The 84,534-nt window shown below is 63.5% G+C and carries 67 protein-coding genes, 1 tRNA gene and 1 riboswitch (1 of these 69 cut by a window edge); of the genes, 30 read left to right on the forward strand and 38 right to left on the reverse strand.

Features of this window, described 5'->3' with window-relative positions:
* From sov to LJ737_RS22115, 9 genes are all read right to left on the reverse strand, one after another.
* Positions 1 to 525, reverse strand: partial view of a T9SS outer membrane translocon Sov/SprA gene (gene sov / locus LJ737_RS22070; protein ID WP_227768928.1) — the start only. Its footprint begins 6,993 nt before the window's first position; the window shows 525 of its 7,518 coding nt (coding positions 1–525); its start codon is at positions 523 to 525; the stop codon falls past the left edge of the window.
* Positions 526 to 564: 39 nt separating this feature from the next.
* Complete coding sequence (gene ruvA, locus LJ737_RS22075) at positions 565 to 1,170, reverse strand: Holliday junction branch migration protein RuvA (protein ID WP_227768929.1); 606 nt, start codon at positions 1,168 to 1,170, stop codon at positions 565 to 567.
* A gap of 180 nt (positions 1,171 to 1,350) precedes the next feature.
* On the reverse strand, positions 1,351 to 3,624 hold the full coding sequence (locus tag LJ737_RS22080; RefSeq protein ID WP_227768930.1) for an NADP-dependent malic enzyme: 2,274 nt from the start codon (positions 3,622 to 3,624) through the stop codon (positions 1,351 to 1,353).
* A gap of 143 nt (positions 3,625 to 3,767) precedes the next feature.
* The gene (locus LJ737_RS22085) at positions 3,768 to 4,382 is read right to left on the reverse strand and encodes a hypothetical protein (protein WP_227768931.1); all 615 of its coding nucleotides are present in this window, start codon (positions 4,380 to 4,382) and stop codon (positions 3,768 to 3,770) included.
* A gap of 298 nt (positions 4,383 to 4,680) precedes the next feature.
* Positions 4,681 to 7,860 carry a rhamnogalacturonan lyase family protein gene (locus LJ737_RS27190; protein ID WP_317206667.1) on the reverse strand — a complete coding sequence of 1,060 codons (3,180 nt, stop codon included), beginning with the start codon at positions 7,858 to 7,860 and terminating at the stop codon, positions 4,681 to 4,683.
* A gap of 300 nt (positions 7,861 to 8,160) precedes the next feature.
* The gene (locus LJ737_RS22100; RefSeq protein WP_227768932.1) at positions 8,161 to 10,260 is read right to left on the reverse strand and encodes a lytic transglycosylase domain-containing protein; all 2,100 of its coding nucleotides are present in this window, start codon (positions 10,258 to 10,260) and stop codon (positions 8,161 to 8,163) included.
* Positions 10,261 to 10,275: 15 nt separating this feature from the next.
* Positions 10,276 to 11,721 (reverse strand): Asp-tRNA(Asn)/Glu-tRNA(Gln) amidotransferase subunit GatA, encoded by a 1,446-nt coding sequence (gene gatA / locus LJ737_RS22105; RefSeq protein WP_227768933.1) that lies wholly within the window; start codon positions 11,719 to 11,721, stop codon positions 10,276 to 10,278.
* A 106-nt stretch (positions 11,722 to 11,827) separates the two neighbouring features.
* Positions 11,828 to 12,226 carry a Sec-independent protein translocase subunit TatA/TatB gene (locus tag LJ737_RS27195; protein ID WP_317206668.1) on the reverse strand — a complete coding sequence of 133 codons (399 nt, stop codon included), beginning with the start codon at positions 12,224 to 12,226 and terminating at the stop codon, positions 11,828 to 11,830.
* A gap of 19 nt (positions 12,227 to 12,245) precedes the next feature.
* On the reverse strand, positions 12,246 to 12,464 hold the full coding sequence (locus tag LJ737_RS22115; protein WP_227768934.1) for a Sec-independent protein translocase subunit TatA/TatB: 219 nt from the start codon (positions 12,462 to 12,464) through the stop codon (positions 12,246 to 12,248).
* Positions 12,465 to 12,802: 338 nt separating this feature from the next.
* Here LJ737_RS22115 and LJ737_RS22120 point away from each other — a divergent pair, with 338 nt between their 5' ends.
* Positions 12,803 to 13,732 carry a GAF domain-containing DNA-binding protein gene (locus LJ737_RS22120; RefSeq protein ID WP_227768935.1) on the forward strand — a complete coding sequence of 310 codons (930 nt, stop codon included), beginning with the start codon at positions 12,803 to 12,805 and terminating at the stop codon, positions 13,730 to 13,732.
* 276 nt (positions 13,733 to 14,008) lie between these two features.
* Here LJ737_RS22120 and LJ737_RS22125 read toward each other — a convergent pair whose 3' ends face one another.
* From LJ737_RS22125 to LJ737_RS22155, 7 genes are all read right to left on the reverse strand, one after another.
* Positions 14,009 to 15,466, reverse strand: a complete 1,458-nt coding sequence (locus LJ737_RS22125; protein ID WP_227768936.1) for a murein hydrolase activator EnvC family protein — start codon at positions 15,464 to 15,466, stop codon at positions 14,009 to 14,011.
* Positions 15,444 to 16,220, reverse strand: coding sequence for a lipoprotein insertase outer membrane protein LolB1 (gene lolB1 / locus LJ737_RS22130; protein ID WP_227768937.1), 777 nt, complete (start codon positions 16,218 to 16,220; stop codon positions 15,444 to 15,446). Before lolB1 ends, LJ737_RS22125 begins: the two co-directional genes overlap by 23 nt.
* Positions 16,213 to 18,030 carry a tetratricopeptide repeat protein gene (locus LJ737_RS22135; protein WP_227768938.1) on the reverse strand — a complete coding sequence of 606 codons (1,818 nt, stop codon included), beginning with the start codon at positions 18,028 to 18,030 and terminating at the stop codon, positions 16,213 to 16,215. Before LJ737_RS22135 ends, lolB1 begins: the two co-directional genes overlap by 8 nt.
* 96 nt (positions 18,031 to 18,126) lie before the next feature.
* Positions 18,127 to 19,137, reverse strand: coding sequence for a sugar nucleotidyltransferase (locus LJ737_RS22140; RefSeq protein ID WP_227768939.1), 1,011 nt, complete (start codon positions 19,135 to 19,137; stop codon positions 18,127 to 18,129).
* A gap of 234 nt (positions 19,138 to 19,371) precedes the next feature.
* Positions 19,372 to 19,806, reverse strand: a complete 435-nt coding sequence (gene dut, locus LJ737_RS22145; protein WP_227768940.1) for a dUTP diphosphatase — start codon at positions 19,804 to 19,806, stop codon at positions 19,372 to 19,374.
* Positions 19,807 to 19,828: 22 nt separating this feature from the next.
* Positions 19,829 to 21,346 carry a lipopolysaccharide biosynthesis protein gene (locus LJ737_RS22150; protein ID WP_227768941.1) on the reverse strand — a complete coding sequence of 506 codons (1,518 nt, stop codon included), beginning with the start codon at positions 21,344 to 21,346 and terminating at the stop codon, positions 19,829 to 19,831.
* A 193-nt stretch (positions 21,347 to 21,539) separates the two neighbouring features.
* Positions 21,540 to 22,328 carry an enoyl-CoA hydratase/isomerase family protein gene (locus LJ737_RS22155; protein ID WP_227768942.1) on the reverse strand — a complete coding sequence of 263 codons (789 nt, stop codon included), beginning with the start codon at positions 22,326 to 22,328 and terminating at the stop codon, positions 21,540 to 21,542.
* A gap of 270 nt (positions 22,329 to 22,598) precedes the next feature.
* On the opposite strand from LJ737_RS22155, the gene mscL reads away from it, so the two are divergent.
* The gene (gene mscL / locus LJ737_RS22160) at positions 22,599 to 23,021 is read left to right on the forward strand and encodes a large conductance mechanosensitive channel protein MscL (RefSeq protein WP_227768943.1); all 423 of its coding nucleotides are present in this window, start codon (positions 22,599 to 22,601) and stop codon (positions 23,019 to 23,021) included.
* A 307-nt stretch (positions 23,022 to 23,328) separates the two neighbouring features.
* Positions 23,329 to 23,784, forward strand: a complete 456-nt coding sequence (locus LJ737_RS22165; protein ID WP_227768944.1) for a hypothetical protein — start codon at positions 23,329 to 23,331, stop codon at positions 23,782 to 23,784.
* Between the two features lie 247 nt (positions 23,785 to 24,031).
* Here the strand turns inward: LJ737_RS22165 and LJ737_RS22170 are convergent, their stop codons facing one another.
* From LJ737_RS22170 to LJ737_RS22215, 10 genes are all read right to left on the reverse strand, one after another.
* Positions 24,032 to 24,559, reverse strand: a complete 528-nt coding sequence (locus LJ737_RS22170; RefSeq protein WP_227768945.1) for an OmpA family protein — start codon at positions 24,557 to 24,559, stop codon at positions 24,032 to 24,034.
* Between the two features lie 31 nt (positions 24,560 to 24,590).
* On the reverse strand, positions 24,591 to 25,208 hold the full coding sequence (locus LJ737_RS22175) for a hypothetical protein (RefSeq protein WP_227768946.1): 618 nt from the start codon (positions 25,206 to 25,208) through the stop codon (positions 24,591 to 24,593).
* Positions 25,209 to 25,253: 45 nt separating this feature from the next.
* On the reverse strand, positions 25,254 to 26,045 hold the full coding sequence (locus tag LJ737_RS22180) for a hypothetical protein (protein ID WP_227768947.1): 792 nt from the start codon (positions 26,043 to 26,045) through the stop codon (positions 25,254 to 25,256).
* A 262-nt stretch (positions 26,046 to 26,307) separates the two neighbouring features.
* Complete coding sequence (locus LJ737_RS22185) at positions 26,308 to 26,763, reverse strand: hypothetical protein (RefSeq protein WP_227768948.1); 456 nt, start codon at positions 26,761 to 26,763, stop codon at positions 26,308 to 26,310.
* Positions 26,764 to 27,057: 294 nt separating this feature from the next.
* Positions 27,058 to 30,078 (reverse strand): 7TM diverse intracellular signaling domain-containing protein, encoded by a 3,021-nt coding sequence (locus tag LJ737_RS22190; RefSeq protein WP_227768949.1) that lies wholly within the window; start codon positions 30,076 to 30,078, stop codon positions 27,058 to 27,060.
* 148 nt (positions 30,079 to 30,226) lie between these two features.
* Positions 30,227 to 33,391 carry a translation initiation factor IF-2 gene (gene infB / locus LJ737_RS22195; protein ID WP_227768950.1) on the reverse strand — a complete coding sequence of 1,055 codons (3,165 nt, stop codon included), beginning with the start codon at positions 33,389 to 33,391 and terminating at the stop codon, positions 30,227 to 30,229.
* Positions 33,392 to 33,538: 147 nt separating this feature from the next.
* Positions 33,539 to 34,843 carry a transcription termination factor NusA gene (gene nusA, locus LJ737_RS22200; protein ID WP_227768951.1) on the reverse strand — a complete coding sequence of 435 codons (1,305 nt, stop codon included), beginning with the start codon at positions 34,841 to 34,843 and terminating at the stop codon, positions 33,539 to 33,541.
* A gap of 101 nt (positions 34,844 to 34,944) precedes the next feature.
* Positions 34,945 to 35,418: a ribosome maturation factor RimP gene (gene rimP / locus LJ737_RS22205; protein ID WP_227768952.1), complete on the reverse strand. Its 474-nt coding sequence runs from the start codon at positions 35,416 to 35,418 to the stop codon at positions 34,945 to 34,947.
* 112 nt (positions 35,419 to 35,530) lie between these two features.
* Positions 35,531 to 39,019: a DUF7948 domain-containing protein gene (locus LJ737_RS22210; RefSeq protein ID WP_227768953.1), complete on the reverse strand. Its 3,489-nt coding sequence runs from the start codon at positions 39,017 to 39,019 to the stop codon at positions 35,531 to 35,533.
* 74 nt (positions 39,020 to 39,093) lie between these two features.
* Positions 39,094 to 42,612 (reverse strand): DUF7948 domain-containing protein, encoded by a 3,519-nt coding sequence (locus LJ737_RS22215; protein WP_227768954.1) that lies wholly within the window; start codon positions 42,610 to 42,612, stop codon positions 39,094 to 39,096.
* 128 nt (positions 42,613 to 42,740) lie between these two features.
* On the opposite strand from LJ737_RS22215, the gene LJ737_RS22220 reads away from it, so the two are divergent.
* The 4 genes from LJ737_RS22220 to LJ737_RS22235 all read left to right on the forward strand — a co-directional run bounded on the left by LJ737_RS22220 (position 42,741) and on the right by LJ737_RS22235 (position 48,678).
* Entirely contained in the window at positions 42,741 to 43,838 is a 1,098-nt protein-coding gene (locus LJ737_RS22220) for an endonuclease/exonuclease/phosphatase family protein (protein WP_227768955.1), read from the forward strand.
* A 116-nt stretch (positions 43,839 to 43,954) separates the two neighbouring features.
* Positions 43,955 to 45,457, forward strand: coding sequence for a cysteine--tRNA ligase (gene cysS / locus LJ737_RS22225; RefSeq protein WP_227768956.1), 1,503 nt, complete (start codon positions 43,955 to 43,957; stop codon positions 45,455 to 45,457).
* A gap of 140 nt (positions 45,458 to 45,597) precedes the next feature.
* The gene (locus LJ737_RS22230; protein ID WP_227768957.1) at positions 45,598 to 46,641 is read left to right on the forward strand and encodes a M28 family peptidase; all 1,044 of its coding nucleotides are present in this window, start codon (positions 45,598 to 45,600) and stop codon (positions 46,639 to 46,641) included.
* A gap of 543 nt (positions 46,642 to 47,184) precedes the next feature.
* Complete coding sequence (locus tag LJ737_RS22235; RefSeq protein ID WP_227768958.1) at positions 47,185 to 48,678, forward strand: carboxylesterase family protein; 1,494 nt, start codon at positions 47,185 to 47,187, stop codon at positions 48,676 to 48,678.
* Between the two features lie 78 nt (positions 48,679 to 48,756).
* Here the strand turns inward: LJ737_RS22235 and LJ737_RS22240 are convergent, their stop codons facing one another.
* Positions 48,757 to 49,659 (reverse strand): S66 peptidase family protein, encoded by a 903-nt coding sequence (locus LJ737_RS22240; protein WP_227768959.1) that lies wholly within the window; start codon positions 49,657 to 49,659, stop codon positions 48,757 to 48,759.
* A 210-nt stretch (positions 49,660 to 49,869) separates the two neighbouring features.
* On the opposite strand from LJ737_RS22240, the gene LJ737_RS22245 reads away from it, so the two are divergent.
* Positions 49,870 to 50,442, forward strand: coding sequence for a hypothetical protein (locus LJ737_RS22245; RefSeq protein WP_227768960.1), 573 nt, complete (start codon positions 49,870 to 49,872; stop codon positions 50,440 to 50,442).
* A 221-nt stretch (positions 50,443 to 50,663) separates the two neighbouring features.
* On the forward strand, positions 50,664 to 51,884 hold the full coding sequence (locus tag LJ737_RS22250; RefSeq protein ID WP_227768961.1) for an alpha/beta hydrolase: 1,221 nt from the start codon (positions 50,664 to 50,666) through the stop codon (positions 51,882 to 51,884).
* Between the two features lie 105 nt (positions 51,885 to 51,989).
* Here LJ737_RS22250 and LJ737_RS22255 read toward each other — a convergent pair whose 3' ends face one another.
* The 4 genes from LJ737_RS22255 to LJ737_RS22270 form a co-directional block, all read right to left on the reverse strand.
* Positions 51,990 to 53,261 carry a homoserine dehydrogenase gene (locus LJ737_RS22255; RefSeq protein WP_227768962.1) on the reverse strand — a complete coding sequence of 424 codons (1,272 nt, stop codon included), beginning with the start codon at positions 53,259 to 53,261 and terminating at the stop codon, positions 51,990 to 51,992.
* The gene (locus LJ737_RS22260) at positions 53,239 to 54,270 is read right to left on the reverse strand and encodes a homoserine O-acetyltransferase family protein (RefSeq protein ID WP_227768963.1); all 1,032 of its coding nucleotides are present in this window, start codon (positions 54,268 to 54,270) and stop codon (positions 53,239 to 53,241) included. The genes LJ737_RS22255 and LJ737_RS22260 overlap by 23 nt, the downstream gene beginning before the upstream one ends.
* Before the next feature lie 353 nt (positions 54,271 to 54,623).
* A complete protein-coding gene (locus LJ737_RS22265; RefSeq protein ID WP_227768964.1) occupies positions 54,624 to 56,012 on the reverse strand; it encodes an O-acetylhomoserine aminocarboxypropyltransferase/cysteine synthase family protein in 1,389 nt (462 codons plus the stop codon).
* Positions 56,013 to 56,385: 373 nt separating this feature from the next.
* A riboswitch (SAM riboswitch) is annotated at positions 56,386 to 56,507 on the reverse strand.
* Between the two features lie 250 nt (positions 56,508 to 56,757).
* Positions 56,758 to 57,072 carry a LysM peptidoglycan-binding domain-containing protein gene (locus LJ737_RS22270; protein ID WP_227768965.1) on the reverse strand — a complete coding sequence of 105 codons (315 nt, stop codon included), beginning with the start codon at positions 57,070 to 57,072 and terminating at the stop codon, positions 56,758 to 56,760.
* Between the two features lie 204 nt (positions 57,073 to 57,276).
* Here LJ737_RS22270 and LJ737_RS22275 point away from each other — a divergent pair, with 204 nt between their 5' ends.
* Entirely contained in the window at positions 57,277 to 57,696 is a 420-nt protein-coding gene (locus LJ737_RS22275; RefSeq protein ID WP_227768966.1) for a lipocalin family protein, read from the forward strand.
* A 295-nt stretch (positions 57,697 to 57,991) separates the two neighbouring features.
* Here LJ737_RS22275 and LJ737_RS22280 read toward each other — a convergent pair whose 3' ends face one another.
* Positions 57,992 to 59,068 carry a lysylphosphatidylglycerol synthase transmembrane domain-containing protein gene (locus LJ737_RS22280; protein ID WP_227768967.1) on the reverse strand — a complete coding sequence of 359 codons (1,077 nt, stop codon included), beginning with the start codon at positions 59,066 to 59,068 and terminating at the stop codon, positions 57,992 to 57,994.
* Positions 59,069 to 59,375: 307 nt separating this feature from the next.
* Here LJ737_RS22280 and dxs point away from each other — a divergent pair, with 307 nt between their 5' ends.
* From dxs to LJ737_RS22300, 4 genes are all read left to right on the forward strand, one after another.
* A complete protein-coding gene (dxs, locus tag LJ737_RS22285) occupies positions 59,376 to 61,319 on the forward strand; it encodes a 1-deoxy-D-xylulose-5-phosphate synthase (protein ID WP_227768968.1) in 1,944 nt (647 codons plus the stop codon).
* 341 nt (positions 61,320 to 61,660) lie between these two features.
* On the forward strand, positions 61,661 to 62,365 hold the full coding sequence (locus LJ737_RS22290; protein WP_227768969.1) for an SGNH/GDSL hydrolase family protein: 705 nt from the start codon (positions 61,661 to 61,663) through the stop codon (positions 62,363 to 62,365).
* A 344-nt stretch (positions 62,366 to 62,709) separates the two neighbouring features.
* Entirely contained in the window at positions 62,710 to 63,309 is a 600-nt protein-coding gene (locus tag LJ737_RS22295) for an Ig-like domain-containing protein (RefSeq protein ID WP_227768970.1), read from the forward strand.
* Entirely contained in the window at positions 63,306 to 64,895 is a 1,590-nt protein-coding gene (locus LJ737_RS22300; RefSeq protein ID WP_227768971.1) for an Ig-like domain-containing protein, read from the forward strand. The genes LJ737_RS22295 and LJ737_RS22300 overlap by 4 nt, the downstream gene beginning before the upstream one ends.
* Before the next feature lie 78 nt (positions 64,896 to 64,973).
* On the opposite strand, the gene LJ737_RS22305 is transcribed toward LJ737_RS22300, so the two are convergent.
* Entirely contained in the window at positions 64,974 to 65,315 is a 342-nt protein-coding gene (locus LJ737_RS22305) for a winged helix-turn-helix transcriptional regulator (RefSeq protein ID WP_227768972.1), read from the reverse strand.
* 177 nt (positions 65,316 to 65,492) lie between these two features.
* Here LJ737_RS22305 and LJ737_RS22310 point away from each other — a divergent pair, with 177 nt between their 5' ends.
* From LJ737_RS22310 to LJ737_RS22325, 4 genes are all read left to right on the forward strand, one after another.
* Positions 65,493 to 66,041: a YceI family protein gene (locus tag LJ737_RS22310; RefSeq protein WP_227768973.1), complete on the forward strand. Its 549-nt coding sequence runs from the start codon at positions 65,493 to 65,495 to the stop codon at positions 66,039 to 66,041.
* A 200-nt stretch (positions 66,042 to 66,241) separates the two neighbouring features.
* Positions 66,242 to 67,192, forward strand: a complete 951-nt coding sequence (locus tag LJ737_RS27200) for a GNAT family N-acetyltransferase (protein ID WP_227768974.1) — start codon at positions 66,242 to 66,244, stop codon at positions 67,190 to 67,192.
* A complete protein-coding gene (gene upp, locus LJ737_RS22320; protein ID WP_227768975.1) occupies positions 67,168 to 67,845 on the forward strand; it encodes a uracil phosphoribosyltransferase in 678 nt (225 codons plus the stop codon). The genes LJ737_RS27200 and upp overlap by 25 nt, the downstream gene beginning before the upstream one ends.
* 81 nt (positions 67,846 to 67,926) lie before the next feature.
* Positions 67,927 to 68,403 (forward strand): hypothetical protein, encoded by a 477-nt coding sequence (locus LJ737_RS22325; RefSeq protein ID WP_227768976.1) that lies wholly within the window; start codon positions 67,927 to 67,929, stop codon positions 68,401 to 68,403.
* Positions 68,404 to 68,639: 236 nt separating this feature from the next.
* On the opposite strand, the gene LJ737_RS22330 is transcribed toward LJ737_RS22325, so the two are convergent.
* Positions 68,640 to 70,085 (reverse strand): DEAD/DEAH box helicase, encoded by a 1,446-nt coding sequence (locus LJ737_RS22330; RefSeq protein WP_227768977.1) that lies wholly within the window; start codon positions 70,083 to 70,085, stop codon positions 68,640 to 68,642.
* Positions 70,086 to 70,238: 153 nt separating this feature from the next.
* Here LJ737_RS22330 and LJ737_RS22335 point away from each other — a divergent pair.
* From LJ737_RS22335 to LJ737_RS22345, 3 genes are all read left to right on the forward strand, one after another.
* Positions 70,239 to 70,312, forward strand: a tRNA-His gene (locus LJ737_RS22335).
* Positions 70,313 to 70,413: 101 nt separating this feature from the next.
* A complete protein-coding gene (locus LJ737_RS22340) occupies positions 70,414 to 71,337 on the forward strand; it encodes a PfkB family carbohydrate kinase (RefSeq protein ID WP_227768978.1) in 924 nt (307 codons plus the stop codon).
* Between the two features lie 62 nt (positions 71,338 to 71,399).
* Positions 71,400 to 71,687, forward strand: a complete 288-nt coding sequence (locus LJ737_RS22345; RefSeq protein WP_227768979.1) for a hypothetical protein — start codon at positions 71,400 to 71,402, stop codon at positions 71,685 to 71,687.
* A gap of 136 nt (positions 71,688 to 71,823) precedes the next feature.
* Here the strand turns inward: LJ737_RS22345 and LJ737_RS22350 are convergent, their stop codons facing one another.
* Both LJ737_RS22350 and LJ737_RS22355 read right to left on the reverse strand, forming a co-directional pair.
* A complete protein-coding gene (locus tag LJ737_RS22350; RefSeq protein WP_227768980.1) occupies positions 71,824 to 72,669 on the reverse strand; it encodes a hypothetical protein in 846 nt (281 codons plus the stop codon).
* A gap of 29 nt (positions 72,670 to 72,698) precedes the next feature.
* On the reverse strand, positions 72,699 to 74,435 hold the full coding sequence (locus LJ737_RS22355) for a M61 family metallopeptidase (protein ID WP_227768981.1): 1,737 nt from the start codon (positions 74,433 to 74,435) through the stop codon (positions 72,699 to 72,701).
* 166 nt (positions 74,436 to 74,601) lie between these two features.
* On the opposite strand from LJ737_RS22355, the gene rpmH reads away from it, so the two are divergent.
* From rpmH to LJ737_RS22385, 6 genes are all read left to right on the forward strand, one after another.
* On the forward strand, positions 74,602 to 74,760 hold the full coding sequence (gene rpmH, locus LJ737_RS22360; protein WP_078014902.1) for a 50S ribosomal protein L34: 159 nt from the start codon (positions 74,602 to 74,604) through the stop codon (positions 74,758 to 74,760).
* Positions 74,761 to 74,825: 65 nt separating this feature from the next.
* On the forward strand, positions 74,826 to 75,269 hold the full coding sequence (rnpA, locus tag LJ737_RS22365; protein WP_227768982.1) for a ribonuclease P protein component: 444 nt from the start codon (positions 74,826 to 74,828) through the stop codon (positions 75,267 to 75,269).
* Between the two features lie 29 nt (positions 75,270 to 75,298).
* Positions 75,299 to 76,999 (forward strand): S41 family peptidase, encoded by a 1,701-nt coding sequence (locus tag LJ737_RS22370; RefSeq protein ID WP_227768983.1) that lies wholly within the window; start codon positions 75,299 to 75,301, stop codon positions 76,997 to 76,999.
* 69 nt (positions 77,000 to 77,068) lie between these two features.
* Positions 77,069 to 77,605: a hypothetical protein gene (locus LJ737_RS22375; RefSeq protein WP_227768984.1), complete on the forward strand. Its 537-nt coding sequence runs from the start codon at positions 77,069 to 77,071 to the stop codon at positions 77,603 to 77,605.
* 115 nt (positions 77,606 to 77,720) lie between these two features.
* Complete coding sequence (gene tsaB / locus LJ737_RS22380) at positions 77,721 to 78,416, forward strand: tRNA (adenosine(37)-N6)-threonylcarbamoyltransferase complex dimerization subunit type 1 TsaB (protein WP_227768985.1); 696 nt, start codon at positions 77,721 to 77,723, stop codon at positions 78,414 to 78,416.
* Positions 78,417 to 78,515: 99 nt separating this feature from the next.
* Positions 78,516 to 79,025, forward strand: coding sequence for a DUF2480 family protein (locus LJ737_RS22385; protein WP_227768986.1), 510 nt, complete (start codon positions 78,516 to 78,518; stop codon positions 79,023 to 79,025).
* 36 nt (positions 79,026 to 79,061) lie between these two features.
* Here LJ737_RS22385 and LJ737_RS22390 read toward each other — a convergent pair whose 3' ends face one another.
* Positions 79,062 to 79,823, reverse strand: coding sequence for a hypothetical protein (locus tag LJ737_RS22390; protein WP_227768987.1), 762 nt, complete (start codon positions 79,821 to 79,823; stop codon positions 79,062 to 79,064).
* 273 nt (positions 79,824 to 80,096) lie between these two features.
* On the opposite strand from LJ737_RS22390, the gene LJ737_RS22395 reads away from it, so the two are divergent.
* The 3 genes from LJ737_RS22395 to LJ737_RS22405 all read left to right on the forward strand — a co-directional run bounded on the left by LJ737_RS22395 (position 80,097) and on the right by LJ737_RS22405 (position 84,111).
* Complete coding sequence (locus LJ737_RS22395; RefSeq protein ID WP_227768988.1) at positions 80,097 to 81,440, forward strand: APC family permease; 1,344 nt, start codon at positions 80,097 to 80,099, stop codon at positions 81,438 to 81,440.
* Positions 81,441 to 81,549: 109 nt separating this feature from the next.
* Positions 81,550 to 82,764, forward strand: a complete 1,215-nt coding sequence (locus tag LJ737_RS22400) for a hypothetical protein (RefSeq protein ID WP_227768989.1) — start codon at positions 81,550 to 81,552, stop codon at positions 82,762 to 82,764.
* A gap of 51 nt (positions 82,765 to 82,815) precedes the next feature.
* On the forward strand, positions 82,816 to 84,111 hold the full coding sequence (locus tag LJ737_RS22405; RefSeq protein WP_227768990.1) for a serine hydrolase: 1,296 nt from the start codon (positions 82,816 to 82,818) through the stop codon (positions 84,109 to 84,111).
* A 173-nt stretch (positions 84,112 to 84,284) separates the two neighbouring features.
* Here the strand turns inward: LJ737_RS22405 and LJ737_RS22410 are convergent.
* On the reverse strand, positions 84,285 to 84,534 hold a 250-nt coding region (locus tag LJ737_RS22410), incomplete at its 5' end, for a hypothetical protein (RefSeq protein ID WP_227768991.1).

The raw sequence follows: 84,534 nt of genomic DNA on the forward strand, positions 1-84,534 counted from the left end.
CAGGCGCTTGGCCGCGGTTTCGTTGCCGGGGCCACCGGCCACGCCGCCCTCCGCCTTGTTGCGGAAATAATTGCGGATGGCCTGCTGCTCCTGCAGCTTCTGAAACTCGCTGTAGCTGAGGCGGGCCGGGTCGCGGTAGTCGATGTCTTGGCCAACATTTTCCTCCACGTCCACGTAATCCAAGGAGTCGCCCAGCGTTACCTGCGGCTTCACGTTGGCGGGCAGGGGCAGAATCAGCGGGGAGCGGCGCTGCCGTTCCGTGAGGAAGTTGCCCGAGCGGTCCGCGGGCGCCACGCGCGGGCGCCGGCTGGTGCGGTAGCGCACAGTGTCGCCGGGCACCGGCCGGGTAGTATCCGGCGGGGCTACGAGCAGGGGCGCGTGCAGACGGGACGCCTGCATCCAGCTCCAGAGCTGGGAAAACGCGAACGAACGGCCACCCGTCGGCTCGGCCTGTGACCACCAGGTCAGCAGCGACGCAGCAACGACGGAAGAGAGGGTGGTGAGAGACTTAGTACGCGTGGTCAAGCAAGGGCGAAACAAAAGGGCCCGAGGGCCCGCGAAAACCTAATTCGACTTAAGAGCAAATTTAATTAATTCCTCCACGCTCAGGTCGTTGCCGTGCTTCTGCTGAATACCATCCAACGTCTTCTCGGCCGCGGCCCGCGCGAAGCCCAGCGTCACTAGGGCGGCTAACGCTTCCGCTCGGTTTGTATTGTGCTGGCGGGCCAGCGGCACGGTCTCCACGCCCGCCTTGGCCAGCAGCTCGTCCTTGCGCAGCTTGTCGCGCAAATCCAGCACGATGCGCTGGGCGGTTTTTGGACCCACGCCCTTGATGGCCTGAATCGAGCGCACGTCTTCCTGCACGATGGCCTGGCGGATTTCGCCCACCGACATCGACGACACGATAACGATGCCCGTGCCCGGTCCGATGCCCGACACCGAAATCAGGTGCATGAACAGCGCCTTCTCGTTCGGGTCCAGAAAGCCGTAGAGGGCATTGGCGTCCTCCTTGATGTGCTGGTAGGTGTAGAGCTTGGCCTTTTCGCCCTCGGCGGGCAGCTTGGAATAGGTGGCCAAGGAAATCTTCACTTCGTAGCCCACGCCCTGCACATCAATGATGGCCAGCGTGGGGTCTTTGTAGGCAAGTTTACCGTCGAGGTATGCAATCATAGCAGGAACTTAAAAACTCCGAAAAGGGCCGGAATACGGCTGGCTAGCGGCAATATCGGTAAGAAGCGTAAGGATGAAGCCGGGTAGTTTGTTCCAAGAGTATTAGATTTATTTGCTAATAATATTAGTATATAGAAAGATTGACGGCGCCGGGAAGGCGCCGTCAATCTTTCGGGGGCATTACAGCGGTTGGTTATATGTCTGCGCGTCCGACACGGCAATGGCCGTGATGTTGACGATGTCGCGCACGGAGGCGCCGAGCTGCAGAATATGCACCGGCTTGCGCATGCCCATCAGCACCGGCCCGATGACCTCGGCCCCGCCGATTTCCTGCAGCACCTTGTAGGCGATGTTGCCGGAGGTCAGGCCCGGGAAAATCAGGGTGTTGGCGCCTTTTTCGGCCAGCTCCGAGAAGGGGTAGTGCTCCTGCAGCAGGTTGCGGTTGAGGGCCGTGTTGGCCTGCATCTCGCCGTCGAGGATCAGGTCGGGGAAGCGGCGCTTGGCCAGTTCCGTGGCCCGGCGCATCTTGTCGGGCAGCGGGCCAGTGTTCGAGCCGAAGTTGGAGTAGCTCAGCACCGCAATGCGCGGCTCGGTGTCGAAAAAGCGCACGGCGCGGGCCGTCAGGCCGATAATGTCCACCAACTGCTCGGCCGTGGGCTCAATGTTCACCGTCGTGTCGGAGAAGAAGAACGGGCCTTTGCGGTGCAGCACGATGTACATGCCGGCCGCGCGCTGCACGCCGTCTTCCACGCCGATGATCTGGAAGGCGGGCAGAATGCTCTTGCCGTAGTCCTTGGTCAGGCCGGTGATGTAGGCGTCGGCCTCACCGGTTTCCAGCATCATGGCGCCGAAGTAGTTCCGCTCGCGCATCAGGCGGCGGGCTTCGTAGAGCGTCATGCCCTTGCGCTGGCGCTTGCGGAAGAGCAGGTCGGCGTACTCGTCGCGCTTGGCTTCCTCGTCGGCCAGAATGTCGATGATCTGGCAGCCTTCCAGGTCGAGGTTGTTTTCGCGGGCAATCTTGGCAATGCGCTCCTTGCGGCCCAGCAGAATGGGCAAGGCAATGCCCTCGTCGTGGGCAATCTGGGCGGCTTTGAGGATTTTGTAGTTGTCGGCCTCGGGGTACACCACGCGCTTGGGGGCCGAGCGGGCCCGCGAGGTGATGCGGTTCATCAGCTTCTGGTTGACGCCGAGGCGGGCGCGCAGCTCGTCCTCGTAGGCTTGCCAGTCGGTGATGTCGCGGCGGGCCACGCCGCTTTCCATGGCCGCTTTGGCCACGGCCGGCGAGAGCGTGGTGATGAGGCGCGGATCGAGCGGCTTGGGAATCAGGTAGGTGCGGCCGAAGGTGAGCGTGTTGTCGCCGTACGCCTTGTTCACCATGTCGGGCACGGGCTCCTTGGCTAGTTCCGTGAGGGCGTGCACGGCGGCCAGCTTCATCTGCTCGTTAATCTCCGTGGCGCGCACGTCGAGGGCCCCGCGGAAGATGTAGGGGAAGCCCAGCACGTTGTTGACCTGGTTCGGGTGGTCCGAGCGGCCGGTGGCCATGATGATGTCCTCGCGGGTGCTCAGGGCCAGCTCGTAGGCAATTTCCGGGTCGGGGTTGGCCAGGGCGAAGACGATGGGGTCTTTGGCCATCTTCAGCAGCAGCTCGGGCGCCAGCACGTTGGCGGCCGAAAGGCCCAGGAAGAAGTCGGCGCCCTCCATGGCTTCGGCCAGCGTGGTCACGGCGCGGTCGGTGGCAAATTGCATCTGCAGCGGCGCCAGGTTGGTACGCTGGTGGTTGATGATGCCGTCCTTGTCGAACACCACCATGTTTTCGCGCTTCATCCCCAGCTCCAGGTACAGGCGCATACAGCTCACGGCGGCCGCGCCGGCGCCGCTGACCACCACCTGGATTTCGTCGATTTTCTTGCCGACAACTTCCAGCGCGCTCAGCAGGGCCGCCGACGAAATGATGGCCGTGCCGTGCTGGTCGTCGTGCATCAGCGGAATGTTCATCTGCTCGCGCAGGGCCGTTTCGATGGCGAAGCACTCCGGCGCCTTGATGTCCTCCAGGTTGATGCCGCCGAAGGTGGGCTCCAGGGCCTTCACCACGCGGATAAACTCGTCGGGGTCGGTGGCGTCGATTTCGATGTCGAAGCAGTCGATGCCGGCGAACTTCTTGAACAATACACCCTTGCCCTCCATCACCGGCTTCGAGGCGGCCGGACCGATGTTGCCCAGGCCCAGCACGGCGGTGCCGTTGCTGATAACGGCCACGAGGTTGCCCTTGGCGGTGTACTTGTAGACGTCGTCGGGGTTGGCGGCAATTTCCTTGCAGGGCTCGGCCACGCCCGGCGAGTAGGCCAGGGCCAGGTCGAGCTGGGTGCTGACGGGCTTGGTGGGCACCACCTCAATCTTCCCGGCGGGGGTTTGCTGGTGGTAGTTAAGCGCGTCTTCCTTGTTTATTTTCAGCATAGGGGGGAATTCAGATGCAAAACGGCGCCGCCCGCTGAAGGCAGCGCCGTTGGGCAAGTTCGGGCGAAATTAAGCGGAATCAAAACCCCCGGCCGCATTGCGCGGCGAGCCGCCCCCCGGCAACCGCCTGGGCCCGAAGCGGCTTAGTCGTCCTGACCGACGCGCATGTTTTCGAAGCTACCGCTCACCGTGACGCGGCACCGGGCCTTGCCCGCGTCGGTGAGGGCCGGGTTGTCCGGGTCGGCCACGTCGGGCAGGCGCACTTCGTAGCGGCCGCTGAGTAGGTGGCGGCGGGCGTCGTAGGCGGTAATGACGAGCTGGCCCTGGAAGTCGGTGTTGGCGCTGGTGTAAGTGTTGCCCCAACGCGTCGTGCCGGTATGCTGGTTGTGGTAGTAGCTGACTTCGGCGTCGTTGCCCGGGGCCGTGGTCGATTGCAGCGTGTAGGTGCCCACTATGCCGGGCTTCACGCGGGCGGGCAGCAGCGTGAGGCGCAGCCCGTCCAGGTCGTCATCATCGGCGAAGGAGAGAAAGAACGAGCCGTGGCCGCTGGTCCAGGATACCAGCGCGGCAATGCGGCTCGGGGCGTAGCTCACACCGGAGCCAACAGAGGAAACCGGGTAGTAGAAGGTGCGGTTGAAGGTGTACGAAGCCGCCGGCGCAGCCTCCTCGATGGGGTGCGGATCGGTTTCGGGGTGGGAACGGCAGGCCCCGACGGAAAACAACAAGGCAGCACTGAGGAGAAGGGAAATGTGTTTCATAGCTCGGAAAGGGTAGCTGGTTGACGGCGGAGTTGCCAATCAGCGTGCCAATTGACGGCGTAATACCCCAATAAAATGCATGCAATCAGGTAAGGTGCTGACAATCAAAGACGCCAAAAGATGTGATTGACTCAACGGCCCCGAATTGCTTATGGAAGGCTTTCAGGACTGGTTTTGGGCCATGCTGCCTGATGGTTGTTGGCCACATCTGCCTTAAAAAAGAACGGCGGCCACCCGCTTGGGTAGCCGCCGTTCGGGGAGCTTGGGCAAGGCCGAAGCTTGTGCTGTCAGAGCCTAGTTAGTCTACGACCACCAGGCGTTGGGTCTGCGTCTGCCCGTTTTGGCGCAGGCGGCAGGTATAGAGCCCGGCGGGCAGCTGGCGGCCGTCCAGCGGCAGCGTGTATTGCCGGCCGGCTTCGGCGGGAGCGTCGTAGAGCGTGGCCACTAGCTGGCCTAAGGAGTTATACACGGCCACGTGCGCTGCCCCCGACTCCGCCGAACGGAAGCGGATGGTGGCCGGGCCGGCCACTGGGTTGGGCGTCGCCGTCAGCTCCAATTGCTCGACGGCCGTGGCTGGGCTGCCTTGCGTACCGCGGGCGGCCGTGGCGCAGCCAGCCAGTTGGTCGCCGTGCTGGGCGAGGTGCGCGGCAACGGCGCTAGGCGCAATGCAGAGCAAGTTGCCGTTGTGGCACACCAGCACCTTGTCGTTCTTCGTGCCGCACCGCGCGTCGACAACCGTCAGCGTGACGCTGGCCGTGGCCGGGCAGCCGCTGGCGCTGGTGGCCGTGACGGTATAGGTATACGTGCCGGGGGCGGTGGCCGCGAAGGTCGGGTTGGCTGTAGCGGCGTTGCTCAGGCCCGCGGCGGGGTTCCACTGGTAGCTAACCCCGTCAGTGGCCGTCAGCGTGGCGCTTTGCGGACCGTAGCCGAGGTAGAGCGTCGTAGCTACCCCGCCGGTGTAGGTGCCGCTGGCCGGCATCACACTGATTTGCGGGGCCGGCACGCTGCCCAGCACCGTCACCGTGGCCGGGGCGCTGGCCGAGTTGCCGTTGACGTCGGTGGCCGTCAGCGTTACCACGTTCGGCCCGATGGCGGCGCAGTCGAAGGTGCTGCGGTCCAGGGTGAGCGAAGCCAGGCCGTAGGCGTCGGCGCTGCCGTTGTCTACGTCGGCGGGCGTAATGGTGGCCGTGCCGCCGCTCAGCGTGACGCTAATGTTCTTGGTCAGTACCGTCGGCGCTACCAAGTCCTTGGCCTCGAACGACCAGACTGCACCAGTGGCTACCTCGCCGTCGTGGGTGGCGTCGCCGTCGCGCAGGGCGTCCACGCGCCAGTAGTAGGTGCCGAGGGCCGTAGTACCCGCCAGCGTGTATTCGGGTTGGGTCAGGCCTTCGGCCACCAGCACCAGGTTGCCCGGGTCGGGGCCCACCAGCACGTTGTAGCGGTCCGCCGCGCCGGTCCAGCTCAGGCGGATGTCATCGGCGTTGACGGCGGCGCCGTTGCCGGGCGTCAGGTAAGCCACCGGATTCACCCAGGCCGGCCCGGCGGCTTGCACCAAGCTGATGTTATAGGTCGGGGCGGCCATGTTTTCGCCCAGAAAGAAGCTGGGGTTGGGCGGTTGGTTGTAGGCCGAGTTTTCCAGCGCCACCTGCGTCCGGTACTGCGCGTCGTGCATGAGCGTGGGCAGGCGGTGGGTGGTCGGCGCGGTGGTCGTGTAAACCAGCAGGCTGGTGTTGTCGGCCGAGCGCAGCACGATTTCCTCGCGCCAGTCACCCAGAATGTCGGCCGTGATGCAGGCGTTGGCCTTGGTGGTGTTGTTGGTTTGGCCGTTGCCAAATTCCGGCGTGCTCGGCGTCATGATGCGGTCGGCGCGGTTGGCGGCGTAGTTCCACTTGTCGAGGCGCACGGTGGCGAAGTCGGTGGTGGCGTTGTACGACGACTCCAGCAACTCACGCTGCAGGTCACCGTCCCACCACACGCCGAAGTTGATGCTGGGCCGGGTCGTACCGATCTGAACGCCCTTGTTGGTATACAATCCGCCCGTCGAGCCCCAGACCTCGTAGCCGGGGTAGCGCGGGTCGATGTCGGCGGCCATGGCCCGGCCGATGTCGCCGGTGGCGGGCACGCCCCAGAGCGTTTGGCCGGTGCGGGCGTCGCGGAATTGCAAGCCGCCTTTGGTGCCGTATTTGGCGGGTTCCTCCTGGCACTGCCACACTTCCTGGCCAGGGCGCGAGGGGTCCATATCGGTCATGTGCAAGGCGTCGCCGTGGCCCGAGCCGTTCACGTACAGCCCGCGGCCGTCGTCGTCGATGGTGCTGGCCCCGTTGCAGACCTCGTCCCGGCCGTCGCCGTCCACGTCGCCTACGGTGAGCTGGTGGTTGCCCTGTCCGGCGTAAGCGCCGTTGCCGGGGTCATTCGAGTCGAACACCCAGCGGTTGGTGAGCTGCCCGCCGCGCCAATCCCAGGCCACGCGCACCAAGCGGGTGTAGTAGCCGCGCCCCATCACCAGGCTGGGCCGCTGCCCGTCGAGGTAGGCAATGGCCGAAACGAAGCGGTCGACGCGGTTGCCGTACGAATCCCCCCAGCTCGATACGGAGCCGCGGGCCGGCAGGAAATTGGTGGTGGCCATGGCGGCCCCGGTCTGCCCGTTGAAAATGGTCAGAAACTCCGGGCCCGCCAGTGGGTAGCCTTCCACGTTGCGGTAGTCCGCGTTCGGGTCGCCGATGACGGTGCCCTGCCCGTCGACGGTGCCGTCGGCGGTTTTTACGGCCACTTCGGCCTTGCCGTCACTGTCCAGGTCGTACACCATCAGCTGGGTGTAGTGCGCCCCGGCGCGGATGTTGCGGCCTAGGTCGATGCGCCAGAGCCGGGTGCCGTCGAGCTTGTAGGCGTCGATGTACACGTTGCCGGTGAAGCCGCGCAGGGAGTTGTCGCGCGAGTTCGACGGGTCCCACTTCAGCACGATTTCGTACTGCCCGTCGCCGTCGAGGTCGGCCACCGAGGCGTCGTTGGGCGAGTAGGTGTAGGCTTGGCCGCTGGGGTAGCTTTCCACCACGCGGTTGTTGCTCACGGTGTAGGGCGGCGTCACGCCCGGCGCGGGCACCTGCAGCGGAATGGTCTTGAACGGCTGGGCCCAGGTGCTGGCCGAAGCCGAGCCGGCCTGCTCCACCCCGCCGACCACCGGCCGCACGGTGTAGGTGCCGTCGGTGCCGGCTTGGTCGACGAAGTTGGTGGCTCCGGTCAGCGGTGCGGGCGTGACCTTCACCCCGTCGCGGTACACGTTGAAGGCCACGCCGGCTGGGTCAGTGCCAAATAAGCGCCAGCCGACGTAGACGGTGCCGGGACCGGTGCGCACGGCTACCACGCCGCGGTTGAGCTTTTCCAGGTACTTCTGCTGGGCCCGGGCCGGCGCGGCCAGCAGCACGGCGGCCGAGGCAACGCCCAAAAGGAGAGGACGGATACGCGGTACGTGTTCGAACATAAGTTGGTGTTGGGAAGTGGAATGCAGGCGGAGCCGCGGCGCAGTGGCGGCTCCTGCTCGGAGGTTCCGAACGCCTGAAAAGTCCCACATCAACCGCACGTCGGTGTCCTGTACCGTCATGTATTATTTCGGGAAAGTGCGTACTCACTTGCCGAGGGGGCCTGGGCGGCCCTGGCGAGGTGAATTGCCCGCAGTGTTGAAGCATTTCGGCCGATTACGCCGATGCAGCTCAGGCAAACAAAAAGGCCCCGCTCGTAGGAGCGGGACCTTTATAGGACCAAGCCGTCAAGCGCAGTGGACTTAGCTGGCCACGATGAGCTTTTGGCCCGGTTTCACCTCGTCGGACTTCAGGTGGTTGAGCTTGCGCAACTGCTCCACTGTCAGGCCCTGGTAGCGGCGCGAAATGTTGTAGAGCGTGTCGCCGGGCTGAACCACGTGCACGCGCTGCAGCTGCAAAGCCGGCGCCTTGGCGGCGCGGGCCGCTTGCTTGGGGGCCGCCGTTGCCACGGCCGCCGGCTTCTCGGCTTCCTCGCTGCCGGCCGTTTCATCCGCCGCCGGCGCGGCCAGGCGCAGCTTCTGCCCCGGCGTCACCACCTGCGACTTCAGATTATTCCAAGCCATGAGCTGCTCCACCGACAGCCCCCGCTCGCGGGCCAGCTTGGTCAGGTAGTCCCCCTTGCGAATCACGTACTCGGTAGCCGCTTCCTGTTGCGCGGCTGCCGTAACCGCCGCAGTCGACTCGGGCGCAGCGGCCGTTTCAGCGTCATTATCAGCCGGAGTTTCTTTTGCCGGCGCAGCTGCCGGACGCGCAGCCCGAACGGGCTTGCGGACTTCGGCGGCAACTGGGCGCTCAGCCGGCGCGGCCGCGGGGGCCGCAGCCACCGCCGTTTCTTCCGCTTCCAACGTTTCGGGCTTGCTGATCGGCTTGATGGGCTGCTTGCTCACCTTCACGCCCATTTCCGCGGGCGTCCGTGGGGCGGCAGCTACGGCCGGCGCGGCGGTGGGCCGCACGGCTACGTTCTGCGCCTGCACCGACGTGCCGCCTTTGGCCGGCAAGAACACCACGATTTGCTGCTTGGGCTTCAGCGCCCGACCCTTGGCCAGGTTGTTCCAGCGCCGCAGCTGCGTCTGCGACACGCCGTACCATTCCGCCAGCTCCGCCAGGGTCTGCCCGCGCTTCACCGTATGCACCTTGCGCTGGGTACGCGGGGCTTCGTCTGTTGCCGCCGCGGCCGTTTCCGTAGCGGGCTTGCGGCGGCTACCCGCAGCTAGCTGCTGCGCCGATGGAAAAGGCTCTACGCCTTGCAAACGCGGCGGCAAGGCCTCCATCGGCGTCGGTAGTGCGGCCTGCGGACGGCAGTAGCCAAAGAGCACCGAGCGGTCTACTTCCAGCAGCAAGGCGCGGCGGTCAGCCGGAAACTGCACGGTGTAGGGGCGGTAGCCGTCGGGCAGGTAGGGGCGGCGCAACTCGGGGTTGAAGCGCAGAATGGCCGTCGAGTCCAGGCCCACGGCTTGGCTCAAACGCATCATGTCAAATGCCTGCCCGTTGAGCTTCAGCGTGTCCATGGGCTGGGCGTACTGGTATTTCAGCTCGGCCGAGTGCAAATTGTGCTGCTCGGCGTACTTCATGGCGTACATGATGGCCGTGAAGGAGGGCACGTAGTTGCGCGTTTCCTTGGGCATGTAGGGGTACATATCCCAGAAGTTGCGCTTGCCCGACTTGCGCATCACCCGCTGAATGTTGCCCGCACCCCAGTTGTAGGCGGCTAGCACCAATTCCCAGTCGTGAAACACGCCGTAGAGGTAGCGCAGGTGCTTGCAGGCGGCTTCGGTGGCCTTTTCCGGGTCCATCCGCTCGTCCACCCACTCGTCGCGGCGCAGCCGCAAATCACCCGCGGTAGGGCCCATAAACTGCCACAGGCCGGTGGCGCCTACCCGCGACTTGGCCGTCGGAATCAGCGCCGACTCCACCACGGCCAAATACTTCAGGTCGGGCGGTAGGTTGTACTTGGTCAGGTACTTCTCAAACAGCGGGAAGTACAGGTTTTCGCGCTCCAGCACCCGCTGCATGTAGTTGCGGTTGCGCAGCGTGAAGTAGTTGATGTGCGCCAGCACCGTCGAGTTGAAGGCGTGCGGCACGTCGGTATCGAAGCAAGCCACCCGGTCGCAGATCAGGTCGCGCACCTCGGGCGGGGCCTGCAGCCACGCCAGCTTCACCGAGTCGATCTGCACCGGCTCGGCCACCAGCGAGTCGGGCTGCAGCTCCAGCCGCACCCGCGTGGTGTCGTCCGCGCCGGCCGCCGGCATTGTCACGGGTGGGAACTGCGTTTGGGCCGCCGCGGGGCGGGCAAAGGCGGCAGCCAACAGAAACAAAGCGGAGGCGCGGAGCGACTTTTTCATGCGTTCAACTTCACGTTACGGGGCTACTACGGACGCGCCCACGGTTTCGGTCAGGTGCTTGGCAAAGGCCAGCATGTCGGCTTCGCGGAAGGCACCGCTGAGCACCTGCAAGCCGATGGGCAGCCCTTCGCCGTCATTCCCCACGGGCACCGAAATAGCCGGTACGCCCGCCAACGAGGCCTGAACGGTAAAGATATCAGCAAGATACATAGCCAGCGGATCTTTCATGTTTTCGCCGATGCGGAACGCCGTGGTCGGCGCTGTGGGCAGAATCAGGAAGTCGTACTGGCGCAGCAGCTCGTCGGTTTGCTCCTTGATGAGGCGCCGCACGCGCTGGGCCTTGGTGTAGTAGGCGTCGTAGTAATCGGCCGACAACACGAAGGTGCCCAGCAGAATACGGCGCTGTACCTCCTGCCCGAAGCCCTGGCTGCGCGACTTTTTGTAGAGCGACTCCAGGTCGGTAGCGTCCGGGGCGCGGTAGCCGTACTTCACCCCATCGTAGCGGCCCAGGTTGGAGGAGGCCTCCGCCGTGGTCAGAATGTAGTACGTCGGCACCATGTAGTCGAGGTAGGGGAAGTCCACCGCGTCCACTACGTGGCCTTGCCCGCGCAGCAGCTCGATGGTCGATTCCATGGCCTGCTTGATGTCCGGCGCGAGGCCCGGGCGCTCCATCGTGTCGCGGATGTAGCCCACGCGGTAGTGCGCCTTAGGTTCCAGCAGCTCCGAGTAGGCGGGCACCGACTCCTGGCTCACCGTCGAGTCAAACTCGTCGGGGCCGGCCATTACTTCCAGCAGCAGCGCGGCGTCGTCCACCGAGCGGGTAATCGGCCCGATCTGGTCGAACGACGAGGCGTAGGCAATCAGCCCGTAGCGCGACACCCGCGAGTAGGTCGGCTTCAGGCCCACCACGCCGCAGAAGGCCGCCGGCTGGCGCACCGAGCCGCCGGTATCGGAGCCGATGGAGGCCAAGCACAGATCAGCCTGCACCGCCACGGCCGAGCCGCCCGAGGAGCCGCCGGGCACGCGGTTCGGGTCGATTTCGTTGCGGGCCGGGCCGAAGTAAGACGTCTCGTTGGAGGCGCCCATGGCAAACTCGTCGCAGTTCTGGCGGCCGATCAGGATAGCGTCCTCGTCGAGCAGGCGTTGCACGGCCGTACCTGTAAACAAGGACTTGAACCCGTCGAGAATGTGCGAGCTGGACTGCAGCGCGTGGTCCTTGTAGGCCAGCACGTCCTTCAGGCCGATGACCATGCCAGCCAGCTTACCGGCCGTGCCCGCGGCCATTTTCGCGTCGACGGCCTCGGCCTGCTGCCGGGCTTCGTCGGCCCACACTTCGAGGAAGGCGTTGAGGTGCTGCTTTTTCTCGATGTTGTCGAGGTAATACTCAACGAGCTGACGGCAGGTAAGAGTACCGGCGGTCAGCTCGTGGCGAACTTCCGTGAGGGAGTTGAAGCGTTTCATGCGTAGGGGCCAAACGGTCCGCGGCGGGCGGCAGGATTGGGGTGAAAAGGCTAGGCCGCCGCGGGGTGCGCGGCGGCCGTCAAAAGCAGGATGCGAAAGTTCGAAATTAAATCGACTTCGCCGAAGAATTCGATTCGTGGGGCAGGCCGGCGGGCGTTACCGTGGGCTGTTCCGGGGCCGCCACCGGCGCCTGCGACTCGGGCAGGGGCTGATCGAGGCCGGTGGGCTGGTAGGCTACTGGCTGCACGGGCTGGGGCTGCTGGTAACCGTTGGTAGCGGGTTGTTGGTAGCCGTTGTTGTTGGGCTGAAAGCCCGGCTGCCCGGCGTTTTCAATCTCGCTGCGAATCTCGCGCGAGGCGTCCTTAAACTCGCGGATGCCCTTACCGAGGCCACGAGCCAGCTCCGGAATCTTGTTGGCGCCGAAGAACACCAGGATGAAAAGCACGATAACGGCCAATTCGCCGCCACCAATACCTTCCAGGAAAAGCAGAAAAGGCGTGTGCATGACTAACAGAGCTTAGCGGTTAGCGGCTCGGCTGTTGCGGGTCGCGGTAGTTGGGGTTTTGGTCGCGGTACTCGGGCTTATCGTCTTTCGACGCGTCCTTGAACTCGCGCATGCCCTGGCCCAGGCCCCGGAACAGCTCCGGAATGCGCTTGGCGCCGAACAGCAAGATGACGATAAAGACGATCAGCAAAATCTCGGTCGTGCCAAAATTGCCGATCAGGAAAAGCGAGTTGAGCATGGGAGTCCGCGGTGGGTGTGTAAGCTACAGCAGGAGATACGGGCCCGCCCGCCGTAGGGATGGTAAAGGTACCCGATAATTTTCAAAACGAGCCCGGCGGGTACACCCGGGCAGCCAGAGCACCGGCAAATGTTTGGGCCGATACTTAGGAACCACGTAACCCCTGCCAGAAGTTCAGCAAGGAGAAATCCTGATTCGGCGGGCAAGAAATAATGTTCATCGTGAAGAACCGGTTAGCGGACAATTCACGTAGGTACCTTTGGCCGTTGTTTTCTCGCTTTTTTGTGCCGGTGCCCTACTCGGCAGGCAACTTCTGCTGCGCTAACGCATCTTTGATTATGAACGTGCGTGCCCTCTACCCCTCCGATACCCCCGGTCTCACGGCTCACGACCGGGAGGAGCAGCGCCTGGAAGCCCTGCAAGCTTACCAAGTGCTGGACACTTCGCCCGAGGCGGATTTCGATGCCCTGACCCGGCTGGCCGCCTACATCTGCGGCACGCCCATATCGTTGATTTCGCTGGTGGATGCCCACCGGCAGTGGTTTAAGGCCAATTACGGCCTGGCGGGCATCGATGAGACGCCGCGGGAGTATTCCTTTTGCCAACACGCCATGGTTGGTACGGGCATCTACGAAGTTGAAGACGCCACCACGAACCCGCTGTTCAGCACCAACCCGCTGGTCACCAGCGACCCAAATATCCGCTTCTACGCCGGCGCCCCACTCGTCACCTCCGACGGGCAGCCGCTGGGCGCGCTCTGCACCATCGACACCCGTCCCCGCCACCTCACCGCCGAGCAGCGCGACGCCCTGCAGATTCTGGCCCGCGAGGTGGTGTCGCACCTTGAGCTGCGCCGGGCCCGGTTGCAGCTGGAGCAGGAAAAAGCCAAGCTGGAAGGGTTGCTGCGCATGGCCAACAACGCGGCCGATTCGCTGTACTCCGTAGGGCGGAGCGAAATCTTCGTCAAGCAAGACCACAAGCTGATCCGGCTCAACACCGATAATATTTCCTACCTCGAAGCCCTTGGCGACTACGTCAACATCCACGCGGGCGGTGAGCGGTACACGGTGTACACCACCATGAAGGACATGCTCACCCGCCTGCCAGTGCGCGACTTTGTGCGTGTGCACCGCAAGTACATCGTGCGCATCAGCAGCATCGTGGCCATCGACGGCGACTCGCTGGTGGTGGACGGCGGCCGGGCCTCGTCGGTGCCCATCGGCAATTCCTACAAGGCCGATCTGATGAGCCGGCTGAACTTGGTGTAGTTCGCCCACCGCTGGGCTATGCTCGGATAGCAAATGGCGGCTTTGGTCGACAAATTCTCGGATTTGGACGAAAACCGCATGATCAAAAACCGATAGACCTCGTATCTTTCGGTTGTTATCGGGGGATTAATCCGTTGGCGCCCGGGCTTAGGCCCTGCCAAGGAGGGATTAACTGATAGCTAAGTTTGTTTTCATAGCTCAGAAAGGCACCGTACGCTGTACGGTGTTTTTTTATTTCTGGCCACTTCAAAATTGGCAGTTCCCGTGTAGCAACAGCTATTTACGGCCCAACCACTGCTCGGGGTTGAGGTTGGTGCTGTTGCGCCAAACCTGAAACTGCAGCTCCGTAGTGCCCTCCGAATTGGTGTACACTGTACCAATGGGCTGGCGCATCTTTACCTGCTGGCCCTCCGATACGCTCACGGTACGCAGCTTGGCGTACACGGTGAAATACTCGCCGTGCTGCACCATCACCACGTTGTTCATGCCGGCAATGTTGGCCACGGTGAGCACCTTGCCGTCGAAGATGGCGCGGGCTTGTTCGCCGGCTTCGGTCTGAATGTCCACGCCGCGGTTGTCCACCGTCACGTGTTTGAGCACGGGGTGGGGGTGGCGCCCGAAGCGCTGGCTAATAAAGCCGCGCCCCACCGGCCACAGCAGCAGCCCGCGGTTGCCGGCAAACGACGACGAGAGCTCCGCCGTTTCGGGCGTGAGCGTCACCCGGTCGACGTTGGTGCTGGCTTCTTCGGCGGCCACGGCGGCTTCGGCGGCTTGGGCTGTTTCGGTGGCTTCGCGCTTGGCGGTGGCCTGCTCAGTGGCCGTGGCGTTGGCCCGTTCGGCCGCGGCCGCGCGTTCGGCCGCAGCTTTGGCGGCGGCTTTGGCGGCGGCGGCCTTGGCAGCGGCTTTGGCCGCAGCCACGCGGGCGGCGCGGGCAATTTCCTCGCGCACGCGCTGGGCAATCAGGTTGTCGAGTTGCCGCACGGCCTGTTGGCGCTCCGCCAGCTCTTTTTGCAGTTGCTGCTCCTGCTGGCTGAGCTGCTGCACCACTTGGTCCTGCTGGGTGCGCATGGTTACCAGGTTTTTTTTCTCGTGCACCTGCGTGTTGAGCAAGGAGCTTTTCTCCTGCTTCTGCTCGGTAAGCGTGCTGAGTTGCTGGTGCAGCTGTTGCTGGGTACGCAGAATGCTGCTCACCTGCTGGCGGCGTACCTCGGAGTACTGCCGCACGTAGCGCAGGCGCAGCATAAACTCGTTGAACGAGTCGGCCGCGAAGAGAAACATCACCCGGTTGTAGGCGTTGGTCGACTTCGACGCGGCGTAGATCAGGCGGGCGTACTCGGCCTTCAGCCGCGCCAGCTCGGCCTGGGTCAGCTCTACGTCGGTAGCGGTTTTCTTGACGCCCGTTTCGATGTAGCGCAGCTGCGAGGAGGTCGATTTGATGACCTGCTGCTGCACCGTAATCTTCTCCTTGAGCGCGTTGAGCTGGCCCAGAGAGCTTTGTTTTTTCTGCTGGGTTTGCTCCAGAATCTTGCTGGTTTCCTTGATGCGGCGCAGGTTGTTGCGTCGCTCCCGCTCCAGCTGAGCCTTGGTTTTAGGCGTTTCCTTGGCGGGCTTGGCCGCGGGGCGACGCCGCTGCTGGGCGGGCGCCGCCGTCAGCCCCAGCAGCAGGGCGCCGGCGAGCAGCCACGTGGGCCAAGACTTGGGCGTACTACTGTTACTTACGGTTTTTACGCCCATACTCGGCCGGCACGGAGAAGGGGAACGACAGCTGTTCCTTGTCCAAATCTACGTTGCGGTAATTGATAGTCACCGTGGCGGGCTGCCGCCCCGGCTGTTGGGCTTGCACCAAGATGCCGTGCGCGAACTGCTGCTCACCCGGCTGAATGGGTTGAAAGTCGGCGTAAGTCACCGTCAGGGTGCTCTGCGACTTGGGGTCTGATACGTTCAGCTTCTGCAGGCGCGCCCGGCTCAGCTCGATGAGCTGCTCCACCAGAATGCCCGTTTGCTGGTACTGCACGCGCTGAATGGGGCCGTCGGCCATGACCGACAGCGCCGAATCGGCCATGGCCGGCACGTAGTCGCCGATGAGCATGGACTGCAGCTGCACGAAGGTGATGGGCACGTTGAATTGCCGCCGCAGGTAGTCGAAGTTGCCGGCGTAGTAGGTCTTCTCCAATTTGTTGATGACCTGCACCGAATCGGGCGTGATGCGCGCCCGAATGCCCTCGATGCCCAGCAGCGACGCCGACACCCAAATGACGCTGTCCTTGCGCATGCGCACAGCCAAGTTGGCCGAGTACTTCTCCCCGTTGGCGTCGATCTGGGCCTTGCCCTTGGCCGCGAGGTAGCGGAAATCCAAGTTGCGGGCGCGCACTTCCGGCGCCGGCGGCCGCGTCGGTTTGGTCGTCGTTTTGGTCGGAACGGCTCGGCGAGTACAGGCGCCCAGGCTCAGGCTGCCGATCAACACCAGCAGCGGCCAGCGTCTATTCATAGAGTTTTCGGTCTTTGATTTTGCGGTCGATAAGCGCGGAGGTGCCGCCGGCCTTTTTGGCCTGCTGCCAGTGCTCCACGGCCGCGGCCGCATCGCCCAATTGGTACAACACGTCGCCGTAGTGCTCCAGCACGGTGCCGTCCTTGGAGGTACGTACGGCTTTTTCGAGGTATTGGCGGGCGTTCGAGTAATCTTTTAGCTGGTAGAGTACCCAGCCGTACGTGTCGAGGTAGGTGCCGTTGTCGGGAAACAGCTTCACCAGCTTAGCGGCCATGTCCTTGGCCTTCGGCAAATTCTTGCCGCGTAACGACAGGTAGTAGCTGTAATTGTTCAGCGCCTGCGCATTGTTCGCGTCAAACGTCAGCGCCGCCTCGTAGGCCGCGTCCGACTTGTCGTATTCTTTCAGCTCGTGGTAAGCGTCGCCGAGCTGGGTATCGAACTGCGCCCCCAACTCGGGGTTGTCGGTGGCTAGCTTCTTGCCCTGCTCGAAGGAGCGCACCGCTTTGGCTGGCTGCTTGGCAAAGGTGTGGCCCACGCCGTTGTAGAACCAGAACACGGCTTGATTGGGAAACAGCTCCAGCGCCTGGTTGGTGTGTTTCAGCAAGGAGTCGGACTGGGCCAGCTCCGCGTCGATGAGCACCACTTGCTGCCAGATTTTGTAGTGCGAGTTGTCGAGGCGCAGGGCTTGCAAGTAGCTGCTGCGGGCTTTGGGCTTCTGATCGGCCAGGAGCTGCACGTCGCCGGCCACCGAAAACGCCTTGGCCTCGCGCGGGTGCACCTTGGTCGTAATGTCGGCCAGTTCCAGCGCGGTTTGCTGCAGGGCGGGGTTGGGCAGCTGCTTGAGGTAGTCCACCAGGATGCGCACTTTCTGGTCGATGCTCAGCTCGGGGCTTTCAAAGGCCTGCTTGATCTGCTTCTCCGACTCGGCGGCGTTGCCCTGCTGCCGGTAGGCGTCGGCCAGAATCATATGCGCCTGCGGGTTTTCGGGCTCCTTGCGCAGGGCCTGCTGGGCCACCCGGATGGCGTCGGGCAGGCGGTTGTTGGCCGCGTACATTTCGGCCTGGGCCAGCACGTAGCGCACCTCGTCGGGGTTGGCCGAAATCAGCGCCTCGCCTTCCTGCAGGGCCTTGTCGAGGTTGTTCTGCTTGAGGTAAATCTGCTGCTTCTTGAACGACACCTCGTCCATGGGCCCGAATTCCTTTTCCGCTTGCTCAAACGCGCTCAGCGCATCGGTCAGCTTGCCCTGGGCCAGGTACAGCTCGGCCAGGTTGAAGAGGTAGGACTTGGCGTCCGGAACGTCCTGAATCAGCTTGGTGTAGACCTGCGCCGCCTCCGTAAACTGCTTCTGCGACGCGTAGATCTGGGCCAGAATCAGGTAGTAGTAGGCGTTTTTGCCATCGAGGCGCACGGCGGCCTGGGCGAAGTTCCCCGCGTCCTTGAGGTTGCCAATCAGTAAGTTGGCCTCGGCAATCTTGTAGTTGATGGCCGCGTTGTTCGGATCGAGCTGGTAGGCCTTGAGCAGGCGCTCCAGGGCCTTGGGATAGTCCTCCAGCAGCATGAACTTCACGCCGTCGACAAAATACGCGGCGCTCAGCTCTCGGTCTTTCTCGGTGAGCTGGCTTTGTTGCTGGGCTTTGGCGGCTTCCAGCGCGGCCTGCCGCTGCATTTCCTTTCGCTCCTTGCGCGTCAGCTTGCGCGGCTTGTCGGCCGCGGCCTTTTGGGCGGGCGCGGTCGGCTGCTGCTGGGCCCACGCGGGCCCGGCCACCAGCAGGCCCAACGCGAGCAAGAGGGTAGAAGCGGAACGAATCATACGAACAGGACGCAGCAGCAAAGAAAAGGGTGGCATCAGGGCGCCGCCGCATCGTGAGAAAAGATACGGCATAACCCTGAAACCACCCCCTGCGCTTTACAGTTTCAGAGCGTTGTAATCACCCACGCTCAGGTCCGAGGGCGTGCCGGTGAAGCTGGCGAAGCTGCCGATCATGGAGTTCGACACATTGGCGTTGGTCACCGAGGCCGACTTCTGGATAATCGAGTTGGCCACCACCGAGTGTTTGACGACGGAACCGTCGCCCACCGACACGTGCGGGCCGATGATGCTGTTTTCGAGCACCACGTTTTCGCCAATGTACACCGGCGGCACAATTACGCTGTTGGTCAGCTTAGCGGATTTCGAAACGGTGTCTTCACCGGCTTCCTGCAGGTACTCCAGGTACCGCTGGTTCGTGTACACCGTGGCGTCCTTGTTGCCGCAGTCCAGCCACTCCGTCACGCGGCCGGGAATGAACTTGGCGCCCTGGTTTTTCATGTTTTCCAGGGCGTTGGTGAGCTGGTACTCGCCTTTGTCCTTGATGTCGTTGTCGAGCAGGTACTGCAGCTCGCGCTTCAGGTATTCCCCGTCGCGGAAGTAGTAGATGCCGATGATGGCCAGGTCCGACACGAATTCCTGGGGCTTTTCGATCAGCTCGGTAATCTGGCCCTGCTCGTTGAGTTTCACCACGCCGAAGGGACGCGGGTCGTCCACGCGCTGCACCCAGATGGTGCCGTCGGCGGAGGTATCGAGGGTGAAATCGGCTTTGAATAGGGTATCGGCGAAGGCCACCACTACCGGGCCGGTCAGCGCGCTTTGGGCGCACAGAATGGCGTGGGCAGTGCCCAGCGGCTCGTCCTGGTAATGGATGGTGCCTTGGGCCCCGACGGATTCGGCAATCTTGATCAGGTTCTGCTCTACCTCCGAGCCGAAACGGCCAACGATGAAGGCGACTTCCGATACCGGCTCGCCGACCACCTTGGCAATGTCTTCAACGAGGCGCTGCACGATGGGCTTGCCGGCAATCGGAATCAGCGGCTTGGGAACGGTGAGCGTGTGCGGGCGCATGCGCTTGCCCATGCCGGCCATCGGGACGATGATTTTCATATAAGGGTGAATTGGGAAAGGTTTTCTGGGGGCGTGTACGTAAGCGCGGCCACTAGCGCCGCGCAAAGTTGAGGTGCAGAATCAACCGATTTTACTGATTTCGCAGATTTTTTTGCACGAGAGCAGGAAGCCTCGACCGGGCAGGTGCAGCGGTAAGAAACGAAGTACGGGCGAAAACGCCGGTCAACATCCTGCACTCACCTGCTTGGGCGGTTTGGGCCGCCCCAAGCCGGGTTAGCGGGTGCCGGTGCTGCCGTAGCCGCCGGCTCCGCGGCTGGTTTCGCTCAGCACCTCCACTTCCTGCCACTCGATGGCTTGGTAGCGGGCAAAGACGAGTTGGGCAATCCGCTCCCCGTCCTGCACCACGAAGGGCGTATTCGAGAGGTTCACCAGCAGCACTTTCACCTCGCCGCGGTAGTCCGCATCGATGGTGCCGGGGCTGTTGACGAGGCCAATGCCGTGCTTGTAGGCCAAGCCGCTGCGCGGGCGTACCTGCGCCTCGTAGCCGGCCGGAATTTCCAGAAACAGGCCCGTTGGGATGAGGGCGCGCTCCAACGGGCCGAGCGTGACGGGCTCCGTAAGATTGGCCCGCAGGTCGAGGCCGGCGGCGTGCTCGGTTTGGTAGGCCGGCAGCGGGTGGTGGGAGCGGTTGATAACGGCGACTTGCATGGTCGGGAAACAAATGGAACGCTTACGCCGCTTTGGGCTGGCGGCGGAAGGCCCGCTCGGGGCGTTCCACCAGCCACACCGCCGCTACGAAAGCCAGGGTGATGAGAATGTGCACCATGTGGGCCGTCCAGACAGCCAGCGCAGGCAAGGCCCAACTGCCGGCCACCACCGCCACGGCGGTGGCTATCCACAGCAGCAGCCGGCCCACGGGGTAGGGCACGGGGAAGTGGTGGTTGCCCAGGGCCCAGCAGATGGCCGCCATGGAGGCGTAGCACACCAGCGTGGCAATGGCCGAGCCCATGTAGCCGAGCACGGGAATCAGCAGGAAGTTCAGCGCCACGGTCAGCACCGCCCCGCCGAAGCTGATGTAGGTGCCGAAATACGTTTTGTCGGTGAGCTTGAACCACACCGACAGGTTGTAGTACACGCCCAGAAACAGGTTGGCCAGTAGCAGCACCGGCACCACCGGCAGGCCTTCCAGGTACTCAGGCTTGCGCAAAAACAGCGGGGCAATCAAATCCACGTTCACGCTCACGGCCACGAAGAGCAGGGCGCAGCAGATGGTGAACCACTTTAGCACCAAAGCAAAGGTGCGGGGCGAGTTTTTATCCTCACTCTGAGCAAAGAAAAATGGCTCAGCGGCGTAGCGGAAGGCCTGAATGACCAGACTCATCAGGATGCTGAGCTTGTAGCAGGCGCCGTAGATGCCCACCGCCGCCAGACTGTCGCGGCCGGGATAGAAGCCCTCAGGCAGCCAGCGCGGCAGCAGAATACGGTCCAGCGTCTCGTTGACCATGCCGGCCAGGCCCATCAGCATAATCGGGTAGGCGTAGCGCCACAGCGGACCGAGGTACGGCGCATCGAGGTGGGGGCGGAAATCCAACAGCTCACGGCCCAGCAGCAACAGGGTGAAGGCGCTGGCCGCCAGGTTCGACAGGAACACGTAGCCCACCCCAATGCTCGGGTCGTACACGCGCTGGACCAAGGGCTGCAGGCCCGTGAGGTACTTGCCGGCTAGCACATCGGGGCAAAAGACGATGAAAAACAGGTTCAGCCCGACGGTCAGCAGGATGTTGGCCATGCGGATGGCGGCAAACTTCACGGCTTTGTTTTCCAGGCGCAGGCGAGCAAAGGGAATTGCCGCCACCGCGTCGAGGCCCAGAATGATGGCAATCCAGACCGCGTACCGCTCGTGGCCCGGCGGAATATCGAGCAGGGCCATCAGCGTGGGCGCGGCCAGCGACAGGAGCACCGTCAGCACCACGCTGCTAACGAGGAGCAGCGTCAATACCCGGTTGTAGAGGTCCTGCCGGTCGGTGCCCGCGCGGTTGGCGAAGCGCAGGTAAGCCGTTTCCATGCCGAAGGTGAACAGCACGTTCAGAAACGACACGTAGGCGTAGAGCCCGGTGATGATGCCGAAGGCCGCCGGCTCGAAGCGCCCGGTGTAGAGCGGCGTCAGCAGAAAGTTGAGCACCCGCCCCACGATACTGCTCACGCCGTACACGACGGTCTGGGAAGCCAGACGTTTGGCAATGCTCATTCGGTGAAATTCGGAGAAAACAGAGAGTACGTTAGCCCGTCAGGGCAGGCGCAACCGGGAAAGCGCGGACTGCTTGCCGCTCGTACTCGGCTCGGGGAACGAGTCGAGTAGAACCTAGCTAACCACACGAAATAGGCTCTCCGCGTGGTTGCGGTTCCCCAGTTGCGCCTGCCCTGACGGGCCAAGATGAAAATTACTTGCCCGTAAACGCGGCCGGCCGCTTTTCCAGGAAGGCCTGCGTGCCCTCGCGGAAGTCGTCGGAGGCGAAGCAGCGGGCAAAGGCGTTGGCCTCGGTCTGGTAGCCGTGGCGCTCCTTGTCGAAGTAGGCGTTGACGCTGTCGATAACCAGGCCCACGGCCAGCGGTGCCTTGGTGAGGATGCGGCCCAGCAACTGCTGGCAAAAGCCGAGCAGCTCGGCCTGCGGCACCACGTGGTTGACCAAGCCCAGACGCAGGGCCTCGTCGGCCTTGATCATGTCGGCGGTCATCATCAGCTCCAGGGCCTTGCCCTTGCCCACTAGCTGCGTCAGGCGCTGGGTACCGCCGTAGCCCGGAATCAGGCCCAGGTTCACCTCGGGCTGGCCGAAGCGGGCGTTGTCGGAAGCCACGCGGAAGTGGCAGGCCATGGCCAGTTCGCAGCCGCCGCCCAGGGCAAAGCCGTTGACGGCCGCAATAACCGGCTTAGTGCTTTCCTCAATGGTGCAGAAGACCTCCTGCCCGCGCTCGGCGGCGCGGCGGGCCTGCAGTTCGTCCAGAGCGGCCAGCTCGGCAATGTCGGCGCCGGCCACGAAGGCTTTGTCGCCCGCACCGGTCAGGATAACGCCGCGCACCTGCGGGTTGTCCAGCGCCGATTGCATGGCCCGGCCAATGTCTTCGATGGTGGCCGCGTTCAGGGCGTTGAGCTTGCTGGGGCGGTTAAGAGTAATGACCAGGATGCCGTTGTCGGTCAGGTCGAGAGCCAGATTTTCCAGTACGGGGAGCATGGGCAGGAATTGATGCTGGGGTTCGGAGCGGGCAAAGATAGCCACAATGCGCGGCCGAGGTTTGGGGACTTCCGGCGAGGCATTAGGCCGTTTCGCCGGGTGAGCGGCCGCGCTGGGCGAAGTTTGACGTGCGGGAATATAGCAACCGGTCTATTTGCACCGGTCAAGGCTGGGTAGGCCGTTGGAGGCCACAAGGCTTGCTTCCGATATAAGACTTCCTATATTCCATCCCAAACCTCCTTTTTTTCACCTCCAACCACACCAGTTACTATGGGCTTTGTTTCCGAATTCAAGGAGTTCATCTCCAAAGGCAATGTGCTCGACCTCGCCGTTGGCGTTATCATCGGCGCGTCGTTCGGCAAAATCGTCAGCTCACTGACCGACGATATCCTGATGCCTATTTTGGGAGTGTTTACCGGCGGCATCGATTTCAAAAACTGGTTTGTTGCCCTCGACGGCAACCACTACGACACCATCGAAAAGGCCAAGGAAGCCGGCGCCGCCACAGTTAACTACGGCAACTTCATTAATGCAGTCATCTACTTTATCATCATTGCCTTTGCTGTCTTCTGGATCGTGAAGCTGGCCAACCGCTTTAAAAAGCCGGCGCCGGTGCCCGTAGTAGAAGTAGGGCCAACCAAGGACCAAGCTCTGCTGATGGAAATCCGCGACGCGCTGCGCAACCGGGCCTAGGTCCGTTGGGCCGCCGCGTCTAGCCCGCACTTTGCCTGACGCGCTTCGGGCCGCAACAACTATTACGGCCGGTCCGGTTTGCTCGTGTGGGCAAGGCTGGGCCGGCCGAACTGTTGGGGTAACACTTTAATGTGATGTCAAGAAGTTATTGTGGGTCTGCGCATTGTCGAAATTAAATATTTTCAGTAACCTTGGGACGAGCGTCGCAGTAAATGGCGGCAGCTTGAACTAACTCATCCCTCCACCCGTTGCGTCGGCGTAGCTGCCACCCACCTTGGCTGCCCACGTTACCCTTATTTCCATGCGCATGAAGAAATACGTTGCCGCCGCGGCCCTGCTCGTCGGCGGGCTGCTAACGACTGCTGCGGCTCAGGCCCAAACCCAGCCGGCCCCCGCTACGCCGTTTACCGGCGGTGAAAAGCCGCGGAAGGAAGCGACTACCAAGAAGCGCAAGCAGCCCTCGGCTGAAGAACTGGCCCGCATGCAGCAGCGCATGAGCATGAACCCCGACGAGGTGAAGCGCGACCAGCAGATGGAAGTGCTCGAGGCCCGCGCCGGCATGAGCACCAGCCTCGGCAGCGCCAATGGCTCGGCGCGGCAGTACGATAAATCGGCGGGCGGCTTTACGGTGCGCAAATTCCGCGGCGACAAGCGCAGTGCGGCCATGCAGAAGCGCGGCGAAGCACGCCCGGCACCCGGCATCGATCCGCCCGGCAAGCCCCTCAAGCACAAGAAGCCCAAGCGGCATTTCCTGGGCCTCTAGGCCCCTTTCGAGAACAAAGAAAAAGCCCCGACGCAAAGCTTCGGGGCTTTTTGCTTCTTCAGATGTCGTGTCAGAGCCACCGTTCGCCTCTGAGCACTGAAGAAAGACTGGAGAAAGGGATAAGGAGGAGCTGCTGCAGGGCCAGTGGCGCGGGCTCAGCCCAGGCTGAGCACCCAGCCAAGCAGCGCGGCCAGCAACAGGCCGGCACCGCGACGCAGGAGCAGGTAAGTCATGGCGGGGCAGGAACTTAGAGCTTGACGAATTCCAGGCGCTGATTGAGCGGCGCGTACTCGTCGTCGGGCTCGGTGTAGAGCGGCTGCGTGCTGCCCAGGCCCTTGGCCGATAGCCGGGTGCCATCGATGCCGAGGCCGATGAGGGCGGCGCGGACCGCGTCGGCGCGGCGCTGCGAGAGGCGCTGGTTGGCCGCCGCCTCGCCGGCCAGCAGGGTATGCGCTTCGATACGCAGGCGCACGTCGGGGTTGCGGCGCAGCATGTCGGCCATGCCTTTCACGAAGGGCTGCGAGTCGGCCAGCAAGGTGGCCGAGCCTTCCTCGAAGGCAATGCTGTGCGACACCACGCGGCCGTTGTCCATGAGCAGGGCGTAGTATTCGCCGGTTTTCTCGGTGAGCTTGCGCTCCACGGCTTTGTTGACTTCGCGCTCGGCCGCGCGGTTCACCGCCCGGTCGACGGCCCCGGTAAGGATGCCGAATTGGGCGTGGGAAGTGAGCGGCAGCAAGCTCAGCAGCAAGCCGGCAAACAAAAAGAGAGGTTTCATAGCGGGTAGTGAACGGGGAATGTAAATGGGCTCAGAGCGCGGCCAAGCCGCGTAGATTCAGGGTGCGGGCCACGGCTTTCACCAGCCGCGTGTCTTCCTGCCCGGTCGATTCAACGGAGACAAAAAACCGGTCGCCGACGCCCAAGGCCACCGCGGCGCGGCGCTCCAGCTTTTGCACGGTTTCGTAACCGCGCACGCCGGGCAGGCCCAGGTCGCAGCCGCGCATCAGCTGCTCGTCGCTTTCCTGCCAGATGTTGGGGCTCATCAGCGCCGTGGCGCCGGCGTAGAGCGCCTGCGCGCCGTTGTAATCCACGAGCTGCACCTTCAGCCGTTGGCTGCCTTTGCGGTAGTGCTGCTCACAGGTGGAGTAGCTGATGCCGCCCAATTGCACCGACTCGCCCTGGGGGCTGCCTTCGCGCACGAAGCCGGCCACGTGCTCGGGCAGAAACCGCTGCAGCACTTGGTAGTGCAGCGAAACGGTGTCGCCGCGCTGGGCCCGCGGCGACACCGCTTCGCGCTGAGCCGTCGGCACCGCTACGCCGTTGCCGGGCGCGGCCGGGGCAGGCGACTCGCCGACGTTTTGCATGTGGCTGCAGGCCCCTAGCAGGGGCAGAAGCAAGCAACTGGCGAGCAGGCGCGGGGCAATCATGGGAGGGGTGGGCGGCAGGGCGAGAAGGAGGAAGGCTGGGCAGGCTTAGAATCGGGCGGTTAGCCCGAGCTTGAGCAGCGACATATCGTAGCCCAGTTCCCCGAAGGCGCCCAGGTTATCGGTCAGCATGTAGCGTGCGCCGACGAATACCCCCGAGGTGAGGGCCACGCCGCCGTAGTTGCTGCTGTAGACATCGTAGTTGGTAGAGTACGACTCGATGCGCACGCCCAGGGTCAGGCCAGCGTAGGTGTCCAGCTTGGGATTTTCCAGGATGTTGTAGTGGTAAGTGCCGCGGGCAGCCACGATGAAGTTTTTCCAGGACGCTTTGTAAGTGCCCGACTTCCAGCTATAGCCCTTGTAGCCAACGATGCCGCCCACGCCGATAACGCCCGGGCCGATGTTGTCGACGATGCCGCGCTCTACGGAAACGCTCAAGGCCGGGGTGGCGTGAATGCCGGTAAACAGGCCGTAGCCGTAGCCGAGGCCGAAGCCCACGCCGAGGTTGGCCGCGGTGCTGCCGACACCGAAATCGTGGCCGTTGGTAGCTGCCGATTTCGCCGGTGCTTTTGCCGGGGTTTTGGCGGTAGTCGTTTTGGCCGGAGCCTCTTCGGGTGCCGGCGCAGGAGCCGGGGCAGGCGTAGCGGCGGGTTTGGCCGCTGCCGTAGCCGGTTTGGCGGCCGTTTTAGCGGTGGTGCTGGCAGGTTTGGCGGCCGCGCTGGCCGGCTTGGTCGTCGTGCTGCGGGTAGCTGTTGATGAGGCCGGACGGGATTGGGCCGAGGCCGCAACCGAGGCGAGCGTCGACATGGCGAGCAGGATAGCGAGGCGGAATGTTTTCATGGTGTTAGGGGAACGGTGTAAAAAGAAGAGGACCAAGTCGGCGAGTGGCAGCAGGGCCAATCGTCTGGGACAAAGCTACCGTCTACCCCTGCCTTGCGTCAATCGCATGATGATGTGACGATGAGCTAAATGCTTGATAATTAAAATTTTGACTATAAAAAACCCGCCCCGTGCGACGACCGGTAAGGGTCGTCACACGGGGCGGTGACGTAAAGCAAATCAGCTAAAAATTGTCGGGGAGACAGTGCTAGTAGGCGGCAGCTTACTGCTCGGCAAATAGACGCTGGGCCAGGCCGCCAATTAGCGGCAGTGGTTCGTACAGCCCGCTCATAGCCGCCATCACGCCCATCATGCGCAGCAACAGCAGCAGCCCCAGACCAACGCCTGCCACCACCAAGCTGCTCCAACCGAGGAACGGCAGCATGAGCAATTGCATCACGACCACGACGGCCGATATCACCGTCACCAGCGTCATCTGCCGCAAGTGAAAGGCAGTGAGCGGGCCGCGTCGCTCGCGGGGGCAGCGGTAGGCCGTCAGCCAGCCCGACACGGAGAGGTAGCACATGATGGCCATTTTCCGATCGAGCTGCCCGGAATCAGCGCCGTAGGTGTCGCGAGGATTGCTGGGGCAGATGCCGACTTCCTCGAAGTCGCCCAACCAAGTACCTATCCGGTTGCTGAACTGCCAAACGAAGTCAGTCGCTAAGATTCTGTTCAAGGCAAGCATAGCTGTGTGGGGAATGAGGCTGCGTGTGGGCCGGTGCCCGGGCGGGCTGCCGGAGTCGTCAAACCAATGTGCAGACCGGAGGGGCGAAGGTTGGTTTGCGTTCGACTCTCCAAAGGTGCCGCGAGAGGCCGCCGGAATGCTAACACGCATGTTTCAAATCCTGACACGTATGTATCATTGTGGGTAATGCATTGATATTCAATGGATTTTGTTTGTGTTAAGCCGCAAAAAAATAGCACGAGCTTGGTTGAAAGCTCGTGCTATGGCAAGAATAAGTAGGAAAATTTAATGCTCGACTGCCGCCCCCGCCGCATATTCGGAGGGTGTCTGGTGGTACTGTTCGCGGAAACATTTGCTGAAATAGGAGAGGTTGCCGAAGCCCACTTGCTCGGCTACCTCGGCCACGTTGCCGGCCTGGGCCAGCAGCAGCGCCGCCGCCCGCCGCAGCCGCACGGTACGCACAAACTCCGACGTCGACTGGTCGGTGAGGGCTTTGAGCTTGCGGTGTAGTTGCACCCGGCTCAGGGCCATGGCGTCGGCAAATTGCTCCACGCTGAAGTCGGCGTCGGCCATGCGTTCCTCCACCACGGCTAGCGCCCGGTTGAGGAACGCTTCGTCGGCCGAGGTGATGCTGATGTCGCGGGGCTGCAGGGTGACGGCCCGGCCGAAGCGCTGCCGCAGCAGCTCCCGCTGCCGGATCAGGCTGTGCATGCGCACGCGCAGTTCCTCGGGCCGGAAGGGCTTGGTCAGGTACTCGTCGGCGCCGAGGCCGAAGCTGGTCAGGCGCGCTTCGTCGCCGGCGCGGGCGGTAAGCAAGATGACGGGCACGTGGCTGGTACGTTCGTCCGCGCGCAACTGCCGGCACAGCTCCAGCCCGTCCATCTTGGGCATCATCAAGTCCGACACAATAAGGTCAGGCACGACGGCTACCGCCTGGGCCAGGCCTTGCTCCCCGTCATCGGCCGTCAGCACCCGGAACTCGGCGGCGAGGCAGCTGTGGATGTAGGCGCGCATTTCGGGGTTATCCTCCACCACCAGCACCAACGGCCGCGCTTCGTCCTCGGGGGCCGCTGACGAAAGGGGCAAGGCCGTTTCCGGCGCATGACGAAGCAGCGAAGCGACTTGTCCCGGCCCCATATCCGCCAAGGTCGTCGCATCGGCGGCGGGCCGGAGCTCCTCGGGCTGCAGGTGAGCCGCGCCCAGCGGCAGCTCCACCACAAAAGTGGTGCCCTGTCCCAGCACGCTCGACACCCGGATGTGGCCGTGGTGCAGCGCCACGAGCTCTTTCACCAAAGCCAGCCCAATGCCGGAGCCCTCGTGCCGGCGAGTGCGCGAGTCGTCGACCTGGTGAAAGCGGTCAAAAATCAAGGGCAGGTGCTCGGCCGGAATGCCCGGGCCGGTGTCGCGCACGCGCAGCACCGCCCGCTCCGCCTGCCGATCAACGCTGACTACCACCTGCCCGCCGGCCGGGGTGAACTTCAGCGCGTTGCCCAGCAGGTTGTAGAGAATCTTGTCGAGCTGCTCAGCGTCAAAATACACCTCCAACTCCTCGAGCGGGCTTTCAAAGCGCAGCTCTACCTCGTTGCCGACGGCTAGCGACTCAAACGACAGCACGTTGGTGCGTACCGTGCGCACCAAGTCGTCGGGGGCGGCGGCCAGGCGCGTTTGCCCGGCTTCGAGGCGGGCAATGTCGAGCAGCTGGTTGATGAGGCGCAGCAGGCGCCGGGCGTTGCGCAGCATCAGGGCGTACTCAGGGTGTGCCGCTTCCTCGTGCCGTTGCCGGGCTTCGCTGAGCAGTTGCTCCAGCGGACTGATAATGAGCGTGAGTGGAGTACGCAGCTCGTGCGAAATATTGGTGAAGAACTTGGTTTTCAGCTCGTCCAGCTCCTGCAGCTGGTGCGAGGTGCGGATGCTGGCCTGCAGCTCCTGGTAAGCCTGCTGCAATTCGGCGGCTCGCGCCGCCAGCTCCTGATTGGAGCGGTGCTGCAGCTCTTCCTTCTCACGCGACACTTCCAGCGCCCGCGTTTGGGCTGCCTGCTTTTCGCGCATGGCGGCCAGGGCTTCGTTCTGGGCAGCTTCCTTGGCCTGCAACGCCCGCAGCGCTTCCTCCTGGGCCAATTGCTTGTCTTTCTTAGCCAAATTGATGCGGTCCGCCAAACCCAGGGACAGCAGAATCATTTCCAACGCCGAGGCCACGTGCACGCCGTGCGTCGACCAGAAGCCAAAGTGCGGAATCAGCTCCACTTGGCTTAGGTAATAATTTACCACGGCCACCAGCAGCAAGGTCCAGCCCACCATGTAATAGCGGGCCGGTCGGTAGCCGGCCCGTAGGGCCAGGGTGCCCGCCGTCAGCAGCACGAAGCTGGTCCAGAGGGCCGTGCCGGCCTGCCACCACGCCGAAGCCTGCGAATCGGGCGTCAGAAAGCTGAGCAGCGGCAGCCAGGCCAGCACCAGCGTCAGGCGCAGCAGCCGGTCGAAACGGGGGAGCATCCGCGGCGTTTCCAGAAACGCCCGCGCCGTGAGCGTCCCGAAGAAAATGGTACAGGCCAGCACAAAATTCTGGCGTAGGTCCAGTTCCGCGCCGGTAAGGGAGCTGGGCCAGAGTTGCCGCCAGTAGCCAGTCATGTCGAGCTGCGCCGCGGTAAAGGCGGCCACGTACAGCGAGTAGTATAGGTAGCTTTTGTCGCGGACCGAGAAAAACAGCAGCAGGTTGTAGGCCAGCAGCGCCAGCATAATGCCGAAGTAAGGCCCCATGGTCAGGTCGCCGTCTCGCGCCGCCTGCAGCGCGTGTGCCTGCTCGGCCACGGCAAAATACACGCGCTGCCGGGCCGGCAAGCGGGCGTAAAGCAGCAGCGGCTCGTCGGGCGACAAATCCAACCGTAGGTTGAACTGCCGCAATGGCAGCGCGTGCGTCTGCTCAAAGGGCAGCGTCGACTTTAGCACCACCCGTCGCGCCGCCGCACCGGGGCGTTGCAGGTATATTTCCAGCCCGTCGAGGTAGTCCGTCGACACCAGCAGCAGCCAGCGCGTAGTGGCCGCCGTGCCCGAGCGCACGGCGCAGCGCACCCACTGCTCCCGCGCCGAAGCGGGTAGCTCGGCCTTGGCCATGGGGCGAAACTGTCCCGCCCAACGCGCCGATTGCACGTCGGCCAGGGTCAGGCCCGAGGGCGCGGCCAGCAGCTCCGCGTCTTGGTACAGCCAAGTCAAGGCGGCCGTGTCGCGAACTGTTGTTATAGGATTGGGCGCGGCCACGGCCCCGAAAGCCAGCAGCCAGCAACTCCCCAGCAGGAGTAACAGGTGTTTCATGCGGAACGGTGGTGGGTGAAAGAGCGCATTAGTAAGATACAACACATTGCCCATATAGAGGCTAATTAGGCCTTAGGCGTTGGCCTAGGCCCAAAAAAAGCCCCGGCCGTTTCCGGTCGGGGCTCCTTGGTCGCTGATAAGCCGTGGCTTACAGCGTACGTTTTACTTCCTTCTCGTCGAAGCCCTCGATGATGTCGCCTTCGCGCAGGTCATCAAAGTTCTTGATCGAGATACCGCATTCGTAGCCTTGGCGCACTTCCGACACATCGTCTTTGAAGCGTTTCAGAGCCTGAATGTTGCCCGTGTGCTGCACGATACCGTCGCGTACCACGCGCACCTTGGTGTTGCGCGTGATGGTGCCGTCCGTCACCATACAGCCGGCAATGGTGCCGACCTTGGTGATGTTGAACACCTGACGAACCTCGATAGTCGCCACCGTGACTTCCTGCACCGTCGGGGCGAGCATGCCTTCCATGGCATCCTTCACCTCGTTGATGGCGTTGTAGATGATCGAGTAGAGGCGGATATCAATCTGCTCTTGCTCGGCCAGCTTACGCGCACCCAGCGAGGGGCGTACCTGGAAGCCGATGATGATGGCGTCGGAGGCCGAAGCCAACAGCACGTCCGATTCGGAAATAGCACCCACCCCTTTGGAGAGAATGTTCACGGCTACTTCGCCAGTCGAGAGCTTGAGCAGCGAGTCCGACAGTGCTTCCACCGAGCCGTCCACGTCGCCCTTCACAATGATGTTGAGCTCTTTGAACGAACCGATAGCCAGACGACGGCCAATCTCGTCGAGCGTGATGTGCTTCTTAGTGCGCATCGACTGCTCGCGCTGCAGCTGCAGACGCTGGGTGGCAATTTCGCGGGCTTCGCGCTCCGACTCCATGGCCACCACTTTGTCGCCGGCTTGCGGGGCACCTTGCAGGCCCAGCAGCTGTACCGGCGTCGACGGGCCGGCCGTCTTCATCTTCTTGCCGCGGTGGTCCGTCATGGCCTTTACGCGGCCGTAGTGCGGACCGGCCAGCACGATGTCGCCGACTTCCAGCGTACCCGTCTGCACCAGGATGGTGGTTACGTAGCCGCGGCCCTTGTCGAGCGAGGCTTCGATAACCGAGCCAATGGCGCGGCGGTTGGGGTTGGCTTTCAGCTCCAGCAATTCGGCTTCGAGCAGCACCTTCTCGAGGAGGTCCTCGATGCCGGCGCCGGTTTTGGCCGATACTTCCTGCGACTGGTACTTACCGCCCCATTCTTCCACCAGGATGTTGATGGCCGACAGTTCCTCGCGGACCTTGTCGGGGTTGGCACCCGGCTTGTCAATCTTGTTCAGGGCAATAACGATAGGCACCCCAGCCGCTTGGGCGTGGTTGATGGCTTCCTTCGTTTGCGGCATCACCGAGTCGTCAGCCGCCACCACGATGATGGCAATGTCGGTGACCTTGGCACCACGAGCACGCATAGCAGTAAACGCTTCGTGACCCGGGGTATCGAGGAAGGTGATGCGCTTGCCCGACTCGGTTTTCACTTCGTAGGCACCGATGTGCTGGGTGATACCGCCGGCTTCGCCTTTGGCCACCTGCGCATTGCGGATGTAGTCAAGCAGCGAGGTCTTGCCGTGGTCGACGTGACCCATGATGGTCACAATCGGGGCGCGGTCCTCCAAGCTCTCCGGATCATCCTCGGTAATGATGGTCACGTCCTGTTCGTCCTCGGCCGACAGGAATTCCACGTCGTAGCCAAACTCGTCGGCAATGACGGTAATGGCTTCGGCGTCGAGGCGCTGGTTGATGGACACGAACATGCCCATGTTCAGGCAGACCTTGATAACCTCGTTCACCGACACGTTCATCAGCGAAGCCAGGTCGTTGGCCGAGATAAACTCGGTCAGCTTCAGGGTCTTCGAAGCCAGCTCGCTCTGCTGACGGGCCAGCTCGGTAGCCTCGGCAATACCAGCGCGCTTGTCGCGACGGTATTTAGCGCGGTTCTGCTGGTTGCCGCCGCGGCCGCCGCTCAGGCGGGCCAGCGTAGCCTTGATCTGGTCCTGAATCTGCTTATCGTTCTGCTCCGGCGAAGCGGGCTGACCCGTGCCTTGGCCGGGACGCTGACCACCGCGGTTGTCGCGGTTGCCACCGGGCCCGCCGGGACGGTTGCCTTGGCCGGGGCCACCCGGACGGTTGCCACCCGGACCGCCGCCGGGGCGGTTGCCCATGTAGCCGGTGCCAGTAGGACGGTTATCGGGCTGGCCTTGGCCTTGCCCGCCACCTTGTTGGCCCTGACCGGGCACGGCAATGCGGGCACGCTTTTTCTTGTCGCCAATGCCGGCCTTGCGCACGTCCGAAGACGCTACCGGGCGGGCACCGCGGCCACCGCCGCGACGCGACGCGTCGACGGGCAGCTCAATTTTGCCGAGCACCGTCAAGCCTTTCAGCTGTTCGCCGCGGGCAACGATGGTGCCTTGCTCGCCCTCCGCGCCGGCAGCCGGCGCTTCCGGAGTTGCGGGCGCCGCCGGAGCGGCGGGCGAAGCGGGTGCCGTAGCTACCGGAGCAGCAGGCTTGGCTTCAGCAACGGCCGCTGCTTGCGGAGCTGGCGTAGAAGCGGGAGCCGCAGGCGCCGCCGGGCGAGCTTCGGCCACGGGGGCCGGAGTCGGGGCGGGCGCAGGCACCTGAGTAGGAGCCGGAGCGGGTTGCGCGGGTTTTTCGGCTACCGGAGCCGGTGCAGCCACCGGAGCGGGGGCTGGCGTCGGCGTGGGAGCCGGGGCCGGTGCAGCCGGCTTGGCTTCGGCTACAGGAGCGGGGGCTGGCGTCGGTGCTGGAGCGGGAGCCGGCTGGGCCGGACGCGGCGGCACCGGACGGCCCTTGGCGTCCAGCTCGATCTTGCCTAATACTTTCAGGCCAGGCACCGGACGGTCGTTACCGGCCGGGGCGGCAGGTGCCTGGGGCGCGGCCGGCTGAGCCGGAGCCTGCGCTACGGGAGCCGGAGCCGGGGCCGGCTGCGGGGCAGCTGGCTTGGCGGGTTCCGCGGGTTTGGGAGCGGGGGCCGGAGCGGCGGCTTTGGCCGCGGCTTCTTTGGCCTGAGCGGCTTGCTCCAGCTCGGTGTGGCGTAAGGTCTGGCCGCGCTTGGCGGCTTCGGCCTTGTCCTGGGCCGACGAAGCAAACTCCTTGTTCAGCAACGCAACCTGATCGGCCGAGAGCTTCGTGGTGGGTTTATTTTCAACAGAAATGCCCTTCGTCTGGAGGAAGTCCACAATAGTGTGGGTCCCGACGTTCAGGTCCGTGGCCGCTTGTTTCAGTCGTTTGCTTGCTGCTTCCGCCATTCTTGGGTTGCGCTCGATACTCGTAGTTGGGTGCAAAAGTACGATTTAATTATTGCCAAACGGCGGAAAACCCACCTATTCAGGCAGGTCTTCCGCCGGACTGTGCCCGAGCGGCCCCGGCCCTTACGTAAGGGGCCGGGCCGCGGGTTACTCTTTTGTCTCGGTCGATTCGTCCGTAGCGGGCTCCGCAGCGGGCGTTTCTTCCTCGTCTTCGCCGTCGAATTCGGCCTGGATAACGCGGAAAACTTCCTCCACGTTTTCTTCTTCCAGCTCGGTGCGGCGCACGATATCAGCCTTATTTACGGCCAATACGGCGCGGCCGGTGTCGAGGCCGATTTTCTTCAGCTCGTCGATGATCCACTGGTCGATTTCGTCGCTGAATTCTTCCAGCGTGATATCCTCTTCGTAGGAATCGGCTTCGCGGAAGACGTCGATTTCCATGCCGACGAGGCGGGAAGCCAGCTTGATGTTGGCGCCGCCCCGGCCAATGGCCAGCGAAACCTGGTCCGGCTTCAAGAACACCGAAACCCGCCCGGTTTGTTCATTTATTTTCATCGTGCTGATGCGGGCCGGCGACAAAGCACGCTGAATGTAGAGCTCCAGGTTGTCGGTGTAGTTGATGATGTCGATGTTCTCGTTCTCCAACTCGCGCACGACGGCGTGGATGCGGCTGCCCTTCATGCCCACGCAGGCGCCCACCGGGTCGATACGGTCGTCGTAGCTTTCCACGGCCACCTTGGCCCGCTCGCCCGGCTCGCGCACGATGTTCTTGATGGTGATGAGGCCGTCGGCAATTTCCGGGACTTCCTGCTCCATCAGGCGCTCCAGGAAAGCCGGCGCGGCGCGGGACAGGATGATCTTCGGCGCCCCGTTCAGCACATCCACGCGGTGCACGACGGCGCGGATGGTGTCGCCCTTGCGGTAGCGGTCCTTCGGGATTTGCTCACCTTTCGGCAGGCTCAGCTCGTTTTCTTCCTGGTCGAGCACGAGGGTTTCGCGGCCCCACACCTGGTAGACTTCGCCGGCAATGATTTCGCCGACCATGTCCTTGTACTTCTGGTAGAGGTTGTCGCGCTCCAAGTCCTTCACGCGCTGAATCAGCGTCTGGCGGGCCATGAGCACGGCGCGGCGGCCGAAATCCTCCAGCTTCACCTGCTCCGACACTTCCTCGCCCACCTCAAAGTCAGGCTCGATTTTCTGGGCTTCCGACAGCGGAATTTTGTCGTGGTCCCAAATGTCCTCCGACTCGTCGTCCACGATTTCGCGGTTGCGCCAGATTTCTAAGTCGCCGTTGTCGGGGTTGATGATGACGTCGAAGTTGGAGTCGTCGTCGAACTTCTTCCGGATCATCGTGCGGAACACCTCCTCCAGGATGCTCATCATCGTGGGGCGGTCGATGTTCTTGAACTTGGCAAACTCCGAGAATGACTCGATGAGGTTGAGGGTGTTCATGATGGCTTGTTAGTTACTCGTGTTTCGCTCTTGGTTTTTCGGGGCTTGCTTCACGTCACTGGGGACGAGAAACGAAGAACGAAAAACAAACAACGCAGAACCTATTTAAACGAAATGACCACGCGGGCTTCGCTGATATTAGCGAAGGGGAAGAGGGCGGTGGGCAGGGTTTTCTTCTTGTTTTTCTCCTTCACCACTTCCGTCAGCATCAGGCCTTCGGGGGTGGTTTCTTCCAGTGTGCCTTCCAGCTCGCGGCCGTCGGTGAGCTTCAGGGCGAGGGTGCGGCCGGCGTGGCGGGCGTACTGGCGCGGGTCGGTCAGGGGCTGGTCGGCGCCGGGCGTGGTGACTTCCAGGTTGTAAGCAGCGTCTTCGCCGTAAGCCTCGTCGATCTGGCGGATGAGGCGGCGGGTGGTGCTGCTCAGCTCGTCGATGCCGATGCCGTCCTCGCCGTCGACGGTAGCCGTGATTTTGGGCCGGGCGGCGGTGTTGCTCACCGTCAGGCTCACCACGAAGTACTCGGGGCCCGGCAGGCTGGCGTCCAGCATCTGCTGAATGCGGTTGCGGTCGAAACTCATGGGCAGAGAGGTGGGTGGGAAAAGAAAGAGGGGACTGGCGTCCCCTCTCACTTGATTACTGAATTGCGTCGGGCAAAGATACAACATTGGGCGCCGAAGCGCAAGCCCCGCCTCAGCGCACGATTTCCAGCCAGCCCTTGACGGTACGCCCGTCGGGGAAATGCAGCAGGTAATAATAGACGCCGGCAGGTTGGGTGCCGCCGTTCCAGTCGTTGGCGTAGGCCGCGCTTTCGTACACTTTGTTGCCCCAGCGCGAGAAAATCTGCAGCTGCGGGGCGCACCCGCGCGTGACTTCGAACACGTCGTTGAGCTGGTCGTTGTTGGGCGTGATGACGTTGGGAATGGACCGGGGCGCCAACACCGACACCGGCGGGGCCGTCTGCGTGACGCTGCACAAGCCGTCGTTGTAGCGCACCGTCACGGTGGGCTGGTAGCCGCTCGGGGGCGCGTGGCGGTAGGTATGCTCCGGCGTTAGGCCCACGGCCGAGGTACTGTCGCCAAAGTCCCAGCGCACGTCGGCGGGGGGGAGGCTGGTGTTGCTGCTCAGACTGAAGCGCAGGCGCAGCGGGGCTTCGCGGTCTTCGGGGCAGGCCGCGCGGGCCCAGGAGGCCGTGACAACGGGCGCCGCGGCCGGCGCCACGCGCCGGGTGGCCGAGGCCGTGCAGGCGCCGGCCGCTACGGTGTAGGTGAGGGTGACAGGGGTACTAAAGCCGGTAGGGGGCGTGAACACGCCACCAGCCGTAACGCCCGGCCCACTCCAGGTGCCGCCGGCCGGGCTGCCGCGCAGTTGCACGGCTTGGGTGCTGCCGGCGCACAGCAGCGTGTCGGCGCCGGGGCGCACGGTGGGCGGGGCGCTGACCTGAACTTGCTGCGTAGCCTGCACGGTGCAGTCGTTTTGGGCGTAGCTGTACGTGAGGGTGTGGGTGCCGACCCCCGCCGCGGCTACTGAGAAGGTGTTGCCGCTCACCCCCCGGCCGCTAAAGGTGCCGCCCGCCGGCGTGCCGCTGAGCGCGACAACCGGCCCCGGCGTGGCCGTGAGGCAGAACGCGTTGGGCGTAACGGGCGCAAACGTCACCGTGGGCGGGGGCGTGACGGTCATCAGCAGGTCGTCCTGGCTGGAGCACTGGCTCTGGCCCGGAGCGAGGTAGGCGTAGGTCAGCGTCTGAACACCGATCAGCGCCGCGCTGGGCGTGAAGACAAAGCCCGTGGCCACGGAGCCCGACACGCCCGGGCCGCTCCAAACCCCGCCGAAGGGCGTGCCGCCGAGGCTGACCGGGCCGGCCGTGGCGCAGATGGTGCGGTCGGTGCCGGCCGCCGCCGCGCTGATTTCAAAGCTGAACTTCAACGCGGCGTTGTTGCAGTAGGTATTGGGCCCGAGCGTAGGGCTGTAGCTGCCCGCGCCCGCGGGCACCGGCCAGTTTCCGCTGCCGCAGGAGCACACCGCTTGGTAAATCACGCCGCGCGGGTCGAAGCGCGAGGTGCCGCCGTCGACGTGGTCCCCCACAAACGGGTCGTAGGAGCCGTAATACGTGGCATATTCCAGGGCTTGGGCGGCGGGCGAGAGGGCCAGCAAGTAAAAGTCGCCCTCGTCGGTGGTGCTCTGCACCGCGCCCGGCGTGACGGGCAGGCCGGCCGTGGTGCCGTTGGTGCCCAGGGGCGGGTAGTGGTTGTTCAGGTCGCCGCCCCAGCCGCTGACGTAAATCCGGTCGCACTGGTCGACTAGAAAGGCCGTGGGCGAAATGTCGATGGTGCTGCGGCCCGAGCCAAATACGGTGGAAAAGCCGGTGGTCTGCAGGTTGGCGTCGAGCTGGTGGATGAACTGGTGGCTGCCGGGGTTGACGTAGCGCCCGGCCGTGACGGGGTAGGCCCCGAGGCTCTGGCCGAGCAGGTACACGTCGCCGTCGGTGTCGAGCTGCACGAAGTAGGCTTGGTCGTAGCTGCTGGTGCCGAGGTAGCTGCCGCGCTCCAGCGCCCCGCCGGCCCCAATGCGCACCACGAAGCCGTCGGCCACGCCGCCGCGGGCGGTGGGGTGCAGGGTGTTGCCGGGCGCGGGAAAATCCGGGCTGTTGGTGCCGCCGCACACGAACACGGCGCCGGTGGGCCCGAGCTGCAGGGAATACGCCGCGTCGGAGCCCGCGCCGCCCAGGAAGCTGCTCCACAGCAGGTTGGTCAGGCCGGGGTTGAGCTTGCACACCACCGCGTCGGTATTGTTGCGGTACGTGGTCTGAAAGCCGCTGGGCACCGGAAAGTTGGCCGACGACGTGTTGGAAGCCAAGTATACGTTGTCGGCCGCGTCCACAATAATGTCGCCGCGAAACGGGTCGCCGTAGTTGTGCACCAGCGGACTGGCCGTGCTCTGCGGGTCCAGAATGCCGTCGTTGCCACTGCCGCCGAGGTAGGTCGAGCCCACCAACGCCGAGCCGGTAGCGTTAAAGCGCGTCACCACGATGTCGGTGCCGCCCGCAATCAGGTAAGCCGGCCCGTATTGGTAGGGGTCGACGGCCGTGCCCAGGTTGAAGCTGCGGTCGTAGGCGCCGGGCGTGGTGGGGTAGTCGATCGAGGAAGAAGTGCCGAGCACCAGCAATTCGCCCTGGCTGTTGACCACCATGCTTTCGGGGTAATCGGCCCGGGAGCCGCCGAGGTAAGTGGCCCACACCCGCGCGGCCGGGCCGGTGGCGGCCGTGTTGTACTTGATGACGGCTATGTCGAGCGAATCGGCGGGGCGCACCTGGAAAGCGCCGGGCGAGGCTGGGTAGCCCACGCCGAAAATGATGCCGCCGGAGTACAGGTTGCCCTGCTGGTCGTAGGTGGCTGTGAAACCCCAGTTGTCCTTGCGCGAGCCGGTGTAGGTGGAAAACACCACGGTCGGGTCGATGACCAGCGGGCGGGTGCGGTCGTAGCGTCCAAGGCGGAAACGCACTTCCGAACCTTGGAGCACGTAGCGGCAGGGCACGGGCCGGCGCTGGCCGCGGGCGTCGAGCTGCCAGGCCTGCGGCGCCAGCTCGGTGATGGTGCCCACGCCGGTCTGAATCAGCAGAGCGCCGTCGGGACGCAGGCGCAGCTGGTCGGCGCCGGTGTAGCGCAGACCAATAAGGTTCGGATCGGCCCCGGCGGCCAGCTCAAAGTCGTATTCCAGCTCCTGCCGGGCGTTTTCGTAGAGGCGGGCGTCGATGCCGGGCCAGAGCCGGCGGTAGCGCAGCTGCCGGTAGCTGGGCACCTGACTGGCCCAGCGGTGCGGGTTGTTGCCGCGGAAGTAGTTGCGCACCTCGCCGGTGGGCAGGGCGGGCTCCAGCGCAGCCGCCTCGGCCCCGATAAAGCGCAGCTGCACGGCTTGCCCGCGCACCAGGGCGGGCAGCTGGGGCCGGGCCGGGCGAGAGCCGGCCGCGTGCGGGTGCTCCCCCAAGGCCTCGGTCAGCACGTAGGTCAGCCCGTGGGCTTCGGCGTACAGCTGCCCGCCGGGCACGGCCGCCGCGTAGCGCACCGCGGCGGCCCATTGGCCCCGGTTTTCGATGAGCTCTAAGTGAGCGGGGGGCTCTTCGGCCGCCCGGGCCGGGCTGCGGAGTGCCAGCAGCCCCAGCAGCAGAAATAGCAATACGCGCAACACAACGGGTAAAAAAAGACAGACCACCGAATGTAGCACATTCGGTGGTCTGCTCGCCGTGGGCGCAGCGCGGGTTAGCGCCGGATTTCCAGCCAGCCCTTGGCCGTGCGGCCCTCGGTATCGTTCAGGTGGTAGTAATAGATGCCGTCGGGCAGCTTGCCGTCGTTCCCCTTCACGGCGCCGGCCCAGTCGTTTTGGTAGTTCTGGGTTTCGTACACCAGGTTGCCCCAGCGCGAAAAGACCTTAATCGATACCGGCAGGCAGCTCAGGCGTTGCTCAAAGGTGTCGTTCTGCCCGTCGCCGTTGGGGGTGATGATGTTCGGAATGAACGGGTCGCCGACGTACACCGGGGCAAAGCGCGTGGTGGACGAGCAGGAAGAGTTGTAGTACGCCGTGAATTTTACCAGGTAGCGGCCGGGCTTGGCGTAGACGTGCGTCGGAAACTGCTCGGTGCTCTGCACGAGGTCGGCCCGTTCCGCGTCGCCAAAGTTCCACTCGTAGCCGCTGGCGTAAAGCAGGTCGTGGTCGAACGTGTGCGTGAACGGGGCCATGCCGGTGTAGTAGGGCATGTCTTCGCCCGGGCGGGGCTTGAGCGGGCACGTGGGCAGCGCCAGCGGCTGGTTGGTGCGGTCTTCGGGCACCAGCATCACGCGCAGCTGCGAAGCGTTCAGGCAGCCGGTAGCGGCTTGGTAGGTGTAGGTGAGCATCACCGGACCGCTGCTGCCGGGCACCGGGGTGTAGCGCCCATCAGGCGTGCAGCCGGGCCCGGTCCAGGTGCCGCCCGCCGGCGAGCCGTGCAGCTGGTAGCCGCCCCGCTGAAACGAGCACAGGGCGGTGTCACGGCCGGCCACGACCACCGGCAGGTTGTTGACCAGAATGCGCTGAGAAGCCGAACCACACTGCAGGGCCGGCAGGTTGTAGTTGATGGTGTGGGTGCCCGGACCGGCGGCGCGCGGGCTGAATTGGTCCCCGCTGACGCCCGGGCCGCTCCAGGTGCCGCCGCTGACGGTGGCGGTCAGCCGGATGGGTGCTTCGTCGAGGCACATCTGCGGGGGCAGGGCGAAAGTGACGGGCGTCAGGGGCACCACCGTCATGTTGAGCGTGCTGGTGGTGACGCAGGTGCCGGTGCTGGCCACGGTGTACGTGAGCTGGTGCGTGCCCACGGCGGCCGTGCCCGGCGCGAACGAATAGCCTCCTGCTACCGAGCCCGACACGCCGGGCCCCGCCCAGGTGCCGCCCGCCGGCGAGCCGCCCAGGCGCAGCGGCGCGGCATCCACGCACACGCTCTGGTTAGGCCCGGCCACGGCCACGTTCATGCCGAAGTCAATCTTGAAGGCGGCGTTGTTGCAGTTGGAGGCCCCGTTGCGAGTAGTATAGGAACCGGCGCCGGGCGGCACAGGAAAGCTCGACGAGCCCCCGCAGCCCCCGCACACGGCTTGGTACACCATGCCGCGGCGGTCGAAGCGCGAGGTGCCGCCGTCGACGTGCTCCTCGCTGCTGCCGCCGAAGTACGTGGCGTACTCCAGAGCCGAGGCGTAGGGCGCCAGTTGTATCAGGTAGAAGTCGTTGCCGTCGGTGTTGGGCTGAATGGCATTGCTGGTCACGGGCAGGCCGCGGGTATTCTCGTTGCCGTAGCTGCCGCCGTTGATGTCGCCGCCCCAGCCGCAGATGTAAATCCGCTCGCACTGGTCGACCAGAAAGGCCGTGGGCGAAATATCGGGGTTGGTGCGGCCGGTGCCGAAGGCTGTGCTCAGCACCACGCTGCCCAGGTCGGGCGCCAGCTTGTTGACGAATTGCCGGCCGTTGCGGTTTTGGTACACGTTGCCCACGACGGGCCAGGTGCCGCGGGTCTGGCCCAGGGCGTACACCCCGCCCAGCCCGTCGAGCTGCAGAAAATACACTTCGTCGTGCTGGCCGGTGCCCAGGTACGTCACGCGCTGGGCCTGGTAGCCGCTGGCCAGGTTGGGCGAGAGGTGGGCAATATAGCCGTCGACGCCGCCGAACAGGGTGGGCTGGTGCGCCCCGGTCGTCGGGCTCAGGTCGACGCTGGTGGTGCCCCCGCCGATGTAAATGTCGCGGGCGGCGTTAACCTGAATGGAATAAGCCGCATCCGCCCCGGTGCCGCCAAAGTAGGTGGAGAAGGTGAGGGCGTTGAGCGTGGGCGAGAGGCGGGCCACCACCGCGTCGTAGAGGCCGCCGCGATGACTGGACTGCACCGCCCCGATGAGCGGGAAGTTGGTGGAAGCCGTGCTGGTGGTCAGGTACACGTTGTCGGCCGCGTCCACGGTGATGTCGCCGCGGAACTGGTCGCCGTAGTTGTGCACCAGCTGGTTGAACGAGCCGGTGGTGGTCAGCAGGCCGTCGTTGTTGGTGCCGCCCAGGAAGGTGGAGCCCACCAACGAAGCGCCGTCGTTGCTCAGGCGCGACACCACCAAGTCGGAGCCAAAGCGGTAATCAATGCCGCTCAGCGGCACAAAGCTCGGCCCGCCCTCGAAGTGCTGGTCGAAGCCGTTGGTGGAAACCGGGTAGTTGGCGGAGGACGTGGTGCCCAGAATCAGCAGGTCGCCCTGGTTGTTGACCACCAGGCTGTGCGGCACTTCGGTGGCGCTGCCGCCGAGGTAAGTCGCCCAGAGGCGCGAGGCGCTGCCCGTAGCGGCGCTGTTGTACTTGATGATGGCCATGTCGATGACCCCGCCGAAGGAGGTATCGAAGGCGCCCGGGCTGGCCGGGTAGCCGGCGGCAAAGGCAATGCCACCCGAGTACATATTGCCCTGCTGGTCGTAGGTAGCCGTGAAGCCCCAGTTATCGGCCGTCGAGCCGGTAAACGAGGAAAATACTACGGTCGGGTCGATGGTCAGCGGGCGAGAGGCGTCGTAGCGGCCCAGTTCGAAGTGCACTTCGCGGCCCTGCAGCACGTAGCGGCAGGCCACGGGCTGCTGCTGCCCGCGGGCGTCGAGCTGCCAAGCCTGTGGGGCCAGCTCCGTCACGGTGCCCACCGAGGTGGCTACTTCCAGCACGCCGTCGGGGCGCAGCTGCAGGCGGTCGGCGCCGTCGTAGCGCAGGCGGATGCGGCCGGGCGCGGCGCCGGCGGCCAGCTCAAAGTCGTATTCCAGCTGGCCCTGGCGGTTTTCGTACAGGTGCGCGTCGATGCCGGTCCACAGGCTCTGGTAGCGCAGCTCGCGGTAGCCGCCCACGCCCTTGGCCCAGCGCTTGGCGTCGTTGCCGAGCAGGTAGTTGCGCACTTCGCCGGTGGGCAGGGCGGGCTGCAGCGCCGCGCCGCTGCGGGCGCCCACGAAGCGCACGGAGTAGGCGTGGCCGTGCAGTTTCTCGCTGGCCGCGGCACCCTCCTGCCCGTGGCGGTGGTGGGCCGCCAGCTGCTGCGGGTCGACGAAGGAATAGGTAAGCCCCGTGGCTTCCACGAACAGGCGGCCGGCGGGCAGCGGGGCGGCGTAGCGGGCGCGGCTGTCCCACTGGCCTTTGTTCTCGATGAACTCCAGGCTACGGGCAGGCGGCTCGCTCGCGGCTTGCGCTAGGGTGGGAAGGGCTAATAGGCCCAGCAGCGCAGCCGCCCGGCCAAGAGTAGAGAGAAACATGGGACGATAATCGTGTAGCACCCCGAAGATACAACGAAACGAGCGCGTTAGGCCCTCACTCACCCCATCGTGTGATTCGCGGCAAAATGCGTCGTAGGTTTGCGGCTTCAAGGTTTGGTTGGTTTCCGGTGCGTCGTTCATTTGCTTTCAAGCTCACGCTGCTCACGCTGGCCTGGCTCTTGCTGGCCATAGGGTGCATGCAAGTGCCGACAAGGTTGCTTTGGCCCGCCGCTTTTGGGGCCCTCACGCTGCCGGTGGCCCTGGCGGCCAATGCCGGTTGGTTGGTTTACTGGGTGTTACGGCGCTGGCCGGTGGCCCTGCTGCCGTTGGCGGCGGTGCTGCTGACTTGGCCGCACCTGCAGCGCGGGCTGGCCCTGCACCTGCCCGCCGCGGCCCCGGCCGCCGATTCGGTGTCGGTGCGCGTGATTAGCGCCAACGTGCGGATTTTCAACGTGTACGAGCACCTGCGCGACCCGGACCTGCACTCCACCAAGACCATGATCCGCTACTTGGCCGACAGCCCGGCCGACGTGCTCTGCCTGCAGGAGTTCTACACCGAGCCCCGGCCCACGCAGGACGGCACCGCGTTCAACACCGAGCGGCAGCTGGGGCGCGAAGCCGGCCGGCGCGGGTTTGTGTCCACCACGCTCACCAACCGCGTCGGGGCCAAGTTCGGGCTGGCCATCTTTTCGCGCTTTCCCATCGTGCGCCGGGGCGTCATTCAGTTCGGCAAGCTCACCCAGAACCACGCCATGTGGGCCGACTTGCGCCTGCCCCAGGGCGACACCGTGCGCGTGTTCAACGCCCACCTGCAGAGCATGAGCATGGCCGAGCAGGACATCGTGGATAGCTACAGCAGCAAGGCCGGCTTCAAGGCCAAGAGCATTGGGCTGCTGCGGCGCTTCAAGCGCGGCATGGTGCGGCGCAGTGTGCAGGTCGATACCCTGGTTGGGCGCATCGAGCGTAGCCCGTACCCGGTGCTCTTTTGCGCCGACCTGAACGACTTGCCCTACAGCTACAGCTACGACCAGCTGGCCGACCACCTGCAGAACGCCTGGGCCACGGTGGGGCTGGGCGTGGGCGCTACGTATAATGGCAAACTGCCCCTGCTGCGCATCGACCAGCAGTTTGCCGGGCCGCAGTTTCGGGTGCTGGGCTGCCGGGTGCGGCGGGATATGCCGTATTCCGACCACTTTCCGGTGGAAGCGGAGTATAGGTTGCGATGAGTAAAAGTGCACATGCGTAGGTAGTAGAGGAGAAAGAAGGGCTGCGAGCAAACATCCTGCCTATCTACCCGCTTACTCATCCCGCATCTACTCCCCCGACTCACTACCTTTGCTTCATGCAACACCCCCTGTCGCTCCACAACACGCTTACGCGCAAGAAAGAACCGTTTGTCCCCGTGCACGCGCCCTTCGTGGGCGTGTACCTCTGCGGCCCGACGGTATATTCGGAAGCGCACGTGGGCAATGCCCGCGGCCCGGTGGTGTTCGACGTGCTCACGCGCTACCTGCGCCAGCTGGGCTACACCGTGCGCTACGTGCGCAACATCACCGATGTGGGCCACCTCGTCGGCGACGCCGATGAGGGCGAAGACAAAATCAGCAAGATGGCCCGGGCCCAGAAGCTGGAGCCCATGCAGGTGGCCCAGGACTACGCCAACCGCTACCGCCGTCACATGGAGGCGCTGGGTTGCCTCTCGCCCGACATCGAGCCGCTGGCCACCGGCCACATCATCGAGCAGATTCAGATGATCGAGGAAATCATCGAGAACGGCTTCGCTTACGAGGTCAACGGCTCGGTGTACTTCGACGTGCCCAAGTACAACGAGGCCGGCAAGGGCTACGGCAAGCTCTCGGGCCGGGTGCCGGAAGAGCTGCTCAGCGGCTCGCGCGACAACCTCGCCGGCCAGGAAGAAAAGCGCAGCCCCCTGGACTTTGCGCTGTGGAAAAAGGCCGATGAGCGCCACCTCATGCGCTGGCCCTCGCCCTGGGGCGACGGGTTCCCCGGCTGGCACCTGGAGTGCTCGGCCATGAGCCGCAAGTACCTCGGGCAGGTGTCCGACATTCACGGCGGCGGGCTGGACCTGATGTTTCCGCACCACGAGTGCGAAATAGCCCAGAGCCAGGCCAGCCACTCGCACACTGACGAGGCGCGGGTGTGGCTGCACAACAACATGATTACGGTGAACGGGCAGAAGATGAGCAAGTCTTTCGGCAACTTCATCACCATTTCCGAGCTGTTCTCGGGCCGGCATGCCTCCCTCTCGCAGGCCTACTCGCCCATGGTCGTGCGCTTCTTCCTGCTCCAGGCCCACTACCGCAGCACCGTCGATATTTCGGACGAAGGCCTGAAAGCGGCCAGCAAAGGCTACCGCAAGCTCATGAACGGCCTGCGCCAAATCGAGCGGCTGCAGCTGCCCGAGGGCACCGAGCGCGCCGCCGACACCTCCACGACCGACGCCGAGCTGCGCAAGCTGGTGCAGGACTGCTACGCGGGCCTGAACGACGACCTGAACACGGCCCGCTGCATCGCGGCGCTGTTCAACCTGCTGCGCAAGTTCAACGGCTACTACAACCAGCCCGCCACGCTGGCGCAGGTGGGCGAAGCCGCCCTGCAGGAGGCCACGGCCGCCTACCGCACGTTGGTCGTGGACATCCTCGGCCTACGCGACGAGCCCCGGGCCAACGCCGAGGAACTGTTGGGCCTCACGCTGCAGTTCTACGCCGAAGCCAAGTCGGCCAAGGACTACGCTAAGGTGGACACCATCCGAGCCGCGCTCAAGGAGCAGGGCATCTTGGTGAAAGACACCAAGGCCGGCGTCGACTGGGCCTACGAAGAGTAATCAGCCAGCGCCGCGTTCAATAGAACGTCATGCTGAGCTTGTCGAAGCATCTCTGCCGCTTCGTTGCGTCGTTCGGTAGAGATACTTCGACAAGCTCAGCATGACGTTCCTGCTTAGATTTGTTGCCATTCCATTTTCCAATGACCCGCAACCCCCTGCGCCTGCTGTGGCGCCCCGCCGCCCTGCTCGCCGCCACGGTGCTGCTCACGGCCTGCCCCGATAAGAAACCGGCCACCGAAACCGCCGAGTCCGCGGCCCCGGCTGAGGAAGCGCTGCGCAAGGCCCCGGCTTTCAACGCCGACTCGGCCTATGCCTTCACGGCCAAGCAGGTCAGCTTCGGGCCGCGGGTGCCCAACACGCCGGCGCACGTGAACTGCGGGGACTGGATTGTCGGCAAGTTCCGCGCGCTGGGCCTGCAGGTGCAGGAGCAGCCCTTCACGGCCATGGCCTTCGACGGCAAGCAGCTGCGCGGGCGCAACCTCATTGCCCGCTTTGCCCCGCAAGCGGCCCGCCGGGTGGCTCTGTTCGCGCACTGGGACACCCGCCCCTTCGCCGACAAGGACAAAACCAAGCCCAACGCCCCGCTCGACGGGGCCAACGACGGCGCCTCGGGCGTGGCCGTGGCCCTGGAAATTGCCCGGCAGCTGGCCGCTCAACCCGATTCGCTTACGCCCGCCGTCGGTGTCGACATCATCCTATTTGATGCTGAAGATTACGGTTACGACTCCTCCACGCAGGCCAACCTGGAAAACAAGCTGGCCGGGCAGGGCGTGGAAAGCTGGTGCCTGGGCTCCCAGTACTGGGCTAAAAACATTGTGCCCGCCGGCTACAAGGCCGAGTACGGCATCCTCTTCGACATGGTGGGGGCTAAGGGCGCCCGGTTTTCGCGCGAGGAGCTGAGCCGCCAGAACGCCAACGACGTGGTGGGCAAGCTCTGGTACAACGCCAGCCGCCTGGGCTACTCCGATTACTTCATTGCCCAAGACATGCCCGGCATCACCGACGACCACGTGTTCACCAACCAGGCCGGCGTGCGCACCGTCGACCTCATCGACCACGTGCCCTACGGCGACGAGTTTTTCCCGGCTTACCACCACACTACCCAGGACAACATGAGCATCATCGACCGCAACACGCTGAAGGCGGTGGGGCAGACGGTGCTGCAGACCTTGTACCAGGAATAGGCGCTTGCCTGTACTGCATTGAAACGGCCCAAGAAATCTTGGGCCGTTCTTTTTTGCCTATTCCGCAAGGAGCTCTGAGTCCGCGTTTGTCCAGGCTTAGCTAGTTAGGGCGCACAGGTTCAACCAAAACTGATAGAGTGGCCGCTGTGACGGTTGCGCAGGTTACTATTCCCGCGCCGGCCAAGTAAAATTCCTTATTGCCGTCGGGCTGCCGGCTTAGGTGGCGTCCTTTCTCTGTCGTCCCGTTGCTAAGCTCGGCGGTGGCCGAATCCTGGGCCTGGCTCACCACGAGCCTGCTGCATTGGTAGCAACAACGCCGGTGAATCAGTTGGGCTCAGCGCGGGCGGAGGTAGGGGGCACCCACGACTTCGAGCCGACGTTCGGCAACCATCAGTGGCGTAGCTGCCTGCTGGCTTACCAGCGGCCCTCGGGGTGGGCACAGGAGCGGCGGGCGCGGAGCAGTGCGGCCCAGGGCTGAGCAGCCACGTGGCCACCTGTGCGCCGGCCGGTGTATTTTACGGGCGGCCCCAACGCTCTTGCCCAATGAAACACCTCGTACTACTGCTGAGCCTCGTTGTGGGGCTGACCTGGCCGGCCCGGGCCCAACTCGATACCACCGGCGGCAAGTTCTTCTACCCGCTTTACCCCACGCTCGTCGAAACCACCGGCATTACCTACGGCGCGGCGCCGGACTACGCGGGCACGACGCGCACGCTGCAGCTCGACCTGTACCAGCCCGACAACGGCCCTGCCACGCCCCGGCCGCTGATTATTCTGGCCCACGGCGGCTCGTTTGTGGGCGGCACCCGCACCGACGGCGACGTGCAGGAGCTGTGCCGGCGCTTTGCACGTCTGGGCTACGTCACGGCCAGCATCGATTACCGGCTGGAGCCGTTTTCGTTTACGCAGTTTTCGGGGCCGCGCGGGGTGGTCAATGCCGTGCAGGATCTGCGGGCGGCGGTGCGCTTTTTCCGGCAGGACGCGGCCTCGGCCAATCAATACAACATCAACCCGCTCTACATTTTTGCCGGCGGCTCGTCGGCCGGGGCCATTACGGCGGTGCACCTGGTCTACCTCGACCAGCAAGCCGAGCTGGACGCCCTGTACCCCGGCGCACCGGGCGGGCTGGAAGGCAACAGCGGCACCCCCGGCCCGAGCAGCGCCGTGGTGGCGGCCATCAACCTCAGCGGGGCCCTGGGCACACTGAGCTGGCTGGAAGCGGGCGACGAGCCGTTGGTGAGCGTGCACGGCACCAACGACAACGTGGTGCCCTACGGCACCGGCCCCACCTTCACCGGCAACGTAGTCAGCGGCAGCGGGGCCATCAAAAGCCGCGCCGATGCCGTAGGCGTGCCCAACACGCTGCGCACGTTCCGCGGCGCCGGCCACGTGCCCTACGCCTCGTCGGTGGCGTACATGGACACCACGTTTCGCACCGTGCGCGACTTTCTGCGCCCCTTGCTGGCCGCGGCCTCGCCCTTGCCCGTGCGCCTGACCAGCTTCACGGCCGAGCGGCAAGGCGCCGATGCGCTGCTGCGCTGGACCACAGCCCAGGAAGAAAACAGCGCCGGGTACGCCGTAGAGGCTTCGGCGGATGGCCGCGCGTTTCACCGCCTGGGCTTCGTGCCGAGCGCGGCGCCCAACACCACCGGCCACGTGGCCTACGAGTACCGAGACCGGACCGCCGACAAGCCGCGCTTACGCTACTACCGCCTGCGCCAGCTCGACCTCGACGGCCAGGAAGCTTTTTACGGCCCGCGGGCGGTGCGTTTCGCCGCCGCGGCTTCGCTGGAAGTGTACCCCAACCCCGCCTCCGCCGCTGAAGCCGCCGTGCTGATCAGCTCGGCGGAAAGTGGTCCGGCGCAGCTGGAATTGCGCGACGCCCTGGGCCGGCTGCTGAGCCGGCAGCCGCTGCAGTTATCCGCCGGCCAACTGCGCCTGCCCTGGCCCCAACTACCCGCCCGCCCCGGTGCTTACCACCTGCTGCTGCGCAGCGCCGACGGCTCGGTACAGCAGACGCGCTTGCTGTTGCAATAATCACAGAGGCACAACCGTCCAGCTGGTGCCAGCAAGGCACAATGGCCGGGGCTGGTAGTGAGCCTAGAGGTCGGCTGGCTACACGTAATCGAGCGTGGTGCCTGCTTCGTCGACCGTCAGGCGGGCGCGGCGGCCGCAAATCAGGGCCAGGTTGGCCGGCTCGTGGCCTACCGGGAAGCCGTAAGCCACCGGGAACTGGTATTTGCGGGCGTAAGTGTCGATGATTTCGTAGCAGCTCTGGCCGAAGGGAATGGCGTTGTCCTGCGGGTTGGTAAAATGCCCCACCACGAGTCCGGCCAGGTCGCGCAGCTTGCCCGAGCGGTCCAGGTGCACCATCATGCGGTCCACGCTGTAGAGGTATTCCTCGATGTCTTCCAGGAACAGGATGCGGCCAGCGGTGCTCACGTTGGAGGGCGTGCCGCTCAGGGTTTGCAGCAGGCTGAGGTTGCCGCCCACTAGCTCGCCCTCGGCCGTGCCGGGGCGGTTCAGCGCGTGCGGGGCCACCGCGTAGCTGATGGGCTCCCCAAACAGGGCCCGGCGCAGACTTTCCACCGCGTCGGCGCCGCCGGCCTGGGCGAAAATAAAGGGCATCACGCCGTGGATGCTTTCGTAGCCGAGGCGCAGCAGGTGGCAGTTCAGGGTGGTGATGTCGGAAAAGCCCGCTACCCATTTAGGGTCCTGTTCGAAGCGCGAGAAGTCGAGCAAGTCGATGATGCGCGGGGTGCCGTAGCCGCCGCGGGCCACCAATATGGCGCGGATGGCCGGGTTGTCGAGCTGCTGCTGAAAGTCGCGGGCCCGAAGCGCGTCGTCGCCGCCGAACTGGTAGTGCTCGGCCGCCACCGATTCGCCCAGTACCACCCTTAGCCCCCAGCTTTCCAGGATTTCAACGGCGGGCAGCAGCTCCTCGCGCGAGACTTTGCGGGCGGTGCAAACGATGGCAACCTGGTCGCCGGGACGAAGAGAGGGAGGGGTAGTGGGCATGACAGAGGAAAGAGTCGGCCCGCAAACCTACGCCGAAGCCGGCAGTTGACGCGGCACATGCGGGCCTTAAATGTGGAATGCGCGGGCAAGGCGCATCTTCCGGGTATGGGTATTTTTAGTCGTTTTTTTCTCGGTTTGGGCTGCCTGGCTGGCTGCGCCGCTCCGCGCGTCTTGGCTCCCGGCGCTTACCTCGAAAGGCGTCCCAACACCATGCTCTTCACCAGCCGGGAGCTGGTGGTGTACCCCGACGGCCACATCCGCTACTTCCACCACACCGACGACGAGAGTATGAGCCGTGAGGGTAGCGGCACCTACCGCCTGCGCGGCCGCCACCTGGAGTTACGGTTGAGCGGCCAGGCCGATACCACGCAGTCCCGCGCGGCGTGCACGCCGCTGCCGGCCACCGACGGCCGCCTGCAGTTTTTCGTCAGCGCCCGCACTGGGTCAGGGCCGCTCGAGCCGCTGGATGGCCTCACGGTACTGGCACGCAACGCAGCTGGCGCCGTGGTAGCTGCCGTCCCGACCGATGCTCGGGGCTACGCGGAGCTGCCGCTAGCGCCAAATACAGCGCCCCAGACCGTTGAAATTACCGGCATCGGCTGGCGCCGCTGGCAGCAGGCGTGGCCCGCCGTGTCCGCGGTTTTTCGCGTGCAACTGGTGCCCCAGTCGTATCAGCCTTACGCGCCGGGCACGCGCAAAACCTTCGGCGTGCTGGCCGCGTCGCCGCAGCAGCTGGTGCTGCGCCTGGGAGCGGATACCCTGCGGCTCGTGCGCCGGCCGTAAACAAGATTGGGGAAGGCGAGGTGAAACGGTGAGCGGCAAGCGGGCAGCGAGCCGGCCTTGCGTAAGCCGGCAGCCCGCAATGCGTTGGCTGATTTCTGCTAGCTGCGTGAGCGGGCTGAACGAGTCCGACGAAAACATTAGGGGCACATCTGCATCTTCGCGGTGCCCTGCCCGCGCCGATTTGCGTAAGCAGCTAGAATGTCATCCCACGTTTAGTACCGATGAAACACCTGCTACTCACCGTCCTGGGCCTGCTGTTGCTGCAGACGGCCTGGGCCCAGATTGACACCACCGGCGGCCGCTACCGCCGCCCGCTGTTCGCGCAGGTCACCGTCACCCGCGGCGTGGCTTTCGGCTCGGCCACCAACATTGCCGGCACCACCCAAAACCTGCTGCTCGACCTCTACGAGCCCACCGGCGACACCGTGCGCCGCCGGCCGCTGGTCATCATGGCCCACGAAGGCGCCTTCGCCACCGGCAACCGCGACGACCAGTTCATGACGGCCATCTGCACGCGGTTGGCCCAATTGGGCTACGTCACGGCCAGCATCGACTACCGGCTGGGCTTCTTCCCGTTCGATAGCGCCAACATCGGGCGCGCCTCCATCCGCGCCTCCCAGGATATGCGCGCCGCCGTGCGCTTTTTCCGGCGCGACGCGGCCACCGCACGCCAGTACCGCATCCACCCGAGCTACGTATTTGCGGGCGGCTCGTCGGCGGGTGCGTTTATGGCTCTGCAGCTCGGCTATCTCGACAAACCCGCTGAAGTGCCCGCCTACGTCGACTTGGCGCAGCTGGGCACGCTGGAAGGCACCAGCGGCAACCCGGGCTACAGCAGTCAGATAGCCGCCGTCATCAACCTCTGCGGCGCGGTGGGCAGCCTCGCGTGGCTGGAGCCCGGCAACGTGCCCCTGTGCAGCGTGCACGGCACCGCCGATGCCACTGTGCCCTACAACATCGGGCGGGCGTTCGGGCAGTCGTTTTCGCCCCGCATTTACGGCAGCGGCGTGCTCAAGCCCCGCGCCGACGCGGTGGGCATTTCGAACGTGCTGCGCACGCTGCGCGGTGCCCCGCACGTGCCCTACAACGGCACCAGCGCCGCCGCCACGGCCTACGCCGATACCACGTTTCAGACCGTGCGCGACTTTCTGCGGCCCTTGTTGCGGCAGCCCGGCACGGTGCTGAGAGCGGCCAGCCGCCGCCTCAGCGAAGCTCCCCAAGTATTCCCGGTGCCCGCCGACGGGGACGTATTCTACCTGCAAGCTGGCACCGCAGCCCCGTTCCGTCCGCGGGCCGCAGAGCTGCTCGACGCCACGGGCCGGGTCGTACGGCGCTTTACCTGGGACCAGCCGCGCATGGCCGTGCCGCGCGGCGCCTTGCGCCCCGGGACGTACCTGCTCCGAACCGACGGCTTACCCGCCCAGCGCGTGCTGTTTCAGTAACAGCAAAACGGACGGCCAATCAGGCCGTCCGTTTTGCTTTCCAGCTGTATCAAAAGGCTACGCAGTCAAAGGACAAGTGGTACTGGACGTGACCAAACTCGGTTATCAGCTGACTGCCAAAGCCGCTTCCAGCGGTGCGGGCTGCGCTGCGGCTGCGTGCCGCACGCGCCCGGTGCGGGCCACGAAGGTCCCGCCCGCCCGCAGCGCGTCGCGGTAGCGGTGCAGCTGGCTTAGGCGCACGTAACCCACGGCGTAGTCGTAGGTGAAGCCCGGGGCGCTGAGCTGCTCCGACACATCCTTCAGGCCCAGGGCGCGGCGTAATTCGGCCGGCGCCGAGCGTAGGTACACTTCCAGCTCCAACTCGGGCGCGTCGGTTGCCGCAGTCGGGCCCGATGCGAGCTTGGCGTAGGCGTAGCGAAAGCCGTGGCGCAGGGCTACCAAATCGGCCAGCACAGCCGAGCCGGTGGGGTGGCCGCCCGCGCCGCGGCCCCGCCAGAAGTGCTGCCCGGCAAACTCGGCTTCGACCACCACGCCGTTGAATTCGCGCTCCACGGCGTACAGCGGCGAATCGGCCTCGACGAGCTGGGGCGTCACGTACACCGTGGCGCCGCCCCCGGGCAAAGGCTGCAAGCTGGCCACCACCTTGAGCTTTTTGCCCCGCTCCGCCGCGTAGCGGATATCGGCCGACGACACGTTTTCGATGCCCAGGTTGAGCACGTCGTCGGGGTTCAGCAGCAGGCCGCAGGCGTGGGCGGCGAGGATGACGGCCTTGGAGCGCGGATCGAAGGCGGCCATGTCCAGCGTGGGGTCGGTTTCGGCAAAACCCTGGGCCTGGGCTTCGGCCAGCGCTTCGGCGTAGTCGGAATGGTCCTCGCGCATGCGCGTCAGCACGTAGTTCGAGGAGCCATTGAAGATGCCGCTGACTTGCAGCAGAGGCTCTTGGGCGAAGTAGGAGTCGATGGTGCGGATGACCGGAATGCTGCCGCACACGGCCGCTTCGTAGAGCAGGGTGCCGCCGAATTCGCGCTGCAACGCAATCAGCTCGGGCAGGTGGCGGGCCACCATGGCCTTGTTGGCCGTCACCACGCGCCGGCCTTGGCGCAGGGCCAGGCTCACCAGCCGAAAGGCTTCGTCGGCGTCGTCGATAACTTCCACCAGCACATCCAGCGCAGGGTCGGCCAGCAGCTCGTCGGCGTGAAACTCAAACCGCTCGGCGGGCAGGGGGCGCCGCTTGGTGGGGTTTTTCACCGCAATGCGCGCCACCGTGAAGCCCGCCTCGGGGTGGCGCTGCAGAATATCGTAGAGGCCCTGCCCCACGCAGCCGAAGCCAATCAGGCCGATGCGCAGCGGGGCATTAGTGGGCGAAGGTTTGGACATAAAAACGTTCGAGGAAATGCGCTATCTGCGCGGTTTCGATCAGGAAGCCGTCGTGGCCGTAACCCGACTCCATTTCGGCGTACATAGCCCCGGGAATGTGCCGGGCCAGTAGCTGTTGCTCGGCGGGCGGAAACAGCACGTCGGAGGTGATGCCGAGCACCAGCGTGCGGGCCTGCACCCGCGCCAGGGCCGCCGCCACCCCGCCGCGCCCCCGGCCCACGTGGTGCGAGTCCATGATGTGCGAGAGCGTGACGTAGCTGTAGGCGTTGAAGCGGGCCGTGAGCTTGTCGCCCTGGTACTGCTGGTAGGAGCTGGCCCGGAAAAAGGCGGGCAGCTCGTCGTCGGCCTCGGCCTGGCTGCGGCCGTAGGCGTCGTAGCTGCGGTAGCTGAGCAGGGCCATGGCCCGGGCCGCCCGCAGGCCGAGCTGCCCGCCCTCGGGCCCGCCGCCGGCGTAGGTGCAGTCGGCCTGAATGGCTAGGCGCTGGGCTTCGTTGAAGGCAATGCCCCAGGGCGAATGTTGGGCGTTGGTGGCCAGCAGCACGAGGTGCTCAAATACTGCCGGCTGCTCAATGGCCCACTCCACCGCCTGCTGCCCGCCCAAGGAGCCGCCGATGACGGTGTGAATCTTGGTGAGGCCCAACTGCTGGCGCAGCTGCTCGTGGGCCGCCACCAAGTCGCGCACCGTCAGGCGCGGGAAAGCGGCGTACAGCGGCTTGTGGCGCGGGCCCGCCGGCGTGAGCGGGCCGGTGCTGCCGTAGCAGGAGCCGAGCACGTTGGCGCACACGATAAACCAGTCGGCCGGGTCGAAATAGTCGCCCGCGCCGAACAGGCCCGGCCACCAGCCCAGCACGTCGGAATTGGCCGTCAGCGCGTGGCACACCCAGACGACGTTGTCGCGGGCGTCGTTGAGCGTGCCGTAGGTGTGGTAGGCAATCTGCACGCCGTCGAGCTGCCCGCCACGCTCCAGCGGCAGCGGCTGCTCCAGGCTCAGCACTTGGGGGTTGTTCATAGCCGTGGGCCCCACCCCCGCCGGCCCCGCAGGACCGCCGAAAGATTAGGGCTTAATGGGGGCGTTGAAATCGTGATAAAACTGCCGCCGGGCGGTTGGGCGAAACGTCACAAGACGCCTTCATTGGCTGGCCGGGCGCTTTTCGCCTTCGAGCCGCGCCAACCGAATTGGCCGGTGGCAAGCCGATTATTCTTTGCCTCCGGCCCCTTCCGCGGATGGGAAGGGGCCGGAAAGCAAAGAGGCCGTGGCGTGGGGCGTGGTGCTTTCTCCCGAAACACCGCGCCCGCGCCCCGCAAGCTGGACGGGAAGCCGGTTCCATGGCAGCGGGCCGGCTTCCGCAGGTTCCCTCCCTGTTAAACTTCCAGCGTAGCGGGGTGCCCGGCTTGTTGCTCCACGAGGATGGGCGTTTCGTCCTCCGTGGTGTCGCGGTCAGCCGATTCGCGCACCGCATCGAAGGCGCGCTGCAGGTCGGCTTTGATGTCGTCGAGGTGCTCCAGGCCCACCGAAATGCGCAGCAGCGTGGGCGTTACGCCGGCGGCGCGCTGCTCCTCGTCCGAGAGCTGCTGGTGGGTGGTGGCCGAGGGTTGAATGATGAGCGTTTTGGCGTCGCCCACGTTGGCCAGGTGGCTGATCAGCTGCAGGTTATCGATAAACTGCGTGGCCGTGTCCTTCGAGCCCTTGATGGCGAAAGTGAGCACGCCGCCGAAGCCGCGCTTGAGGTATTTGGTGGCTAGGCCGTGGTAGGGGCTGCTTTTCAAACCGGGGTAGTTCACGGCTTCCACCTGCGGATGCGCCTCCAGCCACTCGGCAATTTTCAGCGCGTTTTCTACCGTGCGGTCCACGCGCAGGCTCAGCGTTTCCAGGCCCTGCAGCAGCAGGAAGCTGTTGAACGGGCTCAGCGACGGGCCGAAGTCGCGCAGGCCCTCCACCCGGGCGCGGATGATGAAGGCAATGTTGCCGAAGGGTCCGTTCTTGCCAAATACGTCGTTGAACACCAGCCCGTGGTAGCCTTCCGAGGGCTCCGTAAACTGCGGGTACTTGCCGTTGCCGAAGTCGTAGGTGCCGCCGTCCACAATCACGCCGCCGATGGAGGTGCCGTGCCCGCCGATCCACTTCGTGGCCGAAGCCACCACGATGTGCGCGCCGTGCTCCAGGGGCCGGAACAGGTAGCCGCCCGCCCCGAAGGTGTTGTCGACCACCAGCGGAATATCGTACTTGTTGGCAATGGCGGCAATGGCCTCGAAATCAGGAATATTGAAGCCGGGGTTGCCGATGGTTTCCAGGTACAGTGCCTTGGTGTTTTCGTCAATCAGGCTCTCGAAGCTCTCCGGGTTGTCGCCGTCGGCGAAGCGCACCTCGATGCCCAGGCGTTTGAACGCAACCTTGAATTGGTTGTAGGTGCCCCCGTAGAGAAACGAAGTCGAGACGAAGTTGTCGCCGGCCTGCAGGATGTTGTTCAGGGCAATGAACTGGGCCGCCTGCCCCGAAGCCGTGGCCAGGGCTGCCACACCGCCTTCCAGCGCCGCAATGCGCTGCTCGAACACGTCGGTGGTCGGGTTCATCAAGCGGGTGTAGATGTTGCCGAACTCCTTCAGCGCAAACAGGTTAGCGCCATGCTCCGCGCTTTTGAAAACGTAGGACGACGTCTGGTAAATTGGTACGGCGCGGGCCCCGGTGGTGGGGTCGGGCTGCTGGCCGGCGTGGAGTTGCAGGGTTTCGAAGTGCAGGTTCTGCGTGGACATAATGAGGCCGAGAAAGAGGGTTGTGGATGTCGAAATCGATGCGGAGAGGCCACACGCCGGCCCAAATGCCGCGTGAGCCGAAGCAGCCGCGCAGCACCCGGAGCAGCTCCAAACGGGTGCGGCTAAGCCACGCGCCACCCGGCAGCCGGGCGGCAAACAAGAAAGCGAGGAAGGGTGGGGGCGGGCATCAGCGGCCCGCCGGGCGCACTACCAACAACAGCAACAACACATCAGGGCGCCGCGCATCTGCTGCGGGCGCATTCGGGCGCTTTCGGCGGCGGGGGCGGCTACGGTCAAGCCGGTAGCGGGCGCCGCTGCGGAAAGCGGTGACAACTGATGGTCGGATGTGAGGGGGTAGTGGCTCATGGCACGCGGTTTATTTTTCCCCTTTCTGAAATGGTCAGCGGGGCAGGATTTGGCACCTGCCGGCCTGTGCGTTGCCGGTGGTTGCCAGAGGGTCACGGAGCCTAGTCTCTCGCCTCTTCGGAATAAATGCGTCAAAAAAGAACCCGCGCCGGAAGCACGAGCGGCACAAAGGTAGCGCCGGTTATGTAAAACGCAAATCGAGCAAAAAGTTTTTTTGCCGGCAACAAAAACCGCTCTGCCGGCCGCGCCGTGCCCGATTATACGTCAGCCAAAGGTGGCTGCGTGAGTCGCAGACCAGCACCGGGGAGCCGGCGGTGGACATAAAAAAACCGCGCCGGGGTCGGACCGGCGCGGTTACAGTGTCAGAGGCGAAGGGTGCTTACAGCTTGGGCAGCTGCAGCACTTGGCCCACCTCGATGTGGTCGGGGTTGGAGCCAATGGTGGATTTGTTGGCGTCGTAAATCTGGTGCCACTTGGAGGCGTCGCCGTAGTGGTGCTTGGCAATTTTCGACAGCGAATCACCGCTTACCACGGTGTACGAGTCGCCCTGGGTAGCGGCCGGTTGGGCCGCGGGCTGCCCGGCAGCCGGCTGGGCTTTGTTGCCAAAGAAATCGGTAGCGCTACCGGTTTGCGGTTGCGTGGGTTGTACGGGCTTTTTTTCGCCCTTATCGCTCAGGAAATCAAAGAGTCCCATGGTCGTGTCTTGGTTGAGGTGTGGGGAAAGGAATCGGAAACCAACGGGTCGGTTGGTTTGCCCTGCTCTACGCGGTGCGTATCGGCAATGTTGCAGCTTAACCCTTTGGCCGAGTGCCCGTAAGAAACGCCGCAGCAGTTGCTAGCTCCACGGGGCCGTCCGGCTGCGCCCATGTTCCATCCCCCTTAATTCCAGACACGCTCCATGAAACGTCCATTCAACACTCCGCTGCACTACTTGGCCAGCCTGCTGATGCTGCTCACCATGATTACCTACGCTTGCGGCAGCAAGGAAGGCAAGGTCGAGGGCGCCAACATGCTCTACGGCACCGATAGCAAAGTGTGGAAAACCCACAAAGAGGAAGATGCCTCGGGCGACAAGGTCAAGCAGACCGCCGAGCAGAAGCAGGAGGAAATCCGCTTTTTCGCCAACGGCCAGTACGTCATGTCCTCGCCCACCGAGTCGATCAACGGCAAATACACCTTTGACCAGGCCGGCAAGAAGATTACCATGACGCCCGACAACGGCAACATGGCCAACACCTTCGACGTGGCTACCCTCACCGATGACCGCCTGACGCTGCGCAGCCCCGAGGGCGCCGAGCTGCAGCTCGAAGCCGACTAATTGTCCCGTCTGTTATTGGCAACAAGCCCCGCCGGACTAGCCGGCGGGGCTTGTTGTTGAGCTCAGTAGCCCTTCACCTCATCTGGCGTACGCGCCGCAAAGAGACCTTTCTCGTACCCCGCACCGGCTAAGAAGCGCAGCCACCAACGCCCAATACCAGGGCGTTGGTGGCTGCGCTTCTACATTTTTACGCTCTTACAGAAAGCTGCTACGCGTCGTTGATAGCGGCGGTGCAGGGGAAGGAAGGTCATTCGCTTGGGCTTATGGATGATTGGACCGATTTCCTAAACTCCGATTACAGCGTCATTACCTCCTTCACCGCCTGCTTGCCGAATACCCGGCCCACCCAGCGCGGCAGGAAGATGGTGCCGAGCACGAGGTAGAGGTAGTAGGTGACGATGCGGTAGAGCAGCAGGATGAAGTTGGTCATGGTATCTGAGCCGGCGAAGGAGCGGAAGAACGTGGGAAAGGCGCCCTCGGCAAAGCCCGCTCCGCCCGGCGTAATGGCCACCAGCAGCACGACTTTGTAGACCAGATTGCGGGCGAAGATGGTACCGAACGAGCCCCACGACACGTCGATAAACGCCGCAATCAGGCAGCCGATAACGAGGTAGCGGGCCGTCCAGACGAAGGCGGTGCTCAGGGCGGCTTCGGCCCAGTAGCGGAAGCTGTTGCCGCGCAGCTCGGCCGAGGCGTGCACCATTTCCAGGCCGTGGTGGTAGGCCCGGCGCCGCCAGCGGTGCAGGCCCTTCAGCGAGAACATACGCACCAGAAAACGCTTGACCGAGTGCGGATTGATGAACAGCGCGTAGGCCATCAGCCCCGAATAGGCCATGGTAAACACGTAGCTGACCCAGAACGCCACCTTCAGCGTGGTGACCAAGCCCCCCGAGCCCAGGGTTTCGTGGGGGAAGATATAGTCGCCGGCCAGCAACCACACCAGCGGGCCGGCCACCACGAAATACAGGTTGTCGAGCATGGCCGTGACCATGATGTAGGCCAGCGACTTGCCAAGCGGAATACCCTCTTTGTTGAGCAGCAGCGAGGCAATGGCCGTGCCGCCCACCGCCGACGGCAGCAGGCAGGAGGCAAATTCCCAGATCATAATCACGTCGACGCTCTGCTTCCACGACAGCTTCTTTTCCGCGATGTGGCGGATGCGGTACATGTAGCCAAAGTCGCGGGCCAGCAGCACCAGCAAGGTGATGAGCAGCCACAGGGGCTTGGCGTCGCGGAGCGCGGCCAAGTCGCCGGGCTGGTAGCTGCGCCAGAACATAAAGCCCACCACCCCGAGCCCGATGACCACCGGCAGCAGCATGCGCGAAGGCGAGAGTTTGTCGAGCAGCTGGCGGTCCTGCTGGGTGGTACTCATGCGGTGGGGAAGTTGGTGACAGGCAAAAGTACGGAGGGGAGCCGCGGTGGGTAATTAAAAAATGGTTTTCACCCGCAAGTAGCCCAGGCGCTGGGGCCCGCGGAGCCGGCTGGACGCCACGGCCACCGCACGAGCTGCAAATGAGGCAGTTCCGCCAACGGCCCGGCTCCAAACCGCGGCGAACCGCCGGGCTGAAAATATCGTACCTTTGCCCGCTAGCCTGCGCCTCATAGTTGAGCCCCCGCAACAATCTGGCTGTTAAGCAGGTTAGCCGACTACTCCCACTCGCTGCCGTAATTACACCCCGATGATTGTCGAACCTGGACCCCTGCTGGCGGCGATAAATTCGCCCGCCGACCTGAAAGAGTTGCGCGAAGACGAGCTGGTCCAAGTCAGCCAGGAACTGCGGCAGTACATTATCGATACCGTATCCATCTACGGCGGGCACTTCGGTGCCTCGCTGGGCGTGGTGGAGCTGACGGTAGCTCTGCACTACGTGTTCAACACGCCCTACGACCAGCTGGTGTGGGACGTGGGACACCAGGCCTACGGCCACAAAATCCTGACCGGCCGTCGCAATCAGTTTCACACCAACCGCAAGTACGGCGGGCTGTCGGGCTTCCCGAAACGCTCGGAAAGCGAGTACGACGCTTTCGGCGTGGGCCACAGCAGCACCAGCATCGGCGCGGCGCTGGGCATGGCCGTGGCGTCCGACTACAAGGGCGAGCTGGAGCGGCAGCACATTGCCGTCATCGGCGACGGGGCCATGACCGCGGGCATGGCCTTCGAGGCCCTAAACCACGCCGGCGTGGCCAACACCAACTTGCTGGTCATCCTCAACGACAACTGCATGAGCATCGACCCCAACGTGGGCGCGCTCAAGGAATACCTCACCGACATCACCACCTCGCGCACCTACAACCGCGTGCGCGACGAATTGTGGAACGTGCTCGGCAAGCTCTCGAAGTTCGGGCCTAACCCGCAGGCCATTGCCAGCAAAGTCGAGTCGGCCATGAAGGCGACCTTGATGAAGCAGAGCAACCTGTTCGAGTCGCTCAAGTTCCGCTACTTCGGCCCCGTCGACGGGCACGACGTGCAGCATTTGGCCGCCATTCTGAAGGATCTGAAGTCGATTCCCGGGCCCAAGCTGCTGCACTGCGTCACCACCAAGGGCAAGGGCTACGCGCTGGCCGAAAAAGACCAGACGCTGTGGCACGCGCCGGGGCTGTTCGACAAAATCACCGGGGAGATTTACAAGAAGGTCCCCGACAAGCCCCAGCCGCCCAAGTACCAGGATGTGTTCGGCCACACGATGGTGGAGTTGGCCGAGCAGAACCCGAAAATCATGGGCGTGACGCCGGCCATGCCCTCGGGCTGCTCGCTGAACATCATGATGAAGGCCATGCCCGACCGCGCCTTCGACGTGGGCATTGCCGAGCAGCACGCCGTGACCTTCTCCGCGGGCCTGGCCACGCAGGGCTTGGTGCCGTTCTGCAACATCTACTCGTCGTTTATGCAGCGGGCCTACGACCAAGTCGTGCACGACGTGGCCCTGCAGAACCTGCACGTGGTGTTCTGCCTCGACCGCGCCGGCTTTGCCGGGGCCGACGGCGCTACCCACCACGGCGCCTACGACCTGGCGTACATGCGCTGCGTGCCCAACATGGTCGTGGCTTCGCCCATGAACGAGGAGGAGTTGCGCAACCTGATGTACACGGCCACGCTGCCCGAAAATGCCGGCCCCTTCACCATCCGCTACCCCCGCGGCGAGGGCGTGATGCCGGAGTGGCGCAAGCCGCTGCAGCGCATTGCCGTGGGCACCGGCCGCACCGTGCGCGAGGGCGAGGGCGACGTAGCCATTCTCAGCATCGGCCACATCGGCAACTACGCCGTGCGCGCCACCCAGCAGCTGCTCACCGAAGGCCTCGACACGGGCCACTACGACCTGCGCTTCTGCAAGCCCTTGGACGAGGAGCTGTTGCACCAGGTATTCAGCCGCTACAAGGCTGTGGTGACGGTGGAAGACGGCTGCCTACCGGGCGGTTTTGGCGCTGCCGTGCTGGAGTTTATGGCCGACCACGGCTACTCCTTGCCCGTTAAGCGCCTCGGCATCCCCGACCGCGTGGTGGAGCACGGCTCCCAGGACGAGCTGTACAAGGAATGCGGCTACGACGCGGCCGGCATTGCCCAGGCCGTGCGCGACATGCAGGCCAAGGTGACGGACGCCCGCACGAGCAAGCTGCTGCGGTAACTTCCGTGCCAAGCAAGATCCTGAAAAGCACCGGCTTCGGCTGGTGCTTTTTTGCGTAGGCTGGGATTAGCCTCTCACCACCGCCGGACAGCACGCTGACCGCACGGTGTTTCCGCAGACGCCCCGGCAGCAGCGTTTTGCACCGGTCAGCATCAGGGGGAACTGCCAAGAGCAAGGCAACTCCGTGCGCCTGGGGTTGAAGTTTTGCCGGCACGCCACAGCAACTGGTAGCAAGGACTGATAAGGAATCAAGGCGGGGACCGAACACAGCGGATGAATGTGCTAGACAATCTGCGCTGCCTTCTTCCTGCGTACGTCAGAGCCCACCTTCCACTGACCTGATGCGCCTGCCGCTGCTGTTTCCACTGCTTCTGTGCCTGCTATTCAACTGGAGCTGCACCCAATCCACGCCGGTACCCGCACAAGCACCGCCGCCTGGGCCCACCCCCAGCGGCGCTGGCGCCAGCTACCTAGCCCTCGGCGACTCTTATACCATCGGACAAGGCGTGCCCGAAGTGGACCGGTGGCCGGTGCTGCTGGCCGACCTGAGCGGCGGGCAGATTCAGCGTCCTGATATCATTGCCCAGACCGGCTGGACCACGGCTGAGCTGCAGCAGGCCATTGCCGCTTCGGGCAACCAGAAATCCTACGAACTGGTGTCATTGCTGATCGGGGTGAACAACCAATACCGGGGCCTGCCGCTGGCGCAGTACCGCACCGAGTTTCGGCAGCTGCTTCAAACGGCCGTGCGCTTTGCTGCGGGCCGCCCCGGGCGGGTATTGGTGCTGTCGATTCCGGACTGGGGCCAGTCGCCCGCGGGGCGGAGCTACGACCGGGCGCGCATCAGCCGCGAAATCGACCAATTCAACGCCGCTGCGCAGGAAGAATGCCGTACGGCTGGCGTAGCCTTTGTAGACATCACCGACCTGACGCGTGGGGCCCAAGACCCCACGCAATTTGCTACCGATGGTCTGCACTATTCCGGCGCACAGATGCGGCAGTGGGCCACGCGGGCTCTGCCCGTCATGCAAAGACTGCTGCTCTGATACTAAAGGATCGGTAAGCGGCTCGCCCCGGGTTATTGATGAGCGAAATTTGTATTATAGTTATTGTGACGATTTTGTGTTGGATTGTAATAGTTACAATTATATCATTTGTTGCATGTTAATATATGATTTTATTTTTATTGTATTATAATGGGCAAAGTATGCCTAAAAAGCTATTAAATGACATATGCATTGATAATTTATTGATTGATGTTAATAAAGGTATGGTCTACTATTATACCTTGTGGGTCTAATACATGCTCCTTTTGTTCAACCCGCAGCTTTGAAAACAGATGAAACAAACTTACACTTTGACAAGCCTGATTGGGCTTGCCCTCTTATTCGTGTCCACCCAGGCTTGGGCCCAATGTTCGGGGCAGTACGCGCTGGTGTATCCTTCAGGCTCCGGCACCGGCACCGTTAACATCAACAACGGATCCGGCCCGGTTACTGCCACCTACTGCCCAGTCACTCCCGGCTTCGCCTCCATTACCGTCACGCCCGAGTCGCCGAGTACTATCAACGTGTTTCGTCAAAGTGACGGGGCGCTGATCAGCAGCCGGGTATTCACGGACCGGGAAGTACGCAACAACGTGGCGTACACCTTTACGCTCAGCGCCAGTACGCTCACCAACTTTACCCTGCAGAGCGTCATTGCTTGCAATAATTCTAAGAACTCCCAGATTACGTTTGCGCTGAACCCCGCATTGACCCTGTCGTCCTCCGTGGCCAGCGTCTGCACCGGCGGGTCCACTACGCTCACGGCCGCCGGCTCTAGCAGCGGCACCTACAGCTGGTACCAAAACGGCGTGCTGCAGCCCGAAACGGGTAACACTATCACGCGGACCAACCTGACCCAAACGACGGAATTCTCCGTCAGCACCAGCACCGCCGCCTGCGGGGCCAGCAGCCAGCGGTTGGTGGTGCCCCTGTTAATGCGTTGACGCTGGCTCCGGCCGCCGCTACCATTTGCTCGGGCACGTCCACTACCATTACCGCCACCTACTCGGGCAGCGCAGCCACCTTCAACTGGTACAACAACGCGACCAACGCGCTGCTCTTCACCACCCCCAACGCCACCAGTTCCAGTTTCGTCACGCCCAACCTGACCTCGACGACCACGTACCGCGTGGAAGCCGCAACCAACGACTGCGGCACTACGCTGCAGCAAACAGCCACGGTCAGCACCGGTGCCCCCACGGTGGCCATTTCCCCGAACGCGCCCACCGTCTGCACCGGCAGCTCGGTCACGCTGCAGGCCAGCAGCAACAACCCAGGGGCTACTTACCAGTGGTACACGCTCACGACGCAGGGCCAAACGACCTCGGAAACGGCTATTGCCGGCGCCACCAACGCCGCCTACATCTTCGAAGCGGGCACGACCACGGCCGCCGAGCAACTCCGCGTGCGCCTGTCTACCGGCTGCGGCTCGGCCACGGCCGACGTGACCGTGAACAAGGTGTCGGCCGCTTCCAATTCGGTGAGCCCCAGTTCGACGATTTGCGCTGGTACTTCCGCCACGCTCACGGCCACTTCCAATATTTCGAACGCCTCCTACGCGTGGTACACCACCAGCCGCGCCTCGGTGCTGTCGACCTCGGCTTCCCTGAGTGTTTCACCGGATGCCACCACCACGTACAACGTGGACGTCAGCACGGGCTGTGGGACGCAAACGCTGTCTTCCACCGTCACGGTCAACCCCGCCGTGGTGGTGTCGCCGGCGTCGGCCACGGTGGTCAGCGGCAATACCATCACGCTCACGGCCAGCGGCAGCACCACGAACAGCTACGTGTGGACGGCCACCAGCGGCGGCACGACCACCACGCTCGTCGGCCAAACGGGCGCTTCCGTCACGGTAACGCCCGCGCCGGGCACGACCGAGTACCGGGCTACCGGCACCACTGCCAACGGCTGCTCGAACACGGCAACGGCCCTAATTTCCACGTTCGGGCAAAACCAGACCCTGCCGGTGGAGCTGGTGCATTTCGACGCCACGTGGCGAAGAGCAACGCCGGAGCTGACCTGGCGCACCGCCTCGGAGCGCAACAACGCCTACTTCCACGTGGAGCGCAGCCTCGACGGGGAGCGGTTCGAGGTGGCCGGGCGCGTGACCGGCACCGGCACCACGCTCAGCGAAACGAACTACCGGTTTCAGGATGCGGCTCTGACCCGCGCGTCGGCGGCCACGGTGTACTACCGCCTGCAGCAGGTTGACGAGGACGGTCGGGCCAGCTACTCGCCAATCCGCGCCGTGAGCGTGCCGGTGGCCGCCCGGGCCGCTACGGCCGCCGCTTATCCGAACCCCTACGACCAGACGGTTACGGTAACGTTTGATGCCTTGACGGCTGGCCACGCCACAGTGCTGCTGCGTGACCTGCTCGGGCAAACGGTGCTGCGCGTGACTCTGCCCGTTGCCGCCGGCCCGCAACACCTCGAATTGCCCCAGGCGGCCGCATTGCCCGCGGGCGTGTACTACCTATTGGTGCAGCAGGGCACGCAGCAGCAGGTGCTGAAGCTAAGCCACCGATAGCCGCAACCACGCAGTTGCTTGCCAGGCCAGGCCCGCTCGTACCGCGGCCTGGCCTGTTTTTTTAGGCTGAGCGGGGCCTTAGGCGCGCTCCAGAATCCGTTCCCGGTGATGCACGCCCCACTCGCGGATTTCGCCAATGACGCGCTCCAGGGTGCGGCCGTAGTCGGTCAGGGCGTATTCCACCGAAATGGGCACTGTATCGTACACCGTGCGGCGCACCAACTCGTGGCTTTCCAGGTCCTTCAGCTCGGCGGAAAGCACCTTGGCCGTCACCCCGATTTCGCGCTGGATTTCCTTGAAACGCCGCTCCTTGATGGAGAGCAGCATGATGATGGGAATCTTCCATTTGCCGCCGAGTACGTCCATGGCGTCGCGTAGGGGGCGCAGATAGGCATTGCAGGTTTGAGTGGCCGTTGACATAGTTAGGACAAGGTACGCGGTGGCGGTTTCGGGGAAGTAACCGGTAACTCCCAGGTTAGTTACAACAAATGTACGTACATAGGTTTGTACCTTTGTCCTGTTGCCAGCGTAATCAGGCAGCCACACCCGTAGAAACCAACCCGCCGGCCGGGCCGGCACCTAAACCAGCCTACTACTATGGCCACTACCAAATGGGTCCTAGACCCCACCCACAGCGAAGTGCAGTTCAAAATCAAGCACCTCGTGATTTCGACCGTAACGGGCTCGTTCAAGAAGTTCGAGGGCACTGTGGAAACCGACGGCGACTCGTTTGAGTCGGCCCGCGTGCGTTTCTCGGCCGATATCGACAGCATCGACACCAACCAGGAGCAGCGCGACCAGCACCTGAAGTCGGCCGACTTCTTCCACGCCGAGCAGCACCCCAAGCTGGTGTTCGAGTCGACCAGCCTGCGCAAGGTGAGCGAGGGTGAGTACAAGCTGGAGGGCAACATGACCATCCGCGATGTGACGCGCCCGGTGAGCTTCGACGTGGAGTACGGCGGCACCGCCACCGACTTCTACGGCAACGAAAAAGCCGGCTTCGAAGTGAGCGGCAAAATCAGTCGCAAGGAGTTTGGCCTGACCTGGAACGGCATCACCGAAGCCGGCGCCATCGTGGTGAGCGACGACGTGAAGCTGCTGGCCAGCGTGCAGTTTGCCAAAGTGAAAGAAGAAGTAGCCGCTTAAGCGCTGCGTGCCCCTTCGGCAATGCGAATGGGGGAGTTCGGACGAGCTGCGGTGCCCTTGCAGGCCCGGTCCGTCTGGGAGAAAAGTTCGCGTTGCCGACCTCTGTTGCGGTTTGGATCTGCCCCAACCCGCTGGAAAAGCCACCCGCCCCGGGTGGCTTTTTTTGTGGCCGCGCGGGCCGCGCTGCTACCTTTGCCAGCGTGCCACTCCGCTACCTCACCCACTCGCTCATCGACCGCGGCGCCTGGGATGAGTGCGTGGCCGCGGCCGCGCAAGTGGTGCCCTACGCCCAAGCGGGTTGGCTGGAACACACGAATGCGGGCGGTTTTGACGCCGTAGTGGAAACCGACCCGGTCACCGGCCGCTACCTGAGCTTGCTGCCCGTGCCCACGCAGCGCCGGTTGTGGGGCCGCGAAGCCCTGCAGCCGCCCTTCACCCAGCAACTCGGCCTGCTGACCACCGCCGGCAGTCGGCACCGCGAAGCAGGGGAGTATCTGGGGCTGCTTAAGGGCCGCTTTGCCCGCCTTCACCTGCAGCTGAACGACGGCAACCCGGCGCCGGCGGTGCTGCCCGCCGGTTGGCAAGCGGCCGAGCGCCTGACCTACCAGTTGCCGCTCGACCAGAGCTACGAAAGCCTGCACGCCGGCTACTGCGCCGATTACCGCCGCCGGCTGCGGCAGCAGCGCGAAAAGGCCGGCGTGCTGCTCACCGACGCAGCCGACCTGGCGCCGCTGATCAGCTTGTTTCAGCGCGAAAAAGGGGGCGAAGTAGGGGGTATGCAACCGGCGTATTACCGGCGGCTGCAGCACCTCTACGACTCGTTGCAGAGCCAGGGGCAGCCGTTGCTGGTGCACGCACACGCCACCGGCACGGCCGAGTTGCTGGCCGGTGCGCTGTTTATTCGCTACCGCAACCGGCTCGTCTACCTCTTTGCCGGCGCCACGCCGGCCGGCAAGAAAGCGGCGGCCCCGCTGCTGCTGCTCGACGAAGCCATCCGCCGCCACGCGGGCACGCCCGGGTTGGTCTTGGACTTCGAAGGCGGCATGATTCCGAGTATTGCGCGGTTTTTCGCCAATTTCGGGGCGCGGCCAGTGCCGTACTATTCCCTCACCCAAACCACCCGCCCGTGGTACCTGACCTGGATGCGCTGACCCAAAGCGGCCGCGTACACATTGTGTGCGCCGAGCCCAGCATTGCCAACCATTTCCTCGCCGAGCTTCGCGACGTGACCGTGCAGCGCGATTCGCTGCGCTTCCGCCGCAACCTGCAGCGCTTGGGCGAAATCATTGCTTACCGCATCAGCTCCCACCTGGATTACACCCACAAGACCGTGCAGACCCCGCTGGCCGAGTCGACGGGCGAACTGCTGGAGGACTTTCCGGTGCTGGCCACCGTGCTGCGCGCCGGCCTGCCCTTTCACCAAGGCTTCCTGAACTACTTCGACCAGTCGCCCTCGGCCTTCGTGGCGGCCTACCGCATCGAGGCCACCTCGCGGGTGGAAGTGCAGGTTGATTACCTCTCAGCACCGGATCTGAACGGCCGCGTGCTCATCCTGGCCGACCCCATGCTGGCCACCGGCAAGTCCTTGGCCCTCACGTACCGGGCCATGCTGCGCTTCGGCCGGCCGCGGCAGGTGCACATTGCCGCCGTCATTGCCTCGCCCGAGGGCGTGCAGCACGTGATGCAGGAAGTGCCCGAAGCCCAGCTCTGGCTGGCTGCCCTCGACGACCACCTCAACGAACACGCGTATATTGTGCCCGGCCTGGGCGACGCGGGGGATTTGGCCTACGGTAGCAAGCTGTAACCGGCTGCGCTAATCAACTTGCCGGGAACCTGCCGCCGCGCCGCCGGGTATACCGGTTATGCCGCTTTTGCTTTGCCCGAAATGCCTAACGCTTCCTTGCTCATGATGCCGCACGTGGTGAAATACGCGTCCGTCTTCCTGCTCAGCATGGTGAAGTTTTTTGGTGGCCCGCTGGCCGGCGCAGCCGCGGGCTTGCCGTTTCTGGCCATTTGGGCCCTGACGGTAGCCGGCATGATGACCAGCATTGTGGTGTTTACGGGGGTGGGCCGGGCCTTTGTGGCGCACCTGCAGCGCCGCCGCCGCTTGCGCCACCAGCCCATTTTCACCCGCCGCAGCCGTCAGATCGTGCGCATCTTCAGCCGCTTCGGCATCGGCGGCATTGCCTTCCTGACGCCCATTCTGTTTACGCCCATCGGCGGGGCCGTCATTGCCACGCTGCTGGGCGTGAAGCGCCAGCATATTCTGCTACATATGTTCTGGAGCGCGCTGCTGTGGGGCGCCGCCGGCGCGTTTTTGGCCATCCGCTTCAGCCACCTGTTTCACCACGGCGCGCACTGAGCGTTACAGGCTTAGAAAAAAAGGTCATCCTCATCTGGCGTACGCACAGCGAAGGACCTTCCTCATATCCTGCACCAACGATGAAGCGCAGCCCCCACGGCCCAGACGTCTGGGCCGTGGGGGCTGCGCTTCGGCGTTACTAAAAAAGCGTCTGCTCTTAGGCCGTGGCGGTGCGGGGCTTTAGGAAGGTCCTTCGCTGTGCGTACGCCAGATGAGGATGACGGGCTTTTGGCGTTTTACTTGCGGCGGGCGTTGCGGTTCTTGGCCGCGGCGGCTTTCGCGGCCTTGGCCGTCGGCGACGAGGCGCGGCCCTTCGACGGGTTCACCTTGCTGCCTTTCTTGCTGCGCTGCGGGCCGTCGTAGGTTTTGCCGGTGCGCTTGTCCACGGTGACGCCCGTTTTCAGCCATTCCTGCTTTTCGTGGAAGGCGCCCTTGAAGTCGGGGTCTTCCTTGCGGCGCAGGGCATCCAGTTCGCGGGCCATTTTCTGCGCTTCCTCGAAGGGCGTCTCGCTGATTTTAACCTCGGCCGGAATGTCCTGCTGCGGAATCGGCTGCTTCATCAGCTCCTCGATGCGCTGCACGTGGGGCATTTCGGCTGGCGTGGCGAAGGTAATGGCGGCCCCCGTCAGCTCGGCCCGGCCAGTGCGGCCGATACGGTGCACGTAGTCGTCGTAGATGACCGGCACGTCGAAGTTAATGACGTGGCTTACAGCCGGCACGTCGATGCCCCGGGCGGCCACGTCGGTGGCTACCAGGAAGCGCACGTTGCCCTCGCGGAAGGCATTCATGGAGTTCAGGCGGGTGTTCTGGTCCTTGTTGCCGTGAATCACCCGTGCCTCGCTGTCGATTTTGCGCTGCAGGAAGTGGTGGATGTTGTCGGCCGTTTCCTTGGAGCGGGCGAAGATGATGACGCGGTTGAACGTCTCCTGCTGCCCCTTCACCAGATGCTCTAGCAGGTGAATTTTGGTCAGGAAGTTGGGCACTTGGTACAGCGTCTGGGCCACCGTCGAAGCCGGGGCCGCCGGCGGCGTCACCTCGATTTTCACCGGAAACTCCAGGAACTCCCCGCTCAGCTCTTCCACTTTGGCCGGCATGGTGGCCGAAAACAGCATGTTTTGGCGCTTACGCGGCAGGATTTCGAGCAAGCGGCGGATCTGGGGCATAAAGCCCATGTCCATCATCTTGTCGGCTTCGTCGAGCACTAACGTTTTGATTTCCTTCAGCAGCAGGTCGCCGCGGGAATACAGCTCCATCAGGCGGCCCGGCGTGGCCAGCAGCACGTCCACGCCCTTGAGCACGGCGTCGGAGTGCGTCTTCACACCCACGCCGCCGTACACGGCCACGATGCGCAGGTCGGTGTAGACGGCCAGCTTCTTCAGGTGCGTTTCGATCTGCAGAATCAGCTCCCGGGTCGGGGCCAGAATCAGGGCCCGCGGGTGCTGGCCCTGGGCGTACTTCACCTTCATAAGCAGCGGCAGGCCGAAGGCCGCGGTTTTGCCGGTGCCCGTCTGGGCCACGCCGAGCAGGTCGTGGCCGGCCAGCAGCAGCGGAATAGCCTGCTGCTGCACCGGCGTGGGCCGCTCAAACCCGGCTTCGGCCACGGCGTTCAGCAGTTGCTTGTTCAGCTTGAAGTCGTCGAACGATAGGGGCAGGGAAGCGTGGTCAGGGGTCGGTTCAGTCATATCAGTCAGCAGCTAGTGCCCCGCAAAGGTACGGCGAAAGGCCGGCAGGCTCAGGCAACTAGCCCCGCCGCCGGCTTTTTGACGAAAAAAATGCGGGCCTAGATTTGGCAAAAACCGCAGCTTACTCTACTTTTGCCATCCTAAACCAACACGGTAGGTATAGCTCAGCTGGTTAGAGCGTCGGATTGTGATTCCGAAGGTCGTGGGTTCGAGCCCCATTACTTACCCTCTCAGGTCCCCGGAACTTTCGCTCCGGGGACTTTTTTTTGCCAAATGGGGTTAATCCCCGCAACTTGAGACTTTCCTCGCAACCCCTGATTCTTCTGCTATGAGCTTGGTCGTAATCGGTACCGTGGCCTTCGACGCCATCGAAACGCCCTTCGGCAAAACCGACAAAATCGTAGGCGGCGCCGCCACGTTTGCCTCGCTGGCCGCTTCCTACTCCGTCAAGCCCGTCAAAATCGTGTCGGTAGTCGGCGACGATTTCCACGACAAGGACATCATGTTGCTGCAGGAGCACGGCGTGGACGTGGAAGGCCTGCAGATCAAGCAGGGCGAGAAATCCTTCTTCTGGGCCGGCAAATACAACACCGACCTCAACTCGCGCGAGACCCTGGCCACCGAGCTGAACGTGCTGGCCGACTTCGACCCGGTCATTCCCGATTCCTACCAGGATTGCAAGTACCTGATGCTGGGCAACCTCACCCCGCAGATTCAGCGCTTGGTGATTCAGCGCTTGGTAAACCGCCCCAAGCTCATCGTGATGGATACGATGAACTTCTGGATGGACGTGGCCCTGGCCGAACTGCTCGAGACCATTCAGATGGTGGACGTGCTCAGCATCAACGATGAGGAAGCCCGCCAACTCAGCGGTGAATACTCACTGGTGAAGGCGGCGCGCAAGATCCTGGCCCTGGGGCCTAAGTTCCTCATCATCAAGAAAGGGGAGCACGGCGCCCTGCTCTTCCACAAAAAGCAGGTGTTCTTCTGCCCAGCCCTACCGCTGGAGGAAGTATTCGACCCGACCGGCGCCGGCGACACCTTCGCGGGCGGCTTCATCGGCCACATCGCCGCCACCGACGACTGCTCGTTCGAGAACTTAAAGCGCGCCGTGATTCACGGCTCGGCCATGGCCTCGTTCTGCGTGGAAAAATTCGGCACCGAACGCCTGCTGAACCTCACCCAGGAGGACATTCAGGAGCGCGAAAAGCAGTTCGGCGACCTGGTGCGCGTGGAAGAAGTGCTGGCCTAAGGCAACCCGACAGCTGGTGCGGGGGTAAAAGAGGTATCGTTTCCCCACAACGCACCCGAGCCATGTCACAGAGCCAAAGCAAACATAACAAGAACCAGGAGCTGATTCCGGGCTCCTCGAACCTGGAAAACAGCAAAGTACCTTCTTCGAACAGCGGCGGCACCAAGGTGCAGAACGTAAGCCGCAACCAGATTTCGGAAGAAGGCAACCAGACCCGCAACAACGCGGCCGGTGGCAACAACAGCGAAATTCGCTCGAACGCCTCCAACAAGCCGCGCAGCAATCCGCAAGGCAACCACCCCATGTCGGTGGACAGCAGCCAGAAAGGCCCCGGCCGTAAAGCTGACTAGCCTTAAGGCCCTGACTGATGAATAGAAAAGCCCCGCTGGACTTGTCCGGCGGGGCTTTTTGATGTCAAGTCTCCAAGCCCTATCCACAGACGGCTGATGCTGCCGTGGGCCTCGCCGCAATGACGGCTAAGGCTACCTAGTCGGGCAGCGTCAGGCGCATCACGCGGGTGTCCACGTCGCCGTTGTGGATAAAGTCCTGCTCAAATAGAATGGTATGGTTGTTCAGCCAGCGCGGCTGGCTTACGCCCCACTCCGTTTGCCGCTCCCAAAGCAGCTGCGGGCGGCCCGATTTCATGCTCCACACCTGCAGGCCGCTGGGCTCGTAGCGGGCCAGCACATCGGAGGAGCCGCAGACGAAGTAGCTCCCGTCGGGCGAAACGGACGGGGGGCTCCACACCACCGTTTGCCGGCCGGTTTTCTGGTCAATCAACAGGTAATAGCCGCCCTCGTAGAGCCGCACCGCCACTAGCCAGTGGTGAATGCGCGGCAGCGTGGCCACGTACTCGTAGAGCACGCTCGTGTCGTAGTTCTCCGTGGGGTTGTTGACGAGGCGCACGGCTTTGCCGTTCTGACAGCGCAACGCCAGCGTACGGCCGGCGCGTTGGGCCGTGGTGGCTTTGCGCAGGCGCCGCCGTTCCTCGGCTTCGGGGTCCAGCTCGTCGCCTTCGTCAGCCGCTTGGCTAAGCAGCCACTCCTGCACCGGCAGCTGCTCGAACACATCCCGGGAGCCGGGGTAAAGCCGCACTACCCGCTCGCCGACCATCAGCGTGTCGAGGTAACTGTAGCGGTACGGGGAAGGCGGGGGCAGCGGGCGCTTCCGGGCCGCACCCGTGGGCACCTGCGCTTGGGCCGGCAGCAGGGTGGGCGGCAACGACACGCCCGGGCGGGCACGCTCCGCCGGCTGCATGCGCAGGGTGCAGGAAGTCAGCAAGCACAAGCCCCCCAATACGAGCGGGGCCGGCAGCGGACGGAGCGGGGACATACGAGTAAGCAGGGGAGTGGCGAAACGGACTAAAAGGCCTGGTTTAGCCACTGGCGGAAGCCGGCTTGTTCGGCCGGCGTGGCGTCGGGGCGCTTGTCCACGGTGAGCTTGGCCCAGAACCGCCGGCCGGGCTCCGCGGGCAGCGAAACGGTGAGCAGGCGGTCTTGGCGGAATACGCTGATGTCGTACGCCGGTTGCCCCGTAGAGAGCAAGGTTTGCAGGTTCATGTCGACGCGCCGGCCGTTGACGGCCACAATCTGGTCGTCGACCGTCAGGCAGCGCGCGGCGGGTGAGTTGGGGTAGATGTCGGTGACTTCGGTGCGCTCGTTCTTCACCACCGTGCGGAAGCCAAACAGGCTCTCCGACGCCGAGCCGCTGGGCTGAATCATCAGCGCGCAGCCTACCGTGTGCAAGGCCTCGTCGAGCGGCGTTTCCAGCTCCGCCGTGCCGTAAATGTGCTCGTCGAAGTACCAGCGCATGTCTTCGCCGGCCACGTCCTCCACGATGCGGCGGTAGTCGTCCTCGGTGTAGCCGATGCCGGTCTGCCCGAATTCCTGCCAGAGGCGCCGCATCACGTCGTCGAGGCTGCGCGCATGGTTGTGCCGGCGGCGGATGTGCAGATCGAGCAGCAGGGCCACCAGGGCGCCCTTGTGGTACACCGACACCTTGCGGTCGGGGACGCCGGGCTTGTAGCCGTCGAGCCAGAGGTCCATGCTCGCGTCGGCCACCGAGAGGTTGTAGCGGCCGTGGTCGTCGTAGTGCTTGCGCAGCACAATGTTCAGCTCGTCGAAGTACTGACTGGCCGAGCGCACATTGGCGCGGGCCAGCAAGTACTCGCCGTAGTAGGTGGTGATGCCCTCGGCCACGAAGCAGGTACGGAAGTAGTTCTCGCGGGTGTAATCGTAGGGCTGCATCTCAGCCGGGCGAATGGCCTTGATGTTCCAGACGTGAAACAACTCGTGGCAGCTTACGCCCAGGAATTCCTTGTACAAGCCTTCGGTCATCAGCAACTCCGCCGGACCCAGTGTCACCACGGTAGAGTTTAGGTGTTCCACGCCGTGGTAGTGCTTGTAGGGCAGGATCTGGTTCAGGAAGTGATAATCCTGGGCCGGAAAGCCGCCGAACAGCCGCAGCTGCTCCTCGCTGAAGGCTTTGAAGTCGCGCACGATAACCGGCCAGTTGGGCCGCGCTTCCGAGCCCTGCACCCACACGTGAAAGGGCAGGCCGCCGGCTTCGTATTCGGCGTGCTGCAGGGTGGGGGAAGCAATCAGCGGCGAATCCACCAGCTGGTCGTAGCTGGCCGCTTCCAGCACGTGCTTGCCCACCTCTTTCATCCCGCAAGCAATCTGCCAGTCCTCCGGCAAAGCCAAATGCAGCTGGCAAGGCTCCGAGCGGCGGCCCTCTGCGTACATGAAGCACTGAATGCCGTTCAGGTACAGTTGCGACTCGTCGAGCCAGGAGCCGCCGGCGTCCATCTGGTGCGCGTAAAAATTGTACTGTACCCGGACCGTGCGGCCCGCCGCGCCCTCGATTTGCCACCGGTCTTTGGTCAGCTTCTGCAGGGGCAGCACCGCATCCGAATCGGCGTCGAAAGCCTCGACGCGCTGGATTTTCTGGCCGAAATTCTGCAGTTCGTAGCGTCCCGGGCGCCAGGCGGGCAGTTGCAGCTCCAGCGGCTCCGTGGCCTCGGCGGGCACGGAGAGCTGCAATTGCACTTGCAGGTAAAACGTAAGCGGGTTGGCAAACGAGACGTAGTAGTGAATCATACAGCGCGGCACGGGTCAATCGGCGTAGCAAAGCTACGGCGGAAATAGCCAGCCTGATGGGTAAGCAGTTGCCGTGGTGCAACTTTCTTCGGCTTGCTCGAATTAGCAATTGCCTTTGTAGATATAAGTCCTTACCTTTGCCGGCCTTACATAACCGTGCCCCGTCATGAAAAGAACGTTTCAGCCTTCTCAGCGCAAGCGCCGTAACAAGCACGGCTTCCGTCTGCGCATGGAATCTGCCAACGGCCGCCGCGTACTCGCCGCTCGCCGCAAAAAAGGTCGCAAAAAGCTCACCGTTTCGGACGAGCACAAACACAAGCGCTAACAGCCCCGTCGCACGGCTGGCTTGCTGACGCCGATTGACCTATCGGTTCGGCAACATCCACAGCTGTGCCCCGAGTTTTCATGCCGGGCGCGCGCGCTTACACGTTTTCGAAAGAAGAGCATCTGTGCCGTAAAAAGCTCATCACTGAGCTTTTCGGCCAGGGCTCTTCTTTTGGTTTGTACCCCCTGCGTATGGTGTGGCTGCCGCTTGCGGAGCCCACCACTACGCCCCCGCAGGTGCTCGTCAGCGTGTCGAAGCGCACCTTCAAGCGGGCCGTCGACCGCAACTACCTCAAGCGCCTCGTGCGCGAGGCCTACCGCCTCAACAAGCACCGGCTCACCGAGCACCCGGGCGGGCACCGCGTGGGGCAGCTGGCTATTATCTACACGGGGAAGGAAAAAAAGCCTTTCACCGTCGTGCAGAATAAATTAATTTCAGGGCTAGCGCGTTTGCTACACAATGCCGGGCCGGAAGCTGCGCCGAACAGCGCAACTCCTTCTGCGGTATAAGTGTCTGTGTTGTACAGCTACTGCCCTCTATGAACGTCCGCAAAACTACCCTCGGCCTCGCGGCCGGTGCCGCCCTGCTGTTTTCCTTCAAGTCGGCCACCGACAGTGAGCGGTACTTCGAAATAGCGAAGAACCTCGACATCTTCGCCACGCTCTTCAAGGAGGTCAACACCTACTACGTCGACGACGTGGCGCCTTCCAAGGTGATGAAGACCGGCATCGACGCGATGCTCAAGTCGCTCGACCCGTACACCAACTACATCCCGGAGGACGACATCGAGGACTTCCGCACGATGACCACCGGGCAGTACGGCGGCATCGGGGCTATTGTGGTGAAGCGCGCGGGCAAAACCATCGTGCAGACGGCTTACGAAGGCTTTCCGGCCCAGAAGGCCGGTTTGCTGCCCGGCGACGAAATCTTGTCCATCAACGGCATCAGCATGGATAAGAAGACCAACGCCGACATCAGCAAACTGCTGAAGGGGCAGGCCAACTCCACTGTGAAGCTGATGGTGACCCGCTACGGGCAGGAGGCGCCGGTGGAAATCAACATTACCCGCGACAAGATTCAGGTCGACAACGTGCCTTACTACGGCATGCTGACCTCGGATATCGGCTATTTCCAGCTCTCGGGCTTCACCGTGGATGCCTCCCGCGAGGTGCGTACCGCGGTGGCCAAGCTCAAGGAGCAAGGCGCCAAGAAAATCGTGTTCGACCTGCGCGACAACCCCGGCGGCTTGCTCAACGAGGCCGTTAACATCTCGAACCTGTTCGTAGACAAGGGCCTCGACATCGTCAGCACCAAGGGCAAGGTGACCGAGTGGAACAAGACCTACAAGGCCCTGGACGTGCCGCTCGACACCCAGATTCCGCTGGCCATCATCACCTCCAACCGCTCGGCTTCGGCTTCCGAAATCGTGACGGGCGTGATGCAGGACTACGACCGCGCCGTGGTGGTTGGGGAACGAACCTTCGGTAAGGGCCTGGTGCAAGCCACGCGCCCGCTCAGCTACAACTCGCAGCTGAAGGTGACGACGGCCAAGTACTACATTCCGAGCGGCCGCTGCATTCAAGAAATCGACTACACCCACCGCGCCGACGACGGCACGCTGGGCAAGGTGCCCGATTCCTTGCGCACGGCCTTCAAAACCCACGCTGGCCGTACCGTGTACGACGGCGGTGGCGTCGCGCCCGACGTGGAGGTGAAAGACCCCGAGGTGGCCGCTATTACGCGCGTGCTTATCCAGAAGAACTACTTGTTCGACTACGCCACCCGCTACCGGGCCGAGCATCAAAGCATTCCGCCCTCGCGGGAGTTTCAACTTTCGGATGCCGAGTACCAGAAATTCACGCAGTGGCTGCAGGGCAAGGACATCAACTACTCCACGCCCGCCGAAAAGGCCCTCACCAGCCTGATTACGCAGACCAAGGAAGAAAAGCACTACGACGATGTGAAGGCCGAGCTGGAGGGCATCCGCAAGAAGGTCACCGTCAACAAAGCCAACGACCTGACGCGTTTCAAGTCCGAAATCCGGGAGCTGCTGGAGCAGGAAATCGTGTCGCGCTACTACTTCCAGAAGGGCAGCGTGGAGGCCACCTTCGACGACGATCCGAACATTCTGGCCGCCATTCAGGTGCTCAACGACCAGTCGCGCTACAACTCTCTGCTGAAGCCGGGCGGCAAGTCGGCCAGTGCCATGAAGAGTGCCGGCGTGCCGGGCAAGCAGTAACAGCTTCGCTTTATCACTGAAAAGCAGACTCAATACTGGGTCTGCTTTTTTGTGTGATTTCCCGCCGCTATGCGCGACTCTATCCTGCATTTGAAGCCCTGGCAAGTCTTTCTGGTACTGCTGGCTCCCTATTTTGCCTCCTGGTACGTGACCGACGAGGTGGTGAGTACCGCCTTGTGTGCGCTTGGTGCACTGCTACTGGTGAGTTGGCTGGTCTTGGTCAGTCATACATTGCTGCAGCTGGGCCGAGCGTTGCCTGGTTACGCCCCGGTTTGGGTGCGCACCAATGCGCTTATCGTAGCAGCAGTGGTTATTTACAGCTTTGTCGCCAGTAATCCGAGCTTTCTGATTACGGCTACCAGTGTTCATGCAGACGGCCTGTGGGCACTTCTCATGTCCTACGTCTTGTTCGCCTACCTGCACTTGCACTGGTTTCCGGCTTCGCTGCTGGTAGCAAAAGAGCAGCGGCAACGGCCGGATGTAAGTCAGGTGCTGGGAGCCTTTCTGCTGCTCATCTTCTGGCCCATTGGTGTCTGGGTTATCCAGGACCGGATTAATGTGCTAGCGAAAAAACTAGCTTCGCTGCCCGCCGACAACGTTAGGTAAAACCTCATTTCGCTGAGACAAGTCAGCTTCTTTGCCGAGCTATGCTTTCCATTAGCAAAGCCGAGGTGGCTTTGCTAATGGAAAGCGGACGGCAACCAGTGTAATTTTGCCGCCGATGCCCCTCATTCTCGCCCTCGAAACTTCCTCGCCCGTCTGCTCCGTCGCGCTGACGCTGGACGGGGCCCTGCTGGCCGCCTCGGAACTGCGGCTCGAAAAGTCTCACTCCACGCACTTGACCGTGCTCATCGAGCAGTTGCTCAGCAACGCTGGTTACTCGCTGCCACAGCTCTCAGCCATTGCCGTTTCGGACGGGCCCGGCTCTTATACCGGTTTGCGCATCGGCGCGGCCGCGGCCAAGGGCCTGTGCTACGCGCTCGGGCTGCCGTTGCTGGCTGTAGGCACCTTGCCGGCATTGGCTCACCAAGTGGCGCAGCAAGTGCCGGGCGCGAGTCGGTACCGTTTCGCGCCCTTGCTTGATGCGCGCCGCATGGAGGTCTACGCCGCGCTGTACGACGCCGTCGGGCAGGAATTGCAGGCTCCCGCGCCGGTTGTTCTCGATGCGCAGAGCTGGGCGGCCGAGCTAAGCGCAGGGCCGGTGGTCTTCTTCGGCAGCGGGGCGGCCAAGTTTCAGGCGCTGGTGGCTGATAACCCCAATGCGCTGTTTCTAGCCGGGGTGCAGCCTTCCGCCATTGCCGTGGCCCAGCTGGCCGAAGCCGCGTACGCCCGGCAAGAATTCAAGGACGTGGCCTACTACGAGCCTTTTTACTTGAAAGAGGTCCACACCACCACACCCAAATCCGCGCAGGCCTAAGCCCCATACCTTTGCCGCTGACGGTGCGCCGAACGAAACCGGGCCGCCGTTGTTTTACTGGCTGTGGCCCCTGGTGGCCGCCTTTACTGCTGTACTACCATGGACGAAATCATCAACCGCGTTGCGCAGAGTGCCCTCACCAGCCTCAACCTGGAGGAGCTGAAGCACCGCGGCGAGCGGGTCGTGTACGACATCAAGGACAACCTCTTCCACGGCCTGATCCTGCGCGAGAAGGACTTCCGCGACTTTATCAAAACCCACGACTGGAGCCAGTACGACGGCAAGAACGTGGCCATTATCTGCTCGGCCGACGCCATTGTGCCCACCTGGGCCTACATGCTGCTGGCCTCCAAACTGCAGGGCCACGCCCACCGCTACGTGTTCGGCGGCCTCGACGCGCTGGAGCAGGAGCTCTTCCACGAGGCTATCGGTGCCCTCAACCCCGAGGAATACCGCGACGCCAAGCTCGTCATCAAAGGCTGCGGCAACGACCCGGTGCCCACGTACGCCTACGTGGCCATTATGCAGAAGCTGCTGCCGGTTACCAGCAGCATCATGTACGGCGAGCCGTGCAGCACCGTACCGCTCTACAAACGCCCGAAAGCGTAGCGGTTTGGCCTGCGCGGGTCTCGGCGCCGCGAAATGTTATTTGCCGGTCGGCGGTTGCTCGCCGTCCACAGCTTGCAGCAATGCCACTACTTCCAGCTCGTTTCTGGCTGAGAGCTTGCGCTGGGTTAGCTCTGCGTTGATGGCCGCGGCCAAGTCCGGGGCCGCGTTGCTGAGGGCTTTGGCGTTCAGCTTTACCGGAACGATGCTCCCGTTGGGGCACTGCAAGAAATACGAGAAGTCTTCCACTATGCGGTCCTGCACGCGGCCGCTGTTGAAGACTTTGCCGGCGTCGCTGCGGTACAACTGGCGGCCATGGCGCTTGAGCAGGCTGTATTTGCCTTCATGTAATACCTCCGCGTATTCCCAGGGCTGATTGGTTCGTTGGAGGTTGTCCAAACGCCGGAACCGGTGCAGGCGGTCGGGTATCAGCTCGTCCTGCACGACAAATTCCTGGATGATATTGGTATTGAGCAGCAAGGTATCCGTCTTGCCTTTGCGGGGTATTGCTAGTAGTTGTTGGGCAAACACATCGAATTGCAGGAGAATATTGCCGATGCGTTGCTTGGTGTTGACCAGCACGATTTCGCCGGGCTGCCAAGTGCGCTGAAAAAACGGCTGACCCTCGATATTGCGTCGCGGGGCGCTGTAGGCGTGGGCCATCTGCCCCTGCAGCAGCGCGTCCAGGTTGTCGGCGGCCCACAGCCGGCCGCCGGGGTTCTGGGGTGGAGTAGGCTGTTGGGCGAATAGGGGTGTGGCAATCAGGCTTGCCAGCGTCGTTGCGAGGAGTAGAGTTTTCATCAGGCGTGTCAAAAAATCACTGCAATCTGGTAGAAGAGTTACACCAGCGAAAAACGTGCCTGCCGCCCAATCACGCAAGCGTTGCGCATGACCGGGGCAGCATCATCGGCCCCGCAGGGTGTCGAGCAAAGTAGCAAAATGCCGTCTAAGCGGCGGGTTGCCACGCCGGGAAAAACCAAAGCAATCAGCCGCCGCAACGAATGCGCAGGGGGAGGCTTTTGGGCGTGATTAAGGAAAAGCTGCTTAACATCGTAGCCCATCAGTGCCTTCTCGATGACGCAACCTCACGTCTCTGTTTACAAAATCGGCTTCTACACTGGCGTGGCCATCGTAGTGGCCAACATGGTCGGGACGGGCGTCTTTACCAGTCTGGGCTTCCAGGTTTCTGGCACGCACAGCGGCTTTGCACTGCTGATGCTGTGGTTCGTGGGGGGCATTATTGCGCTGTGCGGGGCGTTGTGTTACGGCGAGCTGGCCGCGGCGCTGCCCCGGTCGGGAGGCGAATACCACTACCTCTCGCGCATTTACCACCCGTCGGTGGGCTTTTTATCGGGTTGGGTGTCTGCCACAGTCGGCTTCGCGGCCCCCACGGCCCTGGCCGCCATTGCCCTGGGGCGTTACGCCGCCAGCGTATGGCCCGAGGTACACGCCAATCTGCTTTCGTTGGCGGTGGTGCTGGTCATTACTGCTGTGCACTTGATCAGTCGCCGCGCCGGCAGCCGGTTTCAGGTAATCGTCACGGCGTTGAAGGTGTCACTGCTGGCCCTTTTCATCGGCGCCGGATTGCTGGCCGAGCCGCAGCCGTTGCGCTTCGTGCCCGCCGCGGCCGATTGGCGGGAGTTGCTCACGCCGGCCTTTGCCGTGTCGTTGATTTACGTGTCCTACGCCTATTCGGGCTGGAACGCCGCCGTGTATATGGCCGGCGAAGTTGAGCAACCTCAGCGCAACTTGCCCCGCATCTTGCTGACGGGTACGGTGCTGGTGGCGCTGCTGTATGTGGTCCTGAATTACGTATTCCTGCGCACCACGCCGCTTGATATGCTAGCCGGGCAACTGGAAGTCGGGTTTTTGGCCGCCAACCAAATTTTTGGGGTGGCGGTAGGGCGCTACATGGGCGCCGCCATTGCCGCGCTGCTGGTATCCACCGTCAGCTCCATGATTTTTGCCGGCCCGCGCATCATCCAAACCATGGGCGAGGACCTGCCCGCACTGCACTGGCTGGCCCGCCGCAGCCGCCGTGGCCTGCCCGTCCGGGCCACGCTGGTTCAAACGCTGCTGACGGTCGTGTTTATCGTATCGGGTACTTTCGAGCAAGTATTGCTGTACGCCGGCTTCGTGCTGAACCTTTTTACGTTCCTGACGGTGCTCGGCTTGTTTGTGCTCCGGGTGCGCCAGCCTGCGCTGCCGCGCCCCTACCGCACTTGGGGCTACCCCTTCACTCCTCTACTCTTCCTACTGCTCAACGGCTGGACACTGGTGTTTCTGCTGCGCGACAAGCCCACCGAGTCCCTGCTGGGGTTAGGGACCGTGCTGATTGGGCTGGTGGTATACGCCGTTATCTACGCCCTCGGCGCGGTTCGGCGGCCGGCGCAACCAGTAGGGGAGGAGCGCGGTTAATCCCGCTTGGCGAATCATCGGCCCGGCGGAGGCGGCTCGAATGGTGAAAAAGGAATTCCCGTAAATTTTCGCGGGCTTATCTTTCCCCGACCATTCCCCGTTGCCCCTCATGGCCTTTGCTTTTCATCGTTGGCTGATTTCGGCAGCCCTGCTGACCGTCGTGGCTTGCTCCGAGCGTAAATCAGCACCTACCCAGCTCGCCTCGCCGCCGGCCCAGGCACCCGATTCGGCTACGGCGGTGGCTCCGGCACCTGCTGCGCCCGCCCCCGCCCCAATTGATACTTCCGACGTCCAAGATGTAGCGGCTTACTTGGCCGGGATGCCGGTAAAGCAAGCGTCGCCCCTGCGCACGTTCACGGCCACGCCGGGCTGGCAGCGCTTCGCCGCCGACGCCGACAAGAGCTGGACCAACTACGATGCCACCCGGACTTCCAAAATCGAAGACTGGGCCAAACTGGAGCTTGATTCGGTGCGCCGCACCAGCCCGGTGGTTTTCTACCCCTTCAGCGGCCCCGATCTGCTCAATGCCGCCACCGTCTTTCCGCAGAGCGGCACCTACGTGTTGGTCGGCCTAGAACCCGTAGGTACCGTGCCCGGCCAGGCTTCGTTGGAAAGCCCCAAACTCTACAACGCCGTTAAAACGTCGCTGTGGTCGGTGCTAAACTTCAGCTTCTTCCGCACCAACAGCATGGCCGTCGACCTGAAGTCGTTGGAGCTTGATGGCTCGCTGCCGCTGATTCTGCTCTTCGCCGCGCGCACTCACCACCAGATTACGTCCGTCAAGTACCTACGCATCAGCCCGGAAGGTCAAGCATTGCCGGCCGATTCAGCGCAAGGCAACGCCAAGCTGGTACCTGGCGTCGAAGTGGCCATGCGTGCCGCCGACGGCCACGAGCAAAAGGTTTACTATTTCTCCGCCGACCTCAGCGACTGGAAGCTGGGCCAAACCAAGGGCTCTATCCTGCAGTACGTGCGTAGCCTAGGGCCCCTGACTACTTACGTCAAGTCCGCTACTTATCTGATGCACAAACCTTATTTTAGCCAAGTGCGCAACCTGATTCTCGAACGCAGCCGCTACGTGCTGCAGGACGACTCGGGTATTGCCATGAAGTACTTCAAGCCCGCCGACTGGCAATTCATCCACTACGGCACCTATCGTCGTCCTATCCCAATGTTTGCCAAGCACTACCAGCCTGCGTTGACGGCCGCGTATCGGGATTCTGTCAACAAGGCCCGGCCATTGCCCTTCGGCACGGGCTACAACTGGCGGGTCAATGATTCCAACTTGTTACTGGCCAAACACCGAGTCGAACCGGCTAGCTAGTTTTAGATAGCACAAAAACTTTGGCTTGGTACAAATAGGTATTATACGTACATGATGTTTGGCCGAGCCACAGTTTTCCTGGCGCTAGCGTTATCTGTATGGCTGCCCGCTGGTGGCGCAGCTGGGCGTGTGGCAGCGGACAAGCGCTCCAAAGTAGGGTTCGAACTACCTAACCCACTTGACAGCTTACTGCGCAATACTCCCGGTTTAGCTTCGGTAGTTCGTCAAGCGGATAAATACGAGCTGCAGATCATTTACACCCGCATCGACCGGGACGCCACCAATACCCCTCATTTTACGCAGTACGATTACCGCCTCGACGAGCGCGCCTACTTCAACCCCGCCAGCCTCGTCAAGCTGCCGGTATCCATTTTGGCTCTGCAGAAGCTCAACGAACTGCGCCGCCAAACCCCCGCTCTCAGCCGCCGCACCATTATGAGCACGGGCGTGGCCGGGCGCTGCCAAACCGCTGTGCCCTTCGCTGCCCCTGCCGATTCCGACCGCGTCGCCAGCGTAGGCAACTATATAAAGCGGATGCTTTTGGTTAGCGACAACCAGGCCTATAATCGCCTCTACGAGTTCCTAGGCCAGCAGTACCTGCACGAGCAGCTCAGTAATCTCGGTTTCTCCTCGGCACGTATTACGCGCCGCTTCGCTCCCTGCGACACCGCCGCGAACCGCTGCACCAACCCCATTTCGTTTCACGAGGCCACGGGCGCTATCATATATAGCCAACCTGCTGCCTGCAATCTGCACCCGTTACTCAATCCGTTGGGCCGCGTCCAAAAAGGCCGAGGGTATTACGCCGGCGGCCGGTTGGTTTCCGCCCCTTACGATTTTACCACCGCCAACTACCTGCCGTTGCAGACCGTCACCGATCTGTTGCGAGGCGTACTATTCCCGCAATCCATTCCTGCTGATAAGCGTCCAACCCTATCAGAAGACGATCTGACCTTCCTCCAATATTATCTAGCGGCCACTCCCCACGATTCAGGCTTCCACTTATATACTTCCTCTGCCTACTTCCCCGCTTATAAGAAGTACCTGTTCTATGGCCGGCAACCACGCGTAGCTCCGCAGGCGGGATTGCGCATCTATAATATAGTAGGCATGTCGCACGGCTACTTAGCCGATTGCGCCTACTTCACCGATGGTCGTACGGGCGTCGAATTCATGTTAAGTGCGGTTCTATACGTCAATGCGGACGGAATTCTCAACGACGGACAATACGAATACACTTCAGTGGGTTTGCCCTTCATGGCTCAGTTAGGCCAAGCAGTGTATGCATTAGAGCAAGCTCGCCCACGTGTTATCCCACAATTCAGTCGACCTCCCTCAGCCCGATGATTTTTTTGCTAGCGTAACGCTCAAACGGTCAAAGCTTTTAAGGACATCCCAAGCAACATATTGCCCTCGGTCTTGCAAAAGCAGATCTAAACCCCCACTTTTGCACTCCCAATCCGAGACGCGGATGACCTTAACAACTACAACAAGGTTGTTTTAAGTAAGGCAAGTCGGGCTTAGCCAAATAAGAGCAAAGATTTTTTCAACTGCTCTTGACTTTCTGAAATCGGATGTGCTACCTTTGCACCCCGGTTCAGCAGGAAGCGACAAGACACGCGAGCAGCTAAAAAAAGTTGCCCGCGGGACTTGACACGAAAGCCCAAACGTTCCGACCTTTGCCCGCCGTTTCGCTTTGAAACGGCAGGTGAAGAAAGGCGGCGAGAAAAAAAACTTGCCGCTGGAACTTGCAACGAGAGCAACGAGTTT

The organism is Hymenobacter sp. 15J16-1T3B (assembly GCF_020711235.1).
Classification (GTDB): Bacteria; Bacteroidota; Bacteroidia; order Cytophagales; family Hymenobacteraceae; genus Solirubrum.

Excerpts from the sequence above, each read along its gene's own strand:
- infB (WP_227768950.1), bottom strand. The coding sequence starts at position 33,391 with ATGGCGGAAGCAGCAAGCAAACGACTGAAACAAGCGGCCACGGACCTG.
- LJ737_RS22310 (WP_227768973.1), top strand. The coding sequence starts at position 65,493 with ATGGCCACTACCAAATGGGTCCTAGACCCCACCCACAGCGAAGTGCAG.
- lolB1 (WP_227768937.1), bottom strand. The coding sequence starts at position 16,220 with ATGAATAGACGCTGGCCGCTGCTGGTGTTGATCGGCAGCCTGAGCCTG.
- LJ737_RS22150 (WP_227768941.1), bottom strand. The coding sequence starts at position 21,346 with ATGAGCATTGCCAAACGTCTGGCTTCCCAGACCGTCGTGTACGGCGTG.
- LJ737_RS22305 (WP_227768972.1), bottom strand. The coding sequence starts at position 65,315 with ATGTCAACGGCCACTCAAACCTGCAATGCCTATCTGCGCCCCCTACGC.
- tsaB (WP_227768985.1), top strand. The coding sequence starts at position 77,721 with ATGCCCCTCATTCTCGCCCTCGAAACTTCCTCGCCCGTCTGCTCCGTC.
- LJ737_RS22275 (WP_227768966.1), top strand. The coding sequence starts at position 57,277 with ATGAAACGTCCATTCAACACTCCGCTGCACTACTTGGCCAGCCTGCTG.
- LJ737_RS22270 (WP_227768965.1), bottom strand. The coding sequence starts at position 57,072 with ATGGGACTCTTTGATTTCCTGAGCGATAAGGGCGAAAAAAAGCCCGTA.
- gatA (WP_227768933.1), bottom strand. The coding sequence starts at position 11,721 with ATGAAACGCTTCAACTCCCTCACGGAAGTTCGCCACGAGCTGACCGCC.
- LJ737_RS22165 (WP_227768944.1), top strand. The coding sequence starts at position 23,329 with ATGAAGAAATACGTTGCCGCCGCGGCCCTGCTCGTCGGCGGGCTGCTA.
- LJ737_RS22230 (WP_227768957.1), top strand. The coding sequence starts at position 45,598 with ATGACCCGCAACCCCCTGCGCCTGCTGTGGCGCCCCGCCGCCCTGCTC.
- LJ737_RS22235 (WP_227768958.1), top strand. The coding sequence starts at position 47,185 with ATGAAACACCTCGTACTACTGCTGAGCCTCGTTGTGGGGCTGACCTGG.
- LJ737_RS22350 (WP_227768980.1), bottom strand. The coding sequence starts at position 72,669 with ATGTCCCCGCTCCGTCCGCTGCCGGCCCCGCTCGTATTGGGGGGCTTG.
- cysS (WP_227768956.1), top strand. The coding sequence starts at position 43,955 with ATGCAACACCCCCTGTCGCTCCACAACACGCTTACGCGCAAGAAAGAA.
- LJ737_RS22170 (WP_227768945.1), bottom strand. The coding sequence starts at position 24,559 with ATGAAACCTCTCTTTTTGTTTGCCGGCTTGCTGCTGAGCTTGCTGCCG.
- LJ737_RS22265 (WP_227768964.1), bottom strand. The coding sequence starts at position 56,012 with ATGTCCACGCAGAACCTGCACTTCGAAACCCTGCAACTCCACGCCGGC.
- LJ737_RS22215 (WP_227768954.1), bottom strand. The coding sequence starts at position 42,612 with ATGTTTCTCTCTACTCTTGGCCGGGCGGCTGCGCTGCTGGGCCTATTA.
- LJ737_RS22245 (WP_227768960.1), top strand. The coding sequence starts at position 49,870 with ATGCTCTTCACCAGCCGGGAGCTGGTGGTGTACCCCGACGGCCACATC.
- LJ737_RS22125 (WP_227768936.1), bottom strand. The coding sequence starts at position 15,466 with ATGGGCGTAAAAACCGTAAGTAACAGTAGTACGCCCAAGTCTTGGCCC.
- LJ737_RS22175 (WP_227768946.1), bottom strand. The coding sequence starts at position 25,208 with ATGATTGCCCCGCGCCTGCTCGCCAGTTGCTTGCTTCTGCCCCTGCTA.
- LJ737_RS22290 (WP_227768969.1), top strand. The coding sequence starts at position 61,661 with ATGCGCCTGCCGCTGCTGTTTCCACTGCTTCTGTGCCTGCTATTCAAC.
- LJ737_RS22385 (WP_227768986.1), top strand. The coding sequence starts at position 78,516 with ATGGACGAAATCATCAACCGCGTTGCGCAGAGTGCCCTCACCAGCCTC.
- LJ737_RS22345 (WP_227768979.1), top strand. The coding sequence starts at position 71,400 with ATGTCACAGAGCCAAAGCAAACATAACAAGAACCAGGAGCTGATTCCG.
- rimP (WP_227768952.1), bottom strand. The coding sequence starts at position 35,418 with ATGAGTTTCGACCGCAACCGCATTCAGCAGATGCTGGACGCCAGCCTG.
- LJ737_RS22135 (WP_227768938.1), bottom strand. The coding sequence starts at position 18,030 with ATGATTCGTTCCGCTTCTACCCTCTTGCTCGCGTTGGGCCTGCTGGTG.
- LJ737_RS22405 (WP_227768990.1), top strand. The coding sequence starts at position 82,816 with ATGATGTTTGGCCGAGCCACAGTTTTCCTGGCGCTAGCGTTATCTGTA.
- LJ737_RS22115 (WP_227768934.1), bottom strand. The coding sequence starts at position 12,464 with ATGCTCAACTCGCTTTTCCTGATCGGCAATTTTGGCACGACCGAGATT.
- dxs (WP_227768968.1), top strand. The coding sequence starts at position 59,376 with ATGATTGTCGAACCTGGACCCCTGCTGGCGGCGATAAATTCGCCCGCC.
- LJ737_RS22325 (WP_227768976.1), top strand. The coding sequence starts at position 67,927 with ATGCCTAACGCTTCCTTGCTCATGATGCCGCACGTGGTGAAATACGCG.
- LJ737_RS22100 (WP_227768932.1), bottom strand. The coding sequence starts at position 10,260 with ATGAAAAAGTCGCTCCGCGCCTCCGCTTTGTTTCTGTTGGCTGCCGCC.
- LJ737_RS22375 (WP_227768984.1), top strand. The coding sequence starts at position 77,069 with ATGCGCGACTCTATCCTGCATTTGAAGCCCTGGCAAGTCTTTCTGGTA.
- LJ737_RS22080 (WP_227768930.1), bottom strand. The coding sequence starts at position 3,624 with ATGCTGAAAATAAACAAGGAAGACGCGCTTAACTACCACCAGCAAACC.
- LJ737_RS22370 (WP_227768983.1), top strand. The coding sequence starts at position 75,299 with ATGAACGTCCGCAAAACTACCCTCGGCCTCGCGGCCGGTGCCGCCCTG.
- LJ737_RS22390 (WP_227768987.1), bottom strand. The coding sequence starts at position 79,823 with ATGAAAACTCTACTCCTCGCAACGACGCTGGCAAGCCTGATTGCCACA.
- LJ737_RS22180 (WP_227768947.1), bottom strand. The coding sequence starts at position 26,045 with ATGAAAACATTCCGCCTCGCTATCCTGCTCGCCATGTCGACGCTCGCC.
- rpmH (WP_078014902.1), top strand. The coding sequence starts at position 74,602 with ATGAAAAGAACGTTTCAGCCTTCTCAGCGCAAGCGCCGTAACAAGCAC.
- LJ737_RS22280 (WP_227768967.1), bottom strand. The coding sequence starts at position 59,068 with ATGAGTACCACCCAGCAGGACCGCCAGCTGCTCGACAAACTCTCGCCT.
- LJ737_RS22240 (WP_227768959.1), bottom strand. The coding sequence starts at position 49,659 with ATGCCCACTACCCCTCCCTCTCTTCGTCCCGGCGACCAGGTTGCCATC.
- LJ737_RS22255 (WP_227768962.1), bottom strand. The coding sequence starts at position 53,261 with ATGTCCAAACCTTCGCCCACTAATGCCCCGCTGCGCATCGGCCTGATT.
- LJ737_RS22155 (WP_227768942.1), bottom strand. The coding sequence starts at position 22,328 with ATGCTCCCCGTACTGGAAAATCTGGCTCTCGACCTGACCGACAACGGC.
- ruvA (WP_227768929.1), bottom strand. The coding sequence starts at position 1,170 with ATGATTGCATACCTCGACGGTAAACTTGCCTACAAAGACCCCACGCTG.
- LJ737_RS22340 (WP_227768978.1), top strand. The coding sequence starts at position 70,414 with ATGAGCTTGGTCGTAATCGGTACCGTGGCCTTCGACGCCATCGAAACG.
- LJ737_RS22395 (WP_227768988.1), top strand. The coding sequence starts at position 80,097 with ATGACGCAACCTCACGTCTCTGTTTACAAAATCGGCTTCTACACTGGC.
- LJ737_RS22190 (WP_227768949.1), bottom strand. The coding sequence starts at position 30,078 with ATGAAACACCTGTTACTCCTGCTGGGGAGTTGCTGGCTGCTGGCTTTC.
- LJ737_RS22400 (WP_227768989.1), top strand. The coding sequence starts at position 81,550 with ATGGCCTTTGCTTTTCATCGTTGGCTGATTTCGGCAGCCCTGCTGACC.
- LJ737_RS22085 (WP_227768931.1), bottom strand. The coding sequence starts at position 4,382 with ATGAAACACATTTCCCTTCTCCTCAGTGCTGCCTTGTTGTTTTCCGTC.
- LJ737_RS27190 (WP_317206667.1), bottom strand. The coding sequence starts at position 7,860 with ATGTTCGAACACGTACCGCGTATCCGTCCTCTCCTTTTGGGCGTTGCC.
- LJ737_RS22120 (WP_227768935.1), top strand. The coding sequence starts at position 12,803 with ATGAACGTGCGTGCCCTCTACCCCTCCGATACCCCCGGTCTCACGGCT.
- dut (WP_227768940.1), bottom strand. The coding sequence starts at position 19,806 with ATGCAAGTCGCCGTTATCAACCGCTCCCACCACCCGCTGCCGGCCTAC.
- LJ737_RS22140 (WP_227768939.1), bottom strand. The coding sequence starts at position 19,137 with ATGAAAATCATCGTCCCGATGGCCGGCATGGGCAAGCGCATGCGCCCG.
- LJ737_RS22250 (WP_227768961.1), top strand. The coding sequence starts at position 50,664 with ATGAAACACCTGCTACTCACCGTCCTGGGCCTGCTGTTGCTGCAGACG.
- nusA (WP_227768951.1), bottom strand. The coding sequence starts at position 34,843 with ATGAACACCCTCAACCTCATCGAGTCATTCTCGGAGTTTGCCAAGTTC.
- LJ737_RS22260 (WP_227768963.1), bottom strand. The coding sequence starts at position 54,270 with ATGAACAACCCCCAAGTGCTGAGCCTGGAGCAGCCGCTGCCGCTGGAG.
- LJ737_RS22330 (WP_227768977.1), bottom strand. The coding sequence starts at position 70,085 with ATGACTGAACCGACCCCTGACCACGCTTCCCTGCCCCTATCGTTCGAC.
- LJ737_RS22355 (WP_227768981.1), bottom strand. The coding sequence starts at position 74,435 with ATGATTCACTACTACGTCTCGTTTGCCAACCCGCTTACGTTTTACCTG.
- LJ737_RS27195 (WP_317206668.1), bottom strand. The coding sequence starts at position 12,226 with ATGCACACGCCTTTTCTGCTTTTCCTGGAAGGTATTGGTGGCGGCGAA.
- mscL (WP_227768943.1), top strand. The coding sequence starts at position 22,599 with ATGGGCTTTGTTTCCGAATTCAAGGAGTTCATCTCCAAAGGCAATGTG.